We start from the raw sequence: 92,866 nt of genomic DNA, 5'->3' as shown, positions 1-92,866 counted from the left end.
AGCATTACGCCAGAGGGCGCCATTTTTGCCAGATGAGTTGTTAGCGGCCAAACAGGTCACGCCGGCGCTGACGAACAAATTGGCTGATTAACACCAGCACACCGACTAACAGGTAGGCAGCGAAGATCCCCACTAACCACTGCGGCATTTCTAATGACAGGAATTGCCATTGGCGCTCGGAACAGTCGCCTGATGCGTGGAACACGGCGGGCAACCATTTGTTGAGCGGCAGCCAGGATGGGAAATTGACGAAAAAATCACAGGTGTTGAACGGCGATGGATGTAATTGGATCATGGTGTGCTTCCAGGCCAGCTGTACGCCCGCCCAGGCACTGTAGATCCACAGCAAGATAGCCGCATAGCGCAGCGGCGTTTTGGGTGCTATTGCACCTATCAGCCCAGCCCCGAGGATCCCGAACAGCGCGACGCGTTCGTAGATACACATCACACAAGGTTCCAGCAGCATTACGTGCTGAAAATAGAGAGCAACCAACTCCAGTACCAATGCAGTCAGGACCAGCAGCAGCCAAGCACCGCGCCCCTGTGAGCAACGGTTAAAGAATTGCAACATATATTTGTTCTTCCATGCAGTAAGCAATTGAACCGGCAGTGTAAACCAATTCATCCCCGCTGCCAGCTATCTAGACGCTATTCCGTGAAAAATAGTCATTGGCTGCGGGGTTGTTATGGTGGTTAATGTGCCGTGATTGGGGCCACCGCGTCAAGCGATGGCAGCGTTAACCAGTGCCATTGGGTCAGCAAATCGGTGGCTGGAGCTAGCGTATGCTGCACGCATAACAGGCCGACCAGCGTCAGTACCAGCGTGTAAGGCAGCGCCATCCAGACCATACGGCTGTATGACAGACGTACTAATGGTGCTAATGCAGAAGTCAGCAGAAACAGGAAAGCGGCCTGACCATTGGGTGTCGCCACCGAAGGCAGATTAGTGCCAGTATTGATGGCCACCGCCAGCATTTCGAATTGTTTGAGTGAAATGGTCCCGTTTTCCAGCGCCACACGCGCTTCGTTAATATAGACCGTGCCGACAAAAACGTTGTCAGAAACCGACGAAAGCAGGCCGTTAAACAGATAGAACAGCGAAAGCTGCGCGGAAGGTTCTGCCTGCAAGACAAACTCAATCACCGGAGTAAACAGCCGTTGTTCAACGATCACCGCCACGATGGTAAAGAACACCGTCAACAGGGCAGTAAAGGGCAGGGCTTCCTGAAATGCTTTGCCGATGGCGTGCTCATCGGTGATGCCGCACAGCGAGGTGGCCAAGATGATCACCGAAAGGCCAATCAACCCAACCTCCGCCAAATGGAAAGCCAATGCAATCACCAACCAGACGCCAATCAATGCCTGCATTACCAGTTTCAGCTTTTCCTGGCGGTTACGTTTAGCGGTAGCTTTCCGATCGAACTCCTTCAACACTTCACGCACGCGTTCGGGCAACTTGGTGCCGTAACCAAATACCGCAAAACGTTCAACCAACAGACAGACCACCAGGCCGCAGACAAACACTGGCAGTGTTACCGGTGCCATCCGCAGGAAAAACTCACCAAAGCCCCACCCGGCGCTTTTGGCGATGATCAGGTTCTGTGGTTCACCGACCATGGTCATGACGCCACCGAGAGCAGTACCGACGCCAGCGTGCATCAGCAGGCTGCGTAAAAAGGCCCGGAACTGTTCCAGCGTCTGTTTATGGTCTGGGTTGTCAATACCGCTGTCATCGCTGACGTCAAGATTATTGTCGGCCCCTTTGGATGCGACATTGTGGTAGATCGAATAGAAACCGGTGCCGACGCTGATAACGACGGCAACTACCGTCAGGGCATCAAGGAAGGCGGAAAGCAAAGCTGCCGCAACGCAAAAGGCCAGTGAGAGCAGCATTTTTGAGCGGATATTAAGCAGCAATTTGGTAAATACAAACAGCAGCAACTGCTTCATGAAATAGATACCGGCCACCATAAACACTAACAGCAGCAGCACTTCAAGATTGTTGCTGATCTCCTCACTGACGTGCGCGGGGCTGGTCATTCCAATTAGAACGGCCTCAATGGCCAACAGACCACCCGGCTGTAATGGGTAACACTTCAGCGCCATGGCCAGCGTGAAGATAAACTCAATCACTAGCAACCAGCCAGCCACAAAGGGGGTGATCAGGAAGAACACTAACGGATTAATCACCAGAAAACTGATGATGGCTAATTTGTACCAGTCGGGAGATGACCCGAGAAAATTTTTTATCAATGCCGAGCGTATTGTCATATCCATGCTGTTTTCACAAAACCTTCAAAAGAGTTAACGCGCTATACCCTAGCAACGGCCATGGGTATGATGCAATCCAAGCTTTGCTTTACGGGGGATATTTCTGCAACTCGGTGTTTTCGCATATTTTTTGCCAGGTTATGCACACTTTCGTTTAATGTTTTTTGCTCCCGCTATGTGATACCCCGGCGATCTGGTATGATCAGCCGACTACTATTACTGCTTATCGTCGCTACGGAACGTCAAACACATGGTTATAAAGGCGCAGAGTCCTGCCGGTTTCGCGGAAGAATATATTATTGAAAGTATTTGGAATAATCGCTTCCCCCCTGGCTCTATTTTGCCCGCGGAGCGTGAGCTTTCAGAACTGATTGGTGTTACGCGCACCACATTACGTGAAGTGTTACAGCGATTGGCCCGTGATGGCTGGCTGACGATTCAGCATGGCAAACCCACCAAAGTAAATAATTTTTGGGAAACCTCAGGCCTTAATATCCTGGAAACCTTGGCACGCCTCGATCACAACAGCGTGCCGCAACTGATCGACAACCTGTTAGCTGTGCGCACCAATATTGCCTCGATCTTTATCCGTGCTGCCGTGCGCAACTACCCAGAACAGGCGCAGGAAGTGCTGGCGAAAGCCACCCAGGTTGAAGATAAGGCGGATGCATTCAATCACCTTGACTATGAGATCTTCCGTGGGTTGGCGTTTGCTTCGGGCAACCCGATTTATGGCTTGATTCTCAATGGGTTGAAAGGGTTGTACACACGTGTTGGCCGTTATTATTTCTCTAACCCAGAGGCGCGCAAACTGGCGCTCAGCTTCTACAACAAACTTTCTACCCTGTGCCATGAAAAAATGTACGATCAGGTGATGGATTGTGTACGTAACTACGGTAAAGAGAGTGGTGCGATCTGGCACAGCATGCAGGGTGCGATGCCGAGTGATTTGGCAGAGGCTCGCCGCTAGCCGGTTTCACGTCAAGTCAAAGGGGCGCTCGATGCGCCCCTTTGTTGTTTTAGCAGTTTATAACGTTGTGGGTCTTGGCGGGCAGCGATCGAGCAGTTCGACGCTGCCATCTTCGTTTTTCTGCTCCAGAATGATATCGAAACCCCACAGGCGATGCAGGTGCTTCATCACTTCCCTGCGGCCCTTATCCAGTGGCGCGCGATCCTGCGGAATATAGCGCAGCGTCAGCGAGCGATCGCCGCGCAGATCAACATTCCAAATCTGAATATTCGGTTCATGATTGCTCAGGTTGTACTGGGCTGACAACTCCTGGCGTATCGCGCGGTAACCCTCTTCGTTGTGGATCGCCGAGATCTCCAGATAATTGTTACGATCGTCATCCAGCACGGTGAACAAGCGGAAATCACGCATGACTTTCGGCGACAGGAACTGGCTGATAAAGCTCTCATCCTTAAAATCACGCATGGCGAAATGCAGCGTGTCCAGCCAGTCTTTGCCCGCGATGTCAGGGAACCAGTAACGATCTTCCTCAGTCGGTGACTGGCAGATACGTTTGATGTCCTGGAACATGGCAAAGCCCAGTGCGTAAGGGTTAATGCCGTTGTAATAGGGGCTGTTGTACGGCGGCTGGAACACCACGTTGGTATGGCTGTGCAGGAACTCCATCATAAAGCGATCCGTCACACGCCCTTCATCATAAAGATGATTAAGAATGGTGTAATGCCAGAACGTTGCCCAGCCTTCGTTCATCACCTGCGTCTGTTTTTGCGGATAAAAATACTGGCTTACCTTGCGCACAATGCGTAACACTTCTCGCTGCCATGGTTCCAGCAGCGGGGCGTTTTTCTCCATAAAATAGAGAATATTTTCCTGTGGTTCACGTGGGTAACGCAGAGCTTCTTCTGGCAGGGCTTCACGGTCTACACGTGGCAGGGTTTTCCACAGCGAGTTAACCTGGCTTTGCAGATATTCCTCACGGTTTTTCTGCCGTGCTTTCTCTTCCAGCAGCGAGATTTTTTGCGGACGCTTGTAGCGGTCGACGCCGTAATTCATCAATGCATGGCAGGAATCGAGCAGTTTTTCCACTTCCTCAACGCCATAGCGTTCTTCGCACTGGCTGATGTAGTGGCGGGCAAACAGCAGATAATCCACGATGGAACTGGCATCGGTCCAACTGCGGAACAGATAGTTATTCTTGAAAAACGAGTTGTGGCCATAGCAGGCATGTGCCATCACCAGTGCCTGCATGGTGATGGTATTTTCTTCCATCAGATAGGCGATGCACGGGTTTGAGTTGATCACGATTTCATAGGCCAAGCCTTGCTGACCTTGCTTATAGCGCTGCTCGGTTTCAATGAATTTTTTACCGAATGACCAGTGTGTATAGTTAATCGGCATGCCGACGCTGGAGTAGGCGTCCATCATCTGTTCGGAGGTAATGACCTCGATTTGATGCGGATAGGTGTCGAGCCGGTAATGTTTGGCTACCCGGTCAACCTGCTCCAGATAGACCTGTAGCAGTTCGAACGTCCAGTCCGGTCCATCGCTCAGACGTTTATCTTCCTTAACCTTTTTATGTGTCGAAGTAGTCATCAGCGCACCCTCATTTATTAGCGGACTCTGCTCGTTTCGGCAGGCCTTGTATCAATCATAGTTCAAGTTGAAATAAACCGTTATATATCAGCAAAGTAAAATCAACATATCACTATCGATTTATCACCGGCTTAGGTTTCAACCTACTCGTTACCGCGATCATCCTGATAGCCTGCGGTTATTGCTGCTGATTTATAGCCGAGAAGGTGCTGGGCTAAATGCTTCTTCTCTCTTTCGAGTATAGTCTGGCCAAAAGGCTGTGCAACTGGTGGCATAAGAGAGGTTGTTCTTTGGCAGCGAGTTTTTTCTGCTGTATAGGTGTGAGGTTTTCACAATACTATATTTCGAATTAATGGCGTTTTTCTGGTGTTAAATTCCGCATTTATCCTTGGGCTTATATTTACATGCCGTTAAATAAATGTTGCCAGCAAAGGTTGTTGTGGTGCTATCAATGCTGTCAATATCAGCGTGAAAGGTGCGTTTTCTTCTTTTATGCCCTTTATTGCCACAGCTTATCGCTATTTATAGGTGGCTATTGCAAAAGATACCCACTTGAATGATAAATTAACTGTGGATGTTGTCACGATTAACGATCAAGTTGTTTGCTAGTTTTTTACGCTGGGTTAATTTCTTGTGAACAGATGATTATGCTTTTCGGGAATTTGAGCTGGAGTCAATGATGCGTGTGGTCATTTTAGGGAGTGGAGTGGTCGGGGTTGCCAGTGCCTGGTATTTGGCAAAAGCCGGTCATGAGGTCACGGTTATCGATCGTCAAGCGGGGCCAGCAATGGAAACCAGTGCGGCCAACGCTGGGCAGATCTCACCGGGCTATGCCGCGCCGTGGGCCGCACCGGGTGTGCCGCTGAAAGCGATAAAATGGATGTTCCAGCGCCATGCGCCGCTGGCGATACGTCTTGACGGCAGCAGCTTCCAGTTACGCTGGATGTGGCAGATGTTGAGAAACTGCGACACCGCCCACTACATGACCAACAAAGGCCGTATGGTGCGCTTGGCGGAGTACAGCCGTGACTGTATCAAAATGCTGCGTCAGGAAACCGGTATTCAATACGAAGGCCGTCAAGGCGGCACGTTGCAGCTATTCCGTACTCAGCAGCAGTTTGAGAATGCCGCCAAAGATATCGCCGTGCTGGAAGATGCTGGGGTGCCTTATAAACTGCTGGAAGCCAGCCAATTGGCCACGGTTGAGCCAGCACTGGCGCAGGTTGCACACAAGCTGACCGGCGGTTTGCAGTTGCCCAATGATGAAACCGGGGATTGCCAGTTGTTTACGCAGCAATTGGTGAAGCTGGCTCAACAGGCTGGCGTCAATTTCTTGTTCAACCGCAGCGTTGACCGCCTGCTGGTGGAGGGGGATAAAATCACCGGGGTGCAATGTGATGGCGAAGTGATCCAGGCAGACTGCTATGTGGTCGCGTTTGGTGCTTATTCCACCGCATTATTGCGCGATCTGGTTTCCATACCGGTTTATCCGCTGAAAGGCTATTCATTGACGATCCCGATCACGGATGAGGCCGCCGCGCCTTTCTCTACCGTGCTGGATGAAACCTATAAAATCGCCATTACCCGTTTTGACCAGCGTATCCGCGTGGGTGGCATGGCCGAGATTGTGGGCTTCAATACCGAGCTGGAACAGAAACGGCGCGAAACGCTGGAGATGGTGGTACGCGATCTGTATCCAAACGGTGGCAGGGTTGAAGATGCCACATTCTGGACCGGTTTGCGCCCGATGACGCCCGATGGTACACCGATCGTTGGCCGTACTGCGCTGAAAAATCTCTACCTGAATACCGGGCATGGCACCTTGGGCTGGACCATGGCCTGTGGTTCTGGGCAGTTGCTTGCCGACCTGATTTCTGGCACCACACCGGCTATTCCGTCTGACGATTTGGCGGTGGCGCGTTACAGTGCCGGTTTTCGCCAGGGGCCAACTATCCCTTTGAACGATGTGCACCCGGCACGCTAGAAATTGATGAATGCCGCAGGTACTGCCTGCGGCTGTTGCCATGGAGGCCGAAGGAGAACCGATGCCACGCCCGATTACTGCCACGCTGCATTTAGACGCATTTGCCAATAATTTACAGGTCGTTCGCCGTTTTGCTCTCACCGCTAAGGTCTGGTCGGTTGTTAAGGCTAATGCCTATGGTCATGGTTTGAAGCATGTCTGGCGTAGCCTGGCACAGACTGATGGTTTTGCCTTGCTCGATCTGGCCGAGGCTGTGTTGCTGCGTGAATCCGGCTGGAACGGCCCGATTCTGCTGTTGGAGGGTTTTTTCCAGCCAGCGGATTTATTGTTGATCGATCGTTATCGATTAACTACCGCCGTGAACAGTGACTGGCAGTTGCAGGCACTGGCTGAAGCTCGCCTGCAAGCACCTGTGGATGTTTATCTGAAGTTGAATAGCGGGATGAATCGCTTGGGGTTTGCTCCAGAGCGTTTGCACAACGTTTGGCTGCAAGCACAGGAACTGCGCAATATCGGTTCGATGACGTTGATGAGCCATTTTGCCACGGCTGACAGCGCCGAAGGCGTGGTGCAACAGATGGCAACGGTTGAGCGTGCGTCGGCGGCAATCTCGCTGCCACGCTGCCTGGCGAACTCTGCCGCCACTTTGTGGCACCCAGCCACTCATGGCAGTTGGGTGAGGCCGGGAATTATTCTTTATGGTGCGTCACCCACCGGGCACTGGCGTGACATTGCTGACACGGGCCTGCAACCGACGATGACACTGAGTAGTGAGATTATTGGTATTCAGACGTTGAAGCAGGGCGATCGCGTTGGTTATGGTGGCCGCTATGCCGCAGCTGGGCCGCAGCGTATCGGGATCGTGGCTTGTGGCTATGCCGATGGTTATCCACGCCATGCACCAACCGGTACGCCAGTGTGGGTAGATGGCGTACTGACAGGCACATTGGGTACCGTTTCGATGGATATGATGATGGTGGATCTGACACCTTGCCCACAGGCCACTATTGGCACCCAGGTGGAGTTATGGGGGCGGAACCTGCCAGTGGACAAGGTTGCGGCTGCGGCTGGCACGCTGGGTTACGAATTGCTGACCGGATTGGCGGCGCGGGTCACCGTTAACGCTGTCTGATAGATGCTCGGCAGCAATCTCAAACGCCTCTGTGGAACCATCATGGTGCAATCCGGTAGATTCTGCTCATACTTTGAAATAGGTGAAAGCCAGTGAGTCACGGTATGATGTTCACCGTCATTTTGTCGGCTTGGTAGCTAGCGTTGAGAACACTTATCTTCATTTTATGCATGATCGGTTATCTGCTGGTACTGGGTTACCTTGGTGCTTTTGTCACCGATAAAATCTGCGAGAAATCCAATAATTTCAGTAAGATTTGCCGCATGGTAGATATCTCTGAGCCTCATATTCAGAGGTAGGGTGACGTCAAGGAAGTGCGTTTTTACATCGCTAGAACAAGGCAAATAGCAAGACGACGGGTAGGCTCAGTGGCCAAGTCAGGCCGATGGCTATCGCACTTATGCAGCGAATTTTAATGGTGTCTCGACTGACCAAGTAGGTAAAAATCATAGAAATTAACAGGCCAATTAAGTAAATATATTGCATTGTTACCCACAGCGATGACATTAAACCGATCCTAGTTGTTTTTTCAGCCGCGCATTTTAGGGGGTTAACCCGCGACAAGCAACGCTTTGCTCGGGCTTATGAAGCCCCTCAGTGCGTTTTAGAAGATGGCTTTAAAGTGCTTATCAAAAATAATTATAAATATAGTTTGCTAATAACAGATGGTTATGAGTAAATAGCGTCATCGGTTTGTAGCACAGACCTTATGAAAGCAGTTTTAGTAAAGCAGTTCTCAGTATTAGTGATATCCGACAGATACCTCTTCTTCCGCGAATTCTCTTCTTTAGTGCCCCATAAGTTTCCACTGATTAGCAGACCTCATTCGCCACTATGGCGGCCTAAAAAATAATGAAGGAAGTATCTATGTCTAATAAAATGACTGGTTTAGTAAAATGGTTTGACGCTGGTAAAGGTTTTGGTTTTATTTCACCTGCTGATGGCAGCAAAGATGTGTTTGTGCATTTTTCCGCCATTCAGGGTAACGATTACAAAACCCTTGATGAAGGTCAGAAGGTTGAATTCACCATTGAAAATGGTGCTAAAGGCCCTTCAGCAGGCAACGTTACCGCGCTGTAATCTGAGCCAGTAAGTAGGGCGGTTGAACCTTGCAATAGCGATGATGGCAAAGACCGGAGCAGACAAGCGATAATCCGCACTACCTATTTAATCCCGGTACTATACCGGGGTTGAATATCACCTCCCTCGAAAGCACTCACCAAAATATTCAATACTTCAGCAACAGAAAAGTTTATTGAAAAAGTAGTTTTTTCTGTTGTGAAAGGGCCGTGCTCAGGCCGTGTAACGCCGGAGTGTTCGATGAACGCTTACACCACACCATGACAGCCGGGAAAGCGACCGGCAAACATTACGACCCTGGCCTTGGCGCCGGGGTTTATTATTTCTAACTGTAGGTTGAGATATTCAGTTAGAAATAAAATCAGCCAGAAACCTGAGTTATCTGGCTGATTGATAAAATTAAGATCGGTTTCACGCCGTTTGTTTGTGGAACAACTCCCGGAATACCGGATAAATATCCTCTGGTTCACGGATATGCTGCATAGCAAAGTTTTCAAACGTTGCCTGCAAGTTTTCGTATTCGCGCCACAGCGTTTGATGGGCGCGGCGTGTGATCTCGATGTAGCTGTAGTAACGCACCATTGGCAGGATCTGTTTCGCCAGCAGTTCATGACACAGCGGTGAGTCATCCGCCCAGTTATCGCCATCTGAAGCCTGTGCGGCATAGATGTTCCACTGTGCCGGGTCGTAGCGCTCCTCAACCACTTCCGCCATCAGCTTCAGCGCGCTGGAAACAATGGTCCCGCCGGTCTCTTGCGAGTAGAAAAATTCCTGCTCGTCGACCTCTTTGGCCTGCGTATGGTGGCGGATGTACACCACCTCAACGTTCTTATAAGTTCGGCTCAGGAACAAATAGAGCAAAATATAAAAACGTTTGGCCATATCTTTGGTGGCCTGATCCATTGAACCCGAAACGTCCATCAGGCAGAACATGACCGCCTGGCTGGAAGGCTCCGGGCGACGCTCATAGTTTTTGTAGCGCAGATCGAAGGTGTCGATAAATGGCACGCTGGCGATTTTCTTGCGCAGTTCGGCAATTTCTTTCCGCAGACGCTCCTCTTCCAACAGTTGCACCGGTTCGGTGTTTTCCAACTGGGTGAGGGTGTCTTCAAGCTCATGCAGTGCCCGCCGTTTACCGGCAGTCATGGCGGTTCGCCGCGCCAATGAATTCTGCAACGAGCGCACAACGCTGATATTGGCTGGCACACCGTTAGCGGTGAAACCAGCACGATGGGTTTTGTATTCAGTTAACTGCTTATACTGATTTTTCTTCAGGTTTGGCAGCGCCAAATCTTCAAATAACAGATCGAGATACTCATCTTTGGAGATCTGGAAGACGAACTCATCTTCGCCTTCCCCATCCTGGCTGGCGTTACCTTGCCCGCTACCGCCGCCACCGCCGCCACCTTGTGGACGTTCGATGCGGTCATTTTGTACGAAGTGATCGTTGCCCGGATGAACGCGGTGACGTGTTCCGCCGCGTCCTTGATGAAACATTGGTTCGTTGATATCCCCAGCAGGAATCGAAACCGATTCTCCGCTGTCTACATCGGTGACCGAACGCTTATTGATGGCTTCGGCAATCGACTGTTTGATTTGCGACTTATAACGGCGCAAGAAACGCTGGCGATTCACCATGCTCTTGTTTTTGCCATTCAGCCGTCGGTCAATGAAATAGGCCATAGTTCCCCCAAACGACGTTGCCAACTTTCGTACCCTTTACTTTCAAGCCGCAGCATAGAGAGTTTATGGGCTAACCCCAGCCACTTATTCGTCTAAGTGACTGGGGACTCACACACTTGCCGCTTGCCTGCAACTTGCATTATTCAGGGTATATAACGCTAACCTGCATTAGACGTTATGAGGATTTTCTCACCCGCAGATACCATTCGCACAGCAGGCGAACTTGTTTACGGGTATAGCCTTTCTCCATCATACGGTCGACGAAGTCATCGTGTTTCTTCTGCTCATCCGTTGAGGTTTTAGCATTAAAGGAAATGACCGGCAGCAACTCTTCGGTGTTCGAGAACATTTTCTTCTCGATAACCGTGCGCAACTTCTCGTAACTGGTCCAGTTCGGATTCCGGCCGCTGTTATTGGCACGGGCACGCAGAACAAAGTTGACGATCTCGTTGCGGAAATCTTTCGGGTTGCTGATACCCGCCGGTTTTTCGATTTTCTCCAGTTCAGCATTCAAAGATTCACGGTCAAACAGTTGGCCGGTATCTGGGTCACGGTACTCCTGATCCTGGATCCAGAAGTCAGCATAGGTCACGTAGCGGTCAAAAATGTTCTGACCGTATTCGGAGTAAGATTCCAGATAGGCGGTCTGAATTTCCTTGCCGATAAACTCGGCGTATTTCGGGATCAGATAGCCTTTCAGGTGCTCCAGGTATTTTTCAGCCTGATCTTGTGGGAACTGTTCGCGCTCGATCTGCTGTTCCAACACATAGAACAGATGAACCGGGTTGGCAGCCACTTCAACATGATCAAAGTTGAATACCCGAGACAGGATTTTGAAGGCGAAGCGGGTCGACAGACCGTTCATCCCTTCATCAACCCCGGCATAGTCGCGGTATTCCTGATACGACTTGGCCTTCGGATCGGTGTCTTTCAGGCTTTCACCGTCATAAACCCGCATCTTCGAGTAGATGCTCGAGTTTTCAGGCTCTTTCAGCCGCGAGAGCACGGTAAAGCGAGCCAGCGTTTCCAGTGTGCCAGGGGCGCACGGCGCATGGGTCAGCTCACTGTGATCCAGCAGTTTGTCGTAGATTTTGATCTCTTCCGACACCCGCAGGCAGTAAGGCACCTTGACGATGTAAACACGGTCGAGGAAAGCCTCGTTGTTTTTGTTGTTACGGAAGGTGACCCATTCCGATTCGTTCGAGTGCGCCAGAATAATACCGCTGAACGGCAGGGCAGAAATCCCCTCAGTCCCGTTGTAGTTACCTTCCTGGGTGGCAGTCAGCAGAGGATGCAGCACCTTGATCGGCGCTTTAAACATCTCGACGAACTCCATGATCCCTTGGTTGGCCCGGCACAGAGCACCGGAATAGCCATAGGCATCAGGATCGTTCTGCGCGTGGTTTTCCAGTTTACGGATATCCACTTTACCCACCAGCGCGGAGATATCCTGGTTGTTCTCATCGCCCGGTTCGGTTTTGGCGATGGCAATCTGATCAAGTATGGAAGGGCGAACCTTCACGACTTTGAATTTGGTGATGTCACCACCGAACTCATGCAGGCGCTTCGCTGCCCACGGCGACATAATGGTGCCGAGATAACGCGTTGGGATGTTGTATTCTTTTTCCAGAATATTGGCATCTTCCTGCGGGTTGAACAGGCACAGCGGATGGTCGTTGACCGGGCTGCGCTCACCGTTGGCGCTTAGGGTATAAATAGGCACGCGTTGCATCAGCGCTTTCAAGCGTTCTGCAAGCGATGACTTACCGCCGCCCACCGGGCCCAGCAGGTAAAGGATCTGTTTCTTCTCTTCGAGGCCTTGAGCGGCGTGTTTCAGGTAGGAGACTATCTGTTCGATAGCTTCTTCCATGCCGTAGAATTCCTCAAATGCCGGGTAGCGCGCGATCACTCTGTTAGAGAACAGGCGAGACATGCGAGACTCAAGCGCGGTGTCCACCATGACTGGTTCACCGATAGCCATGAGCAGACGTTCCGCCGCATTGGCATATGCACTGCGATCTTGCCGGCAAATGGTAAGAAATTCCTGCAGTGTGAACTCTTCGTCCTTGGCAGCTTCGTAGCGCTGGCGATAGTGGTCAAATATGTTCATGGTGATGCCCGTCCTTTCGTTATTAGCACAGGTTAAAGGGAGCTGGTATTTGTATTCTGGCTCCCGAAAGAGAGAAGTTATATCTGAGTACAGCAACTCGTATGCCAACTTGGTGCGCTTATTATCGCGAGTTGCGCTGTATTGCCACTGAGCTCAGGATAAATTCACCTTCTGATTTAAGCGTAGTTGCTTACTGAAAAATTTCCTGCATGAAAAACAGCTTTTTTAAGTCATATCAATGACTCAGTTATTGAGCCTGGCCAAATGCCTTGTCTGGTGCGGGTTGCGGCAGAATATGTCATGGTTCTGCCATCGATAATTAATGCTTTCGTTCTAAGCTATTCGATTTTAGCCATTTTATATTGTAAAGATTCAGCAAGCGGTTACATTTTCACATAAACTATGTCCTATCGTTTACTCTGTTATTTATGGAAAAAACCAGTGAAGATATCTCATCTCAAAACGCTAGCCATTATCGCTTCTGCAATGGTTTGTGCGCACAGCGCTCAAGCAGGAAACTGGTCGCTTGGAGCAGGTGTGCTGGTTACGCCAGAGCCGTATCGTGGCTATCAAACCCGTGTTTATCCAGCACCAATCATTAACTATGAAGATGATAATTTCTATTTTCGTAGCCTGACAGCCGGTTATTATCTGTGGAACGATCGGCAGAACCAACTGAGTATTATGGCGTACTACCTTCCTCAGCATTTTAAGCCTGGCGATAGCGATGATGAACGCATGAAGCGCTTAGATAGACGCCGCAGCACGCTGATGGCCGGGGTGGCGTATTCACATAATGTAGAGTGGGGGACCATCCGTACGGCATTGTCCGCTGATACGCTGAATAACAGCAATGGTATGTTGGGGGATGTGACCTACCTCCATCGTTTTATGCTGGATAACTGGACGCTAGTGCCGGGCGTGGGTGTGACGTGGAGTAGTAAGAATCAAACAGATTATTACTATGGGATTAGTGACAATGAATCTCGCCGTAGTGGGCTGAACAGCTATACGGCAGGCAATAGTTTTGCGCCTTATGTGGAACTGACGGCGAATTACAAATTCAATTCAAATTGGAATGCGTTTATGACCGGTCGTTACATCAGTCTGTCTAACGAAGTTAAGGACAGCCCGATGGTCGATAAATCATATACGGCTATTTTGTTGACAGGAGTGAGTTACAGCTTCTGAACCAAATTGCACGATAATCGTGCATGAGCTGCACTAAAAAGGGGCGATACCGCCCCTTTTGCTATATTGCGGTGCAGTGCATGTGGATACAGAATTTAACCGTTTTTACGGCTGCGGAACGTTACCGCCAGGCGGGCAGGTTGTTCAGCGGTAGCAACCAGCGGTGCAGTCACACGGCCGGTTTCCACACAAACCATGGTTTTATACCCCTCATCCGGCATATCTACCATTTTGGCGGACAGTTCGGCACCTGGGTTCCAAGCAATGACATCGCTCATATGCTGATGATTTACTTCAATAGTGCGTTGTAACACCGGATCGTTGATCAGGCTACAGGTTGCTGGTTGGGTATAGACCCGATCGGTCTGGCCGACAAATACCAGATCCCCCACCTGACGAGCTTCGCTGATATGTGCCACTTTATCGATATAGTGTTCACCGAGGCCAGCAACGCTGACGCGGGCAATATCGCCGATCTCGAAATATGTATGCAGTGCGGCAGTTGCCTGGTAGTCGCCGTGAGACTCCAATTCAATCTCACACTCTTCACCCAGTTTGAAACGAGCGATTAGCGTAAAGGCGTGAGGCCATTGTGCACGAGTTTGTACGTTATCTTGCAGCGTGAAGGTCAGGATCACTCCGTTTTCGTCTTCATCATGGGCCGTCAGGACCCACGGCTGATTGCGTGCGAAACCATGGGATGGTGTACCTGCTGTACCGAACCAGGGCCAGCAAATCGGAACGCCGCCGCGGATCGCGATGCCTTCTTTGAACGGCGTATTGTCGCTTAGCCAGATCACCGGTTCATCGCCGTTGGGTTGCCAGGCCAGCAAATGTGCACCCTGTAAAGTAATGGCGGCATGGACTTTAGGGTGGGTAACTACCACGACCGGCAGTTCATCCAGCTGTCGCTGGCTGATAAAGGGAGTGATTTGTTCGGTAACGGGTAGGGTGAAGATTTTTTCGTACACGTAAATTGCCTTCTTTTCGCCGCAAAAAACCAGTAAAAAGGGCGACAATAATGTCGCCCTCGTCATCAACTACACACATCATGCCATATTATTTGGAGATGTGAGAGATCAGGTCCAGCACTTTGTTAGAGTAACCCGTTTCGTTATCGTACCAAGAAACCAGTTTCACAAAGGTGTCGCTCAACGCGATACCGGCTTTCGCATCGAATACGGAAGTCAGTTTTTCGCCGTTGAAATCGGTAGAAACCACTTCATCTTCGGTATAGCCCAGCACGCCTTTCAGCTCGCCTTCAGAAGCGGCTTTGATAGCAGCACAGATTTCTTTGTAAGAAGCGGGTTTTGCCAGACGGGCAGTCAGATCAACCACAGACACGTTCGGAGTAGGAACGCGGAACGCCATACCGGTCAGTTTGCCGTTCAGTTCTGGGATAACTTTACCTACAGCTTTAGCCGCACCGGTAGAAGAAGGGATGATGTTCTGAGCTGCGCCGCGGCCGCCGCGCCAGTCTTTATGAGACGGGCCATCAACGGTTTTCTGAGTTGCGGTAGTCGCATGAACAGTGGTCATCAGTGCTTCAACGATACCGAACTTGTCGTTGATCACTTTAGCCAGTGGTGCCAGGCAGTTGGTGGTGCAAGAAGCGTTAGAAACGATTTCTTGGCCAGCGTAAGATTTATGGTTCACGCCCATAACGAACATTGGGGTGTCATCTTTGGATGGGCCAGTCAGAACCACTTTCTTAGCGCCTGCAGTAATGTGTTTACGTGCAGTTTCGTCAGTCAGGAACAGACCAGTCGCTTCAGCAACGACGTCAACGTTGACTTCGTTCCACTTCAGGTTAGCCGGGTCTCTTTCTGAGGTACAACGGATGGTTTTACCGTTAACAACCAAGTGGCCGTCTTTAACTTCTACAGTACCGTTGAAACGGCCATGGGTAGAGTCGTACTTCAGCATGTAAGCCATGTACTCTGCGTCTAACAGATCGTTGATTGCAACGATTTCGATGTCAGAACGTTCCTGAGCAGCACGGAAAACAATGCGACCGATACGGCCAAAACCGTTGATACCTACTTTGATAGTCATATATTCCACCAGCTATTTGTTAGTGAATAAAAGGTTGGTTGTAAAATTACAAAAACCTTACCAAGCGTCAAGCGGAATCGTGTCAATTCTTGCGGCAAATCAAACCACAGAACTGGTTTTGCACGCTTATTGCACATTCCATTCACGTTTGTCCTCACAAGGATATGGGGGCAAACTGCTAAGTATAAAGTCCATACGTGCAAAATATGTGATTTTGATCACATATGACTGCGGCGTAACCTTTATGCCGTACAGTTTAGGCCAAAAAGGCCTGCAGCGGTGTTAATTTTTTGTTATTATTACTCATTGTTTTCGTTGATATTATCCACATTCCGGGAATCGCACAAATGGCTAAAGAGACAACCCCTAACCAACCAGCCACGGAACTGAATGAAATCCAACGCTATGTGACACAGGAGCGTGGCACAGAGGCACCGTATTCCGGCAAGTTGCTGCACAACCAGCGTGAAGGGGTCTACCATTGCCTGTGCTGTAATGCACCGCTGTTCTACTCCGATAGCAAATATGATTCTGGTTGCGGATGGCCCAGTTTCTACCAACCGGTTTCTGATGATGCGATTCTTTATCTTGATGATAACTCGCATAATATGCATCGTGTCGAGATCCGTTGCGGTCATTGTGATGCACATCTGGGGCATGTGTTCCCAGACGGCCCGCAGCCAACAGGTGAACGCTACTGCGTTAACTCAGCGTCATTGAGTTTCACCGATGGTGAGAATGGTGAGAAAACGGCGGGTTAAGTAGTAAATTGATCAACAAAATCGATTCAGCTAATTATTCATCTTTGAGTGAGGAAACGCATTGATGGAAGTGAAAGATCTGATTTCGGCCATGACGCCAGAAATTTACCAGCGGTTGATGCAGGCGGTGGAGTTGGGCAAGTGGCCAGACGGTGTTGCCCTGACGCCGGAGCAGAAAGAGAATAGCCTGCAAGCAGTAATGCTATGGCAGTCGATGCACAATGCCGATCCGCAACATATGAGCATTGGGACCGATGGGCAGATTGTGATGAAAAGCAAACAGGAACTGAAACAGCAGTTCGCTGCCGAGCCCCTGATCAAACTGAAACCGCAATAACTTCTCAAGTAGGGCGATGCCAGCATCGCCCTGGCTGCTTTACTCTTTAGCGTAATGAAATTTCAGTTAACGTCTGGGCCAGATGGTGATTAGTGTCGGCACCATAATTCCCAGAACATCGCCCGCTTAATCAGCGCTGAATAAATTGTGACAGTGTCACTAATTGTGCTCCAGCCTGCTGCATTTCTAGCAGTGCCTGTTGGCTATCTTCCGGTTGTAAATTGACGCCGCGGCATCCTTCCGTGATCACCATGGTTTGGTAGCCCAGATGCAAGGCATCCAGCACGCTGAATTTCACACAATAATCCGTCGCCAAGCCCATCACGGCAAGATGGGTGATCCCCTGAGATTTCAGCCAGCTATCGAGAGCTGTTTGCGTGCGGTGGCCGTTATCAAAAAACGCGCTGTAGCTGTCGATGTCCGGGTTTTCACCTTTACGAAACACGGCGGTCAGCGCTTGCTGCCGGAGTTGCGGATGAAATGCCGCTCCTTGGGTGCCTTGAACGCAGTGTACCGGCCACCAGACTTGCGGTAATCCTTCTAGCTCACCAAGCGTGCCGACGGTGGCATGAGAGTTTACCGCAAAGCTGCGATGATTGGCCGGGTGCCAATCCTGGCTGGCAATCACTAGTTCATGTCGAGCTAAACAGGCTTCGATGACCTGATTGGCAATGGCGATGGTTTGATCGCCTTCGGCAACGGCCAGTGCGCCGCCGGGGCAAAAATCGGTTTGCAAATCAATCAACAGCAGGGCAGTTTTCATTTCAACTCCGATGGGTTAGCCCGCAGTCAGTTCACCACGTAGATCCTGTTGCATCTGGCTGCGGATATCTTCTGGCGTCAGCGGTTGGCTCAGCAGGTAATGCAGTTTGGTCAGAGCAGCTTCTACCGTCATATCAAAGCCGCTGATAACGCCAGCATGGGCCAGGGCATTGCCAGTGGCATATCCCCCCATGTTGACCCGGCCAGAAATGCACTGAGTCAGGTTGACCACTACGATGCCACGTGCAGAAGCATCGCGCAATTCATCCACCAGTTCCGCTTTTTGTGGCGCATTGCCGACACCGTAGGAGCGCAGGATCAGTGCTTTTACCGGTTGCAGCAAGAAGTTACGCACCACCGCCCCGGAAATCCCTGGATAAATGGTGACCACGCCGATCGGTTGCGGTGTGATGTTATGCACTTTTAACTCGCCATTACATACTGGTGAAGCGATACCGGTTTGGCGGCGGATATGGATCCCAGCCTCCAATAATGGCGGCAGGTTTGGCGAAGCGAAAGCGTCAAAGCCATCAGCATGGGCTTTGGTGGTGCGATTGCCACGAAACAGTTTGTTATTGAAGAACAGGCTGACTTCATTGACCGGATGATTAGCGGCCAGATACAGCGCATTCAGCAGGTTGGTCTGGCCGTCGGAGCGTAGTTCTGCCAATGGAATCTGTGACCCTGTCACAATAACCGGCTTGTCCAGGTTCTCCAACATAAACGACAGCGCCGAGGCGGTAAAAGCCATGGTGTCGGTGCCGTGCAGGATGACGAAGCCGTCATATTGGTCGTAATGCTGTTTAATATCATCAGCGATATGTTGCCAGTCCTCCGGCGTCATATCGGAAGAGTCGATCAGCGGTGCATATTCATGAATGGTGAAGTCTGGCATTTCCGGGCGATGGAATTCGGGCATCAGTGACAGTTGGCGCTGCAAATGGCCAGAAACCGGGATATAGCCGTGCTCGGAACGTTGCATGCCGATCGTCCCACCGGTATAAGCGACGTAAATGGATTTCTTGTGCATAGCATAAATCTTAATGGATTTTCAGATGAGCTGAATTATAGGGGAAAAAAGCCCGGCGGATGCCGGGCCAGAGATTAATGCGTTAACGGACTTCTCCGCAGGTTAGGCAGAGAGCATAACGGTGCTGTGGATCGTTCAGATTATTAAACAGGCCCGGTTGATCTTTCACCGCTAAAGCGACGGAAGCCAGCGGTGCTGGCAGCATCGATTGGATAGCGGCGGGTAACATCGCATGGATGGAAACGCCAAACTGGCTGAGGATCATATCCGCCAAGCTTGGGCTATCCACGAACCAGTTAAGCTGCCACTGTGGCAGTTTGGCCAATTCAGCGGCTTTCTTCACGGCGTCATCAAAGTCACCCAATTGGTCGACCAGGCCATTTTTCTTGGCATCATTACCAAGCCAGACGCGGCCCTGAGCGATCTGATCAACCTGTTCCGGCGTTATTTTCCGTGCTTTAGCCACCAGGTTGATAAAGTTCTTATAACCGTTCTCGATGTTCAACTGCATCATCTGCGAGAACTCGGCGGGCAATGCCTTGGTAACGGCCAGATCGGCCAACGGTGAAGTAGCTACCCCATCGGTATGCACGCCAATGCTGTCCAGCGTGTTCTCAAAGGTGTTGATGATGCCGAATATGCCGATAGAACCGGTGAGGGTGCTCGGGCTGGCGATGATGTAATCCGCAGGCGTCGAAACCCAGTAACCACCGGAAGCGGCCATGCCGCCCATGGAGACGACCACCGGCTTTCCGGCAGCCCGCACGGCCGCCAGCTCGGAACGGATCACCTCAGAGGCAGTCACGCTGCCGCCGGGGCTGTTCACACGGAACACCACCGCTTTGATTTTGGGATCCAGACGCGCCTGGCGTAGTTGCGTCGCCGTGCTATCACCGCCCACGGTTCCAGGGGTTTGCTGGCCATCCATAATGGCACCGTTAGCGAAGATGACGGCGATTTCACCACCCTGATCCGGCGCTGATTTTGGCTGGTAATCGTAGATGCTGATCGCATTGAAATTATTGTTCTGCTTATCCCAGCCGAAGACCTTAACCAGTTGCTCTTCAATCACGGTACGGGATGCCAACTCATCAACCTGCTTGCTGTCCAGCGCAAACTTGGCCGTGTCGCCTCCCGCCGCTTGCAGGCCACTGAGGATCGCCGCAGCCCCTGGGAACAGTTGTTCCGGCGTCAGTTGGCGGTTGGCCGCCACGGTATTCAGGTAATTCTGCCACAGACCGCCGACCCAAAGGCTGTCGGCCTCGCGGGCTTCTGGAGACATATCGTTGCGGATCAGCGGTTCCACGGCGGATTTATAGGTGCCGACCCGGAAAATATTGGTGGTGATCTTCAGTTTTTCCAGCAAGGCTTTGTAATACAAACCGTTGGTCGCAAAACCGTGAAGATCTACCACGCCTTGTGGTGACAGATAGACCTTATTGGCATAGCTGGCCAGATAATATTGCGTCTGATTATAGCTGTCGCCAATCGCAAAGATCGGTTTGCCGCTGTCACGGAATTCGCGCAGCGCTTTGCCAATATATTGCAGAGAAGGCTGATCGGCACCGGCGAAGTCATTCAACTGCAACACCATGCCAGTAATGTTTTGGTCGTCTTTGGCCTTGCGAATCATGTCCACCAGGTCAAACAGCGAGTTTTCCTGCAGACGATTGCTAGAAGCCCCTAGCAGTTCACGGCCCCATTGGCGAACGCGGCTGTTCATCGATGGCTGATCGACCACGATGCCGCTGAGGTTCACCAGCAGCGCGCCACGTGGCGTCTCTACCGGAGTAGTGCTGCTTTGGAAAGAAAGATAGATACCTACCCCAACCAGGATCAGCAGAATAAAGAATAAGTTCAGGATAAATTCCCTGATAAAATTCAGCAGACGCCACGTCCACCTGAATATACCGGCAATGAATCGCCACAATGTGCGCATGTGCTCTCCAACAAGAGTCGAGAATGTTCCGCTATCCTAATGAGCGGCCGAAGAAATGTCAGCTTTAAATCGTGAGCTATATACAGTATTGCAGAGGCTGTAACTCCTTGTGGAGCTATGTTAACGTGATCTAAATGAAAAATGTTATCAGGAGGTTACAATGGATGCACTGGATCTTTTACTGAATCGCCGTTCGGCGTCGCGGCTGGCGGCTCCTGCGCCAACCGGTGAAGTGCGGCAGAATATCATCAATGCCGGGTTACGCGCGCCCGATCATGGCGCGTTGCAGCCATGGCGTTTTGTGCTGATTGAGGAGCAGGGTCTGGAGCGTTTCAGCGCCTTGTTACAGGCGGCGGCAAAGCATGATGAGCTTGATGAGGCTGCCGTCGAAAAAGCAAAACAAGCGCCATTCCGCGCACCGTTGATCATTACCGTGGTGGCTCATTGCAGCGAAAATCCGAAAGTACCTCGTTGGGAACAGGTGATTTCCGCTGGTTGTGCCGTGCAGGCGATGCAGATGGCGGCATTGGCGCAAGGGTTCAACGGCATCTGGCGTACCGGTGCCTGGACGGAGCATCCGCTGGTGCGTGAGGCTTTTGCCTGCCGTGAGCAGGATGAGATCGTGGGTTTCCTTTATCTCGGCACTCCACAGTTAAAAGCAGCCACCAAAGTGGTGCCCCCCGACAGTACTTCTTTCGTCCGCTATTTCTGATCCCGCCCGCAGGGTTTTAGCAGAAAATGCGCGATATCCCGCAGTTTTGTACTGTTTCTGAGCAGGCTAACGGCATAATGCCAGCCTGCTCTTACCAATCCCCTCGGCAAGCGTTACCCTATAGCCCATTGTGATATTCTGAAGCTCGTTACCCAAAGGGAGTGGATTTATGGCATCGTCGGTCATCCGTTTAACCCAGTACAGCCATGGCGCTGGCTGCGGCTGCAAAATCTCACCGAAAGTTCTCGAAACGATACTGCATAGCGAACAGGAAAAGTTTGTTGATCCGCGTTTGCTGGTGGGTAATGAAACTCGTGATGATGCGGCGGTGTATGACATTGGCAATGGTGTTGGCATTATCAGCACCACGGATTTCTTTATGCCGATCGTCGATAATCCGTTTGATTTTGGCCGCATTGCGGCCACCAATGCCATCAGCGATGTGTATGCGATGGGTGGTAAGCCGATCATGGCGATTGCGATCCTGGGCTGGCCGATTGCCACGCTGCCAGCGGAAGTGGCGCAGCAGGTGATTGACGGCGGGCGCTATGCCTGCCAGCAGGCGGGCATCGCTTTGGCGGGGGGGCATTCGATCGATGCGCCTGAACCGATCTTCGGCTTGGCCGTCACTGGCATTGTCAGCACCGAGCGAGTGAAGAAAAACAGTGCTGCGCAGGCCGGGACGAAATTGTTCCTGACCAAACCACTGGGTATTGGCGTGCTGACCACGGCCGAGAAAAAAAGCAAACTGCGGCCAGAGCACCAAGGGCTGGCAACGCAGGTGATGTGTCAATTGAATAAACCCGGTGCGGACTTTGCCGATGTGGCGGGTGTCACCGCGATGACCGATGTGACCGGTTTTGGCTTATTGGGGCACCTCAGTGAAATGTGCCAGGGTTCTGAATTGCAGGCGACGGTGTGGTTCGATCAGGTGCCGAAACTCCCTGACATCGAGCGCTATATCAGCGAAGGCTGTGTGCCGGGCGGAACGGATCGTAATTTCGACAGCTATGGTCATCTGGTCGGTGCTATGAGTGATTTGCAGCGCCAGCTATTATGCGATCCGCAGACTTCTGGTGGTTTACTGCTGGCGGTATTGCCGGAAGCCGAAGCCGAGGTGCAGGCGATTGCTGCGCGCCATGGCATCACGCTGAAGGCCATTGGTGAACTGCATACCGCTCAGCCGGGTAAACCGCTGATTGAGGTTGTCTAGTGTCAACTATGCAGACTAGGCAGGACACCAACGATTATCGGCGTATTTTTCTGCAAGATATGCCACTGATTGATGTTCGTGCGCCAATAGAATTTCAGCAAGGGGCATTCCCCTCAGCGATTAACCTGCCGTTGATGAACGATAGCGAACGCCAGGCGGTGGGAACCTGTTACAAGCAGCACGGCCAGCAAGCGGCGATCGAACTTGGGCATCGTCTGGTTAATGGCCAACTGCGTGAACAGCGTACTCAGGCCTGGATCGCGCAATGTGCCCGGCAGCCGCAGGGATATATTTATTGTTTCCGCGGTGGGTTGCGCTCACAACTGGTGCAGCAATGGCTACGGGAAGCCGGGGTGGATTATCCGCGAGTTCTCGGTGGCTATAAGGCGTTGCGTACCTTCCTGCTGGAGACCCTGGAATCCTGCTCTGCACTGCCGATGGTGGTTGTGGGTGGCAATACCGGTTGTGGTAAAACTTTATTGATCAATGAACTGCAAGCAGGCATTGATCTGGAAGGTGTGGCGCATCATCGCGGCTCGTCTTTTGGCCGAACCTTGGTGGAACAGCATACGCAGATTGATTTTGAGAATTGTTTGGCCGTACTGATGTTGAAAAAACAGCATAACGGTTGCCGCCATTGGGTGCTGGAAGATGAAAGCCGGATTATTGGCTCAAACAATCTACCGTTGGCGTTGTTTAACGGTATGCAGCAAGCGCCTTTGGTGGTGATCGACGATCCGTTTGAGGTACGTTTGGCCCGCCTGCAGGCTGAATACATCGATCAGATGCGCATTGCCTTCGAGCACGCTTATGGTGAACAGGAAGGCTGGCAGAAATATGTTGAGTATTTGCATCACGGCCTGTTTGCCATTCGCCGCCGCTTGGGGCTGGAGCGTTTCCAGCAACTGACGCAATGGCTGGCTCAGGCGTTGCAGTTGCAGCAATCCCATGGCAACAGCGATGCTCACCAACAGTGGTTGGTGCCGCTGTTGCAACACTATTACGATCCGATGTATCGCTATCAGTTAGAGAAGAAAACCCAGCGGATGATCTTCCGTGGTAACTATGCTGAAGTGAGAGAGTTTTTGATGACGTACAGCCTGAATAACGGTGAATAATGCGACTGTTTATTGCCGAAAAACCGAGTTTGGCTCGCGCCATTGCTGATGTGTTACCTAAACCCCATCGCCGGGGTGATGGGTATATTGCCTGTGGCAGCAACGATGTGGTGACCTGGTGTGTCGGCCACTTATTGGAGCAGGCGCAGCCGGATGCTTACGACAGCCGTTATGCGCGTTGGTCGTTGGCGGATTTGCCGATTATCCCCCAAAAGTGGCTGTTGCAGCCGCGTCCTTCGGTCAGCAAACAGTTAAATGCGATAAAAAGACTGCTGACGGAAGCGGACGAAGTGGTTCATGCCGGTGACCCGGACCGCGAAGGGCAACTACTGGTTGATGAGGTGCTGGATTACCTGGCGCTGTCGCCGGAAAAGCGCCAGAGCGTGCGCCGCTGTTTGATCAACGATCTTAACCCACAGGCGGTAGAACGGGCCATCGAGCGGCTGCGTGATAACCGCGATTTTATCCCGCTGTGCGTATCTGCGCTGGCGCGTGCGCGTGCCGACTGGCTGTATGGCATCAATATGACCCGTGCTTACACGCTGTTGGGGCGTAATGCGGGTTACGACGGGGTGTTATCGGTGGGGCGGGTACAAACACCGGTGTTGGGGTTGGTGGTGCGGCGTGACGAAGAGATTGAAAACTTCGTGCCGAAAGACTTTTTCGAAGTAAAAGCGCATATCGTTACGCCGAAAGAGGAGCGCTTTGTCGCTCTGTGGCAACCGAGTGACTCCTGTGAGCCTTATCAGGACGAGGAAGGGCGCTTGCTGCATCGGCCACTGGCTGAGCACGTAGTCAAACGTATTGAGGGCCAGCCTGCTCTGGTGACCTCCTATAATGATAAACGGGAATCAGATACTGCCCCATTGCCGTTTTCCCTTTCCACGCTGCAAATTGAAGCGGCCAAGCGTTTTAACCTCAGTGCCCAGCAGGTGCTGGATATCTGCCAGCGCCTGTATGAGACCCATAAGCTGATTACCTACCCGCGTTCCGACAGCCGCTATCTGCCAGAGGAGCATTTTGCCGGGCGTCATGCGGTGTTGAATGCCATCAGCGTGCATCAGCCGGATCTCTATCCGCAGCCGGTGATCGACAGTGAACGTCGCAACCGCTGCTGGGATGATAAAAAGGTGGATGCGCACCATGCGATCATCCCAACCGCCCGCGCCAGCAAAGCTAGCCTGAGCCAAGACGAACTGAAAGTTTATGGCTTGGTGGCCCGTCAGTATCTGATGCAGTTTTGCCCGGATGCGATGTTCCGTAAATGTGTGATCGAACTGGATATCGCCGGTGGCAAGTTTATCGCCAAGGCGCGTTTCCTGGCGGAGGCAGGGTGGCGCACTCTGTTAGGTAGCAAGGAGCGCGATGAGGAAAACGAAGGTGCGCCATTGCCGGTGGTCGCCAAAGATGATGAGCTGTTGTGCGAGCGTGGCGAAGTGGTTGAGCGCCAGACTCAGCCCCCGCGGCCGTTCACCGATGCCAGTCTGCTTTCTGCCATGACCGGGATTGCGCGCTTTGTGCAGGACAAAGCCTTAAAGAAAATCCTGCGTGCCACCGATGGTTTAGGCACCGAAGCCACGCGTGCGGGCATTATTGAGTTACTGTTCAAACGGGCCTTTCTCTACAAGAAAGGGCGCTATATCCATTCCAGTGAAACCGGCCGGGCGTTGATCCATTCTCTGCCAGATCTGGCGGCACGGCCTGACATGACGGCGCAATGGGAGTCCACGTTGACGCAGATCAGCGAGAAATCCTGTCGCTATCAGGACTTTATGCAACCATTGGAAGTCACGCTGCAGGAGCTGATTTATCAGGCCAAACAAAGCCGAGCCAGCATGGCGTTTCGTGGCTTGCCGCCATCGCCTGCTGCTGGGGCGAAAAAGCGTAAAAAGAGTGCTCCTAAGGCGCGAGAAAAAAGCGAGTGAATCACCGGTGATGCGCGGTTTTCTGCAAATAGGGGCGTTGGTGCCCCTTATGCATTATGAGGTAGTGTGACGATATAGCTTTCCAGCAGTGGGATATCCGCCGGGGCCAGAGGATAATCACGCGCCTGCCATGGCGTTACCCAGGCAAACGCCGAATGGCAGTGTTTTTGCAACTCACCGCTGAAGGTCTCGATCTGCCAGGCGTGTAAACGGATGATCCTTTCACTTTGCTGCCACTGCGTGCTGGCAACGTAATGCCCCACTCTGGCCATAATGCCCAACTCTTCTTGCAGCTCGCGGGCCAGGGCCTGTGGCTGATCTTCATTGCGTTCAACCTTACCGCCGGGGAACTCCCACAGGCCTGCCTGATCGCTACTTTTATCGCGTTGAGCGAGCAAGATTTTGCCGTCTTTTTCAATAATGGCGGCAACCACGTCGATGATTTTCATGCGGATTATCAGTAAGGCCCCGTTATAAACACGGGGCGGGGAATTAAATTACAGTGAAAACTCAGCCCAGACCGGCGCATGGTCGGAAGGTTTTTCCATGCCACGGATCTGATAATCAATCCCCGTCGCCTTGCAGCGCGCCGCCAACGGTGTGCTTGCCAGCAACAGATCGATACGCAGCCCACGGTTTTCATCAAAGCCGCGTGAACGGTAATCAAACCATGAGAATTGGTCGCTGCGCTCGGGGTTGGCGTGACGATAGGTATCCACCAGGCCCCAATCCAACAGGCGCTCCATCCATTCACGCTCTTCCGGCAGGAAAGAACATTTACCGGTACGCAGCCAGCGCTTACGGCTATCCTCACCGATACCGATATCAAAATCGCTTGGGCTGATGTTCATATCGCCCATGATCAATACCGGGGATTCAGCAGAAAGCTGTTGTTCCAGGTAACTTTGCAGGTCCTGATAGAAGCGGGTTTTCGCCGGGAACTTGACCGGGTGGTCGCGGCTTTCACCTTGCGGGAAATAGCCGTTAATCACCGTCAGCGTTCCCTGTGGGGTTGCCAGATCGGCCATAATGATGCGGCGTTGGGCATCTTCTTCGTCGGTAGGGAAGCCACGGCGCACGGCAAGCGGTTTTTCTTTGGTCAGCAGGGCGACACCATAGTGGCCTTTTTGCCCGTGATAGAACACGTGATAACCATGCTGGCTCACTTCTTCCAGCGGAAACATATCGTCGTGAACTTTTGTTTCCTGCAGGCCGATCACATCAGGTTGATGCTGTTCAATGATGGCGGCCAGTTGATGCGGACGTGCACGCAGTCCATTGATATTAAAAGAGACAAACTTCATGAGCGGTGCCGTTTTGATCAGAAAAATGTGTTCAGATAGTAGCAGAATTTGGCCAGAAAGGTAACGCAGACCAGCGGCGTGTGGCCGCTGGTAGAGAGGGACTATTTTGCCCAACGGTCGTAATTTTTAACTTGATAATCGTCGAGTTGCTGTAACAGTGTCTGCGCTGAATCACTGATATGCAGGGTATTGAGGTAGTCTTGACGCATGAAGCCTTGATCGGCGACCTGCTGTAAGAAACTACTCAATGGGCGGTAAAAATCGTTCACGTTCAGTAACCCAACCGGCTTGTTGTGATAGCCGATCTGACCCCAGGTCCAGATTTCGAACAGTTCTTCCAGGGTACCGATGCCGCCAGGCAGGGCAATAAACCCGTCAGCCAACTCGGCCATACGCGCTTTGCGGGTATGCATATCGGGCACCACTTCCAACTCGGTCAAGCCGCGATGTGCAGTTTCTGCCTCCACCAAACGCTCAGGTATTACCCCAATGACCTCTCCGCCTGCCTCCAGTACCGCATCGGCGACAATGCCCATCAGCCCTTTTTTACCACCGCCATAGACCAAACGCCGCCCCTGAGTGGCAATCGCGTTGCCCAGATTGCGCGCATTTTCAGCATAGGCCGGATTAATACCTTCGCTGGCACCACAAAAAACGCAGATATTGTTACGCATGCACAGTTCCTTACTGCATTAAAGAAGCCAGTGGTATAGCGAATTGTGGGCGGGAGTTCAAGTGAGGGATTGGGTCGTTTAGTTGAGATTGCCAAAATAGGTTGGTTGGATCGACTCCGATGCTGAGTGGGAAGGATAACCGCGCTGAAGCGCGTTGTCTCGCTGCGCTCGACTCGAACCTTGATCGAAGCTTCTCATCCTTCCCCTGTATGGAGAAATATGGGAATGCGGTGTAGTTGATTACTTTTGGGGGGATTATATAAGGATGGTGGTGGGGGAAGGATTCGAACCTTCGAAGTCTGTGACGGCAGATTTACAGTCTGCTCCCTTTGGCCGCTCGGGAACCCCACCAGGGGTATTGCTTAAAAAGCCTGCTGAATTTTTGAGTGCTTCGTAGGAAGGATTACCGCGCTGAAGCGCGTTGTCTCGCTGCGCTCAGCTCGAACCTTGTCGAAGCTTCTCATCCTTCCCCTCAGTGTTCGATGAGGCTCCGTTTTTCACGGTACTCACGTCGATAGAGGAAAGATGGTGGTGGGGGAAGGATTCGAACCTTCGAAGTCTGTGACGGCAGATTTACAGTCTGCTCCCTTTGGCCGCTCGGGAACCCCACCACTGGCCTTGCTTGCGAAACCTCTGTCTCGGTAAGCGGGGCGCATCATATCAAATGAAGCGCTCGTGTAAAGCATTGAAATGCAGAAAATGAATCGTTTGTCGTTTTTTTATTCTTGGCGGTGTTTCCGTGAACGAAAGACACCGCTTTCTTGCACAACTACAGGATCACCGTGCGGTTGCCGTACACGAACACCCTTTGTGCCAGCACACGATATAACGCACGGCTGAGAACGTTTTTCTCCACATCGCGCCCGGCACGCATCATATCTTCTGCTGAATAGGTGTGATCGACATGAATCACATCTTGCATGATGATTGGGCCTTCATCCAGACTGTCGTTCACGTAGTGCGCAGTGGCACCGATAATTTTCACGCCACGCTCATACGCCTGATGGTAAGGACGTGCGCCGATAAAGGCTGGCAGGAACGAATGGTGAATATTAATCACCTGGTTTGGGTAGCGCTGAACGAATTCCGGCGTCAGAACGCGCATATACTTGGCCAGCACTACATAGTCGGGCAGGTACTGATCGATCTGCTCAGCCATTTTCTGATCGTGCTGCTCGCGCGTCAGGCCTTCATGGCTCACCAGATGGAAAGGAATATCAAAGCGCTCTACCAGCGTCTGCAACGTAGCGTGATTGCCAATAACCGCAGCAATTTCAACGTCTAAACCACCGTAAGCGCTTTTCATCAGCAGATCGCCCAGGCAATGCGCCTCTTTGGTGACCAGCACCACGATGCGGCGGCGGCCTGCGCTGTGCAGTTCGCGCACCGAACCCTGAGGCAATGCACCGTCCAGATCTGCCAGCAATGTGGCATCATTGAAAATCCCCTCCAGTTCGGTACGCATAAAGAAGCGACCGGTCAGGTGATCCACAAATTCATTGTTCTGAACGATATTCAGCTCATGTTTGTAACAGATGTTGGTGATCTTGGCGATCAGCCCTTTGGCGTCAGGGCAGATAGTGCGTAGAATTTTTCTTTGTACATTTTGGTGTGGCATAAGTATGTGGATCCTGTCTGATACTTAACTCGCAGGCTCATTGCCCGCAGCACTTTTTATATTTTTTGCCTGAACCGCAGGGGCAAGTGGCATTTCTACCCGGTTGGGGTTTGATTCCGTCGATATAGTACCAGCGTTGCCCAAGGCGAAGAAAGCGCGAACGTTCATGTATTGCATTGTGCTTGGCCGCCCCGTCGGTGAAACGGGCAACAAACTCGACATAACCTTCGTCGGCGTTGTTACCCGTGTGTTCTTCAACCACCGTCAGTCCAAGCCATGCGGTATCGTTGAAGCTATTGATAATTGCATTACGCGACTCTTCTGCCTGGCAGTCCGGGTGCCAGGTCGCAACCAGATAATCTGCGCAGTGTTTTACATAGGCGGTATAGCGCGAGCGCATCAGTTTGCCCGGTGTAGGGGCAAGTTGGTCACCATAAATAAAAGGTTCACAACACAGGCTATACTCCAACCCGCTGCCGCAGGGGCATAATTCAGTCACCATAACGCCTCAAAGTGATTGGCTCGCGTGGGCGAAAGCCACAGCTAAAATAAATTTAGTGCGTATGTTACCTAACATTATTCGTCAGTGACAATGTACCCTAGCTTTAAGGGTTGAATTCATTCAGTGAGCACAGGACGGCAAGTCATGCGGAAAATCAAAATCGGGCTGGCATTGGGGGCTGGGGCCGCGAAGGGCTGGGCGCACATAGGGGTGATTAATGCGTTACGGAAACGGGGGATCGAAATTGATATCGTTGCCGGCTGTTCGGTAGGGGCATTAGTGGGGGCGGCGTTTGCCAGCCATCGGTTGCCAGCAATGGAGCACTGGGTGCGTGCGTTCAGTTACTGGGATGTGATCCGGTTGATGGATCTTACCTGGCAGCGGGGCGGTTTATTGCGCGGCGAACGCGTCTTCAATGCGGTTAGCCAACTGTTGAAAATTGATGATTTTGCCGATTGTGCGCTCAAATTTGGTGCTGTCACCACCAATCTCAGCACCGGTCGCGAACTGTGGATGACCAAAGGGGACATCCAGCAGGCAATTCGTGCTTCCTGCAGTATGCCAGGCCTGCTGGCTCCTGTATGGTTTGAGGGGTATTGGCTGGTGGACGGCGCCTTAGTGAATCCGGTGCCGATTTCGCTGACCCGCGCAATGGGCGCAGATATTGTTATTGCGGTGGATTTACAACATGATGCGCATCTGATGCAACAGGATTTGTTCTCGGTGCACAATCCGAGTGAAGACACGAATAGTGAAGATGTGAATAATGTGGTGATAGATAATTGGCGTGGGCGCTTGCGAGAGCGTATCAACAAAGTGATGCTGAAAAAGCCCAATTTTACGCCGACCGCCATGGAGATCATGAGCACGTCCATTCAGATGCTGGAAAATCGGGTGAAACGCACTCGTATGGCCAGCGATCCCCCGGATGTTCTGATACAACCCTATTGCCCTCAGATATCCACACTGGATTTCCATCGCGCCAGCGAGGCGATTGAGGCCGGCCGGTTGGCGGTCGAGAAGCAGATAGATGTTTTGGCTCCATTGATAAAAAATAAATAATTATCGGTTCTTAAGGTGGAATTATGCTGTCAGGGAGACTTTCGGCAGGCACAAGTGACCATTATGAGCCACTATTACATCATGAAAAGGGAAGAGGCTCTGCCGATGGTATTACCACTGACAAACAAGCGCATCTTAATCGTTGAGGACGAACAGGTGTTTCGTTCGGTGCTTGTTGGCTATTTGAAGTCGTTGGGCGCGCAAACCAGTGAAGCGGCCAATGGTTTGTTGGCGCTGAGCGCGGTTGAAGAAGTGAAACCTGATTTAATCCTGTGCGATCTGGCGATGCCGGAGATGAATGGTATTGAATTCGTTGAGCACCTGCGTCTACAAGGGGTACAAATCCCGGTACTGGTGATTTCGGCTACCGATAAAATGACGGACATTGCCAAAGTATTGCGGCTGGGCGTGCAGGATGTGTTGTTAAAACCGCTGACTGACCTGAACCGTTTGCGTGAAGCGATACTGGCTTGCTTATATCCTAATATGTTTACTTCACCGGCCATTGAAGAGGTGGAATTATTCAAGGATTGGGATGCGCTGAGTAAGAATCCCTCAGAAGCGGTGAGGCTGCTTAAGCAGTTACAACCCCCAGTCCAGCAGACCATTGCGGGTTGCCGCATTAATTATCGTCAGTTGACTGCGGCCGAAAGCCCGGGTTTGGTGCTGGATATTGCCGCATTGTCAGATAATGACTTGGCTTTTTATTGTCTGGATGTGACGCGTGCTGGTGATAATGGTGTATTGGCCGCTTTGTTATTGCGTGCACTATTCAATGGATTGTTGCAAGATCATTTAGCGAATCAACAGCATCGTTTGCCGCAAATGTCAGCACTGTTAAAGCAAGTTAATCAATTATTGCGCCAGGGAAAGCTTGAAGGTCAATTCCCGCTGTTGGTTGGTTATTATCACGCCGAATATAAAAACCTGATTCTTGTTTCTGCCGGTTTGCATGCCACGGTGAATACCGGGGACAATCAAATCCAGTTAAGTACTGGTATACCTTTAGGCACGCTGGGTGCGACCTACCTGAATCAGATCAGCCAGCGCTGTGAGGCCTGGCAGTGCCAGGTGTGGGGCAGCGGTGGCCGCTTACGTTTAATGCTCAGTGCTGAATAAAACATCAATAAGTCACTTATCCTGTTACATTCCGCTATTGAAAACGTCTATTTAACCTCAGAATTTCACTGCTAGGTAATAGTCTTAAATCTTTATTATTTGTTTTTGGGGTAATACTCGGCAGGTTTAAGCTGGTATACTTCGAGGGTTTTTTTGTATAGCAGCATAAGTTCATAATTTGAGCTCGTATTATAGAGAGGAAATAATGCCTGCTTTAGCTCGTAAAGTTCGCAAAGCGGTTATCCCCGTAGCAGGTTTAGGAACTCGGATGTTGCCGGCAACTAAAGCTATTCCGAAAGAGATGCTGCCACTGGTTGATAAACCGTTGATTCAGTATGTGGTGAATGAATGCATTGCCGCAGGAATCAACGAAATTGTTTTGGTGACTCATTCCTCTAAGAATTCTATTGAAAACCACTTTGATACCAGTTTTGAACTGGAAGCGATGTTGGAAAAACGGGTAAAACGCCAACTGCTGGATGAGATTCAATCCATCTGCCCAAAAGGCGTCACGGTGATGCAGGTGCGTCAGGGGATTGCCAAAGGGCTTGGTCATGCGATCATGTGTGCTTATCCGTTGGTGGGGAATGAACCGGTTGCCGTCGTGCTGCCGGATGTGATCATCAATGAATACAGGGCCGATCTGCAGCAGGACAACCTGCATGAAATGTTGCAGCGCTTTGAACAAACCGGTATCAGCCAAATTATGGTTGAACCGGTGCAGCATAAAGATGTCGGAAACTATGGCATTGTCGATTGTCAGGGGGCAGTACTGCAACCGGGCGACAGCGCGCCCATGGTGAGCGTGGTTGAGAAACCTTCTCCAGATGAAGCGCCATCTGATCTGGCGATTGTGGGGCGCTACGTGCTTTCTGCCGATATTTGGGCACTGTTGGCCAAGACTCCACTGGGGGCAGGTGATGAAATTCAGCTCACCGACGCGATTGATATGCTGATGCAGACTGAATGTGTGGAAGCTTATCATCTGAAAGGTGTGAGTCACGACTGCGGCAATAAATTGGGTTATATGCAGGCTTTTGTTGAGTATGGTCTGCGCCATGCCAGCCTGGGGCAAGAATTCTCGCTGTGGCTGAAACATTTGGTGAACGGCGCACAGAAATAATTTCATAGCTTATTGTCTTAATTTTTAAAAACTAGGATTTTCCAATGAAAGTAACAGTTTTTGGTATTGGTTATGTTGGCTTGGTTCAAGCCGCTGTGTTGGCCGAAGTTGGCCATGATGTGATGTGTATTGATGTGGATGCAAAAAAGGTCGAGAACCTCAAAAATGGCAATATCCCTATTTTTGAGCCGGGCCTGACGCCACTGGTACAACAGAATTACGAAGCTGGGCGCTTGCACTTTACCACCGATGCGCAAGCTGGCGTTGCCCACGGTACTATTCAGTTTATTGCGGTCGGAACGCCACCAGATGAAGACGGTTCAGCCGATCTCAAATACGTGACCGCAGTGGCACGCACTATTGCTGAATACATGACCGAGCCAAAAATCGTGATTGATAAATCTACCGTACCGGTAGGTACCGCAGATAAAGTGCGTGAAGTGATGACCGAGACGCTGCGTAAACGCGGCAGCTCTATTACGTTCGATGTGGTCTCCAACCCGGAGTTTCTTAAAGAAGGGGCGGCAGTGGCCGACTGCATGCGTCCTGAGCGTATTGTTCTGGGTACGGATAACAAAGAAGTTATCGAATCTCTGCGCGAGCTGTACGAACCGTTCAACCGCAATCACGATCGCATGATTCTGATGGATATCCGCAGTGCGGAACTGACCAAGTATGCAGCAAACTGTATGTTGGCGACTAAAATCAGCTTTATGAACGAAATTTCTAATTTGGCAGAAATGCTGGGTGCCGATATCGAGAAAGTGCGCCAGGGTATCGGCTCGGATTCACGCATCGGTTATCATTTTATTTATCCAGGTTGTGGCTACGGGGGTTCCTGTTTCCCGAAAGATGTTCAGGCGCTGATTCGCACGGCAGAGCAGATTGGTTATCAGCCGAAGATATTGCAGGCGGTAGAACAGGTAAACTCCCAGCAGAAATATAAGCTGACTGAATTTATCAAGCGTCACTTTGGTCACGACGTGAAAGGGAAAACTTTTGCGCTGTGGGGCTTGGCTTTTAAACCTAATACTGATGATATGCGCGAGGCATCCAGCCGGGTGCTGATGGAAACCTTGTGGGAATTAGGTGCTTCGGTACAGGCCTATGATCCAGAAGCGATGGCCGAAGCACAGCGTATCTACGGCCAACGTGCCGACTTGAAGCTGATGGGCACTAAAGAAGCCGCATTACAGGATGCCGATGCCTTGGTGATCTGTACCGAATGGCAGAATTTCCGTGCACCCGATTTTGACGTGATGAAAAAGGCGTTGAAACAGCCAGTGATTTTCGATGGGCGTAACTTATTCGACCCAGAACGTTTGCAGGCGCGCGGTTTTACTTATTATGGTATTGGGCGCGGTGCGTCGATTAAGCCGGTTATTTAAGAGGTGAGCATGAAATTCCTGGTTACAGGCGCTGCAGGTTTTATTGGGTATCACGTAATAGAGCGTTTGTTAGCCGCTGGGCATCAGGTTGTCGGGATCGACAACCTGAATGATTATTATGATGTCGGCCTGAAACAGGCGCGGCTTGATTTACTGGCTGATAAACCCGCGTTTCAATTTATCAAGCTTGATCTGGCCGATCGCAGCGGTATTGCCGGGCTTTTCGTTGCGCACCAGTTCGAACGTGTCATTCATCTTGGTGCTCAGGCTGGGGTGCGTTATTCGTTGGATAATCCCCTGGCTTATGCTGATTCAAACCTGATTGGTCATCTGAACATCCTTGAAGGATGCCGGCATAATAAGGTGGGGCATTTAGTGTATGCTTCATCCAGTTCGGTATATGGTCTTAATCGCAAGTTGCCATTTTCGACTGAAGATTCGGTGGATCACCCCATATCCTTGTATGCGGCGACCAAAAAAGCCAATGAACTGATGTCTCATAGTTATTCGCATTTATATGGGCTTCCTACTACGGGCTTACGTTTCTTTACCGTATATGGCCCTTGGGGACGTCCGGATATGGCCCTGTTTAAATTCACCAAGGCGATATTGGCGGGCGAAAGTATTGATGTATATAACCACGGTGAAATGCATCGTGATTTTACTTACATTGATGATATTACCGAGGCGGTTGTGCGTTTACAGGCCATCGTTCCACAACCTAATGCCAATTGGACGGTTGAGCAAGGCTCGCCTGCGACCAGTTCTGCGCCGTATCATGTTTATAATATCGGCAACAGCAGCCCGGTGAAGCTTATGGAATATATTCATGCCTTGGAAGAGGCATTAGGTATCACCGCACGGAAAAATATGCTACCGATGCAACCAGGTGACGTTATGGATACCAGTGCGGATACTGACGAGCTTTACCAGACTATCGGATTTAAGCCTGAAATCAGCGTTGAAGAAGGTGTTAAGCGCTTTGTTGAATGGTATAAGGCGTTTTATAAAGTTCAGTAAATGAGCATTCGTCAGGATTAATAAAGAGGCTTCGGCCTCTTTTTTCGTATGTCTTCAGAATGTTGATTACGTTTTGCAGTAAAAATTAGAGGGGGAGGGTTATTGAAAAGCAAAAAGCTCCCATAGGGAGCTTTTTGAGTTAACTAAAGCCGTTATTACAGCAAGAAATCGTCTAAGGATTTCCCTTGCTCTTCGATAGCTTTTTTAATCACTGCCGGAGTACGACCCTGGCCGGTCCAGGTTTTCATTTCGCCGTTTTCATCTTTATAGTGGTATTTAGCTGGGCGTGCTGCGCGTTTTGCTTTGCCTGCGGCTTTAGTTGCAGCCATAGTTTGCAGCAATTCGTTTGGATCAATGCCATCAGCAATCAGCATTTCGCGATATTGTTGCAGTTTGCGGGTACGCTCTTCAATTTCAGCTTGAGCTTGGCTGTCTTCATCGCGACGCTCGTTAACAACAACTTCCAATTTCTCAAGCATCTCTTCCAGCGTTTCCAGGCTGCATTCTCTAGCTTGTGCACGTAGAGTACGGATGTTGTTCAAAATCTTTAATGCTTCGCTCATTGTTCTAGTCTCAAATTATATTGGTGGGGGGCGTTTGGATAATAATAGAGTGCTCTTTTCTTTTCTGCAATAGCCAAATTGAAAGAGATCCTAAATTTACCTTTAAAAAAACCGATATTGAGAACTGTCTTGCTAATAACCCCTGATAATCTAACTATTACTCTACATGTGACTAAGCTAAATTTTCAACCAGCGCTGTATGTTCATCGAGCTAAAAGGCATTTCACCAGGCAGATATAATTGCGTTCTATAACAGGTTGAGGATGAATTCTGTAGGGCTTAATCACTGTCGTAAGCGGCAGGTAGTGTAAACAAAAAGGGGGGGGGTAGGTAAGGATAACGTTAGAAATGTCATCTCATGTAAGATTGCAATTAACCCCCAGGTAATTGGTGATGAGGTTTTTAATAGCGCCGCTTTATGCCGGTAAGCCTGCACTTTGCGGACCTATGTATGATAATTGACACATCATTAATGAGTTTGGTTAATCATTGGTAATAATTAAATTGTGATGGACCAAGAGGTGCATTCTGTAAATGGATGTAAAAACGGACAATGTTTGCAGCAAAAAGCTTCATTTGAGAATTTGCCTATTAGATGTCCCGATAATGACTCGTTGCCTGGCTGAGTCTGACAAAGGGATATGTTACACTGGCCGCCGCATCTTTAACTGAATATTTCTTATACCACTGGAGTCGCGGGCCATGGCTCAGCTTTATTTTTATTACTCTGCTATGAACGCAGGAAAATCTACCGCGTTATTACAATCTTCATATAATTATCAAGAACGTGGTATGCGGACCTTGGTGTTTACGGCTGAAATCGATCACCGCTTTGGCGTGGGTAAAGTCAGTTCCCGAATAGGGCTATCGTCGCAAGCGCAGCTCTTTAATAACGGAACTCAACTGTATTCCATGATTAACCAGGAACATCAGCAGCAGCCCGTACACTGCGTTTTGGTTGATGAAAGCCAATTCCTGACTAAAGGGCAGGTGGAAGAACTCTGTGAGGTGGTGGATCAATTAGATATTCCGGTGTTGTGTTACGGCCTGCGTACGGACTTTCTCGGTGAGTTGTTTATCGGCAGTCACTATTTGCTGGCTTGGGCTGACAAACTGGTCGAACTGAAAACCATCTGCCACTGTGGTCGCAAAGCCAATATGGTGCTTCGTTTGGGCGAAAACGGTAAAGCGCTGCATGCTGGCGAGCAGGTTGTTATCGGTGGTAATGAAAGTTATGTGTCCGTATGCCGCAAGCATTATAAAGATGCGATCAAAACGCAGGAATAACCTTATCACAGAGGCCGACAGCGGCTTGCTGTGAGGTTTGACGATGATGTTGGTAGGAACGTATCAGTTTTCCGTTAGATCGTGCAGAGCGTGCTAAGCGCGGTCTGAGTGAATATAAAAAACCCGCCGAAAGGCGGGTTGAGCTTGATGACAAAGTGGTATTAAGCCCGAGATACTCGGGCCTAGCGCACCGAGGGGCGCTCCGGCGGCTTACGCCGCTACGACCCCTTCGGCACGCTCTCCCTAATAACCAGCTTTGTCAGCAGTCTGAAACCCGCCAAAAAGGCGGGTTTTTTGTCAGCTCAGGGAGCGGGTTACTTCTTGGCCTTTTTTTCTGCTTTGGCCGCAACCGGAGTCGCTGCCGCAGTTTCTTCGGTATCTTCGCTAAATTCGCGACCGTAGAAGGTATCCATCAGGATTTGCTTGAGTTCAGCAATCAACGGATAACGCGGGTTGGCACCGGTACATTGGTCATCAAACGCATCTTCAGACAGTTTGTCGACTTTCGCCAGGAAGTCCGCTTCCAGCACGCCAGCTTCACGAATAGAAGCAGGGATGCCCAGTTCCGCTTTGATCTCGTCCAGCCATTTCAGCAGTTTCTCGATCTTCTGCGCAGTACGGTCACCCGCGACGCTCAGGCCAAGGTGATCGGCAATCTCAGCGTAGCGACGACGCGCCTGTGGGCGATCATACTGGCTGAACGCGGTCTGCTTGGTCGGGTTATCGTTAGCGTTATAACGGATAACGTTCGAAATCAGCATGGCGTTGGCCAAACCGTGCGGAATGTGGAACTCAGAACCCAGTTTGTGGGCCATTGAGTGACACACGCCCAGGAAGGCGTTAGCAAACGCAATACCGGCGATGGTCGCGGCGTTATGCACACGTTCGCGGGCCACTGGGTTTTTCGCGCCTTCTTTATAGCTGGCTGGCAGATATTCTTTCAGCAGCTTCAGGGCTTGCAGCGCCTGGCCGTCTGAATATTCGTTGGCCAGTACAGAAACATAAGCTTCCAGGGCGTGAGTGACCGCATCCAAGCCGCCGAAGGCGCACAGGGATTTAGGCATGTTCATCACCAGGTTGGCATCGACAATCGCCATATCCGGGGTCAGAGCATAATCTGCCAGTGGATATTTCTGACCAGTAGCATCGTCGGTCACCACCGCGAACGGCGTGACTTCTGAACCGGTACCTGAAGTGGTAGTGACGGCGATCATCTTCGCTTTCACGCCCATTTTCGGGAACTTGTAAATACGCTTACGGATATCCATAAAGCGCAGCGCCAGGTCTTCGAAGTGGGTTTCAGGATGTTCGTACAGCACCCACATGATTTTCGCTGCGTCCATCGGTGAACCGCCACCCAACGCGATGATCACGTCTGGTTTGAAGGAGTTCATCTGCTCAGCACCTTTACGCACGATGCTTAACGTTGGGTCAGCTTCAACTTCAAAGAACACTTCCGTTTCAATACCGTGCGATTTCAGAACTTTGGTGATCTGATCGGCATAACCGTTATTGAACAGGTAGCGGTCGGTAACGATAAAGGCACGTTTTGCCCCATCGCTAGCCACTTCATCCAGCGCGATAGGCAGTGAGCCACGGCGGAAGTAGATTGATTTAGGAAGTTTGTGCCACAACATGTTTTCTGCTCGCTTCGCTACAGTTTTCTTGTTGATCAGATGTTTTGGACCGACGTTTTCAGAGATGGAGTTACCCCCCCAAGAACCACAGCCCAGCGTCAGCGATGGCGCGAGTTTAAAGTTGTACAGGTCACCGATACCACCCTGAGAGGCCGGGGTGTTGATCAGGATACGTGCGGTTTTCATCTTGTCGCCGAAATACTCAACGCGCGCAGTCTGGTTGTCTTGATCGGTGTACAGGCAAGAGGTGTGGCCGATACCGCCCATGGCGACCAGTTTTTCGGCTTTGCTGACGGCGTCTTCGAAGTCTTTGGCACGGTACATAGCCAGGGTAGGCGACAGTTTTTCGTGGGCAAAGGGTTCGGATTCATCAACCAGTTTCACTTCACCGATCAGAATTTTGGTGCTGGCTGGCACGTTGATACCGGCCATTTCAGCGATTTTTGGCGCAGACTGGCCAACGATGGCGGCGTTCAGACCCCCATTTTTCAGGATGATATCCTGAACGGCTTTCAGCTCTTTACCCTGCAGCATATAGCCGCCATGGGAAGCGAAACGCGCACGCACGGCATCATAGACAGAGTCAACCACGATAACCGATTGTTCAGAAGCACAGATTACACCGCTGTCGAAGGTTTTCGACATCAGGATAGAAGCGACAACACGTTTGATATCGGCAGTTTCATCAACCACCACCGGAGTGTTACCGGCACCCACGCCGATAGCCGGTTTACCTGAGCTGTACGCTGCTTTCACCATGCCTGGGCCACCGGTGGCCAGAATCAGGTTGATGTCTGGGTGGTGCATCAGTTGGTTAGACAGATCAACGGTAGGTTGATCGATCCAGCCAACGATATCTTTTGGCGCACCCGCTGCGATAGCGGCCTGTAGCACGATATCTGCTGCTTTATTGGTAGCATTTTTCGCACGTGGATGCGGGGAGAAAATAATACCATTACGGGTCTTCAGGCTGATCAGCGCTTTGAAGATGGCGGTAGAGGTTGGGTTGGTGGTCGGTACGATACCGCAGATCAGGCCAATCGGCTCAGCGATAGTGATGGTACCGAAAGTATCGTCTTCGGAGAGGATACCGCAGGTCTTTTCATCTTTATAAGCGTTGTAGATATATTCGGAAGCGAAGTGGTTTTTGATCACTTTGTCTTCAACGATACCCATACCTGATTCTTCAACGGCCATTTTAGCCAAGGGGATACGGGCATCAGCGGCGGCGAGGGCAGCAGCGCGGAAAATCTTATCAACTTGCTCTTGTGAGAAGTTGGCATACTCGCGCTGGGCTTTTTTGACACGTGCTACAAGCTCGTTCAGTTCAGCGACATTCGTTACAGCCATAATGCTCTCCTGATAATGTTAAACTCTTTCAGTGAATAAGCCGTTCGAGCAATTAGTATAGACTTGAGAAAGGGCGGCGTCTGTTAAGGCACGATGGCTTTCCGGTCTTTTGCGCTTCTTACGGCTGATTGTCTTAAAGAGCTTCTAGTGCAGGCGGTGGAACAGAACATCTGCTTTACTCTAAATCTGTTCTACCTTCTGACTATGACCAAGAGCTTAACTATTCTTGAGTAGTTATTTTGTGATTTAAATCATAAAAATCGCAAGCTGACACCTTTCAGCAACGGGTTAATGATAATTACTCTCACCTTTGTGGGTGTTGCTGGCATTTTTACACTTAAAACATCAACAGCTATACATTAAGTTAACAATGGGGAATTACTTTGTAACATTATACGGTGGTAGGGGAAAATGCTGTTCTTAGCGGATGGATTACCGGACACAATTCTATTACATTAGCGCGCATCGGCAGTGTCTCTTTCTATAGCTATTTATGCGGAGTTTTTCGTGGGCCAATCTCTGTTGGATTTTTCCGTCTACATCAAGTTCTTTGTTGGCTTGTTTGCATTGGTAAACCCGGTGGGTATCTTGCCGGTCTTTATTAGTATGACCAGCTATCAGGCGGAGGCCGGGCGTAATAAAACCAACCTGACGGCTAACCTGTCGGTGGCGATTATTTTGTGGACGTCGCTGTTTTTGGGGGAGGCGATACTGCGCGTGTTCGGCATTTCCATCGATTCGTTCCGCATTGCGGGTGGGATCCTGGTGGTGAGCATTGCGATGTCGATGATCAGCGGCAAATTGGGTGAAGATAAACAGAACAAACAAGAAAAATCAGAGAGCGCAATCCGCGAAAGCATTGGTGTGGTTCCACTGGCACTACCGCTGATGGCGGGGCCAGGGGCGATCAGCTCAACCATTGTCTGGAGTTCGCGTTACCACAGTTGGCAGAACCTGTTAGGTTTTAGTCTGGCCGTTGCGGTGTTTGCTTTCTGCTGCTGGCTGTTGTTCCGCGCCGCGCCATTGCTGGTGCGTTTGCTGGGGCAAACCGGTATCAACGTCGTGACCCGTATCATGGGTCTGCTGCTGATGGCATTGGGTATCGAATTTATTGTCACTGGGATCAAGGCAATATTCCCTGGGTTGCTATAACCACGAATATCCTTCAGCGGGCCTCATTCTTGAGGCTCGTTGCTTGGGGCTGCCAGAGGTTAATTATTGGCTTAAAGTTTTTTTAATCATTCAACATAAATACTCTTCTGCTTTAATAAGCGGCGGCATCTGTTTGGTTTTTATTCTATTTCACCACTCCGTAACATAAGTCTTCCTTTATTGCCCAATAAAACACCTAGTATTATTTCCAGTACTTTTTATAAGATTACTTTTACTGATTTCCCCCTTCGGCTATCAAATCTGCTGTTAATTTAGTCACATCATTCTGTAGGGCTTGTCTCCGTTTCATCCAGGTGTTATTAGTGATTAACCACGTATAAGCAGGTGTTTATTCTTTGAACTGCTATTTTGTTAACTAAATGTTTCTTTTTGTGGTTTTTTGCTCTGCAAGCCAGGTGCTACCCGAAGGTTTTCTTTTTTGCTTAATAAAATCATGTAATTAAAATAACATGGCGATTTTATAACGAGAGCGTACGGCCGGTATAGGGGCTGATAAAAGAGAAACGCTTAACATTTTTGCAAAAATTATTGGCTAAGGTTTTTTGCTTCTGCTAGTTTCCGAGCAACTTTATTGCCGATAATTCTTAGTTTTTCCGCGTAAGGCAGGAATGCATTTTGCTGATATTAATTTATTTGGTTTTTTTACTAAATATTTCTAAATATGACCAGTTCATATTTTCCAGGTAAAAAGGCCAAGCGGTAATCACGGGTATTACTGGTAACGGCAGGTAATACAGAAGAAAGGCTGCACCGCGTCGTTCCGCGCTGTCTGGCCACAACCCCACCCGGTCAACGGGCAACGCAGAGCCCACGATGGCTCTGTGATAATAAAAACTGGAGTTCTAGATATGACCAACATCACAAAAAAATCACTCCTGGCGGCCGGTATTATTGCCGCACTGGGCATTACCGCAACCGGAAGTGCTTTTGCGGCCGAAGTGCCAGCGGGCGTGCAACTGGCAGACAAACAGGAAATCGTTAAAAATAACGGGGCAGAAGTGCAGTCTCTCGATCCGCACAAAATTGAAGGCGTGCCGGAAAACAACGTTACCCGCGATCTGATCGAGGGGTTGGCCAACACCACGCCGGATGGTTCCATCGTACCGGGCGCTGCTGAAAGCTGGGATAACCAAGACTTTAAAGTGTGGACTTTCCACCTGCGCAAAGACGCCAAATGGTCGAACGGCCAACCAGTGACGGCACAGGATTTCGTCTATAGCTGGCAGCGTATCGTTGACCCGAAAACCGCATCTCCTTACGCCAGCTACCTGCAATATGCCCACGTAGAGAACGTCGATGACATCATTGCCGGTAAAAAAGACAAATCCACCTTGGGCGTCAAAGCCATTGACGATCATACCTTCCAGGTCACCTTGACCGAGCCGGTGCCTTATTTAGTTGAAATGACCCAGCATTACGCCATGAAGCCGGTCAATAAAGAAGCGGTGGAGAAGTTTGGTGAGAAATGGACATTGCCGCAAAACTACGTCAGCAACGGTGCCTATAAGCTGAAAGACTGGGTGGTGAACGAACGTATCGTGCTGGAGCGTAACCCGGAGTATTGGGATAACGCCAAAACCGTCATCAATAAGGTGACCTTCCTGCCGATCTCATCGGAAGTGACTGATGTAAACCGCTACCGCACCGGCGAGATCGACATGACCTACAATAACTTGCCGATCGAACTGTTCCAGAAGCTGAAAAAAGAGATCCCGAACGAAGTGCGCGTAGCGCCTTACGTCTGTACCTATTATTACGAAATGAACAACCAGAAAGCGCCGTTTAACGATGCTCGCGTGCGCGAAGCGCTCAAGCTGGGGTTGGATCGCGATATTATCGTCAATAAAGTCAAAAACCAGGGCGATCTCCCGGCTTACAGCTACACTCCTCCTTACGTTGATGGCGCAAAAATGACCGCACCAGAGTGGTTCGGCTGGACGCAGGACAAACGTAACGAAGAAGCGAAAAAACTGTTGGCCGAGGCGGGCTACGGCCCAGGCAAGCCGCTGACTTTCTCATTGCTGTACAACACTTCCGATCTGCATAAAAAACTGGCGATCGCCGCCGCCTCGATCTGGAAGAAAAACCTGGGTGTGGATGTGAAGTTGGTGAACCAGGAGTGGAAAACCTTCCTGGATTCCCGCCATCAGGGGAACTACGATGTGGCGCGTGCAGCCTGGTGTGCAGACTACAACGAACCAAGCGCTTTCGTGAATACTATGCTGTCGGACAGCAGTAACAACACCTCACACTATAAAAACCCGGTGTTCGATAAGTTAGTGGCTGACACACTGCAAGCCAAAACTAAAGAAGAGCGTGCTGCGCTGTATCAGAAAGCCGAAGCTCAGTTGGATAAAGACTCCGTCATCGCGCCTGTTTACTACTACGTGAATGCCCGGCTGGTGAAGTCTTATGTCGGCGGTTATACCGAGACCGACCCGCTTGATAACGTGTACGACAAAAACCTGTACATCATCAAGCATTGATACGGTAAGGGCCGGTGGCGCACGTCGCCGGTCCATTTTCAGACGATAAGCCGTTATCAGGCTGGAGCAGGGCTATGCTTAAATTTATCTTTCGTCGCCTATTAGAGGCGATCCCGACGCTATTTATCCTTATCACCATCTCCTTCTTTATGATGCGCTTGGCACCCGGTAGCCCATTTACCGGCGAGCGTGCATTACCGCCAGAAGTCCTGGCCAATATCGAAGCCAAATACCATTTGAACGATCCGATCTGGAAACAGTACGGGCATTATTTAGTGCAGTTATCGAAAGGCGATTTTGGCCCATCGTTTAAATACAAAGACTATTCAGTTAACGATTTAGTAGCGGCCTCTTTCCCGGTTTCGGCCAAGCTCGGTTTGGCCGCCTTTGTGCTGGCGGTGGTGCTGGGTGTCAGCGCCGGGGTAATCGCGGCATTGAGGCAGAACACCAAGTGGGACTACATGGTCATGGGGTTTGCCATGACCGGCGTGGTGATCCCCAGCTTTGTGGTTGCACCCTTGCTGGTGCTGATTTTTGCCATCACCTTGAAATGGCTGCCCGGCGGCGGCTGGAACGGTGGGGCACCGAAGTTCATGATCCTGCCGATGGTGGCGTTATCGCTGGCCTATATCGCCAGCATCGCGCGTATTATGCGTGGCTCGATGATTGAAGTGCTGCATTCCAACTTTATCCGCACTGCGCGCGCCAAAGGACTGCCGATGCGCCGGATTATCTTCCGCCATGCGTTGAAGCCTGCGCTGTTGCCGGTGCTGTCTTATATGGGGCCCGCGTTTGTCGGCATCATTACCGGTTCGATGGTGATTGAAACCATCTATGGCCTGCCGGGGATTGGCCAACTGTTCGTTAATGGTGCGCTTAACCGTGACTATTCGCTGGTACTGAGCCTGACCATTTTGGTGGGTGCTTTGACCATTCTGTTTAACGCGATCGTCGACGTGCTGTACGCGGTGATCGATCCGAAAATCCGTTATTAATCTGGAGCACGCACTATGTTGACGAAAAAGAACAGCGAAGCTCTGGAAAACTTCAGCGAAAAGCTGGAAGTTGAAGGGCGCAGTCTGTGGCAGGACGCGCGTCGGCGCTTTATACATAACCGTGCGGCGGTGACCAGCCTGTTTGTGCTGACGCTGGTTACCTTGTTTGTGATCTTTGCCCCCTGGCTGTCGCAATTTGCCTATGACGATACCGACTGGGCAATGATGTCGGCAGCGCCGAGCATCGATTCTGCGCACTACTTTGGTACGGACTCCTCCGGGCGCGATCTGCTGGTGCGCGTGGCGATTGGCGGGCGGATTTCGCTGATGGTCGGTGTCGCTGCCGCGCTGGTGGCGGTGATCGTCGGCACGCTGTATGGCGCGACCTCCGGCTATCTGGGCGGTAAAATCGACTCGGTGATGATGCGTTTGTTGGAAATCCTCAACTCCTTCCCGTTTATGTTTTTTGTGATCCTGCTGGTGACTTTCTTTGGGCAAAACATCCTGCTGATTTTTGTGGCGATCGGCATGGTGTCTTGGCTGGACATGGCGCGTATCGTGCGTGGTCAGACCCTGAGCCTGAAGCGTAAAGAGTTTATCGAAGCGGCGCTGGTCTGTGGTGTTTCGACGCGCAATATCGTGTTGCGCCATATTGTGCCAAACGTCTTGGGGGTAGTGGTGGTTTATGCCTCGCTGCTGGTGCCAAGCATGATCCTGTTTGAATCCTTCCTCAGCTTCCTGGGGTTAGGGACGCAGGAACCGCTAAGCAGTTGGGGCGCATTACTCAGCGATGGGGCCAACTCGATGGAAGTTTCACCGTGGTTGCTGCTGTTCCCGGCCAGTTTCCTGGTTGTCACTCTGTTTTGTTTCAACTTTATCGGCGATGGCCTGCGTGATGCCCTCGACCCGAAAGATCGTTAAGGAGTGCCACCATGAACATTAATGACAACTCGTTGCTGCTGGACGTCAAAGACCTGCGCGTGACCTTCGGTACGCCGGACGGTGACGTTACGGCGGTGAACGATCTTAACTTCGATCTGCGTGCTGGCGAAACGCTGGGTATCGTGGGTGAATCTGGTTCCGGCAAATCTCAAACGGCTTTTGCGCTGATGGGCCTGCTGGCGAGCAATGGCCGCATCGGTGGTTCGGCGAAGTTTAACGGCCGTGAAATCCTCAATCTGCCGGAAAGCCAGCTTAACAAGCTGCGGGCAGAAGAGATTTCGATGATCTTCCAAGACCCGATGACGTCGCTTAACCCTTATATGCGCGTCGGTGAGCAACTGATGGAAGTGCTGATGTTGCATAAGAGCATGAGCAAAAGCGAAGCGTTTGAAGAGTCAGTACAGATGCTGGATGCGGTAAAAATGCCCGAGGCGCGTAAGCGTATGCGCATGTATCCACATGAGTTTTCCGGCGGTATGCGCCAGCGGGTGATGATCGCCATGGCGCTGTTGTGTCGGCCAAAACTGTTGATCGCCGATGAGCCGACTACGGCGCTGGACGTGACCGTGCAGGCGCAGATCATGACGCTGTTGAACGAACTGAAGCGCGAATTCAATACGGCCATCATCATGATCACCCACGATCTGGGCGTGGTGGCGGGGATCTGCAACAAAGTGCTGGTGATGTATGCTGGCCGCACCATGGAATACGGTAGTGCACGCGATGTGTTTTACCACCCGAGCCATCCTTATTCCATTGGGCTGTTGAATGCAGTGCCTCGCTTGGATGCAGAAGGTGGAGCGCTGATGACCATTCCAGGGAATCCGCCAAACCTGCTGCGTTTACCACAAGGTTGCCCGTTCCAGCCGCGTTGCCCGTATGCCATGGAACAGTGCGCGAGTGCTCCGCCATTGGAGCAGTTTGGTGAAGGGCGCTTGCGCGCCTGCTTCAAGCCGGTGGAGGCATTGGTATGACAGCAACCGATAAAAAAGTGCTGCTCGAAGTGGCGGATCTGAAAGTGCATTTCGACATTCACGATGACAAACAGTGGTTCTGGCAGGCGCCCAAAACCCTGAAAGCGGTAGACGGCGTGACCTTAAGGCTGTTCGAAGGCGAAACTTTGGGCGTGGTTGGAGAGTCCGGCTGCGGTAAATCCACCTTCGCTCGCGCCATTATCGGCCTGGTAAAAGCCACCAGCGGCCGGGTGGCCTGGCTGGGCAAAGATCTGTTGGGGATGAGTGATGCGGATTGGCGCAATACGCGCAGCGATATTCAAATGATTTTCCAGGATCCGCTGGCTTCGCTTAACCCGCGCATGACCATTGGCGAGATCATTGCTGAACCGCTGCGCACCTATCATCCGAAAATGTCGCGCCAGGACGTGAAAGACAAAGTGAAGGCGATGATGATGAAGGTTGGCCTGTTGCCGAACCTGATCAACCGCTATCCGCATGAGTTCTCTGGGGGCCAGTGCCAGCGTATCGGCATTGCCCGCGCGCTGATCCTGGAACCCAAACTGGTGATTTGTGATGAGCCGGTTTCGGCACTGGACGTCTCGATTCAGGCGCAGGTGGTGAATCTGTTACAGCAATTGCAGCGCGAGATGGGGTTGTCGCTGATCTTTATCGCTCACGACCTGGCGGTGGTGAAGCACATTTCCGATCGCGTGCTGGTGATGTATCTGGGCCACGCGGTGGAATTGGGAACCTATGATGAGGTGTATCACAACCCGCAGCACCCTTATACCAAAGCACTGATGTCGGCGGTGCCGATCCCGGATCCGGATAAAGAGCGGGATAAGCAGATCCAACTGCTGGAAGGGGAACTGCCATCACCGATCAACCCGCCGTCTGGCTGTGTGTTCCGCACGCGCTGCCCAATCGCCGGGCCAGAGTGTGCCAAGACGCGCCCGCTGCTGGAAGGGAGTTTCCGCCATGCGGTTTCCTGCCTGAAGGTTGATCCACTGTGATTGACTAGGCACCAATAAAAAACCTGCCAATTGGCAGGTTTTTCAGGTCTACAACGTTCTTATTCTTTCCACAAAATATGGCACAGCTTGTTGTCTTTCTCGCGGCAAATCAGCACGCGGGCAAAAACGTCGTTGATCGGTTCGCCGTCGCTGTCTGCCAAACCAATTACCACTTCGGCAAAGAAATCCGGGTTTAAATCGTATTCGACGTGCTCCTGCCAATCTTCTGCCGGATCGTACAATTCTGCGCCGCCACGCTCTTCAAACTGAAGATTGAACAGCAGAATATCCGCCGGATCCAGATTGTCGCCAGCCAGTTCCAGGAAGATATCGTAAGCCTGCTCCAGCGTTTCGTCTTCGGTAAGGCGATTATTCAAATCCATAAAAAAATCCCGATAACTCATGAGTTGGCAGTATTAAACCATGCCCGTAGCGGCTTTTACAGCAACGGACTGAAAAAGTAGAACAAACGCTCAACGATACGATGCCAGAACGGGCGTTTCAGCCACTGTTGGCCATCCAGCAACTGCGAACGGGCGATATAGTCGTCCTGTACGCAAGCTAAGTCGCTGCCGAAACCGGCGTCATCGATCACCAGCGTGATTTCAAAATTCAGCCACAGGCTGCGCATATCCAGATTGACCGTGCCCACCAGGCTGAGCTGGCCGTCAACCAGCACGCTCTTGGTATGCAGCAATCCGCCTTTAAACTGGTAAATTTTCACCCCGGCTTCCAGCAATTCAGAGAAGAAAGCACGGCTGGCCCAGCGCACCATCATCGAGTCATTGTCGTGTGGGACGATGATGCTGACCTCAACGCCGCGTAGTGCCGCGGTACAGATGGCATGCAGCAGATCGTCACTGGGTACGAAATAGGGGGTGGTCATGATCAACTGTTCACGTGCGGAATAGACCGCCGTGAGCAGCGCCTGGTGGATCATGTCTTCCGGGAAACCCGGGCCGGAAGCGATAACCTGAATGGTATGACCGCTTTCCTGCTCGAACGGCATGATATTGACGTCGGGGGGCGGCGGCAGAATGCGTTTACCGGTTTCAATCTCCCAGTCACAGGCATAAACAATACCCATAGTGGTGGCCACCGGGCCTTCCGTGCGTGCCATCAGATCGATCCACTGGCCGACCCCCGCGTCTTGCTTGAAGAAACGCGGATCAACCATGTTCATGCTGCCGGTATAGGCGATGTAATTGTCGATTAGCACGATCTTACGGTGCTGACGCAAATCCATACGGCGCAGGAACACGCGGAACAGATTAACCTTGAGCGCTTCAACCACTTCAATACCGGCGTTGCGCATCATGCCGGGGTAGGGGCTGCGGAAGAACTGCACGCTGCCGGCGGAGTCCAGCATCAGGCGGCAATGCACTCCACGGCGTGCGGCGGCCATCAAGGATTCCGCGACTTGATCCACCAGACCGCCCGGTTGCCAGATGTAAAAAACCATCTCAATATTGTGCCGTGCCAGTTCGATATCACGAATCAGCGCCGTCAGCGTGCTATCGGTAGTGGTGAGCAACTGCAACTGGTTGCCTTTGACACCGTCGATACCTTGCCGGTGATGGCAAAGCTGGAACAGCGGGCGAGCAACTTCGCTGTATTCCGTGGCAAAAATCCGGCGGCTTTCTTTCAATTCATTCAGCCAACGGGCGGTTGAGGGCCACATGGCTTTGGCTCGCTCGGCCCGGCGTTTACCCAAATGCAATTCGCCGAAAGACAGATAAGCGACGATCCCCACCAATGGCAGAATATAGATCACCAACAACCAGGCCATGGCGGAAGGAACCGTGCGTCGTTTCATAAGAATACGCAATGTGACCCCGGCAATAAGCAGCCAGTAGCCGAACACCAAAAGCCAACTGATTACATTATAAAATGTTGTCATAAAGACGAAAAATCCTGTTCGCAAACCACTAATAGTGAGTGTACGCACAGAACGGTAAAGGCGAAACCTTTTCCCTGCACTTGAGTTACATAAAAATGATTGACTAAAGGCACTTGCCGAAAATAAAAAGCGGCAGCCCAACGGGCGAAAAAGCGGGTTATACGTGACTTGGATCGCTGGCTGAAAAGGCTATAATGCGCGCGGTTGGCATTGGATGGGTGGCATAACGATGAAACGCAGTAGAAACGAAGTGGGTCGCTGGCGGATGCTCCGACTGCGCCAGCGCCGCAGGCACCATTGGCTGGAGCGTCAGTCATGCAGTAACCGGCATATTATTCGCGTACGCCGCCGGTTGGACGATCAGCATCGTCGCGCATTGTTGTTCGTTGTGGCTTACGAGTGGTAAAACAAAACAGTCCCGTTTTGGGACTGTTTTGCTCTCTATAGGGATTATTTACCCAGATAGGCGTTCAGCATCCACACCTGTTTTTCCTGCTGCTTGATGTAATCGCTCATCAGTGAAGAGGTGCCTTCATCGCCAGCGTCAGCGGCCAGCGTTAGTAGCTCACGCTGTTGTTGCAGCAGAACGGCGTAACCGTTCAGTAAACCGCGCAGCGTGCCTTTATCGTCGGTCACGTTGGTATCTTCTTTGATATCTGCGGTTTTCAGGTAATCACTGAAAGCGTGACGTGGTTGTGAGCCCAGAGTCAGAATACGTTCTGCCAGTTCATCGACCTTGAGCAGCAGATCGTTGTAAGTCTCTTCAAATTTAACGTGCAGTTCAAAGAAGTGCGGGCCGGAAATATTCCAGTGGTAACCGCGCACGTTCATATATAACACTTGGTAGTTCGCCAGTAAGGCATTCAGAGCGTCAGAGAGTTTTGCTGATTGTTTGGTATCCAGGCCAATATGAGTTTTCGCTGCTTTCTTTGCCGTTGCCATAATAATCTTCTCCTGATGGTGGGTTCCAATGATCTATAACAACACAGTAACTGGATTTATCTCAAGGTTAAAGATGATAACAAGTATCAATATAATCGTTTAAACCGATATACCCTTTTTACTTGAAGTTGCAGGGGTGTTGGCCGCGTAACTCGGCCCATACAGGGCCTCGCCCCTGCGGGGCCGCTGCAAGCAGCGTTCAAATCTGCAACGCAGATTTGTCGTTCACCCCAGTCACTTACTTGAGTAAGCTCCTGGGGATTATGAGCCTCAAAGAGGCTCACCCTTCGGGCCAGCGCCTGCGCTGTTCAAATCGGTCAATGACCGATTTGTCTCTCAGTTGCCGCCTACCTGCAACTCCAAGTACTTTGGGTAGAGTGATAAAAGAGTAGAGCGTTTACCGGCGCAGGGCGAATTTTAATACCCCGGCGCTCAGGCTCACCAGTACGGACGCAGCAATCAGCACGGCAATAAATGCCTGATCGAAGGCGGCGCGCGCCAGTTTGATCAGTTCTGCCGCCCTGTCAGCGCCCATATGACCCGCTAACCGCAATGCTTCATCAATGCTGTCATAAGCCAGATCGCCAACTGGCAGGCTATCTGGTAATGCCAGGCTGTGACTGTAGACCGCTGTCATCAAGCCGCCCAGCAGCGTGATGCCCAATACGCCACCTAGCTCCCAGGAAACGTCTTCAATAGAAGCCACCATACCGGCTTTCTCTTCGGGGGCGTTGAGCATGATGGCGGTAGAGGCGGCGGTAATGGCACCGCCAAGACCAAATCCGATCACAAACAGGCAAATAAGCTGCATCACTATGTTGCCTTGATACCCCAGAACGACGCCAATAATCCCCAGTGCGGTGAGAACGAAGCCACCGATCAGCATACTGCGCTCACCATAGCGCGGCATCAACATCCCGGCTAATGGGCCAGCCAGCGCAGAAGCCACGGGAATAGGGAGAATAAACATCGCCGCCAGTAAGGGCGACATTCCCAGTACCAGTTGTAAACGCTGGCTTAAGACCAGTTCAACCCCCACCAGTGCGATCATCGACATGATCGCCACACCGACACCGCTGGCAAACATGCGGTTGCGAAACAGCGAGAAATCGATCATCGGATGCAGCGCTTGCCGCTGGCGGCGGACGAATAGCGTAAGAAACAGGGTGCCGAGCGTGACTGCAATCGCAAAGTCGCGTAATGAAAGGCTGGGTTTGCTCAGCTCTTTCAACGCATAGATAGCCGCAACCAGGCCGAGCATGATCTGTATCGAACCTATCACGTCACAGGGATGCTTATTGTCGCCACCGCATTGCGGTATCCAATACCATGCCAGCGGCAATACCAGCATGACTACCGGAACGTTGATCAGAAATACCGCTCCCCACCAGAAATAGGCCAGCAAGGCTCCACCGACGACGGGCCCAAGCGCTGCGGCACCGGAGGCAACTGCCGCCCAGATGCCGATGGCCAGCGAACGCTCGCGTTCATCGGTAAACACGTGGCGCACGATGGATAAGGTGGCGGGCATCATCATGGCAGCCCCGATCGCCAGAAACGCGCGTGCAGCAATCAGCCACTGGGCGCTGGGGGAGAAAGCGGCACATAGCGAAGCCAGAGCAAAGACCGGTAACCCGGCGATAAACATTTTCTTGTGGCCGATACGATCGCTGAGCATGCCCGCACCCGGCAACAACCCGGCGACCACCAGTGGGTAGGCATTCACGATCCAGAGTTTTTGTGAGGCGCTGGCATCCAGCGCCTGGGTCAAGCGTGGCAAGGCGGTGTAAAGTACCGTCATATCGGTAATGATTAAAAATAATGCGCTGGAGATCATTGCCAGGATCAGCCAGCGGTTTTGGGCGTGCATAATCTTATCCTAAAAAACCGATAGCGCGACTGCGCCATCTTGCGGTAACCACCCGGTTTCTGCGGTGGTATACTGAGCATAATATAAATCCATACGTTCGTATTGAAAAGGAGTTTTCTTAATGGGGCGTCAACGAAGCATCGATCGTGACAAAGTGCTGGACGCGGCAGAAGAGATCGTGGCTACCCAAGGTGCCGCTGGGTTAACCATTGATTCAGTGGCGAAAGCCATGGGAATTTCCAAAGGTGGAGTGCAGTACTGCTTCGGGAATAAAGACGCCTTGATTGATGCCATGTTCGAACGCTGGGGTAAGGCTTATGACCGGGTTTTTGACAGCATTGCGGGTAGCGATCCGGCACCGGTTACCATTGTTCAGGCGCATATGCAGGCCACTCGCAGTTCCGATCAGGCATCGAGCGCCAAAGCGGCAGGGTTAATGGCCACGTTAATACAAACGCCGGAACATCTGGACAGCACGCGGGAATGGTATCGCGGCCGTATCGCAGGGTTGGATCTGAACACTGAGCAGGGCAAAAAAGCCCGGCTGGCATTTTTAGCCACTGAGGGGGCTTTTATGCTGCGGTTCTTTGGTTTTATGGATATCGACCAGGCAGAGTGGGACGATATGTTTGCCGATATGCAAAAATGGGTTCTCAATGAAATGGTTCAACAAGATTAACCTATCGCAGCGATAGGTGGCGGCCACATCATTCGGGGAGTATGTTTAGCGAATAACTATTTACTAAACAAGAATTCCCTCGAAGAACCCACTTAGCCAGCCACCTCCGTGCTGGTTTTTTTTGCTTAAAACACCTGCTTAAAAGGCTTTACCGTAACATCCGCATACACGCCAGCGGCGACGTAAGGGTCTTGTTGTGCCCAGGATTTTGCCGCTTCCAGAGACGCGAATTCTGCGATCACGGTGGAGCCGGTAAAACCAGCGCTGCCGGGATCGTTGCTATCGATCGCCGGGTTAGGGCCAGCAACCACGAGTCGGCCTTCATCACGCAGCGCCTGCAGACGCGCCAGATGTGCCGGACGAGCTTCAAGGCGTTTTTCCAGAGAGTTGGGTACGTCTTGTGCGTAGATCAGATAAAGCATATTTCACCTTTAAAATCATTGCTATAGAACAGTGAGGTAAAATTAGCGTAAAACCGGTGACAAGGGAACGTCAATCCGCACAATTTTGTGCAGATAGGAAGGAAAGCTGAAGAACTGGCGTAAAAAAGCAGGATAAAGGCGAGGCAGAGGTTAATATCCCTATGAGTTTGCGGGTTTTAGTGGCGATTAAAGCGATAGTTCGTCTTTCGTTATTGAATATGATAACCATTTGCATTTAAACTTGGCGGACCAGAGGAAAAAGAATCATTATGCCGCTAAAAAAGATGTTCCTTATTCGCCGTTTTTCCGTGCCAATTGTTCTCTCCGTTGGCTTGCACAGTGCCTTGGTGGCCGCCTTGCTTTATGCTTCGGTAAAAGAAGTGATGCAGTTACCGAAGCAGGAAGATGCTCCAATCAGCGTCATGATGGTCAATATGGCCACGTTGGCTGAGCCACCACCGCCTGCGGCTGCGGAGCCCGAGCCACAGGTAGAGCCAGAACCTGAGCCGCTCCCTGAACCATTGCCGGTGCCAGTAGCGATCCCGAAACCTGAGCCTGAAAAACCTAAGCCAAAGCCTAAACCGAAGGTTGAAAAACCGGTGAAGCGTGAAGTGAAGAAAGCCGAACCGCGTGAGCCTTCTCCTTTTGAGAGCGATTCACAGGCCAAACCGATCGATAATGCCCCGATCAAACAGGCACCTGCCGCGCCAGCGCCGGGTAACTCGCGCGAGTTGGGGCCAAAAGCGTTGAGCCTGTCTAAGCCGATGTATCCGCCACGGGCATTGGCGTTGCAAATTGAAGGTAAGGTGAAAGTGCAGTTTGATGTAGATAGCGATGGGCGGGTGACGAATCTCCGAATCCTGTCGGCAGAGCCGCGCAACATGTTTGAACGGGAAGTGAAGCAGGCGATGCGCAAATGGCGTTATGAACCTAAAGCGGCACAGAACCTGACAAAAACCATTATCTTCAGAGTGGATGGGTCAACCGATCTGAATTGATTGCGCCTGAGAATAAAAAAGGGCTGCCTTATTTATCTGGCAGCCCTTTTAAGCGTTTCCGGTGCGCTTATTCTTCGGCGTCAGCACGGAAGTTCATTTTACCATCTGGCAGGGCGCGAGGGCTGCCAGCCGCATCTACCGCGACATAGGTGAATACCGCTTCAGTGGCGCGATAGCGCTGGCCAATCGGGGCAGAGGATACCTTCTTCACCCACACCTCAATGTTAACGGTAATCGAACTGCGGCCGGTGCGGATGCAGCGGGCATAACAGCAGACCACATCGCCAACTGCCACCGGTTTCAGGAAGGTTATCCCGTCGACGCGCACGGTCACCACGCGGCCTTCGGCAATCTCTTTTGCCTGGATTGCACCGCCAATATCCATTTGCGACATCAGCCAGCCACCGAAAATATCGCCGTTGGCGTTGGTATCCGCTGGCATTGCCAGCGTACGCAGCACCAGCTCTCCGCTGGGTAAAGGTTGTTGTGTCATCACTGTCTGCTTATCAAAAAGGAATCAGATTAATACTGCCCACGGTAAATACCGCGGGCATTAACACCGGCTATTTTTTTTGTTCTGCTGGCATATGCCGATAAATATAGACACCACTCAACAGGGTAAAGACCAGCGTCAGCGCGGTCAGGCCAAAGACTTTGAAGTTAACCCAAACGTCTTGCGGCAACCAGAATGCCACGTAGATATTGGCCAGCCCACAAGCCAGGAAGAACACCGCCCAAGCAAGGTTGAGATTGCCCCATACCTTATCCGGCAGCGTCAGCTCTTTACCCAGCATGCGCTGGATCAACGGTTTTTTCAGGATCAGTTGGCTAACTAATAGCGCCAGTGCGAACAGGGTGTAGATCACGGTGACTTTCCACTTGATAAATAAATCGTTGTGGAACACCAGCGTCAAGGTACCAAATACCGCCACCATCAAGAAGGTGATCAGCGTCATCTTCTCGACCTTGCGATATTTGATCCAGGTAAAGACTAAGGCCAGGGCGGTTGCAGCGATCAACGCGCCGGAAGCAACGTAAATATCGTAGAGCTTATAAAAAGCAAAAAAGACAATAAGTGGCAGGAAATCAAGAAACTGCTTCATAAATCAATCCATCAAAGGTTCATCGGCCGACTATACCGGATTCGGCGGGATCTGTGTACTGCGGGAAAGTGCTGATTATCGGCGTTTGGCCACCGGATTTCCGCTGGTTAGGCAGGAATTTGCATAACCTTACGATTCTCATCGTGGATTAATGGCGCATGCGGCTCGTACAATCGCCCAGTAAACGCAATAATAGACCGATAATTTACTATGGAAAATAGCTATGCAGTGGAAATCTCTCCAGGCGTTGACGCCTGGTTTGACACATTTGTTAGGGTATGAACGCAGTTGGTTGAAATCGGATATTCGCGCCGGATTGTCGGTAGCGGCAGTGGCGCTACCGGTGGCCATTGCTTATGCCGAACTGGCGGGTGTCAGCCCGGTGGTGGGGCTTTACTCCTGTATTTTGCCGATGATTGCCTATGCGATCTTCGGTTCGTCGCGCCAATTGATTGTCGGCCCAGATGCGGCCACCTGTGCGGTGATTGCCGCCGTGGTGACGCCGCTTGCCGCCGGGAATCTGGAGTTGCACTGGCAACTGACTATCATGATGACCGCCATGATGGGGGCATGGTGCCTGCTTGCCAGCCGTTTCCGGCTGGGGGCGCTGGCCGATTTGTTATCCCGGCCGATTCTCAATGGGCTGCTGAACGGCGTGGCGGTGACCATAATTGTCGATCAAATCGGTAAGGTGACGGGATTTGGCACGCCTCCTGCGCAACTGATCGAACGTATTTATGCGTTACCCGGTAACTTATTGCACAGCGATTGGCTGACCATCGGCGTCTCTTTGCTGACGCTATTAATGCTATTTGGCGTTAAAAAGTTGCGGCCAAACTGGCCTGCGCCGCTGTTTGCCATCGTATTAGCCACCTTCGTCACCTGGGCCGGTAATCTGCAACAGCACGGTGTTATCACCGTCGGCGGTTTCAGCGGCATGTTGCCCATCGTCCAGTGGCCCGATTTTCAGCCGGGATTGCTGCGTGACATGGTGATCCCTGCATTGAACCTGGCGGTGGTGAGCTTTGTCAGTATGATGCTGACCGCCCGGAGTTTTGCGGCAAAAAATGGTTACGAGGTAAATGCTGATGCGGAATTCCGCGCGCTGGGCTTGGTAAACATTGTTTCTGCGCTGTCGCAAGGGTTTGCTATCAGCGGTGCCGATTCGCGTACGGCGGTAAATGATGCTAACGGTGGCAAGAGCCAGTTAGTTTCGATCATTGCCGCCGTGGTGATCGCGATTGTGCTGCTGTTCCTGACCGAGCCACTGCAGTTTATCCCCGTAGCTGGTTTGGGCGTGGTGCTGATGTATGCCGCCTGGTCGTTGATCGATATCCGGGGGATCTGGATTTTGCGCCGTCGCAACGCGCAGGCGTTTCGTCTGGCGGCCTTTACCTTCCTCTGCGTGTTGCTGGTGGGGGTGATCAGCGGTATCGGCCTGGCGGTTTTACTTGGACTGATGCAATTCTTGCGCACCGTCTTCCGCCCGACCGAGCAACTGTTAGGCGTTAACGACGAAGGCATGATCCACTCAATGGGGAATAACAACGGCGTGAAGGCCGTTTCAGGCGTGATGATGTATCGCTTCAATTCACCGCTGACCTATTTTAACGTGGCTTACTTCAAGCGCCGGATCCTCAACTTGGTGGACGGCACGCCGTTCCAGCCACGTTGGGTAGTAATTGATGCGGTCGCCAGCTTTACCCACGCAGATATCAGCGTGTTGGCGGCAATCGATGAACTGAAGCGCGATCTGTTACAGCGTAACGTAAAATTGGTGCTGGCAGGGCGGCGCACTGAATTGACGCGCTGGTTCCGTCTCAACCGAGTGGGGCGCGATCAGGATCTGATTCTGGTGCCTGACCTCTATTTGGCTTTAAAGCTGATTCAAAGTAAGGAACAGGCGGAGCCCACTGCGGCACCGTAAGCAAAAAGGGCACGCCGAAGCGTGCCCTTGACATATCCAACGAATAATCAGTCGCGCAGCAGCATATACAGGCGGGACAGATAAATCAGCAGCAGTGCTGAAACCAGATTACTCAGTGCGGTCAACACCACGCTGGCGACGTTTGGCGTCAGGACAGACAGATGGCTGACCATGAACAGCACCAGCAGTTTGGCAGCCAACCACAGCATCATCGCCGGAACAATCACGCGAGCGTTGGCAAAGGCCAGCTTGCAGCTCAACTTCATCGAAGCAAGCACGCCTTTGTTGTCAGCAAGCGAAATCACCGGTGCCAGCGAGAATGATATCGCCAAGATTACGCCGGGCACGATGAACAGCGTTAAGCCGAGCTGGATCAGCAGGGTGCAGACAAACAGCAGCAACACTAAACGCGGCAGTTGCGGCGCAGAGAGGCCGATAGCGCGCAGTGCACTGGTGCGCTCGCCTTGAGAAATCAAACGGATCAGTGTCAACATCCCACCCACCAGCAATACGTTACCTACCAAGGCAGAAAACGTCGCGGCAGCAGAGACTTTTAACAACACCATTTGTTGCTCTGGTGTCATTTGCTGAATGATTTCCTGAATTCCCATACCGGCGGTCGAGGTAAAATCACTTTCCGTCGCACTCAACAGTTTCAATTGCTCAACATCAGGGCTGAAAGCCTGATTGAGCAACACCGAAATGAGCCCGGTCAACAGAGCCAGCAAGAGGATGCTGGCCAGTTGATTACGGAAAAAGTTAAAACTGTCACGGTACAACGTGTTGGCCGTGATAGGCATGCAGACTCCTTGGCGTCGAGAACAGAGATAAATCAGTGGGTAATTGTACCCTGTTCCGCGCCACTGTGGCACCCCGTGAGTTGCACAGCGCCTATTTCTTCGGCGATTGGCCTATTCGGTACCGGTAATAGCAGCGGCGGCAGGTTATAACCTGCGCGGGCGCGATCGCAGGCCTCATTATGCAAGCCATTGTTCCCAGACTGCTCGAACTCCCTGCACGGGCTTGGTCGGTTAAGGTAGATCGAACAGAAGACAGCCTGACCGATTTCACCTTGCAGCGCTTTACAGCGTGGGGATCGGCTATTGGTACCCTGCATACAGCGCAGGAAAGGGGGTAATGGCTCGGTAACTGCTAGAGGAACGGTGCCGCCGCCGTCTTCCGCTTCGGCCCAATAGAATGACACTCGAAAATAGCCGCAGCATGCGCCGCAGCTGACACAGGGATTTTGAATTTCGCTCATCTTGATTGCTCACTGATTCCTTGCGGGCACGAACCAAAACCAACATGAATGACGAAACTACTCAGCAACCATTTCTTTAGCAACTGAAATTTAAGTGCGTATCATTTTTGCAACAAGCGGCCTTTTTTGATTTAGATCAATTCTTGATTTATTAGTGGCTTAGATATCCTTGTTTTCGGTATGAATTTAAATTTTTACACATAAGATGTGATCTCGATTGGATCATAAATACCCGTTAATAGGTATATTCGTCGAGACTGTAAACCACACAAATGGAATGGATAATGAAAAAGACAACTCTGGTGGTATTGGCGGCTATGATGGCGCCCGTGTTGGCAAGTGCGCATCAGGCAGGTGATTTCTTGTTCCGTGCGGGCACCGCAACTGTGCGTCCAAACGCGGGCTCGGATAATGTTCTTGGTCAGGGATCGTTTGGTGCCAACAATAATACTCAGTTGGGCCTGACCTTCGGTTATATGGTCACGGACAATATTGGTGTTGAACTGTTGGCGGCTACGCCATTCAGCCACAAAGTGTCCCTGAAAGGCAGCGCTGTAAACGGCGATATCGCTACCATTAAACATCTGCCACCGACGCTGATGGCACAGTACTATTTTGGTGACAAGCAGGACAAACTACGTCCTTATCTGGGTCTTGGCCTTAACTACACCATGTTCTTTGATGAAAAATTCAACGACTATGGTAAGAGTGCTGGGTTGAGCAATCTGGATCTGAAAAACTCCTGGGGCGTAGCGGGCCAGGCAGGTCTGGATTACAACCTGGATAAGAACTGGATGTTGAACATGTCGGTGTGGTGGATGAATATCGAAACTCAAGTCCGCTTTGACGCTGGTGATCAACATCAGAATATTGATACGCGTCTGGATCCGATCGTATTTATGTTCGGGGCGGGTTACCGTTTCTAATTTAGTTTTGCAGGGGAGGCACCGCCTGGTGCTTCCTCTTGTCTTATTTGATTCGCCTATCGTTTTTACAAACCTACCTTGAACGCGTCTTGTTACCGGGCACAACGGTTGCACCCGGTGATCGAGAGGATCAGGCGAGGGTAGCCGCTTTCATTTCACGAACAAATTTACCCAACTTGGCCAGCATCTCTGCGGGTTGTGTCTGGTTTTGTTCGATGATTTTGACAATCGCCGAACCAGATATGGCTCCGGCAGCGCCAGAATGCAACGCATCTTTCACCTGCGAAGGTTCAGAAATACCAAAGCCCTGCAACGGCGGTGCTGCATGATATTCTCGCAGTTTGTTCACCAGATGATGCAGCGGTAATTGCGCCCGGCTTTCCGTGCCGGTGACCCCAGCGCGTGACAGCAGATAGGTATAACCGCGGCCATGAGAAGCGATCTCACGCAGCAAGTCGTCGTCCGCATTCGGCGGGCAGATAAAGATCGGCGCGATGCCGTGGCGCGTTGCTGCTGCGCGGAACGGTGCCGACTCTTCGAACGGCACGTCGGCGATCAGCACTGAGTCCACGCCAACCTCTGCGCAACGCTGATAAAAGACGTCGATGCCTTTGTGAAACACCAGATTGGCATACATCAGCAGGCCGATGGGAATGGTCGGGTGCTTCTGGCGGATTGCCGCCAACATTTCGAAACAATGGGTTGGCGTTACGCCAGAGGCGAAAGCGCGCAGGGCAGCACCTTGGATGGTAGGGCCATCCGCCAGCGGATCAGAGAATGGGATCCCCAGTTCCAACGCATCGGCACCGTTCTCCACCAGAGTATCGATGATTTGCAGCGACAACGTTGGGTTAGGATCGCCCAGGGTGACAAATGGCACGAACGCGCCTTCTCTGTTGCCTTCCAGGCGTTTAAACAGCTGCTGGTAACGTTCCATCAGATTTCTCCCCGAGCTTTCAGAATATCGTGAACGGTAAATATGTCTTTGTCGCCGCGGCCAGACAGGTTAACCACCAGAATTTGTTCTTTCTCTGGCGTTTCACGGATCATTTTCAGCGCATAGGCCAAGGCGTGGGAAGACTCCAACGCCGGGATAATGCCTTCGTGGCGCGACAACTCTTTGAAGGCTTCCAGCGCCTCATCATCGGTAATCGACACATATTCCGCGCGGCCGATACTGTTCAGATACGCGTGCTGTGGCCCGACGGAAGGGAAGTCCAACCCGGCAGAAATCGAGTAAGACTCTTCGATCTGCCCTTCAGAGGTTTGCATCATCGGGGATTTCATACCGAAGTAGATGCCGACATGGCCGTGTTTCAGCGGCGCGCCGTGTTGACCGGTTTCGATCCCCAAACCAGCCGGCTCAACGCCGATCAGGCCGACGCTGGCGTCGTCGATAAAGTCGGCAAACATGCCGATGGCGTTGGAACCGCCGCCAATACAAGCCAGCACCGCATCTGGCAAACGGCCTTCGCGCTCCAGCATCTGAGCTTTGGTTTCTTCGCCGATCATACGCTGGAACTCACGCACGATGGTCGGGTAAGGGTGTGGGCCTGCGGCGGTACCGAGCATGTAGTGGGCTTGATCGTAACTGCCAGACCAGTCGCGCAGCGCTTCGTTACAGGCATCTTTCAGCGTGGAAGAACCGCTGTGCACCGGGATCACTTCTGCCCCCATCAGGCGCATACGGAACACGTTTGGCGACTGGCGTTCAATGTCTTTTGCACCCATATAGATGCGGCACTTCAGCCCGAGCAGCGCACAGGCCAGCGCGGAAGCTACGCCGTGTTGACCGGCACCGGTTTCCGCAATGATCTCGGTTTTGCCCATACGCTTGGCAAGCAGCGCCTGGCCCAGTACCTGGTTAGTTTTGTGCGCACCGCCGTGCAGCAGATCTTCACGCTTCAGGTAGAGTTTGGTTTTGGTGCCCGCGGTCAGATTTTTACACAGCGTCAAGGCGGTTGGGCGGCCCGCGTAGTTTTTCAGCAGATCGATAAACTCTGCCTGAAACTCAGGATCGCGCTGTGCGCTAACAAAGGCTTCTTCAAGTTGTTTCAGGGCCGGCATCAGAATTTGTGGCACATACTGACCACCAAATTCGCCGAAGTAGGGGTTAAGCAGCGTCATGATGTTTCCCGTTGTTATCCGTTAAATTTATATTCGCAATCAGTAAGCGCGCAGAGCCTGGAATACTGCCGCCAGACGTGCGGCATCTTTGATGCCGGGCTGGCTCTCTACGCCGGAATTAAAGTCGAGGCCCGCGCAGCCGAGCTGGGCTGCGGCAGCACAGTTGTCTGCGTTCAAACCACCGGCCAGCATCACATTGCTCAGCGTTTCCCCTTGCAGTAGCGCCCAATCGAAACGCACTCCGGTACCACCGGCACCGTTATCCAGCAGGTAACGATCGACATGCTGCAGATCGCGGGCTGGCAGGCGGTCTTTCACGCTTAACGCTTTCCAGATCTGGCAGGATGCGGGCAGCTTGCCACGCAGGGCGCTGATGTAAGCCTGGTCTTCTGCACCGTGCAGTTGCACGGCATGCAGGCCGAGTTGTTCAGCGGTTTGCACCAGGGTATCGAACGGCGCATCGCAGAACACGCCGACGTATTTCAGTGGTGCACCGGCAATCACTTCGCGGCTACGGGCAATATCGATGCAGCGCGGTGAGCGGCCAACGAAGATCAGGCCACCGTAATTGGCACCGGCCTGATAGGCGGCAGCGGCATCCTGCGGCCGGGTCAGGCCACAGACTTTATTGTCACCGAGGATCACCCGGCGTACCGCGCTGCGCAGATCGCCTTCCGACATCAGCGCACTGCCGATCAGGAAACCATTGGCAAAGTGGCTGAGTTCACGGATCTGGCCGTAGTTGTTGATCCCTGATTCGCTGATCACCGTAACGCCCTGCGGTATTTGTGGTGCTAAGACGCGGGTGCGGTTGAGATCGATAGAGAGATCGCGTAGATCGCGGTTGTTGATGCCGATCACCTGGGCTTCAAGCTGCACCGCACGTTGCAGTTCTTCTTCGCTGATCACTTCGGTCAGCACGCCCATATTCAGGCTATGGGCCACAGTGGCCAACTGACGATATTGTTCATCATTCAAGACCGACAGCATCAGCAGAATGGCATCGGCCTGGTAATAGCGTGCCAGATAGATCTGGTACGGGTCGATAATGAAATCTTTGCACAATACTGGCTGAGTGACGGTTTTGCTCACCAGCGGCAGAAAGTCGTAGCTGCCCTGGAAGTATTTCTCATCGGTGAGCACGGAGATCGCCGAGGCAAAATCCTTGTAGACCGAAGCAATTTCCACCGGATCAAAATTCTCGCGGATCAATCCTTTAGAAGGAGATGCCTTTTTACATTCAAGAATAAATGCCGTTTGGGGTCCTTGCAGTGCCTGATAAAAACCACGGTTGCTTGGGACGATGTCATTCTGAAAGCTGGCCAGTGGCTGTTGTTGGCTTCGTGCCGCGACCCATTGCGCTTTATCACGAACAATCCTGTTGAGCACGGTTTCCTGCTGCATTACTTATCCTCTTGCTGCCAAAGCGGTAACACGGCTATAGGCCTGCCCGCTGTGAATCATGTCCAATGCCTGTTGCGCGTTGTGGCGCAGATCTTCCTGCCCAAATAACTTCATCAGCAGCGCGACGTTAGCGGCGACCGCTGCGGCGTGAGCCGGGTTACCGTTACCTTGTAACAACCTTGCCAGAATGTCACGATTTTCTTCCGGTGAACCGCCCAGCAAGGAGTCCAGCGAATGGCTTGCCAATCCAAAGGATTTTGGTGTCAGTTGATAGCTTTCGATCTCACCATTATTCAGTTCAGCCACGTGAGTCGTGGTGTGAATGGCGACTTCGTCCATCCCGCCGCCGTGCACCACGGCAGCACGGCGATAACCCAGTACGCGCAGGGTTTCGGCGATGGGCAACACCAGTTCCGGGCTGTATACCCCAATCAGCGCCAGCGGTGGGCGGGCCGGGTTGATCAGCGGGCCGAGCACGTTGAACACCGTGCGGGTTTTTAGCTGTTGACGTACCGGCATCGCATGGCGGAAGCCAGTGTGATACTGCGGCGCAAACAGGAAGCACACGCCAAGCTCGTCTAACGCCTTGCGGGATTCTTCGGCTGGCAGATCCAGGCGGATGCCAAACGCGGCCAGCAGATCGGAAGATCCAGAACGGCTGGACACGCTGCGGTTGCCGTGTTTGGCGATTTTGGCACCGCAGGCCGCAGCGACAAAGGCGCTGGCCGTTGAAATGTTAATGCTGTTGGTGCCGTCGCCGCCAGTGCCGACGATGTCTGCAAAATCATAATCCGGCCGTGGGAATGGCAGCGCGTCATCCAGTAACGCTTTGGCTGCGCCGGCGATCTCTTCGGGGCGCTCGCCGCGGATCTTCATGCTGATCAGCGCAGCGGCCAATTGGCTGTGCTCCAGTTCACCGCGCATGATGGCGCTGAACAGCTGTTGGCTTTCCTGCTGGTCCATCGACTCTGATCGATACAGCTTTTCAAGAATAGGTTGCATAGTCATTTTCTCTTAATTATTTCGCCAGAGCCCAGGCGAGAGTCTGCTCAAGCAGACGCGCACCCTGGGTAGTCAGAATCGATTCGGGATGGAACTGGAAACCACATACGCGATGGCGATCGTGACGCACCGCCATCACCATGTCACCGAAGCGGGCGTTTACCACCAGCTCCGTTGGGATATTACTGCCGACCAGCGAGTGGTAGCGGGCGACCGGTAGTGGATTGGGCATGCCGGCAAACATGCCTTCACCATCATGCGTAATGGCGGAAGCTTTGCCGTGCAGGATTTCGCCAGCCTGGCCAACGTGGCCGCCGTAGGCTTCAACAATTGCCTGATGACCAAGACAGATACCGATAATTGGCATCTGGCCGCGCAACCGTTGCAACAGTTCCGGCATACAGCCAGCGTCTGCCGGGGTGCCAGGGCCGGGCGACAGCATCAGCACCGGTTGTTCCATCTGCTGAAGCCGTTCAACGATGAGATCGGCGGCAATCTGGTTGCGGTAAATCACTACCTGATGACCACTGGCGCGCAGTTGATCAACCAGGTTGTAGGTAAAGGAATCGACGTTGTCGAGCAGCAAGATATCGGCCATTAGAACACCTCCTTGGCCTGATGCGCGCTGGCGATGGCACGCAGCACGGCGCGTGCTTTATTACGGGTTTCATCGGCTTCTGCCTGGGGAACGGAGTCCAGCACCACACCGGCACCGGCCTGCACGGTGGCAATACCGTCCTCAACATAGGCTGAGCGGATGACAATACAGGTATCGAGATCGCCATGAGCGGTGAAATACCCCACCGCGCCGCCGTAGCTGCCACGGCGTGAGCCTTCGGAAGCCGCGATTAACTGCATGGCGCGTACTTTCGGTGCGCCGCTCAGGGTACCCATATTCATACATGCCTGGTAGGCGTGCAGCACGTCGAGATCGGCGCGCAGGGTTCCGACCACGCGGGAAACCAGGTGCATTACGAAGGAATAACGGTCGACTTTGGTCAAATCTGCCACATAGCGGCTGCCCGCTTCGCAGATGCGCGCCAAATCGTTGCGCGCCAGATCGACCAGCATCAGGTGTTCGGCCAGCTCTTTATGATCGGTACGCATTTCCAGTTCGATGCGGCTGTCGAGATCCAGATCCAAAGAACCATCGGCACGGCGGCCGCGCGGACGGGTACCGGCGATCGGGTAAATTTCGATCTGGCGGTTGCTGGCATCATATTTCAGCGCGCTTTCTGGGGAAGCGCCGAACAGGGTGAACTCGTCATCCTGCATGAAAAACATATAAGGGCTTGGGTTGCTGTCTTTCAACGTCTGGTAAGCGGCCAGCGGGGCCGGGCAGGGCAGCGAGAAACGGCGTGAAGGCACTACCTGGAAGATTTCGCCATGGCGGATCGCCTGTTGCAGTTCGCTGACTACCGCGCCGTATTCCTCATCGCTCTGGTTACAGCTTAATTGCATGTCTTCCAGTTTTTGCTGAGGAATCGCTTGGGGAACCTGCTTTAATTGCGCCTGAATCTGTTCAAGGCGCTGTTGCAAACGCTGTGTCTCGCTGCTTTCGCCAGTGAATACGCTGGCCTGCAAGCGGGCAATGCCGCCTTGATGATCGAGAACTAACAGGGTTTCTGCCAGATAGAAGCAGAAATCGGGGCAACGCTGGTCGTGGCGCAGCTCCGGCAAATCTTCGAACCCGGCGACCAGATCGTAGGCAAACAGGCCGCCAAGCAGCATGGCTTCGCGCTCATCGGCCGGGGCATCAACCAGTGCCAGCAAGGTACGCAGCGCGTCGAAAACCGACAACGAACGCAGGCGCGCATCTTCATCCTGTACGGCGTCGATGGCAGGGAAGGTCAATTCACGGCCATTAGGGCGCACCAGGTTCAGTACCTCAGCCGGGAGCGCGTTGTCCAGCAACGGCAACAGCGCAGCGCCATTGACCGTCAGCGCCTGAAGGGTGACTTTACGGCCCAGCGCGGTGATGCGCAAAGCGCTGTCGATCACCAGCAGGCTTTTCAGGTTTTGCTTGCTGGTGATATCTGCCGATTCCAACAGCAGGGTGGCCGGGCGTGCGCCACACAGCTGGTGGAAAATCGCTGTTGGATCGCCGCGGTAACCGGCCTGCGCCGTCAGCAGTTTAAGTTGTGGTTTGATGTTCATCATCGGTGGTTCCAGTTAAATTTTGTCCGTAAAAAAGCCCGCGTTACCAGCGGGCTTAGGGAATCTGCAGTGTCAGATGACAGGTATGCGTGATTACTCCGCCCGTGAAAGGGAGGTACGCCACCAACGAAGAAGAGAAGTTTGCTTAATCATCTTATGCTCTCTTGATTATCATCCAGCACGGTCATTACCGTGAACTTGTGTACTAGTAAACTAGTTCGAGAGTGTAAAGTCAACCCTCTTTTCACACAACAGCTTAGCTTCAGGTGTGAAATATTTTCATTAACATTTATCACCGACGGGCAGTTGAGTGTGGAAAGTGCAGGGATAATAGATTTCCGTCCAACCTCGCATAACGGTTATGATAGAAAGCCAAGCCATTGCAGGATATTTCTTTTGACAGACAGCAGCCCACAGTCTTCCGCTTTTACCTTGTACGATCTCCATAGCCATACCACTGCCTCCGACGGCTATCTGACGCCGACGCAACTGGTACAGCGCGCCGCCGAGATGCGCGTTGGCGTGTTGGCGATTACCGATCATGACACCATCGACGGTTTGGCAGAGGCCGCAGCGGCGATCGCGCAACAGGCGTTACCGCTGCAACTGGTCAACGGTGTGGAGATTTCCACCCTGTGGGAAAACCATGAGATTCATATCGTTGGTTTAGGTATGGACATTACCCATCCGGCACTGACTCAATTGTTGTTTGAACAGACGCAGCGCCGCAATCTGCGTGCGCAGGAGATTGGCGTGCGGCTGGCAAAAGCGCGCATTCCCGATGCTTACAACGGAGCACAGCAACTGGCGGGGAAAGGCGCGGTTACGCGCGGTCACTTCGCCCGCTATCTGGTGCAAACCGGCGTTGCCGATAATATGGCGCAGGTATTCAAGAAATATCTCGCTAAAGGGAAAACCGGCTATGTTCCGCCACAGTGGTGTACAATAGAACAAGCTATTGATGTGATTCATCAATCTGGTGGGCAAGCCGTGATGGCGCACCCTGGCCGCTACGAACTGACGGCCAAGTGGCTCAAGCGTTTGCTGGCACACTTTGCCGAAAACGGCGGGGATGCGATGGAAGTGGCGCAGTGTCAGCAGGCGCCGCATGAGCGCACGTTGCTGGCTAAATATGCTCAGGATTACCAATTATTGGCGTCACAGGGCTCTGATTTTCATCAGCCCTGTTCGTGGATCGAACTGGGACGGAAGCTGTGGCTGCCCGGCGGCGTTGAGCCGGTGTGGCGTGACTGGCCGCAGCAGGCGAAAACCGCCGCCCAATAAGCTTTCGCGTTGCCAGCATGTATCATTTTCAGGAGTAACAGATGAGCCAGTTATTTTATATTCACCCAGATAATCCGCAGCAGCGCCTGATTAACCAGGCGGTTGAAGTGCTACGCAAGGGCGGGGTGATTGTTTATCCAACGGATTCTGGCTACGCGCTGGGCTGCAAATTGGAAGAAAAGACGGCGATGGAGCGTATTTGCCGTATCCGCCAGTTGGATGGCAACCACAATTTCACCCTGATGTGCCGCGATCTGTCTGAACTGTCGACCTATGCCTATGTGGATAACGCGGCGTTTCGCCTGATTAAGAACAATACGCCGGGTAATTACACCTTTATTCTGAAAGCGACTAAAGAAGTGCCGCGTCGCCTGATGAACGACAAGCGTAAAACCATCGGTCTGCGTGTGCCTTCCAACCCTATCGCGTTGGCATTGCTGGAAATGCTGAACGAGCCGATGATGTCGACCACGTTGATGCTGCCGGGCAATGACTTTGCCGAGTCCGATCCGGAAGAGATCAGTGAGCACTTGGGCAAGCAGGTGGATCTGGTGATCCACGGTGGTTTCCTTGGTCAGCAACCGACTACGGTGATCGATCTGACTGAATCTGCACCGGAAGTGGTGCGCGAAGGAGCGGGCGATCCTGCCCCCTTTCGATAAACACCCCGACGAAGACGATTCCAACCTCGGATAAAGGCTGTATAATGAACGGTTGGTTTTAACCAAAAAGATTACTTTTGCGGCCGCATTCCTGCTGGGATGCGGCCGCAAAATCCCCCCGACGCCTGTGAAGGCGACACTAGAGGTTGCTCAATGAGCGAAAAGTTACAGAAAGTTTTAGCGCGTGCCGGTCATGGTTCGCGTCGTGAAATCGAAACCATGATTGAAGCTGGCCGTGTCAGCGTCGACGGTAAAATTGCCAAGCTGGGCGATCGTGTCGAAGTGACTCCTGCGATGAAAATTCGTATGGATGGTCATGTGGTCTCTATCAAAGAATCCGAAGAAGCGGTGTGCCGCGTGTTGGCGTATTACAAGCCAGAAGGTGAGCTTTGTACGCGTAGCGATCCTGAAGGCCGTCCAACGGTGTTCGATCGTCTGCCAAAGCTGCGTGGTTCACGCTGGGTGGCGGTAGGGCGTTTGGACGTCAATACCTCCGGCCTGCTGCTGTTCACCACCGACGGTGAACTGGCCAACCGCCTGATGCACCCAAGCCGCGAAGTTGAGCGCGAATATGCGGTGCGCGTGTTCGGCCAGATCGACGACGAAAAGCTCAAGCAACTGAGCAAAGGTGTACAGCTGGAAGATGGCCCCGCAGCCTTCCGCACCATCAGTTTCCAGGGTGGCGAAGGCATCAACCAGTGGTATAACGTTACCCTGACCGAAGGGCGTAACCGTGAAGTTCGCCGTCTGTGGGAAGCGGTTGGCGTTCAGGTCAGCCGTTTGATTCGTGTGCGCTACGGTGATATCGATCTGCCTAAAGGAATACCGCGTGGCGGCTGGACCGAGCTGGATTTGAAGGCGATCAACTATCTGCGTGAGCTGGTGGAACTGACGCCAGAAACCGTCAGCAAGCTGCCGGTTGAGCGTGAACGCCGCCGGGTGAAAGCCAATCAGATCCGCCGTGCGGTGAAGCGCCACAGCCAGGTTGCAACCGGCAGTCGCCGTGGTGCGCCAGGCAGCAAGCCGGGTAAACCGGCAAAGCCTTCCAAACGTAGTTAAGATCTGCTCGCGTAGCCCTGCTGAATGGCAGGGCTATGCGCCTTTTGTTACCAATCGATCCCTTGTTGTGCTTTGATCCCGGCGTCAAACGCGTGCTTCACCGGCCGCATTTCTGTGACGGTATCCGCCAGTTCCAACAAATCACGGTGGCAACCGCGCCCGGTGATGATCACCGTCTGATGTGCAGGGCGCTGATGTAATGCCTCCAGCAACTCCTCCAGCTCCAGATAGCCGTAACTCACCATATAGGTCAACTCATCCAGCAGCACCAGATCCAGGTTGCTGTCAGCCAGCATACGCTTGCCATGCTGCCAAACGGCCTGACAGGCGGCGGTATCGCTCTCTTTGTCCTGAGTTTCCCAGGTAAAACCGGTCGCCATCACCTGAAATTCCACACCGTGTTGTTGTAGCAGGTTTTTCTCACCGTTTGGCCATTGGCCTTTGATAAACTGGATCACGCCAGCTTTCATGCCGTGACCCACCGCGCGGGTGACCGTGCCAAACGCTGCCGTGGTTTTGCCTTTGCCGTTGCCGGTAAATATCATGAGTAAACCACGCACATCCTGGGCGGCGGCAATGCGTGCATCCACCTGTTGTTTCAAGCGTTGCTGACGCTGCTGGTGACGTTCTTCAGCCATTTAAATAGGCTCCTTATTCGGCTGCGCCGGGTTTGCGGTTAGGTTGGGCATCGAAGCTGATGCCGGTTTTACGGCGGCTGTCATCCCCCATCAGATACAGGTATAACGGCATGATCTCGGCCGGGGTTTTCAGCTTACTTTTGTCTTCATCAGGAAAGGCAGATGCGCGCATTTGCGTGCGTGTTCCGCCTGGATTGATGCAATTTACCCGCAAGTTACGCGTTTTATACTCATCTGCCAGCACCTGCATCATCCCCTCGGTGGCGAATTTGGAAACCGCATAAGCGCCCCAATTGGCACGGCCCAACCGGCCCACGCTGGAACTGGTAAAAATCAGAGAACCTGAGCTGGATTTCAGCAGCAACGGCAGCAGCGCCTGAGTGAGCATAAAGGTAGCATTGACGTTGACTTGCATCACCTCGTTCCACATCGTCATCGAAAGCTCGGCCATGGGGGCGATATCGCCCAGCAGCCCGGCATTGTGCAGCACACCGTCGAGGCGCGGCACTTTAGCTGTTAACTCGTTGGCTACCTGCTGGCATTGTTCGGGAGTGAGATGCAATAAATCAAGTGTAATAATCTGGGCTGGTGCACCGCCGCCAGCGGCAATTTCCGCCTGTACCGCCCGCAGTTTACTCTCAGTACGCCCCAGCAATATCAGTTGCGCGCCAAAACGTGCGTAGGTCAAGGCCGCTTCACGGCCAATGCCGTCGCCCGCGCCAGTTACCAGGATAATGCGTTGTTCGAGTAGGTCATGTTTCGGTTGATAATGCACAGTAGCTCCTCGCGCAGGGAGTGCCGATGGTTGTGTAGGGGATCATCAGTTTGATGAATAATGCGTGTTATATGCCTGAAATGGATCGCATTTTCAATGATTAGCCCGCAGAATCGGCATTCTTTTGTAACAAAAGAGGCTTGCTTGTCTCTATGAAAAAACCATAGTGAAGGTGCAATCACAAGGAATTTTCATTTGGCCGCGACAGCCGTAGCAGCAATTGGTTAAAATGAACCAAGTCATACTAACAAACTGTAAATAAAGGCGGAATCTGTGGAGTTTATATCTATTTACGGCCTTTTCCTGGCTAAAGTTGCCACGGTGGTGATTGCCATTGCTGCGCTGGTGTTGTTGGCGGTGAGCCTGGGGCATCGCAAAAGTCAGCAGAAAGGGGAGTTACAGCTTACCGATCTGGGTGAACAGTATCGTGAAATGCAGCGTGAAATGCGCTTGGCTCGTATGGGGGCTGCGGAACAAAAAGCGTGGAGCAAGCAGTTCAAGAAACAAATCAAGGCCGATGAAAAACTGAAAAAGAGCCGAGCCAAATCCGGCGCGGTAGAAGCCAGTAAACCTTGCCTGTATGTGCTCGATTTTAAAGGCAGTATGGACGCTCATGAAGTCACTTCTCTGCGTGAAGAGATTTCTGCCGTGCTGGCCGTGGCAACGGCTCAGGATGAAGTGCTGCTGCGGTTGGAAAGCCCTGGCGGCGTGGTGCACGGTTATGGCCTGGCGGCTTCACAGTTGGAGCGTTTGCGTAAAGGTGGCATCCGCCTGACGGTCGCGGTGGATAAAGTCGCTGCTAGCGGGGGCTATATGATGGCCTGCGTGGCCGATCGCATTGTGGCGGCCCCCTTTGCCATTATCGGTTCGATCGGCGTTGTGGCCCAGATCCCCAACTTCCATCGCTTGTTACAGAAGAATGAGATCGATGTTGAGCTGCATACCGCCGGGCAATTTAAACGTACTTTGACGCTGTTTGGTGAGAATACCGAGCAAGGTCGTGAAAAGTTCCGTGAAGAGCTGAATGAAACCCATGAACTGTTTAAACAGTTTGTCCATCAGCAACGCCCTTCATTGGATATCGACAGCGTGGCGACCGGTGAACACTGGTTTGGCACTCAGTCGAAAGACAAAGGGCTGATTGACGCGGTGGGGACCAGCGACGATCTGCTGATTGCCGAGATGGAAAATCATGAGGTGATCGGTGTGCGTTATACCCGCCGCAAACGTCTGCTCGATCGCTTTACCGGCAGCGCGGCAGAAAGTGTCGATCGCCTGCTGCTGCGTTGGTGGCAGCGCGGTGAAAAACCGTTGCTCTGAATATCGGTAGAGATAACGTCACGGGGGCTTTGGCCCCCGTTTTTTATGGTGTGCCGGGCATGCTCAGCAGCTCGGGGGTGAAAGTCCCCTGTCCAGCCTGATGGTGGCGAAGGACTAGTGAAGCGCAAGGGCGTCGTCGTGAGGCGGGGTCTGAAGGAAGCGCGAATCAAAACCATGACCTGACGAACAGAAACCCGATATAAGGCCTACCCGGCTGGCAGAGCAAGCCAATGATTGCAAAGGCCATAACCATCAAGAGCCGGGGTGGTAGATTGGGCAGGTGTGTGGTGAAAGCGGCTGAGCTTACCCCGGGAGGCCTGTCCGGCGTTCTGCATTCAGAACTGAGCGCACCGTAAGGTGCGCTGATCGGCGGACAGGAGTCAGCAGAGGGCATAGTAAGACAGTACTGTCGGAAGGCCCGAACGGTAATGAGTGACGAGTATCAGCGGAGGTTCTGAACGGTCATGCAGCAGAAAACGCATCGCGGCCCTGAAGCAGAAAGACGGGGTGAAGCCCCGAACGTCGGTTCTCAGGGGGCTGAAACCGTACAGGCACCGACGACCAGAGAAAGTCCGTCGTCAACAGCATGGCTGATGGAAGCCATCTGTGAACCAGTCAATCTCAAGCAAGCCCTGAAAAGAGTGAAGGCCAATAAAGGTGCGGCGGGAAGTGATGGCATGCGCGTAAGCGACCTGCCGGACTACCTGAAACACCACTGGCCGGAACTAAAAGCGCAACTGCTGTCCGGCAGTTACTGCCCATTCCCGGTGAGAAGAGTGAGCATCCCGAAACCCGGCGGCGGCGAACGCCTGTTGGGTATCCCGACGGTAGTCGATCGCTTTATCCAGCAGGCGATGATGCAGGTGTTGCAGGGGCAATGGGATGCGTCGTTCAGCGATAACAGCTATGGGTTCCGGCCAGGACGCTCGGCCCATCAGGCAGTGAAACAGGCTCAGGACTATATCGGTTCAGGGTATCACTGGGTAGTAGACCTCGATCTGGAGAAGTTCTTTGATCGGGTGAATCACGACGTGCTGATGAGCCGGATAGCGAAACGGGTGTCGGATAAACGGGTGCTGTCACTTATCCGCAGGTTCCTGAAGGCAGGTGTGATGGAAGCAGGTCTGGTAAGGCCGGTGACAGAAGGGACGCCGCAGGGCGGCCCACTGTCGCCGCTGTTATCGAACCTGCTGCTGGACGACTTCGATAAGGAGCTGGAGAAACGTGGTCTGAAGTTCGCGCGTTATGCAGATGACTGCAATATCTACGTGAAAAGTGAACGGGCAGGCCGCCGTGTGATGGTGGGGTTGACACACTGGCTGAGCCGAAAACTGAAACTGAAGGTGAACGCGAAGAAGAGCGCGGTAGCGCAGCCGGAAACGCGTAAGTACCTGGGTTACAGCTTCAGAAGGGGCAGAAAGGTCAGGTGCGTGGTGTCGCCGGACTCGGTGAAACGGTTCAAAATGCGGGTAAGGGAACTGACGGGGCGTAACACAGGGAGAAGTCTTGAGCAGCTAATCCAGCCATTAAAGGGGTATCTGATGGGGTGGAAAAGTTACTACGGGATGAACGAGTGGCCATCGATAATGCGAGAGCTGAACGGATGGATAAGACGCAGGCTGCGAAGTGTGCTCTGGAAACAGTGGAAAACGGGCAGCAAGCGTTATAAAGAGCTGCGCAGCCGGGGGGTAAGGAAAGACCTGGCGGCGCAGACGGTGGGGAGTTGCCATAAACAGTGGCGGATAAGTAATAGCCCAGCACTGAACATAGCCCTGCCGAACATCGTGTTTATGAGACTGGGCCTGCCAGAGTTATAGGTAGGCGACGATCAACATAACCGAACCGCCGTATACGGACCCGTATGTACGGTGGTGTGGGAGGAGGCTGGTCGCGAGATCAGCCCCTATCCCGATCCTGACCGACCAGATGATATTTCTCGGAAAGCACGTGGGCTAAATGTTTAAACATATTAAATACCGCAGTGGTTTTTGCGGTGGGTAAGCCGTCTGAGTCTAAAAAGAATTCGCCACGGAAAACCAGAACGTTACTTTTTTGTTCAACGTCGGTGGCTACCATTCCGTGCAGATAATCTTCGTGTTGGCGGATGATGTTATTGGCTTCTGCCAACAGGGCTTCCCGTTCAATAGGCTGAGTTGTCGCTCGCATTTATTACGCTCCAAACAAAAATTCTGCCGGTATTCTAACGCCGGTTCGCGTTTATCCGCAAACCGATTAAGGTTTAATTGCCGTCTGGATGGAGCCAGTGGCAGGTGGTCATTGGCGAAATATCGCTTTCCGTGCTAATTAAGTTGCGTGCCGCTTTTTATCAGGTAGAGTGTGGGATTTTGTAGCTTCTGGTGGAAGGATTTGTTTACGCTTTGCGGGGGCCACGTGTGGCCTGGCTTCTGGGCGCGGGTGTAAAACAGACAAAATTGGCAACTTGCTTGCGGTCAAGTTAAGCAATCGTGCAGCCATTAGAAAAAACAGGTTGACCTCTTGCCAAAGTGCCGCAATATAAAAAAGAGATACGAATTGCCGCGGTACGGCGAGATAAATGGCTTCTTTTTAGAAGAATAAAATTAGGTAAAGGTAAATATGGGCAAAGCTCTCGTAATAGTTGAGTCCCCGGCAAAAGCCAAAACTATTAATAAATACTTAGGAAGTGATTACGTGGTGAAGTCCAGCGTCGGTCACATCCGTGATTTGCCGACCAGTGGATCAGCCAGCAAAAAGAGCGCTGAATCAACCGAAGACAAAGCCAAAAAGAAAGTTAAGAAAGATGAGAAGACGGCGCTGGTCAATCGTATGGGCGTCGATCCTTATCATGGCTGGAAGGCGCATTACGAAATTCTGCCGGGTAAAGAAAAAGTTGTCGCCGAGTTAAAATCGTTAGCAGAAAATGCCGACCATATTTATCTCGCAACCGACCTTGACCGCGAAGGGGAAGCCATTGCCTGGCACCTGCGGGAAGTGATCGGTGGGGACGATAAACGCTTTAGCCGCGTGGTGTTTAACGAAATCACCAAAAACGCTATCCAACAGGCCTTCAAGGCCCCAGGTGAACTGAATATTGACCGTGTTAACGCACAGCAGGCGCGTCGCTTTATGGACCGCGTGGTGGGTTACATGGTATCGCCATTGCTGTGGAAAAAAATTGCACGTGGGTTGTCTGCGGGGCGAGTGCAATCGGTGGCGGTGCGTCTGGTGGTGGAGCGCGAGCGCGATATCAAGGCGTTCGTGCCGGAAGAATACTGGGAATTGCATGCCGATCTGCTGGCGAAGAATAATGTCGCACTGCAGATGGAAGTGACCCATGCCCACGATAAACCGTTCAAACCGGTTAACCGTGAGCAAACCCATGCAGCGCTTAAGCTGCTGGAAAAAGCCCGCTACCAGGTGCAGGATCGTGAAGACAAACCGACCAGCAGCAAGCCGGGCGCACCCTTCATTACCTCCACGCTGCAACAGGCTGCCAGCACCCGCCTGAGCTTTGGCGTGAAGAAAACCATGATGATGGCGCAACGTCTGTATGAAGCGGGTCACATTACCTACATGCGTACCGACTCCACCAACCTGAGCCAGGATGCGCTCAGCATGGTGCGTGGTTATATCGGCGACAATTTCGGTGATAAATATTTGCCGCCGGCCGCTAACCAGTACAGCAGCAAAGAAAACTCGCAGGAAGCGCACGAAGCGATTCGTCCTTCTGATGTCAGCGTGTTGGCTGAACAGCTAAAAGATATGGAAGCGGATGCGCAGAAACTGTATCAACTGATTTGGCGCCAGTTTGTCGCCTGCCAGATGACGCCAGCGCAGTACGACTCCACTACCTTGACGGTGAAAGCCGGTGACTTCCAACTGCGCGCCAAGGGCCGCACGCTGCGTTTTGATGGCTGGACCAAAGTCATGCCAGCGCTGCGCAAAGGCGATGAAGATCGTACCTTGCCGTTTGTTGAAGTTGGTACGGATTTGGATCTGCAAAAACTGATCCCAAGCCAGCACTTTACCAAGCCACCTGCGCGTTACAGCGAAGCGTCGTTGGTGAAAGAACTGGAAAAACGCGGCATTGGTCGCCCGTCAACCTATGCATCGATCATCTCGACCATTCAGGATCGTGGCTATGTGCGGGTTGAAAGCCGCCGTTTCTACGCGGAAAAAATGGGTGAAATCGTCACCGATCGCTTGGAAGAGAACTTCCGCGAACTGATGAACTATGACTTCACCGCGCGCATGGAGAGCGGCCTGGATCAGGTAGCCAACAACCAGGCTGAATGGAAAGCGGTGCTTGATGAGTTCTTTGCTGAATTCAGCGAGCAACTGGAAACGGCGGAAAAAGATCCGGAAGAGGGCGGTATGCGCCCGAACCAGATGGTGATGACCAGCATTGATTGCCCGACCTGTGCCCGCAAGATGGGTATCCGCACCGCCAGCACCGGCGTATTCCTCGGTTGTTCCGGTTATGCGCTGACGCCGAAAGAGCGTTGCAAAACCACCATCAACTTGGTGCCGGAAACAGAAGTGCTAAACATCCTGGAAGGGGATGATGCGGAAACCAACGCCCTGCGTGCCCGTCGCCGCTGCCAGAAATGCGGCACCGCGATGGACAGCTATCTGATCGATAACCAGCGTAAACTGCATGTCTGCGGTAATAACCCAGCCTGTGACGGTTATGAGATCGAAGAAGGCGAATTCCGCCTGAAAGGCTACGATGGCCCGATCGTTGAGTGCGAAAAATGCGGTTCTGAAATGCACCTGAAAATGGGGCGTTTCGGTAAGTACATGGGCTGCACCAACGACACCTGTAAGAACACCCGTAAAATCCTGCGTAATGGTGATGTTGCACCACCGAAGGAAGATCCGGTTCCGCTGCCAGAGTTGCCGTGTGAGAAATCAGACGCCTACTTTGTACTGCGTGACGGTGCAGCGGGCGTGTTCCTGGCGGCCAATACTTTCCCAAAATCGCGCGAAACCCGTGCGCCACTGGTGGAAGAACTGCAACGCTTCAAGGATCGTTTGCCGGAAAAACTGCGCTATCTGGCCGATGCGCCAGTCGCTGATTCCGAAGGTAACAAAGCCATGGTGCGTTTTAGCCGTAAAACCAAGCAGCAATATGTCTCTTCAGAGAAAGACGGTAAAGCCACGGGCTGGACCGCTTTCTATGTGGATGGCAAATGGGTTGAAGGTAAGAAATAAACCGGCCATTTAGGCAGAATCAGAAACCAGCCCAATGCGGCTGGTTTTTTTTGGCTAAAGAAGCGGAGAGGCCCGGTTTATTGCTGCTTTTGCAGTGCTTGAAGAGCAGACGCTGATGCGAAATAATCGTTATTTCAAAGCGGCCTGGATCTATACTTGATGCAGCAACATGATATAGTAGTTATATAAAAATTTTTCTTATGACCAAAGCTTATTAATAACGGCGTTTTCTTCAGCATCTGGGCGAAATCACTGTGTTTAGGGCTTGTGACTATTCAGCATATTGGATCGATACCGAGATACCTGGCTGCGGCAAGCCGCAGTGTTTAACCTAGGATGGTATAAGATATGAAATTGCAGCAACTGCGTTACATCGTAGAAGTGGTGAATCATAACCTGAACGTCTCTTCTACGGCAGAAGGCCTTTATACCTCTCAACCGGGTATCAGTAAGCAGGTGAGAATGCTGGAAGATGAGCTCGGCATCCAGATTTTTGCCCGTAGCGGTAAGCACCTTACTCAGGTGACGCCCGCTGGCTTGGAAATCATTAGTATTGCTCGCGAAGTATTATCCAAAGTCGATGCGATTAAAGCCGTTGCTGGCGAGCATACCTATCCTGATAAAGGTTCGCTATACGTTGCCACCACGCATACCCAAGCACGCTATGCGCTACCCAACGTGATTAAAGGCTTTATTGAGCGTTATCCGCGTGTGTCGTTGCACATGCACCAAGGTTCGCCGACGCAGATCGCCGAAGCGGTGTCCAAAGGTTCCGCCGATTTTGCCATCGCCACCGAAGCGCTGCACCTGTACGACGACTTAATCATGCTGCCGTGCTACCACTGGAACCGCGCGGTAGTTGTGAAGCCCGATCATCCTTTGGCTGGAAAGAGCCACATCACCATTGAAGAGTTAGCGGCTTACCCGATCGTTACCTATACCTTTGGTTTTACCGGCCGTTCTGAGCTGGATACCGCTTTTAACCGTGCCGGGCTGACGCCGCGCATCGTGTTTACCGCTACCGATGCTGATGTGATAAAAACCTACGTGCGTTTGGGGCTAGGGGTAGGGGTGATTGCCAGCATGGCGGTGGATCCGGTACAGGATCCCGATCTGGTCACCCTGAATGCGAGCGATATCTTTACCTACAGCACCACCAAGATCGGTTTCCGCCGCAGTACTTTCCTGCGCAGCTATATGTATGATTTTATTCAGCGCTTTGCGCCACACCTGACTCGTGACGTGGTGGATACCGCCGTGGCGCTGCGTTCGAATGAAGACATTGAAGCCATGTTCCAGGATATCAAGCTGCCAGTAAAATAATCTCTACTGCGGGCCGGTATTTTACCGGCCCGTTTTTCATCCCATCCCCTTTGCCCCGCAATACCCCGCACGTTGGATTTAATTCTGTTGTTATAAAAATGTTAAAACCGAGTCTGTGTTATCTTTAAACAGACCTCAGTAATTACCCTGTTTTGACATAATAAAAATGGAGGAGCTATGTCACCCAATCTGCGTGAAACAAGTATGGATAAGCTGGTGGTGCTGAATAGTGAGTATCACTACTACAGCCTGCCACTGGCGGCCAGACAGTTAGGGGATATTGACCGGCTGCCGAAATCAATGAAGGTGCTGTTGGAAAATCTGCTGCGCCATGTGGATGGCGACACGGTGCAGGAGGGCGATTTGCAGGCGCTCGTCAGTTGGCTGCAAACCGGCCATGCCGATCGTGAGATTGCCTACCGCCCGGCGCGTGTGCTGATGCAGGACTTTACCGGCGTTCCGGCGGTGGTGGATCTGGCAGCGATGCGCGAGGCGGTGCAGCGCCTGGGGGGTAACGTCGATCAGGTAAATCCGCTATCACCGGTGGATCTGATAATCGACCACTCGGTTACCGTCGATGAGTTTGGCGATGACGGTGCCTTTACCGAGAACGTGCGCATTGAAATGGAGCGCAACCACGAACGTTACACTTTCCTGCGCTGGGGGCAGAAAGCCTTCAACCGCTTTCGCGTAGTGCCGCCGGGCACCGGCATTTGTCACCAGGTTAACCTGGAATATCTGGGGCAAACCGTCTGGCATACCGAAGAGAACGGCCAGCGTATTGCATACCCGGATACCTTGGTCGGCACCGATTCTCACACCACCATGATTAACGGCCTGGGCATTCTTGGCTGGGGCGTAGGGGGGATCGAAGCGGAAGCCGCGATGCTGGGCCAGCCGGTGTCGATGCTGATCCCTGACGTTGTCGGTTTTAAACTGACCGGCAAATTGAGCGAAGGGATCACTGCCACTGACTTGGTGTTGACCGTCACCCAAATGCTGCGCAAGCACGGGGTGGTGGGTAAATTTGTTGAGTTTTACGGTGACGGGTTGGCCGATTTACCGCTGGCGGATCGTGCCACTATCGCCAATATGTCACCAGAATTCGGCGCGACCTGCGGTTTCTTCCCTGTGGACGACGTCACCCTGGGTTATTTGAAGTTAAGTGGCCGCAGCGCCGAGCAAATCGCTCTGGTAGAAGCCTATGCCAAAGCGCAAGGGATGTGGCGTAATCCTGGCGACGAACCGGTCTTCACCAGCACTCTGGCCTTGGATATGTCGACGGTTGAAGCCAGCCTGGCAGGGCCTAAGCGCCCGCAGGATCGCGTCGCCTTGCCACAGGTGCCGCAAGCGTTTAATGCAGCCACTGAACTGGAGTTAGGCAGCCAGAAAGATAAGCTGCAAACCAAGAGCTTCACGCTGAACGGCCAGCAGCACGAGCTGCATACCGGTGCGGTGGTGATCGCGGCAATCACTTCCTGTACCAACACCTCCAACCCAAGCGTGATGATGGCCGCTGGTTTACTGGCGAAAAAAGCGGTAGAGAAGGGCTTAAAAACCAAGCCTTGGGTGAAAACCTCGCTGGCTCCTGGCTCCAAGGTGGTCACTGAATATTTCAACAGCGCCAAACTGACACCGTATCTGGAGGCATTGGGTTTCAATCTGGTGGGCTACGGTTGCACCACCTGCATTGGCAACTCCGGGCCGTTGCCTGAGCCGATTGAGCAGGCCATTAAAGCTGGCGATCTCACCGTGGGTGCCGTGCTGTCCGGCAACCGCAACTTCGAAGGGCGAATCCATCCGCTGGTGAAAACCAACTGGCTGGCCTCACCGCCGCTGGTGGTGGCTTATGCGCTGGCGGGTAACATGAAGGTCGATCTGACCAAGGATCCGCTGGGGGAAGGGCATGACGGCAAGCCGGTCTATCTGAAAGATATCTGGCCAACCGGTAAAGAAATTGCTCAGGCGGTGGAGGAGGTGCGCACTGAGATGTTCCACAAGGAATATAGCGAAGTGTTTAATGGTGATGCGAACTGGCAGTCGATCCAGGTTACCGGTTCGGCGACCTATCAGTGGCAAGCGGATTCTACCTATATTCGCCATCCGCCATTCTTCAGCACCATGAAAGCGCAACCGGACCCGGTGCAGGACATCAAAAACGCCCGTATTCTGGCGATCCTGGCAGATTCAGTCACCACTGACCATATCTCGCCTGCGGGTAATATCAAAAGCGACAGCCCGGCAGGGCGTTACCTGAGCGAGCGCGGCGTTGAGGTGAATGACTTCAACTCTTACGGTTCACGCCGTGGCAACCACGAAGTGATGATGCGCGGGACTTTCGCCAATATTCGTATCCGCAACGAAATGGTACCGGGCGTAGAAGGGGGCTATACCCGCCATCTTCCGTCGCAAAATCAGATGTCGATCTATGACGCCGCCATGCAGTATCAGCAAGAGCAGGTGCCGCTGGCGGTGATTGCTGGTAAAGAATACGGCTCCGGCTCCAGCCGCGACTGGGCGGCCAAAGGCCCGCGTTTGCTGGGCGTGCGTGTGGTGATCGCTGAATCCTTCGAGCGCATTCACCGTTCTAACCTGATTGGTATGGGCATTCTGCCGCTGGAGTTCCCGCAGGGGATGACGCGTAAAATGCTGGGGTTGACGGGAGAAGAGCAGATCAGCATCAGTGGTTTGCAGGCCCTGACGCCGGGCCAGACGGTGCCGGTGCATATCACCTATGCCGATGGTCGGCATGAGGTGGTGAATACCCGCTGCCGTATTGATACGGGCAATGAGTTAACCTACTACCAAAACGATGGCATTTTGCACTATGTGATCCGCAAGATGCTGTAGAAATATTCAGGGCGCCGCGATGGCGCCCTGAATGAATGTTTCATCACCAGCAGTTACTTATCCAGCAAATGCCCCATTTTGGCGGCCTTGGTGGACAGGTAGCGTTCATTTTTCGGGTTACGGCCAACGATCAACGGCACGCGTTCGGTGATGTTGATACCCGCCTCGGTCAGGATCTCAACCTTTTTCGGGTTGTTGGTCAGCAGGCGCACGGCATTCACACCCAACAGTTTGAACATGTCGGAACACAGGGTGAAGTCACGCTCATCCGCAGCGAAACCGAGCTGATGGTTGGCTTCTACCGTATCCGCCCCTTTATCTTGGAGGGCATAGGCACGGATCTTATTCAGCAGACCGATGTTACGGCCTTCTTGGCGGTGATAGAGCAGAATGCCACGCCCTTCTTCCGCGATGCGCTCCAGCGCCGCTTCCAGTTGAAAACCACAGTCACAGCGCAGGCTGAACAACGCGTCGCCGGTTAAACACTCGGAATGGACGCGTGAGAGTACCGGTATTTCGCCGGAAATATCACCGAACACCAGCGCCAGATGATCTTGCCCGGTTGCCAGTTCTTCGAATCCCACCATCAGGAAATCACCCCATGGCGTTGGCAGTTTGGCTTCTGCCACTCGTTTAAGCTGCATGTTACTCTCCACTGACTTTGCACCCCCCGTCAATGCGGGGGATTTCTTATTAAAACTTGCATGACCCAGGCTTGGCTGTAGGGCAATGATATTACCCTCATTCTGCATAAAATGCGTTGCAAATGTGTGCTGGCGCACATTTGCAACTTGTCTGGCAGGATATGGGTAAGCCGCTGCGGGATATGGCCGCCGCTGTCACTTCCTGGGCTTCTACGTGGCGTATTCCGCAGTTTAAATCTCTCGGTGTGCCAACCATGGGCGCTTACCGCGAGTGCCGTGCTGATTGCTTGCGCCGGATTAGCTTGGCCGAGACTTTTGACGAGCGAGTCGAAGCGGTTCGCGCGGCGGCTTCTGCCGGTGACTTTGCGGCGTACATTGCCGGGCAGGGTGGTGCAAATGTCCCGCGTGACGTTCAGACAGTACGTGTCGCGCGCAAGGTGGCCGATGAGCCGAACGCCTATGATGAAGAGGTGCAGAAGGTGGTCGGTATCTTCGCGCCGCATCTTGGCTCTGGTCACTTATTTGAAACCCATACAACAGAATGGCGCATTGTCCGTAAAGCCGTTGACGTTGATTTAGATCTTTTGACTTCAAAAAGCGCCTCTGGCGCGCCTCGGAGTCCTGTCAATAACTGTGGGGAGGTTCAGCGAGAACAGAGCCAGTTTTGCAGATTGCGCCGCCTGAGTACGTCACGGCGGTGATGAAGTTGATTGAGAGCGGTGGTGTTAGCTGGGATGATCCCGACGTCGCCAAGGTGCTCAAGGACGCTGTGAGGGGGCAATTACCAAAGGCCAGCAGTGCACCAAAAGCCGCGATAAATCACGAGTTGGTGCTCCTCAGCTCGCCTGACGTCGGCGGAACGTGACCGTATTCCTAAAATCCGTCTGGATCTGGAGCGGAATGGTATCACTTCCGAGTCCTGGTATTTGTGGGTTTTAGCTCGCGGGGGTAGAGTTAGTTTTGACGGCAAGCAGTATTCATATCCTGCCCTCGATGAGTGGCCGGGATTTTGTGAGGAAATGTAAAAGGTACGCCATATGAAAATTACATTTCATAGCCTATAGGGATGGAAGGGCGAGTGATATATGGTTTATCATCAGGGGCTATACTCACTGCACAACGGATTGTTAGAATGTCAAAAGTAGATGATTGGGCCTCAAGATCTGCGAATTTTTCACAGATTGGTATTTTAGGTTTGGCTGTTTTTGGTTATTTCTACACGGTTTTGCCTATTTATCAAAAAGCGCTTCTTGATGAGGAAATTGCAAAGAAAACATTAGAAATTGACACAAAAGACAAGTTATTGGTTGGCTTAAATAAATCGCTAAATGAAAAAACAATAGAGCTTGATAAATTGTCTGGAGAGGTTGGGAGAGCAAGGGAGGAAGCGGAGTCTGCAAAAAAAGATTTTAAATCTATACAGGTGAAATACACCAAGCAATATTCTGAGTTGAGAGGTCACTTGCTGTCTCAGTTTATGCTTATTGCAAGTAACAAGTGTAATAATGTTAGTTTGGCGGTCAAGGAAATGAATGACTGCTTGATTAATAAAGTTGTTAACACCAAGGAGTTAAGTGAGCTTAACTCAAATGATGTAAAGAAATTAAATCGAGTAATAAATTCCGAGTTGCCAGGGTTAATTGATAGGTTGAATACGGCGGAAATTAATAAAAATGAAAGGCTAAAAATGAAAGAGGAAAAAATAAAGGAGGCTAACAAAATCTGTGAAATAGAGAAAGCTAAAAAGGAATACAGTGATGAAACTGATAAAATACTTGTAAATTACAACTGTCAAAGTGTTCTTATTAAGTTGAGTGGTGAGGAAGCATCAATAAAAATGAAGTCCTATTTCGAAAAAGAGGGGATTATGAATGATTTCTTAAGCTCCGTTGCGACCAGGACTATTAATTAAGTTTGTCTGGAGGTTTTTTTATTTTGGGGAGGTAGCAAGGTTATTACAGTGAAAAATCAATTTTTACGTTACCAAGTTCTACGGTTTGCAATTTTTCGTGTAAGAATTGGTGGTTCGATATTGTAAGAAGGGGCTCAATTATGAAATAATCTTATGAAAAGAATATAATTGTGCTCACTGAGGAATATTTGATGCATTTCTCTTTATCAACTCATGCATTCAAAATGCATCATAATGCATGAGTAATGTATTTAGGGATTTTGTGTTTCAGGCCAGCACTAGTGCGGCCTTGACTGGGTCAGGCAATTGCATGAAAATCGACACCCGAAGCGGGCAGGCGTGGCGGGGATAGCATTGCGCGCAGGCGGTGTTACGTCATTTGAAAATCGCCGTCAGCGGCTTGTGACAACGATTTATCATCGCATCTAAATCCCCTTAACATCAGTGATGTGGGGCAATAGCGACGCTCTCAGAGCGTGGCAGAATGGTCGGCTTATGTTGCCCCCTCATCATCCTGGTAACACCATCAGGAACTGGTTGGACAGTTTAGGAATTAAACCATGATCAGTAACACACTGAAAATTGGCGGTCATATCGCTGTGATCAGCTTTGACTCGGAGATCAAAATGTTTCGGGGCGAGTTTATTGGGCTGAATGGCGGTGCAGATTTTTATGCCGACAGCGTGGCAGAACTCAAAAAAGAAGGGGTTACCTCACTTGCGCTCTTCCTAGATGAGTGCCGGGAAGACGGTATTGAGCCGTATAAAACCTACAGCGGCAAAGTGACCACCCGCCTCTCGCCAGCCAGAAGCGGACGTGGGTTCAGTCATGGTATGCTAATTAATGGAAAGTAGATTGTTTCGATTACTCAATAGATTAAAGATGTTAATTTTATTACAAACCGATTATTATAATAAAATGATTACCAAATAATATTACATTTATAGTTGTTACTAACAGGGAATAACTAAATGCTTGCTGGAAATGATTTACATGCAGAGTTGAGTTTAGGGAATGTTTTCGATCTAACTAATGCCAACGTGTCAAACTTCAAGGTGCAACCTTCAAGCATTGACTTAACAATAAAATTAATTCACATCCCTGAAAATAATAAAACAAAAAAATCCCATTCAATTGCTCCAGGTGAAACTGTTATCTTGGAAATTAATGAGGTATTTTCATTATCAAATGAAATTTCTGGCATTGTATTTCCTAAAAACACTCTATCGAAAAATGGAGTTATAATGACAAACCCCGGTCATGTTGACCCAGGATACAAAGGAATAATCACTTTATATCTTGTGAACATGTCCAAGGAAACCTTTAACCTAAGAGAGCAAGATGCAGTAGCAAGACTGTTGTTATTCAAGACATCATCCATGACGTCAGGATATCAGGGGAGTTCAGTTACACGGGTTGATGAAGATCAATTGAGCAGGATGGGTAAAGACTTCGCTGGATTAAATACGCGAATAATTTTTGCACTTGGGAAGGTATTGTCAAAATGGTCCGTAAGACTTTTTGTCCTAGTTGCCATAATGATTTCTATTGTTGGATTGGCAGTACCAGTATCATTTACAATAATATCATCATATTTGGATAATACAAAAGATTTAAAACAAAGCATCAAACAACAAGAGGAAAAAATAGAAAATTTAAACAAAGAAATCATACTTCTAAATTCACGAGAGCCAAAGCAAAGTGCTACAATCTCCACAAGAGCTGTTAAATGATGGTTATGAAATGATAAAAATTGCAGAGTTATCAATAAGATGTATTTCCCACCCGAATTTTGAGCAAGACGTTTTCACAGACTTCCTCAATGAAAACGGTCTCACTTGGGTCCAGAAAGGAGTTGCCACTGATGCCGAACACCTTGTTGAAGCTTCTGGGCGACTCTGTTACATGTCTTTTGGGGAGTTAAATCAATCTCCGAAGAATAGCGCTCAATATATAATGAATTTAATTGATCAAGGACATGAAAGTGTGCTTGAGCATTTAAACTGGACTTTTCTAATTACTGGTGTTTCTAGAGCTTTTACGCACCAACTAGTTCGTCACCGTGCGGGGTTTTCTTATAGCCAATTATCCCAGCAATACCATGACGAATCTGACGCTGAATTTGTAGTTCCAATTGAGGTAAAAAACAATCCTGAGCTTTTTGATGCGTGGAAAAAACACATTGAAACTTGCCTTGAGTTTTATAAATTGTCTCTATTAAATATAAAAATTAATCAGAAAATGGATGACTACTCTAAAAAGGAAAGTATGAGGGCGCTAAGAAGTGCATCGAGATCAATATTACCGAATGCAACAGAAACAAAAATTATTGTTACTGCTAACGCACGGGCCATTCGCCATTTTCTAAAAATGCGAGGTTCTCTGGATGGTGATTCTGAAATGAGAATGGTTTCTGAGAAAATATATAGCATAGTTAGCCATGACGCTCCAGCCTTATTTCAAGACTTTAAAGTCTTAAATGGAAAAACTTGTAATGCTAAAGTGGTGAATTTAAAAAAATAGAGTTGTTTACCATATAAAAAATCGTAAATACTAATTGATTATGCGCTTGAAGATCCAGCGTGGAAGGAACAAGCGCAAAAATACCACCAAGATATATGACACCTCCTAAATATTTCACACTGACTAGTTTCCCATTAATAAAAGTACTGCTGAGATTTATTTTTTTGCACTATAAGTCTACCTATTTAGGTGGTGAGCTTCAATAGCTTGCCGGTGACGCTCAGGCGCTTCTCTAAAAAGGCGTTACCGAACACCAGATAATCCAGCACAAAGCGGCTGAAATCCTGTTGTGAAAGCAACGGGTGCGGGAGATAGGTGCTTGCCAATACGTTACGTTTGACGTAAATCGGCGAGCTGTGATGGACGGCGGCGCGCAGGCTTTTCGCCAACCCGGCAAAGCTCACCGGCGGCTCTATCCATTTACCGTTACCGATGCACTCGGTGTAATCCAGAATGTCACGCCTGTCCAGTACCGGCGACGGTTCGCCAAAGGTGAACGCCTGCGTCGTCTGCACCGGCTGTGCGGCTGTCACTGTCGTCTTGCGGCGGTTGCGTTTACTCATGGGTTAATCTCCAGAATGGACTTGGACGGCTGGCCGTTGGCGGCGGTGAGGGGTTCGTTTAACAGCGCGTGCATGGTGGCCCATGCCACGTCGGCGTGGCTGGCTTCCTCGCTGCGGCTGGCTTCATAGGTAGCGCTGCGACCGCTGGCGGTCATGGTTTTGCGTATGGCCATAAACGACTTGGTGATGTCGGTGTGGGCGATATCGTACTCCAGGCGGCCACTGCCAATCGTGTCTTTGGCTTTCAGTACCATGGCGGTCTTGACCTCCGGGCTGTAGCGGATTTCCCGCGCTGCCGGGTAGAACGCCCGCACCAGTTGGAACACCCCCTGATCGATGCCGGTGGCATCGATACCGATGTACTCAACGCAGTATTTCTTTGTCAGGGTTTCGATAGCCTCGGCCTGCGCGGCAAAGTCCATGCCTTTCCACTGATGGCGCTCCAGAATGCGGAATTTGCCGCCCGCCACCATCGGCGGGGCCAGTACCACACACCCGGCGCTGTCGCCCGTGTGTGACGGGTCATAACCTACCCACACCGGGCGGTCACCGAAAGGTCGCGCGGCAAAGGGGGTTACGTCCGTCCACTCTTCCAGGTTGTCCACCATGCAACATTGCAGCTCCTCGAACGGGAATACCGAGGCGTTATCGTCCACGAATTCGCACATAAACAGATTGCGGAAATCGTCGGCGCTGTTTTCACGTTTCAGCGTATCCAGGTCAAACAAATCACAGCCACTGGCGAGCGCGTCCTCAATGGTGACAATCTGCCGCCACTGGCCGTCGGCGCACAGTTTCCCTGCGGCTAACGCGCTGTGGCTAATGTCGATTTCCACATGTTCTTTGGTGCTTTTGCGACCCTTGTTGAACAGTTCGCCCGACCAGAACGGATGCAGCTCTATGTTAATGGTGAGTTGGTGAGTGAATGGGATGAATGAATTTAAACCGTTCGATGACAGGCTGGCGGGACTGATTGCCAGCCTGTCATCGGCCAGTCGCCGCAAGATGGCCGCCGAGATTGCCAAGCGGTTACGCACCCGCCAACAGCAACGCATCAAGCGCCAACAAGCCCCCGATGGCACCCCGTATGCCAGCCGTAAACGCCAGCCAGTACGCGGCAAGAAAGGGCGGGTTAAGCGCGCGATGTTCACCAAGATGCGCACCAACCGCTACATGGCGGCTAGCGGTAGCAGTAATGAGGCGACGGTGGCGTTTATTGGGTGCGTGCAACGTATCGCACGGGTGCATCAGGAGGGGTTACGGGACAGACCAAACCGCCACAGCAAAGACGTACAGTATGAGGTGCGGCCATTGTTGGGACTTAGTAAGACAGATGGGGAATGTGTGAAGGTGGTTATCTTGTCCTATTTGAAAAATCTTGAGTGTTTTTCTTAAATCAAAGGTTTCTTTTGACTAAAAAAACACCTTATTGGGCATATTTTGAACAATCACGTGGACCAATCTAGTAAGCTCATGGACTGATAATATATTATATCTAATTGATATATAATAATTAAAAAATTTTATTCCAATCTTTTATTTCTAGAAAAACTATGTCTTTGCTGCTTGTGCCGCGCTCTTCTACTCCACATAATCATCTCAAACACAACTGAGAGGATTATTTATGAACGCAGATAAGCTCATTTTGCTCCTGCAAACAATCATCAGCGCAGCACCACAAATTACCCTGATGCTGCTCGCTTTCGGTATCGCGGTTATCAGTATTGTTCTGTTAAGGATGCTCTGATGATTTTCCATTGGGTACCGATCCCCGCGTTTTTTATCCGTTTCGATGGACTGAAAAGGTTGAACCCTAGGCAACCTTCTAGGGACATTGCAGCTATGAAGTTGTATATACTTTTCGCTATCAAGATTAAGACACATGGAGTATGTGACGGGGTTTCACTGACCTACGACGAAATGACAGAAATGGCAGGGCTAAGTCGCACTCTAGTTAGTTCCGGCATAAAACGGTTACAGGTACTAAACTTGATAGCCGTAGATGGAGCTAAAAAGAAACGATACATGTTTATGCAGGATGCAAATTATAAGGGCTGGACTAAGATCCCTGCTCGACCTTTGCTTGACGTAAGGGGAGTCATTACTGCTTTTGCCTCGTTCCATAATCGTTATGATTATGAGCTAAACGCATTGAAACTTTTTCTTTACCTACTATTTATTCGCTCTAACTATAAATCATTTTCAGTTGTGACAAACGCCAAGATTTATCAAAAAACCGGCATGACGTATTCTGAGATACATGCTGCAATTGGCTTCATGAAAGCCTGTGGGTTGTTGATAAACAGAGAGCTGGAAAACGAAGGCGGAAACCAACTCTATGAAGACGATGATAATATGCAAGCTTACCGCTACGAGTTGCTTGGGGAACGCATGTTGGTCAAAGGCTCTGTCACGTCAGAAATCGATAATAACGATGTAACTGATTTCTAGAGTTTCATAACGGTGGTGAGGCTGGAGCCCCAAATGTCCTCCTTTAATTTTTATTATTTGGTCCGTGAGCGAATGAAATGAATGAATTCGCTATATGCAGGCCAGCGGCAGCGCCAACGAGGCGACGGTGGCGTTTATCGGGCGCGTGCAGCGGATTGCGCGAGTGCATCAGGAGGGGTTGCGGGATCGGCCAAATCGGCATAGCCAAGAGGTGAGGTACCATGCAAGGTATCTATTTGGCTTTAGTGAATGTTAAAAAGCCAATATTGAAAATAAAATTTATGAGATTATTTTCAAGTGATAATATGATTTCTTGGTTTTTTTCTTAAGTTTTTAATTTTGCATGCTAGAGTTTTTAAATTCAGATTGGTAAAGAGCGGGCGAGATTATGAGTGACAAACTAATAGAAAAGAACGGTGGGTTTTATCTGGTTGATTCTGTAGGGGAAGAACTTGTTGATCAAGAGAGTGCCCTATTTGACGTTATGGAACGTATCTGGCTGTTCGACGCTGAAGACATCCCAGAGGGCTTTTTTTTAAATTACCATGGGATATCCTCAAGCAAGTTTGATGTCATTTTTTTTGATATTATAAAGCAACACGGTCAATTAAAGGTGACCTTTGGTGTTGATGTGAAGCTAATAGAGTGGGACTATCCATTTAGAGTAAATGAATTTATTAAGGTTCTTACTAAAAAATCTGTCGAGAATGGGCTTGAAGTTCGTAATGAAATAGAGGAAATGAATAGCTGTGTATATATCGACTTTGATTACTATCTGGTCTCTGGTAAAGCGGCGGTATTGAAAATTTCGGCCCTAGTGAAAATAAAAGAAATAATTAATTTGACAGTCCGTGAGTTGATTGAGCCTTTTTATGGTTCAGCTATCACTAAAAGATTTAACTTCCCGGATGAATATAAATCAATATGTTGCCAGTATTTGGTTTGGTTCGGAGAGTTGCTGAGTATTCTTGGCTTCAATGCTTTAGTTTCATCTGAAAACAAAAGTGATGGGAGTACCATGCTATACATTACTCAGGAAAGTGATGCTAATATAAAGAGAGAGATAGAGAGTTTGCTTCATCAATATTTGTTTGCCCCTTATTTAGATTACTCCTTTGACAAATCAATCTTACTTTCTACTGAGGAAAGGTTTTTCCACCAAAGTGTTTTGTTTCAAGTGGAGAACTTTAAAAATCAAATAGCGATGAAAGATAGTATTATTGAGTATAAAAATGCCACAATACATATGCTCCAAAGTCGAGTTGATGAAATGAAAGGGAAGTTATTATTGGTTGATTGTATGCAGAGGGATAAGGGAGATATAGAGATTTTAGATGGGGTTTTGAAGATTGGTGAATTTAAATGGCAGGGATTGAAATTTAGCCCGCGTAAATTAATAAGCATGGTAAAGAAAATAAAAAACAAGTGAAAAGTTTTTGGAGTTGTTGTATAGAGTACATGGATATATGCGTCATATGTCCATGTGGAGCCTGTCCATAACTCTGTGTAACTGCCAACCTATTAAAGGTGACCGTCTAAGCGGTCACCGAACTCGATAATAAAACGACTCATCGCCAACCGCCAGTTCTGGATCGGCATATTCCATTTTTTCGACGCCGCCTGGATTGCCAGATAAATCACTTTTCGCACTGAGTCGTCTGTCGGGAATACTTTACGCTTCTTAATCGCCTGCCGGATCACGCTGTTCAGCGATTCGATAGCATTGGTCGTGTAGATGGCCTTGCGGATATCCGCGGGATAACCGAAGAACGTGTTGAGATTTTCCCAGTGAGTACGCCAGCTTTTGCTGATTTGCGGGTATTTCTCATCCCAGACGCCTGCGAACTTGTCCAACGCCATCAGAGCCGCTTCCTCTGTTGGAGCCTGGTACACCGTTTTCAACCCACTGGTGACCGCTTTATAGTCTTTCCACGACACATACTTCAGGCTGTTACGCACCATGTGGATAATGCACAGCTGGATGTGAGTTTGCGGATAGACGCTGTTTATCGCATCGGGGAAGCCTTTCAGGCCATCCACACAAGCAATCAGGATGTCTTGAAGACCCCTATTTTTCAGCTCGGTCAAGACGTTGAGCCAGAACTTGGCCCCTTCATTCTCGGCCAGCCACATGCCCAGAAGCTCTTTTTTGCCCTCGGTCTTAATCCCCAGGGCCAGGAACACTGCCTTGTTAATGACGCTACCATTGTGGAATCGACGGTCATATTGCCGTGATCAGCTTTGACCCGGAGATCGAAATGTTCCGGGGCGAGTTTATCGGGCTGAATGGTGGGGCAGATTTTTACGCCTACAGCGTGGAAGAGCTCAAAAAAGAAGGGGCCACCTCACTGGCGATCTTCCTGGATGAGTGCCGGAAAGACGGTATTGCGCCGTATAAAACCTACAGCGGCAAAGTAACTACCCGCCTCTCGCCAGAACGCCATCAGGCGTTAGCAGTAGCGGCACAGGCGACCGGGCAATCCATCAATGAATTGCTTAATGAAGGTGTTGATCTGGTTATCGAAAAGCACTCTTAATCCCGCGCAAATAAATACCCTCCTGCTATGCCGGAGGATATTTATTCGAAATGTGGTCACTGCGGGGATTTCTTATTAAAACTTGCATGACTCAGGCTTGGCTGCTGTAGGGAAATGATATTACCCTCATTCTGCATAAAATGCGTTGCGAATGTGTGCTGGCGCACATTCGCAACTCGTCTGGCAGGTAAGTCGGGTTTTGTTGATTTGAGCGTAGTTCTTGCATGCTGGCAATACGGGAACTACAGCGGCAACGTACTCATCCAGTCGTACTGGTAGAGTTCAACAACAGAGCTGGAATCAAAACAGTTGGCAGGCAGGGCTATAGCCCTGCCT

At 51.3% G+C, this 92,866-nt stretch carries 83 protein-coding genes, 2 tRNA genes, 1 other RNA gene, 4 pseudogenes and 1 other annotated feature; of the genes and pseudogenes, 47 read left to right on the top strand and 43 right to left on the bottom strand.

Translation table 11 applies throughout. The annotated features are described in order from the left end of the window. Nucleotides 1-40 precede the first annotated feature (40 nt). Together dsbB and nhaB are read right to left on the bottom strand one after the other, a co-directional pair. Entirely contained in the window at nt 41-571 is a 531-nt protein-coding gene (gene dsbB / locus AC2A1E_RS17745) for a disulfide bond formation protein DsbB (protein ID WP_484384840.1), read from the bottom strand. Nucleotides 572-693: 122 nt separating this feature from the next. Next, nucleotides 694-2,277, bottom strand: coding sequence for a sodium/proton antiporter NhaB (gene nhaB, locus AC2A1E_RS17740; protein ID WP_484384839.1), 1,584 nt, complete (start codon nt 2,275-2,277; stop codon nt 694-696). 244 nt (nt 2,278-2,521) lie between these two features. Between nhaB and fadR the strand changes: the two genes are divergently transcribed. Beyond that, a complete protein-coding gene (gene fadR, locus AC2A1E_RS17735; protein WP_459402532.1) occupies nt 2,522-3,241 on the top strand; it encodes a fatty acid metabolism transcriptional regulator FadR in 720 nt (239 codons plus the stop codon). A gap of 57 nt (nt 3,242-3,298) precedes the next feature. Here the strand turns inward: fadR and AC2A1E_RS17730 are convergent, their stop codons facing one another. Then, a complete protein-coding gene (locus AC2A1E_RS17730; RefSeq protein WP_459402533.1) occupies nt 3,299-4,834 on the bottom strand; it encodes a SpoVR family protein in 1,536 nt (511 codons plus the stop codon). Nucleotides 4,835-5,513: 679 nt separating this feature from the next. Between AC2A1E_RS17730 and AC2A1E_RS17725 the strand changes: the two genes are divergently transcribed. Continuing rightward, the gene (locus AC2A1E_RS17725) at nt 5,514-6,818 is read left to right on the top strand and encodes a D-amino acid dehydrogenase (RefSeq protein ID WP_484384844.1); all 1,305 of its coding nucleotides are present in this window, start codon (nt 5,514-5,516) and stop codon (nt 6,816-6,818) included. A gap of 61 nt (nt 6,819-6,879) precedes the next feature. Further along, nucleotides 6,880-7,950 carry a catabolic alanine racemase DadX gene (dadX, locus tag AC2A1E_RS17720; RefSeq protein WP_484384843.1) on the top strand — a complete coding sequence of 357 codons (1,071 nt, stop codon included), beginning with the start codon at nt 6,880-6,882 and terminating at the stop codon, nt 7,948-7,950. A gap of 330 nt (nt 7,951-8,280) precedes the next feature. Here dadX and AC2A1E_RS17715 read toward each other — a convergent pair whose 3' ends face one another. Beyond that, nucleotides 8,281-8,457 carry a GhoT/OrtT family toxin gene (locus tag AC2A1E_RS17715; RefSeq protein WP_459402535.1) on the bottom strand — a complete coding sequence of 59 codons (177 nt, stop codon included), beginning with the start codon at nt 8,455-8,457 and terminating at the stop codon, nt 8,281-8,283. A 360-nt stretch (nt 8,458-8,817) separates the two neighbouring features. Here AC2A1E_RS17715 and cspE point away from each other — a divergent pair, with 360 nt between their 5' ends. Beyond that, nucleotides 8,818-9,030, top strand: a complete 213-nt coding sequence (cspE, locus tag AC2A1E_RS17710) for a transcription antiterminator/RNA stability regulator CspE (protein WP_076940257.1) — start codon at nt 8,818-8,820, stop codon at nt 9,028-9,030. A 411-nt stretch (nt 9,031-9,441) separates the two neighbouring features. On the opposite strand, the gene AC2A1E_RS17705 is transcribed toward cspE, so the two are convergent. Together AC2A1E_RS17705 and yeaG are read right to left on the bottom strand one after the other, a co-directional pair. After that, the gene (locus tag AC2A1E_RS17705; RefSeq protein ID WP_484384838.1) at nt 9,442-10,713 is read right to left on the bottom strand and encodes a YeaH/YhbH family protein; all 1,272 of its coding nucleotides are present in this window, start codon (nt 10,711-10,713) and stop codon (nt 9,442-9,444) included. Nucleotides 10,714-10,888: 175 nt separating this feature from the next. Beyond that, a complete protein-coding gene (gene yeaG, locus AC2A1E_RS17700) occupies nt 10,889-12,823 on the bottom strand; it encodes a protein kinase YeaG (RefSeq protein WP_459402537.1) in 1,935 nt (644 codons plus the stop codon). A gap of 402 nt (nt 12,824-13,225) precedes the next feature. Here yeaG and AC2A1E_RS17695 point away from each other — a divergent pair, with 402 nt between their 5' ends. Then, a complete protein-coding gene (locus AC2A1E_RS17695; RefSeq protein ID WP_484384837.1) occupies nt 13,226-14,014 on the top strand; it encodes a MipA/OmpV family protein in 789 nt (262 codons plus the stop codon). Between the two features lie 95 nt (nt 14,015-14,109). Here AC2A1E_RS17695 and AC2A1E_RS17690 read toward each other — a convergent pair whose 3' ends face one another. Continuing rightward, nucleotides 14,110-14,985, bottom strand: a complete 876-nt coding sequence (locus tag AC2A1E_RS17690) for a D-hexose-6-phosphate mutarotase (protein ID WP_484384836.1) — start codon at nt 14,983-14,985, stop codon at nt 14,110-14,112. 88 nt (nt 14,986-15,073) lie between these two features. Beyond that, on the bottom strand, nt 15,074-16,069 hold the full coding sequence (gene gapA, locus AC2A1E_RS17685; protein WP_037398998.1) for a glyceraldehyde-3-phosphate dehydrogenase: 996 nt from the start codon (nt 16,067-16,069) through the stop codon (nt 15,074-15,076). Nucleotides 16,070-16,416: 347 nt separating this feature from the next. Between gapA and msrB the strand changes: the two genes are divergently transcribed. Then, a complete protein-coding gene (gene msrB / locus AC2A1E_RS17680) occupies nt 16,417-16,830 on the top strand; it encodes a peptide-methionine (R)-S-oxide reductase MsrB (RefSeq protein WP_459402539.1) in 414 nt (137 codons plus the stop codon). 64 nt (nt 16,831-16,894) lie between these two features. After that, nucleotides 16,895-17,167 carry a YeaC family protein gene (locus tag AC2A1E_RS17675; protein ID WP_459402540.1) on the top strand — a complete coding sequence of 91 codons (273 nt, stop codon included), beginning with the start codon at nt 16,895-16,897 and terminating at the stop codon, nt 17,165-17,167. 130 nt (nt 17,168-17,297) lie between these two features. Here the strand turns inward: AC2A1E_RS17675 and pncA are convergent, their stop codons facing one another. The 3 genes from pncA to sppA form a co-directional block, all read right to left on the bottom strand. After that, nucleotides 17,298-17,930 (bottom strand): bifunctional nicotinamidase/pyrazinamidase, encoded by a 633-nt coding sequence (gene pncA / locus AC2A1E_RS17670; protein WP_484384835.1) that lies wholly within the window; start codon nt 17,928-17,930, stop codon nt 17,298-17,300. 15 nt (nt 17,931-17,945) lie between these two features. Continuing rightward, on the bottom strand, nt 17,946-18,959 hold the full coding sequence (ansA, locus tag AC2A1E_RS17665) for an asparaginase (protein ID WP_484384834.1): 1,014 nt from the start codon (nt 18,957-18,959) through the stop codon (nt 17,946-17,948). An 82-nt stretch (nt 18,960-19,041) separates the two neighbouring features. After that, nucleotides 19,042-20,898 (bottom strand): signal peptide peptidase SppA, encoded by a 1,857-nt coding sequence (sppA, locus tag AC2A1E_RS17660; protein WP_484384833.1) that lies wholly within the window; start codon nt 20,896-20,898, stop codon nt 19,042-19,044. 160 nt (nt 20,899-21,058) lie between these two features. Here sppA and AC2A1E_RS17655 point away from each other — a divergent pair, with 160 nt between their 5' ends. The 4 genes from AC2A1E_RS17655 (at nt 21,059) to AC2A1E_RS17640 (ending at nt 25,866) form a co-directional block, all read left to right on the top strand. Next, nucleotides 21,059-21,610 (top strand): NAD(P)H nitroreductase, encoded by a 552-nt coding sequence (locus tag AC2A1E_RS17655; RefSeq protein WP_484384832.1) that lies wholly within the window; start codon nt 21,059-21,061, stop codon nt 21,608-21,610. A 169-nt stretch (nt 21,611-21,779) separates the two neighbouring features. Then, entirely contained in the window at nt 21,780-22,823 is a 1,044-nt protein-coding gene (selD, locus tag AC2A1E_RS17650) for a selenide, water dikinase SelD (RefSeq protein WP_484384831.1), read from the top strand. Between the two features lie 8 nt (nt 22,824-22,831). Beyond that, nucleotides 22,832-23,941: a tRNA 2-selenouridine(34) synthase MnmH gene (gene mnmH / locus AC2A1E_RS17645; protein ID WP_484384830.1), complete on the top strand. Its 1,110-nt coding sequence runs from the start codon at nt 22,832-22,834 to the stop codon at nt 23,939-23,941. Continuing rightward, nucleotides 23,941-25,866 carry a DNA topoisomerase III gene (locus AC2A1E_RS17640; protein WP_484384829.1) on the top strand — a complete coding sequence of 642 codons (1,926 nt, stop codon included), beginning with the start codon at nt 23,941-23,943 and terminating at the stop codon, nt 25,864-25,866. The genes mnmH and AC2A1E_RS17640 overlap by 1 nt, the downstream gene beginning before the upstream one ends. A gap of 47 nt (nt 25,867-25,913) precedes the next feature. On the opposite strand, the gene AC2A1E_RS17635 is transcribed toward AC2A1E_RS17640, so the two are convergent. The 8 genes from AC2A1E_RS17635 to AC2A1E_RS17600 form a co-directional block, all read right to left on the bottom strand. After that, nucleotides 25,914-26,315, bottom strand: coding sequence for a pyrimidine (deoxy)nucleoside triphosphate diphosphatase (locus tag AC2A1E_RS17635; protein ID WP_484384828.1), 402 nt, complete (start codon nt 26,313-26,315; stop codon nt 25,914-25,916). 48 nt (nt 26,316-26,363) lie between these two features. Further along, a complete protein-coding gene (xthA, locus tag AC2A1E_RS17630; RefSeq protein ID WP_484384827.1) occupies nt 26,364-27,170 on the bottom strand; it encodes an exodeoxyribonuclease III in 807 nt (268 codons plus the stop codon). 101 nt (nt 27,171-27,271) lie between these two features. After that, nucleotides 27,272-27,844, bottom strand: coding sequence for an LOG family protein (locus AC2A1E_RS17625; protein ID WP_484384826.1), 573 nt, complete (start codon nt 27,842-27,844; stop codon nt 27,272-27,274). A 119-nt stretch (nt 27,845-27,963) separates the two neighbouring features. Further along, nucleotides 27,964-28,063, bottom strand: a non-coding RNA gene (locus AC2A1E_RS17620) — RtT sRNA. Nucleotides 28,064-28,110: 47 nt separating this feature from the next. Continuing rightward, nucleotides 28,111-28,195: transfer RNA gene (locus AC2A1E_RS17615), tRNA-Tyr, on the bottom strand. A 175-nt stretch (nt 28,196-28,370) separates the two neighbouring features. Then, nucleotides 28,371-28,455: transfer RNA gene (locus tag AC2A1E_RS17610), tRNA-Tyr, on the bottom strand. A gap of 158 nt (nt 28,456-28,613) precedes the next feature. After that, complete coding sequence (gene purU, locus AC2A1E_RS17605) at nt 28,614-29,462, bottom strand: formyltetrahydrofolate deformylase (RefSeq protein WP_484384825.1); 849 nt, start codon at nt 29,460-29,462, stop codon at nt 28,614-28,616. Nucleotides 29,463-29,499: 37 nt separating this feature from the next. Further along, on the bottom strand, nt 29,500-29,961 hold the full coding sequence (locus AC2A1E_RS17600) for a YchJ family protein (protein ID WP_484384842.1): 462 nt from the start codon (nt 29,959-29,961) through the stop codon (nt 29,500-29,502). A 147-nt stretch (nt 29,962-30,108) separates the two neighbouring features. On the opposite strand from AC2A1E_RS17600, the gene rssA reads away from it, so the two are divergent. From rssA to AC2A1E_RS17575, 5 genes are all read left to right on the top strand, one after another. Continuing rightward, nucleotides 30,109-31,026 carry a patatin-like phospholipase RssA gene (gene rssA / locus AC2A1E_RS17595; protein ID WP_484384824.1) on the top strand — a complete coding sequence of 306 codons (918 nt, stop codon included), beginning with the start codon at nt 30,109-30,111 and terminating at the stop codon, nt 31,024-31,026. Nucleotides 31,027-31,131: 105 nt separating this feature from the next. Then, the gene (rssB, locus tag AC2A1E_RS17590; RefSeq protein WP_484384841.1) at nt 31,132-32,145 is read left to right on the top strand and encodes a two-component system response regulator RssB; all 1,014 of its coding nucleotides are present in this window, start codon (nt 31,132-31,134) and stop codon (nt 32,143-32,145) included. Nucleotides 32,146-32,350: 205 nt separating this feature from the next. Beyond that, nucleotides 32,351-33,268 carry a UTP--glucose-1-phosphate uridylyltransferase GalU gene (galU, locus tag AC2A1E_RS17585; RefSeq protein ID WP_484384823.1) on the top strand — a complete coding sequence of 306 codons (918 nt, stop codon included), beginning with the start codon at nt 32,351-32,353 and terminating at the stop codon, nt 33,266-33,268. Between the two features lie 44 nt (nt 33,269-33,312). Then, nucleotides 33,313-34,656, top strand: a complete 1,344-nt coding sequence (locus AC2A1E_RS17580; RefSeq protein ID WP_484384822.1) for a UDP-glucose dehydrogenase family protein — start codon at nt 33,313-33,315, stop codon at nt 34,654-34,656. Between the two features lie 9 nt (nt 34,657-34,665). Next, complete coding sequence (locus AC2A1E_RS17575; protein WP_484384821.1) at nt 34,666-35,676, top strand: NAD-dependent epimerase; 1,011 nt, start codon at nt 34,666-34,668, stop codon at nt 35,674-35,676. 155 nt (nt 35,677-35,831) lie between these two features. Here the strand turns inward: AC2A1E_RS17575 and hns are convergent, their stop codons facing one another. Then, nucleotides 35,832-36,239 carry a histone-like nucleoid-structuring protein H-NS gene (hns, locus tag AC2A1E_RS17570; RefSeq protein WP_459402556.1) on the bottom strand — a complete coding sequence of 136 codons (408 nt, stop codon included), beginning with the start codon at nt 36,237-36,239 and terminating at the stop codon, nt 35,832-35,834. 702 nt (nt 36,240-36,941) lie between these two features. Here hns and AC2A1E_RS17565 point away from each other — a divergent pair. After that, nucleotides 36,942-37,526 carry a thymidine kinase gene (locus tag AC2A1E_RS17565; RefSeq protein WP_484384820.1) on the top strand — a complete coding sequence of 195 codons (585 nt, stop codon included), beginning with the start codon at nt 36,942-36,944 and terminating at the stop codon, nt 37,524-37,526. 314 nt (nt 37,527-37,840) lie between these two features. Here the strand turns inward: AC2A1E_RS17565 and adhE are convergent, their stop codons facing one another. Next, on the bottom strand, nt 37,841-40,513 hold the full coding sequence (gene adhE / locus AC2A1E_RS17560; protein WP_484384819.1) for a bifunctional acetaldehyde-CoA/alcohol dehydrogenase: 2,673 nt from the start codon (nt 40,511-40,513) through the stop codon (nt 37,841-37,843). Nucleotides 40,514-41,020: 507 nt separating this feature from the next. On the opposite strand from adhE, the gene AC2A1E_RS17555 reads away from it, so the two are divergent. The 6 genes from AC2A1E_RS17555 (at nt 41,021) to oppF (ending at nt 48,078) form a co-directional block, all read left to right on the top strand. Then, nucleotides 41,021-41,665: a YchE family NAAT transporter gene (locus AC2A1E_RS17555; protein WP_459402559.1), complete on the top strand. Its 645-nt coding sequence runs from the start codon at nt 41,021-41,023 to the stop codon at nt 41,663-41,665. Nucleotides 41,666-42,534: 869 nt separating this feature from the next. Beyond that, nucleotides 42,535-44,172 (top strand): oligopeptide ABC transporter substrate-binding protein OppA, encoded by a 1,638-nt coding sequence (oppA, locus tag AC2A1E_RS17550; RefSeq protein WP_484384818.1) that lies wholly within the window; start codon nt 42,535-42,537, stop codon nt 44,170-44,172. Between the two features lie 74 nt (nt 44,173-44,246). Then, on the top strand, nt 44,247-45,167 hold the full coding sequence (gene oppB, locus AC2A1E_RS17545; protein ID WP_484384817.1) for an oligopeptide ABC transporter permease OppB: 921 nt from the start codon (nt 44,247-44,249) through the stop codon (nt 45,165-45,167). Nucleotides 45,168-45,182: 15 nt separating this feature from the next. Next, complete coding sequence (gene oppC / locus AC2A1E_RS17540) at nt 45,183-46,088, top strand: oligopeptide ABC transporter permease OppC (protein ID WP_484384816.1); 906 nt, start codon at nt 45,183-45,185, stop codon at nt 46,086-46,088. Nucleotides 46,089-46,099: 11 nt separating this feature from the next. Further along, the gene (oppD, locus tag AC2A1E_RS17535) at nt 46,100-47,083 is read left to right on the top strand and encodes an oligopeptide ABC transporter ATP-binding protein OppD (protein ID WP_484384815.1); all 984 of its coding nucleotides are present in this window, start codon (nt 46,100-46,102) and stop codon (nt 47,081-47,083) included. Next, nucleotides 47,080-48,078: a murein tripeptide/oligopeptide ABC transporter ATP binding protein OppF gene (gene oppF, locus AC2A1E_RS17530; protein WP_473187311.1), complete on the top strand. Its 999-nt coding sequence runs from the start codon at nt 47,080-47,082 to the stop codon at nt 48,076-48,078. The genes oppD and oppF overlap by 4 nt, the downstream gene beginning before the upstream one ends. A 59-nt stretch (nt 48,079-48,137) precedes the next feature. Here the strand turns inward: oppF and AC2A1E_RS17525 are convergent, their stop codons facing one another. After that, nucleotides 48,138-48,461: an HI1450 family dsDNA-mimic protein gene (locus tag AC2A1E_RS17525; protein ID WP_459402565.1), complete on the bottom strand. Its 324-nt coding sequence runs from the start codon at nt 48,459-48,461 to the stop codon at nt 48,138-48,140. Nucleotides 48,462-48,517: 56 nt separating this feature from the next. Beyond that, on the bottom strand, nt 48,518-49,978 hold the full coding sequence (cls, locus tag AC2A1E_RS17520) for a cardiolipin synthase (RefSeq protein WP_459402566.1): 1,461 nt from the start codon (nt 49,976-49,978) through the stop codon (nt 48,518-48,520). A gap of 229 nt (nt 49,979-50,207) precedes the next feature. Here cls and AC2A1E_RS17515 point away from each other — a divergent pair, with 229 nt between their 5' ends. Next, nucleotides 50,208-50,384 carry a YciY family protein gene (locus AC2A1E_RS17515; protein WP_459402567.1) on the top strand — a complete coding sequence of 59 codons (177 nt, stop codon included), beginning with the start codon at nt 50,208-50,210 and terminating at the stop codon, nt 50,382-50,384. A gap of 44 nt (nt 50,385-50,428) precedes the next feature. Here AC2A1E_RS17515 and AC2A1E_RS17510 read toward each other — a convergent pair whose 3' ends face one another. After that, nucleotides 50,429-50,920: a Dps family protein gene (locus AC2A1E_RS17510; protein ID WP_459402568.1), complete on the bottom strand. Its 492-nt coding sequence runs from the start codon at nt 50,918-50,920 to the stop codon at nt 50,429-50,431. 397 nt (nt 50,921-51,317) lie between these two features. Further along, the gene (locus AC2A1E_RS17505) at nt 51,318-52,790 is read right to left on the bottom strand and encodes an MFS transporter (protein ID WP_484384814.1); all 1,473 of its coding nucleotides are present in this window, start codon (nt 52,788-52,790) and stop codon (nt 51,318-51,320) included. Nucleotides 52,791-52,911: 121 nt separating this feature from the next. Here AC2A1E_RS17505 and AC2A1E_RS17500 point away from each other — a divergent pair, with 121 nt between their 5' ends. Then, on the top strand, nt 52,912-53,469 hold the full coding sequence (locus tag AC2A1E_RS17500) for a TetR/AcrR family transcriptional regulator (protein ID WP_484384813.1): 558 nt from the start codon (nt 52,912-52,914) through the stop codon (nt 53,467-53,469). Between the two features lie 125 nt (nt 53,470-53,594). Here the strand turns inward: AC2A1E_RS17500 and AC2A1E_RS17495 are convergent, their stop codons facing one another. Beyond that, a complete protein-coding gene (locus AC2A1E_RS17495; RefSeq protein WP_484384812.1) occupies nt 53,595-53,891 on the bottom strand; it encodes a YciI family protein in 297 nt (98 codons plus the stop codon). 269 nt (nt 53,892-54,160) lie between these two features. On the opposite strand from AC2A1E_RS17495, the gene tonB reads away from it, so the two are divergent. Continuing rightward, nucleotides 54,161-54,889, top strand: a complete 729-nt coding sequence (gene tonB, locus AC2A1E_RS17490) for a TonB system transport protein TonB (RefSeq protein ID WP_484384811.1) — start codon at nt 54,161-54,163, stop codon at nt 54,887-54,889. Between the two features lie 67 nt (nt 54,890-54,956). Here tonB and yciA read toward each other — a convergent pair whose 3' ends face one another. Both yciA and AC2A1E_RS17480 read right to left on the bottom strand, forming a co-directional pair. Further along, nucleotides 54,957-55,382, bottom strand: coding sequence for an acyl-CoA thioester hydrolase YciA (gene yciA / locus AC2A1E_RS17485; RefSeq protein WP_484384810.1), 426 nt, complete (start codon nt 55,380-55,382; stop codon nt 54,957-54,959). Between the two features lie 70 nt (nt 55,383-55,452). Further along, complete coding sequence (locus AC2A1E_RS17480) at nt 55,453-55,992, bottom strand: septation protein A (RefSeq protein ID WP_484384809.1); 540 nt, start codon at nt 55,990-55,992, stop codon at nt 55,453-55,455. A gap of 223 nt (nt 55,993-56,215) precedes the next feature. On the opposite strand from AC2A1E_RS17480, the gene AC2A1E_RS17475 reads away from it, so the two are divergent. Further along, nucleotides 56,216-57,919 (top strand): SulP family inorganic anion transporter, encoded by a 1,704-nt coding sequence (locus AC2A1E_RS17475; RefSeq protein WP_484384808.1) that lies wholly within the window; start codon nt 56,216-56,218, stop codon nt 57,917-57,919. A 47-nt stretch (nt 57,920-57,966) separates the two neighbouring features. Here AC2A1E_RS17475 and AC2A1E_RS17470 read toward each other — a convergent pair whose 3' ends face one another. Further along, nucleotides 57,967-58,719, bottom strand: a complete 753-nt coding sequence (locus AC2A1E_RS17470) for a YciC family protein (protein WP_484384807.1) — start codon at nt 58,717-58,719, stop codon at nt 57,967-57,969. 32 nt (nt 58,720-58,751) lie between these two features. Continuing rightward, nucleotides 58,752-59,180 (bottom strand): YkgJ family cysteine cluster protein, encoded by a 429-nt coding sequence (locus tag AC2A1E_RS17465; protein WP_484384806.1) that lies wholly within the window; start codon nt 59,178-59,180, stop codon nt 58,752-58,754. Nucleotides 59,181-59,464: 284 nt separating this feature from the next. On the opposite strand from AC2A1E_RS17465, the gene ompW reads away from it, so the two are divergent. After that, nucleotides 59,465-60,106, top strand: coding sequence for an outer membrane protein OmpW (gene ompW / locus AC2A1E_RS17460; protein ID WP_484384805.1), 642 nt, complete (start codon nt 59,465-59,467; stop codon nt 60,104-60,106). A gap of 130 nt (nt 60,107-60,236) precedes the next feature. Here the strand turns inward: ompW and trpA are convergent, their stop codons facing one another. The 6 genes from trpA to AC2A1E_RS17430 are packed head-to-tail and all read right to left on the bottom strand — an operon-like array spanning nt 60,237 to nt 66,799. Then, complete coding sequence (gene trpA, locus AC2A1E_RS17455; RefSeq protein WP_484384804.1) at nt 60,237-61,043, bottom strand: tryptophan synthase subunit alpha; 807 nt, start codon at nt 61,041-61,043, stop codon at nt 60,237-60,239. Further along, nucleotides 61,043-62,233 carry a tryptophan synthase subunit beta gene (gene trpB / locus AC2A1E_RS17450; RefSeq protein WP_484384803.1) on the bottom strand — a complete coding sequence of 397 codons (1,191 nt, stop codon included), beginning with the start codon at nt 62,231-62,233 and terminating at the stop codon, nt 61,043-61,045. The genes trpA and trpB overlap by 1 nt, the downstream gene beginning before the upstream one ends. 39 nt (nt 62,234-62,272) lie before the next feature. Continuing rightward, nucleotides 62,273-63,637 (bottom strand): bifunctional indole-3-glycerol-phosphate synthase TrpC/phosphoribosylanthranilate isomerase TrpF, encoded by a 1,365-nt coding sequence (trpCF, locus tag AC2A1E_RS17445; RefSeq protein ID WP_484384802.1) that lies wholly within the window; start codon nt 63,635-63,637, stop codon nt 62,273-62,275. A 3-nt stretch (nt 63,638-63,640) separates the two neighbouring features. After that, complete coding sequence (gene trpD / locus AC2A1E_RS17440; RefSeq protein WP_484384801.1) at nt 63,641-64,639, bottom strand: anthranilate phosphoribosyltransferase; 999 nt, start codon at nt 64,637-64,639, stop codon at nt 63,641-63,643. A gap of 16 nt (nt 64,640-64,655) precedes the next feature. After that, nucleotides 64,656-65,237 (bottom strand): glutamine amidotransferase-related protein, encoded by a 582-nt coding sequence (locus tag AC2A1E_RS17435; RefSeq protein WP_484384800.1) that lies wholly within the window; start codon nt 65,235-65,237, stop codon nt 64,656-64,658. Beyond that, nucleotides 65,237-66,799, bottom strand: coding sequence for an anthranilate synthase component 1 (locus AC2A1E_RS17430; RefSeq protein WP_484384799.1), 1,563 nt, complete (start codon nt 66,797-66,799; stop codon nt 65,237-65,239). The genes AC2A1E_RS17435 and AC2A1E_RS17430 overlap by 1 nt, the downstream gene beginning before the upstream one ends. A 25-nt stretch (nt 66,800-66,824) precedes the next feature. Continuing rightward, nucleotides 66,825-66,928, bottom strand: a sequence feature (Trp leader region). Between the two features lie 264 nt (nt 66,929-67,192). Here AC2A1E_RS17430 and rnm point away from each other — a divergent pair. The 3 genes from rnm to rluB all read left to right on the top strand — a co-directional run bounded on the left by rnm (nt 67,193) and on the right by rluB (nt 69,801). Beyond that, complete coding sequence (rnm, locus tag AC2A1E_RS17425) at nt 67,193-68,080, top strand: RNase RNM (protein WP_484384798.1); 888 nt, start codon at nt 67,193-67,195, stop codon at nt 68,078-68,080. Between the two features lie 41 nt (nt 68,081-68,121). Continuing rightward, entirely contained in the window at nt 68,122-68,742 is a 621-nt protein-coding gene (locus AC2A1E_RS17420) for an L-threonylcarbamoyladenylate synthase (protein ID WP_484384797.1), read from the top strand. A gap of 153 nt (nt 68,743-68,895) precedes the next feature. Continuing rightward, nucleotides 68,896-69,801, top strand: a complete 906-nt coding sequence (rluB, locus tag AC2A1E_RS17415) for a 23S rRNA pseudouridine(2605) synthase RluB (RefSeq protein ID WP_484384796.1) — start codon at nt 68,896-68,898, stop codon at nt 69,799-69,801. A 47-nt stretch (nt 69,802-69,848) separates the two neighbouring features. Here rluB and cobO read toward each other — a convergent pair whose 3' ends face one another. Both cobO and AC2A1E_RS17405 read right to left on the bottom strand, forming a co-directional pair. Further along, nucleotides 69,849-70,439, bottom strand: a complete 591-nt coding sequence (gene cobO / locus AC2A1E_RS17410) for a cob(I)yrinic acid a,c-diamide adenosyltransferase (RefSeq protein ID WP_484384795.1) — start codon at nt 70,437-70,439, stop codon at nt 69,849-69,851. Between the two features lie 13 nt (nt 70,440-70,452). Next, nucleotides 70,453-71,214: a YciK family oxidoreductase gene (locus tag AC2A1E_RS17405; RefSeq protein ID WP_484384794.1), complete on the bottom strand. Its 762-nt coding sequence runs from the start codon at nt 71,212-71,214 to the stop codon at nt 70,453-70,455. A gap of 273 nt (nt 71,215-71,487) precedes the next feature. Between AC2A1E_RS17405 and sohB the strand changes: the two genes are divergently transcribed. Together sohB and ltrA are read left to right on the top strand one after the other, a co-directional pair. Further along, a complete protein-coding gene (gene sohB / locus AC2A1E_RS17400) occupies nt 71,488-72,534 on the top strand; it encodes a protease SohB (RefSeq protein WP_484384793.1) in 1,047 nt (348 codons plus the stop codon). 464 nt (nt 72,535-72,998) lie between these two features. Then, a complete protein-coding gene (ltrA, locus tag AC2A1E_RS17395; protein WP_484384792.1) occupies nt 72,999-74,351 on the top strand; it encodes a group II intron reverse transcriptase/maturase in 1,353 nt (450 codons plus the stop codon). 79 nt (nt 74,352-74,430) lie between these two features. Here the strand turns inward: ltrA and AC2A1E_RS17390 are convergent, their stop codons facing one another. Next, nucleotides 74,431-74,700, bottom strand: coding sequence for a YciN family protein (locus tag AC2A1E_RS17390; protein ID WP_484384791.1), 270 nt, complete (start codon nt 74,698-74,700; stop codon nt 74,431-74,433). A gap of 429 nt (nt 74,701-75,129) precedes the next feature. On the opposite strand from AC2A1E_RS17390, the gene topA reads away from it, so the two are divergent. From topA to acnA, 3 genes are all read left to right on the top strand, one after another. Further along, complete coding sequence (topA, locus tag AC2A1E_RS17385; protein ID WP_484384790.1) at nt 75,130-77,727, top strand: type I DNA topoisomerase; 2,598 nt, start codon at nt 75,130-75,132, stop codon at nt 77,725-77,727. Nucleotides 77,728-78,075: 348 nt separating this feature from the next. Beyond that, entirely contained in the window at nt 78,076-79,050 is a 975-nt protein-coding gene (cysB, locus tag AC2A1E_RS17380; RefSeq protein WP_484384789.1) for an HTH-type transcriptional regulator CysB, read from the top strand. A 177-nt stretch (nt 79,051-79,227) separates the two neighbouring features. After that, the gene (gene acnA, locus AC2A1E_RS17375; protein WP_484384788.1) at nt 79,228-81,900 is read left to right on the top strand and encodes an aconitate hydratase AcnA; all 2,673 of its coding nucleotides are present in this window, start codon (nt 79,228-79,230) and stop codon (nt 81,898-81,900) included. A gap of 53 nt (nt 81,901-81,953) precedes the next feature. Here acnA and ribA read toward each other — a convergent pair whose 3' ends face one another. Continuing rightward, nucleotides 81,954-82,544, bottom strand: a complete 591-nt coding sequence (ribA, locus tag AC2A1E_RS17370) for a GTP cyclohydrolase II (RefSeq protein WP_459402595.1) — start codon at nt 82,542-82,544, stop codon at nt 81,954-81,956. Between the two features lie 122 nt (nt 82,545-82,666). Between ribA and AC2A1E_RS17365 the strand changes: the two genes are divergently transcribed. From AC2A1E_RS17365 to thyX, 5 genes are all read left to right on the top strand, one after another. Then, a complete protein-coding gene (locus AC2A1E_RS17365; protein ID WP_484384787.1) occupies nt 82,667-83,245 on the top strand; it encodes a hypothetical protein in 579 nt (192 codons plus the stop codon). Nucleotides 83,246-83,676: 431 nt separating this feature from the next. Continuing rightward, nucleotides 83,677-84,456, top strand: a complete 780-nt coding sequence (locus tag AC2A1E_RS17360; RefSeq protein ID WP_484384786.1) for a hypothetical protein — start codon at nt 83,677-83,679, stop codon at nt 84,454-84,456. Nucleotides 84,457-85,016: 560 nt separating this feature from the next. Beyond that, a complete protein-coding gene (locus AC2A1E_RS17355; RefSeq protein ID WP_484384785.1) occupies nt 85,017-85,310 on the top strand; it encodes a type II toxin-antitoxin system HicB family antitoxin in 294 nt (97 codons plus the stop codon). A 117-nt stretch (nt 85,311-85,427) separates the two neighbouring features. Then, the gene (locus AC2A1E_RS17350; protein WP_484384784.1) at nt 85,428-86,189 is read left to right on the top strand and encodes a dCTP deaminase; all 762 of its coding nucleotides are present in this window, start codon (nt 85,428-85,430) and stop codon (nt 86,187-86,189) included. A 10-nt stretch (nt 86,190-86,199) separates the two neighbouring features. Then, nucleotides 86,200-86,979 carry an FAD-dependent thymidylate synthase gene (thyX, locus tag AC2A1E_RS17345; protein WP_484384783.1) on the top strand — a complete coding sequence of 260 codons (780 nt, stop codon included), beginning with the start codon at nt 86,200-86,202 and terminating at the stop codon, nt 86,977-86,979. A 188-nt stretch (nt 86,980-87,167) separates the two neighbouring features. On the opposite strand, the pseudogene AC2A1E_RS17340 reads toward thyX, so the two are convergent. Together AC2A1E_RS17340 and AC2A1E_RS17335 are read right to left on the bottom strand one after the other, a co-directional pair. Further along, nucleotides 87,168-87,542 (bottom strand): annotated as a pseudogene (locus AC2A1E_RS17340) (phage portal protein); the annotation flags it as partial. Beyond that, a pseudogene (locus tag AC2A1E_RS17335) lies at nt 87,539-88,435 on the bottom strand (phage terminase large subunit family protein); the annotation flags it as partial. The pseudogenes AC2A1E_RS17335 and AC2A1E_RS17340, both read right to left, overlap by 4 nt. A 37-nt stretch (nt 88,436-88,472) precedes the next feature. Here AC2A1E_RS17335 and AC2A1E_RS17330 point away from each other — a divergent pair. The 5 genes and pseudogenes from AC2A1E_RS17330 to AC2A1E_RS17310 all read left to right on the top strand — a co-directional run bounded on the left by AC2A1E_RS17330 (nt 88,473) and on the right by AC2A1E_RS17310 (nt 91,422). After that, nucleotides 88,473-88,937 (top strand): phage virion morphogenesis protein, encoded by a 465-nt coding sequence (locus AC2A1E_RS17330; RefSeq protein ID WP_484384782.1) that lies wholly within the window; start codon nt 88,473-88,475, stop codon nt 88,935-88,937. A 229-nt stretch (nt 88,938-89,166) separates the two neighbouring features. Then, on the top strand, nt 89,167-89,289 hold the full coding sequence (locus tag AC2A1E_RS17325; protein WP_484384781.1) for a hypothetical protein: 123 nt from the start codon (nt 89,167-89,169) through the stop codon (nt 89,287-89,289). Beyond that, the gene (locus tag AC2A1E_RS17320; protein ID WP_484384780.1) at nt 89,289-89,993 is read left to right on the top strand and encodes a hypothetical protein; all 705 of its coding nucleotides are present in this window, start codon (nt 89,289-89,291) and stop codon (nt 89,991-89,993) included. The genes AC2A1E_RS17325 and AC2A1E_RS17320 overlap by 1 nt, the downstream gene beginning before the upstream one ends. 88 nt (nt 89,994-90,081) lie before the next feature. Next, nucleotides 90,082-90,249 (top strand): annotated as a pseudogene (locus tag AC2A1E_RS17315) (phage virion morphogenesis family protein); the annotation flags it as partial. 132 nt (nt 90,250-90,381) lie between these two features. After that, a complete protein-coding gene (locus tag AC2A1E_RS17310; RefSeq protein WP_484384779.1) occupies nt 90,382-91,422 on the top strand; it encodes a hypothetical protein in 1,041 nt (346 codons plus the stop codon). 92 nt (nt 91,423-91,514) lie between these two features. Here AC2A1E_RS17310 and AC2A1E_RS17305 read toward each other — a convergent pair. After that, nucleotides 91,515-92,201, bottom strand: a pseudogene (locus tag AC2A1E_RS17305) (IS256 family transposase); the annotation flags it as partial. A gap of 23 nt (nt 92,202-92,224) precedes the next feature. Between AC2A1E_RS17305 and AC2A1E_RS17300 the strand changes: the two are divergent. Further along, nucleotides 92,225-92,530 (top strand): type II toxin-antitoxin system HicB family antitoxin, encoded by a 306-nt coding sequence (locus AC2A1E_RS17300; protein WP_484384778.1) that lies wholly within the window; start codon nt 92,225-92,227, stop codon nt 92,528-92,530. Nucleotides 92,531-92,866 lie beyond the last annotated feature (336 nt).

This window comes from Serratia sp. HNCC26DJ206 (assembly GCF_057180605.1).
The sequence above is the reverse complement of the archived record's forward strand: the minus strand, read 5'-3'. Positions and strand labels throughout refer to the sequence as shown.

Bases quoted from the DNA above. Each gene is read 5' to 3' on its own strand.
- ompW (WP_484384805.1), top strand. From the start codon at position 59,465: ATGAAAAAGACAACTCTGGTGGTATTGGCGGCTATGATGGCGCCCGTG.
- trpD (WP_484384801.1), bottom strand. From the start codon at position 64,639: ATGCAACCTATTCTTGAAAAGCTGTATCGATCAGAGTCGATGGACCAG.
- AC2A1E_RS17310 (WP_484384779.1), top strand. From the start codon at position 90,382: ATGAGTGACAAACTAATAGAAAAGAACGGTGGGTTTTATCTGGTTGAT.
- AC2A1E_RS17505 (WP_484384814.1), bottom strand. From the start codon at position 52,790: ATGCACGCCCAAAACCGCTGGCTGATCCTGGCAATGATCTCCAGCGCA.
- cls (WP_459402566.1), bottom strand. From the start codon at position 49,978: ATGACAACATTTTATAATGTAATCAGTTGGCTTTTGGTGTTCGGCTAC.
- AC2A1E_RS17390 (WP_484384791.1), bottom strand. From the start codon at position 74,700: ATGCGAGCGACAACTCAGCCTATTGAACGGGAAGCCCTGTTGGCAGAA.
- rluB (WP_484384796.1), top strand. From the start codon at position 68,896: ATGAGCGAAAAGTTACAGAAAGTTTTAGCGCGTGCCGGTCATGGTTCG.
- tonB (WP_484384811.1), top strand. From the start codon at position 54,161: ATGCCGCTAAAAAAGATGTTCCTTATTCGCCGTTTTTCCGTGCCAATT.
- AC2A1E_RS17635 (WP_484384828.1), bottom strand. From the start codon at position 26,315: ATGAAAATCATCGACGTGGTTGCCGCCATTATTGAAAAAGACGGCAAA.
- fadR (WP_459402532.1), top strand. From the start codon at position 2,522: ATGGTTATAAAGGCGCAGAGTCCTGCCGGTTTCGCGGAAGAATATATT.
- AC2A1E_RS17675 (WP_459402540.1), top strand. From the start codon at position 16,895: ATGGAAGTGAAAGATCTGATTTCGGCCATGACGCCAGAAATTTACCAG.
- thyX (WP_484384783.1), top strand. From the start codon at position 86,200: ATGATAAAAATTGCAGAGTTATCAATAAGATGTATTTCCCACCCGAAT.
- rssB (WP_484384841.1), top strand. From the start codon at position 31,132: ATGGTATTACCACTGACAAACAAGCGCATCTTAATCGTTGAGGACGAA.
- ltrA (WP_484384792.1), top strand. From the start codon at position 72,999: ATGCAGCAGAAAACGCATCGCGGCCCTGAAGCAGAAAGACGGGGTGAA.
- trpA (WP_484384804.1), bottom strand. From the start codon at position 61,043: ATGGAACGTTACCAGCAGCTGTTTAAACGCCTGGAAGGCAACAGAGAA.
- AC2A1E_RS17525 (WP_459402565.1), bottom strand. From the start codon at position 48,461: ATGGATTTGAATAATCGCCTTACCGAAGACGAAACGCTGGAGCAGGCT.
- trpCF (WP_484384802.1), bottom strand. From the start codon at position 63,637: ATGCAGCAGGAAACCGTGCTCAACAGGATTGTTCGTGATAAAGCGCAA.
- AC2A1E_RS17320 (WP_484384780.1), top strand. From the start codon at position 89,289: ATGATTTTCCATTGGGTACCGATCCCCGCGTTTTTTATCCGTTTCGAT.
- AC2A1E_RS17565 (WP_484384820.1), top strand. From the start codon at position 36,942: ATGGCTCAGCTTTATTTTTATTACTCTGCTATGAACGCAGGAAAATCT.
- AC2A1E_RS17475 (WP_484384808.1), top strand. From the start codon at position 56,216: ATGCAGTGGAAATCTCTCCAGGCGTTGACGCCTGGTTTGACACATTTG.
- AC2A1E_RS17435 (WP_484384800.1), bottom strand. From the start codon at position 65,237: ATGGCCGATATCTTGCTGCTCGACAACGTCGATTCCTTTACCTACAAC.
- AC2A1E_RS17465 (WP_484384806.1), bottom strand. From the start codon at position 59,180: ATGAGCGAAATTCAAAATCCCTGTGTCAGCTGCGGCGCATGCTGCGGC.
- AC2A1E_RS17575 (WP_484384821.1), top strand. From the start codon at position 34,666: ATGAAATTCCTGGTTACAGGCGCTGCAGGTTTTATTGGGTATCACGTA.
- purU (WP_484384825.1), bottom strand. From the start codon at position 29,462: ATGCCACACCAAAATGTACAAAGAAAAATTCTACGCACTATCTGCCCT.
- AC2A1E_RS17420 (WP_484384797.1), top strand. From the start codon at position 68,122: ATGAGCCAGTTATTTTATATTCACCCAGATAATCCGCAGCAGCGCCTG.
- AC2A1E_RS17480 (WP_484384809.1), bottom strand. From the start codon at position 55,992: ATGAAGCAGTTTCTTGATTTCCTGCCACTTATTGTCTTTTTTGCTTTT.
- AC2A1E_RS17725 (WP_484384844.1), top strand. From the start codon at position 5,514: ATGCGTGTGGTCATTTTAGGGAGTGGAGTGGTCGGGGTTGCCAGTGCC.
- AC2A1E_RS17430 (WP_484384799.1), bottom strand. From the start codon at position 66,799: ATGATGAACATCAAACCACAACTTAAACTGCTGACGGCGCAGGCCGGT.
- dadX (WP_484384843.1), top strand. From the start codon at position 6,880: ATGCCACGCCCGATTACTGCCACGCTGCATTTAGACGCATTTGCCAAT.
- oppB (WP_484384817.1), top strand. From the start codon at position 44,247: ATGCTTAAATTTATCTTTCGTCGCCTATTAGAGGCGATCCCGACGCTA.
- AC2A1E_RS17500 (WP_484384813.1), top strand. From the start codon at position 52,912: ATGGGGCGTCAACGAAGCATCGATCGTGACAAAGTGCTGGACGCGGCA.
- acnA (WP_484384788.1), top strand. From the start codon at position 79,228: ATGTCACCCAATCTGCGTGAAACAAGTATGGATAAGCTGGTGGTGCTG.
- ansA (WP_484384834.1), bottom strand. From the start codon at position 18,959: ATGCACAAGAAATCCATTTACGTCGCTTATACCGGTGGGACGATCGGC.
- selD (WP_484384831.1), top strand. From the start codon at position 21,780: ATGGCATCGTCGGTCATCCGTTTAACCCAGTACAGCCATGGCGCTGGC.
- AC2A1E_RS17625 (WP_484384826.1), bottom strand. From the start codon at position 27,844: ATGCGTAACAATATCTGCGTTTTTTGTGGTGCCAGCGAAGGTATTAAT.
- yciA (WP_484384810.1), bottom strand. From the start codon at position 55,382: ATGACACAACAACCTTTACCCAGCGGAGAGCTGGTGCTGCGTACGCTG.
- AC2A1E_RS17715 (WP_459402535.1), bottom strand. From the start codon at position 8,457: ATGTCATCGCTGTGGGTAACAATGCAATATATTTACTTAATTGGCCTG.
- yeaG (WP_459402537.1), bottom strand. From the start codon at position 12,823: ATGAACATATTTGACCACTATCGCCAGCGCTACGAAGCTGCCAAGGAC.
- trpB (WP_484384803.1), bottom strand. From the start codon at position 62,233: ATGACGCTGCTTAACCCCTACTTCGGCGAATTTGGTGGTCAGTATGTG.
- gapA (WP_037398998.1), bottom strand. From the start codon at position 16,069: ATGACTATCAAAGTAGGTATCAACGGTTTTGGCCGTATCGGTCGCATT.
- galU (WP_484384823.1), top strand. From the start codon at position 32,351: ATGCCTGCTTTAGCTCGTAAAGTTCGCAAAGCGGTTATCCCCGTAGCA.
- AC2A1E_RS17355 (WP_484384785.1), top strand. From the start codon at position 85,017: ATGATCAGTAACACACTGAAAATTGGCGGTCATATCGCTGTGATCAGC.
- AC2A1E_RS17655 (WP_484384832.1), top strand. From the start codon at position 21,059: ATGGATGCACTGGATCTTTTACTGAATCGCCGTTCGGCGTCGCGGCTG.
- adhE (WP_484384819.1), bottom strand. From the start codon at position 40,513: ATGGCTGTAACGAATGTCGCTGAACTGAACGAGCTTGTAGCACGTGTC.
- mnmH (WP_484384830.1), top strand. From the start codon at position 22,832: ATGCAGACTAGGCAGGACACCAACGATTATCGGCGTATTTTTCTGCAA.
- AC2A1E_RS17510 (WP_459402568.1), bottom strand. From the start codon at position 50,920: ATGGCAACGGCAAAGAAAGCAGCGAAAACTCATATTGGCCTGGATACC.
- nhaB (WP_484384839.1), bottom strand. From the start codon at position 2,277: ATGGATATGACAATACGCTCGGCATTGATAAAAAATTTTCTCGGGTCA.
- AC2A1E_RS17470 (WP_484384807.1), bottom strand. From the start codon at position 58,719: ATGCCTATCACGGCCAACACGTTGTACCGTGACAGTTTTAACTTTTTC.
- oppC (WP_484384816.1), top strand. From the start codon at position 45,183: ATGTTGACGAAAAAGAACAGCGAAGCTCTGGAAAACTTCAGCGAAAAG.
- dsbB (WP_484384840.1), bottom strand. From the start codon at position 571: ATGTTGCAATTCTTTAACCGTTGCTCACAGGGGCGCGGTGCTTGGCTG.
- cspE (WP_076940257.1), top strand. From the start codon at position 8,818: ATGTCTAATAAAATGACTGGTTTAGTAAAATGGTTTGACGCTGGTAAA.
- AC2A1E_RS17330 (WP_484384782.1), top strand. From the start codon at position 88,473: ATGAATGAATTTAAACCGTTCGATGACAGGCTGGCGGGACTGATTGCC.
- sppA (WP_484384833.1), bottom strand. From the start codon at position 20,898: ATGCGCACATTGTGGCGATTCATTGCCGGTATATTCAGGTGGACGTGG.
- oppD (WP_484384815.1), top strand. From the start codon at position 46,100: ATGAACATTAATGACAACTCGTTGCTGCTGGACGTCAAAGACCTGCGC.
- hns (WP_459402556.1), bottom strand. From the start codon at position 36,239: ATGAGCGAAGCATTAAAGATTTTGAACAACATCCGTACTCTACGTGCA.
- AC2A1E_RS17495 (WP_484384812.1), bottom strand. From the start codon at position 53,891: ATGCTTTATCTGATCTACGCACAAGACGTACCCAACTCTCTGGAAAAA.
- AC2A1E_RS17640 (WP_484384829.1), top strand. From the start codon at position 23,941: ATGCGACTGTTTATTGCCGAAAAACCGAGTTTGGCTCGCGCCATTGCT.
- AC2A1E_RS17360 (WP_484384786.1), top strand. From the start codon at position 83,677: ATGTCAAAAGTAGATGATTGGGCCTCAAGATCTGCGAATTTTTCACAG.
- AC2A1E_RS17350 (WP_484384784.1), top strand. From the start codon at position 85,428: ATGCTTGCTGGAAATGATTTACATGCAGAGTTGAGTTTAGGGAATGTT.
- xthA (WP_484384827.1), bottom strand. From the start codon at position 27,170: ATGAAGTTTGTCTCTTTTAATATCAATGGACTGCGTGCACGTCCGCAT.
- AC2A1E_RS17730 (WP_459402533.1), bottom strand. From the start codon at position 4,834: ATGACTACTTCGACACATAAAAAGGTTAAGGAAGATAAACGTCTGAGC.
- AC2A1E_RS17705 (WP_484384838.1), bottom strand. From the start codon at position 10,713: ATGGCCTATTTCATTGACCGACGGCTGAATGGCAAAAACAAGAGCATG.
- AC2A1E_RS17580 (WP_484384822.1), top strand. From the start codon at position 33,313: ATGAAAGTAACAGTTTTTGGTATTGGTTATGTTGGCTTGGTTCAAGCC.
- AC2A1E_RS17325 (WP_484384781.1), top strand. From the start codon at position 89,167: ATGAACGCAGATAAGCTCATTTTGCTCCTGCAAACAATCATCAGCGCA.
- ribA (WP_459402595.1), bottom strand. From the start codon at position 82,544: ATGCAGCTTAAACGAGTGGCAGAAGCCAAACTGCCAACGCCATGGGGT.
- rssA (WP_484384824.1), top strand. From the start codon at position 30,109: ATGCGGAAAATCAAAATCGGGCTGGCATTGGGGGCTGGGGCCGCGAAG.
- pncA (WP_484384835.1), bottom strand. From the start codon at position 17,930: ATGAAAACTGCCCTGCTGTTGATTGATTTGCAAACCGATTTTTGCCCC.
- AC2A1E_RS17515 (WP_459402567.1), top strand. From the start codon at position 50,208: ATGAAACGCAGTAGAAACGAAGTGGGTCGCTGGCGGATGCTCCGACTG.
- cysB (WP_484384789.1), top strand. From the start codon at position 78,076: ATGAAATTGCAGCAACTGCGTTACATCGTAGAAGTGGTGAATCATAAC.
- msrB (WP_459402539.1), top strand. From the start codon at position 16,417: ATGGCTAAAGAGACAACCCCTAACCAACCAGCCACGGAACTGAATGAA.
- AC2A1E_RS17695 (WP_484384837.1), top strand. From the start codon at position 13,226: ATGTCCTATCGTTTACTCTGTTATTTATGGAAAAAACCAGTGAAGATA.
- AC2A1E_RS17365 (WP_484384787.1), top strand. From the start codon at position 82,667: ATGTGTGCTGGCGCACATTTGCAACTTGTCTGGCAGGATATGGGTAAG.
- topA (WP_484384790.1), top strand. From the start codon at position 75,130: ATGGGCAAAGCTCTCGTAATAGTTGAGTCCCCGGCAAAAGCCAAAACT.
- cobO (WP_484384795.1), bottom strand. From the start codon at position 70,439: ATGGCTGAAGAACGTCACCAGCAGCGTCAGCAACGCTTGAAACAACAG.
- oppF (WP_473187311.1), top strand. From the start codon at position 47,080: ATGACAGCAACCGATAAAAAAGTGCTGCTCGAAGTGGCGGATCTGAAA.
- oppA (WP_484384818.1), top strand. From the start codon at position 42,535: ATGACCAACATCACAAAAAAATCACTCCTGGCGGCCGGTATTATTGCC.